The 112,278-nt window shown below is 71.1% G+C and carries 98 protein-coding genes and 2 pseudogenes (1 of these 100 running past the window's edge); 36 read left to right on the forward strand and 64 right to left on the reverse strand.

What is annotated here, in order from left to right:
* The 7 genes from ACF1FZ_RS00275 to ACF1FZ_RS00305 all read right to left on the reverse strand — a co-directional run.
* Positions 1-517: the 5' portion of an ABC transporter permease gene (locus tag ACF1FZ_RS00275; protein WP_391771130.1), read on the reverse strand. It extends 431 nt beyond the left edge of the window; only the first 517 of its 948 coding nucleotides appear in the window; its start codon is at positions 515-517; the stop codon falls past the left edge of the window.
* Positions 510-1,439: an ABC transporter permease gene (locus ACF1FZ_RS00280; protein ID WP_391771131.1), complete on the reverse strand. Its 930-nt coding sequence runs from the start codon at positions 1,437-1,439 to the stop codon at positions 510-512. Before ACF1FZ_RS00280 ends, ACF1FZ_RS00275 begins: the two co-directional genes overlap by 8 nt.
* Positions 1,440-1,559: 120 nt before the next feature.
* Positions 1,560-3,179, reverse strand: a complete 1,620-nt coding sequence (locus ACF1FZ_RS00285) for an ABC transporter substrate-binding protein (RefSeq protein WP_391771132.1) — start codon at positions 3,177-3,179, stop codon at positions 1,560-1,562.
* Between the two features lie 453 nt (positions 3,180-3,632).
* Positions 3,633-5,507 carry a translational GTPase TypA gene (gene typA / locus ACF1FZ_RS00290; protein ID WP_391771133.1) on the reverse strand — a complete coding sequence of 625 codons (1,875 nt, stop codon included), beginning with the start codon at positions 5,505-5,507 and terminating at the stop codon, positions 3,633-3,635.
* A gap of 335 nt (positions 5,508-5,842) precedes the next feature.
* On the reverse strand, positions 5,843-8,068 hold the full coding sequence (locus ACF1FZ_RS00295) for an ABC transporter family substrate-binding protein (RefSeq protein ID WP_391771134.1): 2,226 nt from the start codon (positions 8,066-8,068) through the stop codon (positions 5,843-5,845).
* Positions 8,069-8,385: 317 nt separating this feature from the next.
* Positions 8,386-9,915: a DUF6056 family protein gene (locus ACF1FZ_RS00300; protein WP_391771135.1), complete on the reverse strand. Its 1,530-nt coding sequence runs from the start codon at positions 9,913-9,915 to the stop codon at positions 8,386-8,388.
* A 6-nt stretch (positions 9,916-9,921) separates the two neighbouring features.
* Positions 9,922-11,400: a glycosyltransferase gene (locus ACF1FZ_RS00305; protein ID WP_391771136.1), complete on the reverse strand. Its 1,479-nt coding sequence runs from the start codon at positions 11,398-11,400 to the stop codon at positions 9,922-9,924.
* Positions 11,401-11,640: 240 nt separating this feature from the next.
* On the opposite strand from ACF1FZ_RS00305, the gene ACF1FZ_RS00310 reads away from it, so the two are divergent.
* On the forward strand, positions 11,641-13,761 hold the full coding sequence (locus ACF1FZ_RS00310; protein WP_391771137.1) for a TPM domain-containing protein: 2,121 nt from the start codon (positions 11,641-11,643) through the stop codon (positions 13,759-13,761).
* 83 nt (positions 13,762-13,844) lie between these two features.
* Entirely contained in the window at positions 13,845-14,558 is a 714-nt protein-coding gene (locus tag ACF1FZ_RS00315) for a PspA/IM30 family protein (protein WP_391771138.1), read from the forward strand.
* Positions 14,559-14,587: 29 nt separating this feature from the next.
* Here the strand turns inward: ACF1FZ_RS00315 and ACF1FZ_RS00320 are convergent, their stop codons facing one another.
* The 5 genes from ACF1FZ_RS00320 to ACF1FZ_RS00340 form a co-directional block, all read right to left on the reverse strand.
* Positions 14,588-17,170, reverse strand: a complete 2,583-nt coding sequence (locus ACF1FZ_RS00320; protein WP_391771780.1) for a SpoIIE family protein phosphatase — start codon at positions 17,168-17,170, stop codon at positions 14,588-14,590.
* A 193-nt stretch (positions 17,171-17,363) separates the two neighbouring features.
* Positions 17,364-17,801, reverse strand: coding sequence for an ATP-binding protein (locus ACF1FZ_RS00325; protein ID WP_391771139.1), 438 nt, complete (start codon positions 17,799-17,801; stop codon positions 17,364-17,366).
* 179 nt (positions 17,802-17,980) lie between these two features.
* Positions 17,981-18,385: a (deoxy)nucleoside triphosphate pyrophosphohydrolase gene (locus ACF1FZ_RS00330; protein WP_391771140.1), complete on the reverse strand. Its 405-nt coding sequence runs from the start codon at positions 18,383-18,385 to the stop codon at positions 17,981-17,983.
* 56 nt (positions 18,386-18,441) lie between these two features.
* Positions 18,442-18,624, reverse strand: coding sequence for a hypothetical protein (locus ACF1FZ_RS00335; protein WP_033298025.1), 183 nt, complete (start codon positions 18,622-18,624; stop codon positions 18,442-18,444).
* Between the two features lie 516 nt (positions 18,625-19,140).
* Entirely contained in the window at positions 19,141-19,893 is a 753-nt protein-coding gene (locus ACF1FZ_RS00340; RefSeq protein ID WP_391771141.1) for a GntR family transcriptional regulator, read from the reverse strand.
* Between the two features lie 283 nt (positions 19,894-20,176).
* Between ACF1FZ_RS00340 and ACF1FZ_RS00345 the strand changes: the two genes are divergently transcribed.
* Positions 20,177-21,532: a glycoside hydrolase family 18 protein gene (locus tag ACF1FZ_RS00345; protein ID WP_391771142.1), complete on the forward strand. Its 1,356-nt coding sequence runs from the start codon at positions 20,177-20,179 to the stop codon at positions 21,530-21,532.
* A gap of 88 nt (positions 21,533-21,620) precedes the next feature.
* Positions 21,621-22,736 (forward strand): threonine synthase, encoded by a 1,116-nt coding sequence (locus ACF1FZ_RS00350; protein WP_391771143.1) that lies wholly within the window; start codon positions 21,621-21,623, stop codon positions 22,734-22,736.
* A 42-nt stretch (positions 22,737-22,778) separates the two neighbouring features.
* On the opposite strand, the gene ACF1FZ_RS00355 is transcribed toward ACF1FZ_RS00350, so the two are convergent.
* Positions 22,779-23,261, reverse strand: a complete 483-nt coding sequence (locus ACF1FZ_RS00355; protein ID WP_391771144.1) for a cupin domain-containing protein — start codon at positions 23,259-23,261, stop codon at positions 22,779-22,781.
* A 91-nt stretch (positions 23,262-23,352) separates the two neighbouring features.
* On the opposite strand from ACF1FZ_RS00355, the gene ACF1FZ_RS00360 reads away from it, so the two are divergent.
* From ACF1FZ_RS00360 to ACF1FZ_RS00370, 3 genes are all read left to right on the forward strand, one after another.
* Positions 23,353-25,941: a glycosyl hydrolase family 65 protein gene (locus ACF1FZ_RS00360; protein ID WP_391771145.1), complete on the forward strand. Its 2,589-nt coding sequence runs from the start codon at positions 23,353-23,355 to the stop codon at positions 25,939-25,941.
* 463 nt (positions 25,942-26,404) lie between these two features.
* Entirely contained in the window at positions 26,405-26,608 is a 204-nt protein-coding gene (locus ACF1FZ_RS00365) for a hypothetical protein (protein WP_391771146.1), read from the forward strand.
* Positions 26,609-26,723: 115 nt separating this feature from the next.
* Complete coding sequence (locus ACF1FZ_RS00370; RefSeq protein WP_391771147.1) at positions 26,724-27,830, forward strand: RNA polymerase sigma factor; 1,107 nt, start codon at positions 26,724-26,726, stop codon at positions 27,828-27,830.
* Here ACF1FZ_RS00370 and ACF1FZ_RS00375 read toward each other — a convergent pair.
* The 3 genes from ACF1FZ_RS00375 to ACF1FZ_RS00385 form a co-directional block, all read right to left on the reverse strand.
* Positions 27,805-29,994 (reverse strand): DEAD/DEAH box helicase, encoded by a 2,190-nt coding sequence (locus tag ACF1FZ_RS00375; protein ID WP_391771148.1) that lies wholly within the window; start codon positions 29,992-29,994, stop codon positions 27,805-27,807. The genes ACF1FZ_RS00370 and ACF1FZ_RS00375 overlap by 26 nt on opposite strands.
* A gap of 515 nt (positions 29,995-30,509) precedes the next feature.
* The gene (locus tag ACF1FZ_RS00380; protein WP_391771149.1) at positions 30,510-31,316 is read right to left on the reverse strand and encodes a GTP pyrophosphokinase family protein; all 807 of its coding nucleotides are present in this window, start codon (positions 31,314-31,316) and stop codon (positions 30,510-30,512) included.
* A gap of 563 nt (positions 31,317-31,879) precedes the next feature.
* The gene (locus ACF1FZ_RS00385) at positions 31,880-32,608 is read right to left on the reverse strand and encodes a GntR family transcriptional regulator (RefSeq protein WP_391771150.1); all 729 of its coding nucleotides are present in this window, start codon (positions 32,606-32,608) and stop codon (positions 31,880-31,882) included.
* Between the two features lie 142 nt (positions 32,609-32,750).
* On the opposite strand from ACF1FZ_RS00385, the gene ACF1FZ_RS00390 reads away from it, so the two are divergent.
* Together ACF1FZ_RS00390 and ACF1FZ_RS00395 are read left to right on the forward strand one after the other, a co-directional pair.
* On the forward strand, positions 32,751-33,173 hold the full coding sequence (locus ACF1FZ_RS00390) for a VOC family protein (RefSeq protein ID WP_391771151.1): 423 nt from the start codon (positions 32,751-32,753) through the stop codon (positions 33,171-33,173).
* Positions 33,170-33,931 carry an SDR family NAD(P)-dependent oxidoreductase gene (locus ACF1FZ_RS00395; protein ID WP_391771152.1) on the forward strand — a complete coding sequence of 254 codons (762 nt, stop codon included), beginning with the start codon at positions 33,170-33,172 and terminating at the stop codon, positions 33,929-33,931. Before ACF1FZ_RS00390 ends, ACF1FZ_RS00395 begins: the two co-directional genes overlap by 4 nt.
* Positions 33,932-34,201: 270 nt before the next feature.
* Here the strand turns inward: ACF1FZ_RS00395 and ychF are convergent, their stop codons facing one another.
* Positions 34,202-35,290, reverse strand: a complete 1,089-nt coding sequence (gene ychF / locus ACF1FZ_RS00400) for a redox-regulated ATPase YchF (protein ID WP_391771153.1) — start codon at positions 35,288-35,290, stop codon at positions 34,202-34,204.
* A gap of 229 nt (positions 35,291-35,519) precedes the next feature.
* Here ychF and ACF1FZ_RS00405 point away from each other — a divergent pair, with 229 nt between their 5' ends.
* Positions 35,520-36,116, forward strand: a complete 597-nt coding sequence (locus ACF1FZ_RS00405; protein ID WP_391771154.1) for a DUF6542 domain-containing protein — start codon at positions 35,520-35,522, stop codon at positions 36,114-36,116.
* A gap of 3 nt (positions 36,117-36,119) precedes the next feature.
* Here the strand turns inward: ACF1FZ_RS00405 and ppgK are convergent, their stop codons facing one another.
* Together ppgK and ACF1FZ_RS00415 are read right to left on the reverse strand one after the other, a co-directional pair.
* Complete coding sequence (gene ppgK, locus ACF1FZ_RS00410; RefSeq protein WP_391771155.1) at positions 36,120-36,857, reverse strand: polyphosphate--glucose phosphotransferase; 738 nt, start codon at positions 36,855-36,857, stop codon at positions 36,120-36,122.
* A 100-nt stretch (positions 36,858-36,957) separates the two neighbouring features.
* On the reverse strand, positions 36,958-37,947 hold the full coding sequence (locus ACF1FZ_RS00415; RefSeq protein ID WP_391771156.1) for a 4-hydroxy-3-methylbut-2-enyl diphosphate reductase: 990 nt from the start codon (positions 37,945-37,947) through the stop codon (positions 36,958-36,960).
* 78 nt (positions 37,948-38,025) lie between these two features.
* Here ACF1FZ_RS00415 and ACF1FZ_RS00420 point away from each other — a divergent pair, with 78 nt between their 5' ends.
* From ACF1FZ_RS00420 to ACF1FZ_RS00435, 4 genes are all read left to right on the forward strand, one after another.
* On the forward strand, positions 38,026-39,375 hold the full coding sequence (locus tag ACF1FZ_RS00420; RefSeq protein ID WP_391771781.1) for an APC family permease: 1,350 nt from the start codon (positions 38,026-38,028) through the stop codon (positions 39,373-39,375).
* Between the two features lie 74 nt (positions 39,376-39,449).
* Positions 39,450-40,661 (forward strand): exodeoxyribonuclease VII large subunit, encoded by a 1,212-nt coding sequence (xseA, locus tag ACF1FZ_RS00425; protein ID WP_391771157.1) that lies wholly within the window; start codon positions 39,450-39,452, stop codon positions 40,659-40,661.
* Positions 40,662-40,701: 40 nt separating this feature from the next.
* The gene (locus tag ACF1FZ_RS00430; protein ID WP_391771158.1) at positions 40,702-40,956 is read left to right on the forward strand and encodes an exodeoxyribonuclease VII small subunit; all 255 of its coding nucleotides are present in this window, start codon (positions 40,702-40,704) and stop codon (positions 40,954-40,956) included.
* A gap of 193 nt (positions 40,957-41,149) precedes the next feature.
* Entirely contained in the window at positions 41,150-41,740 is a 591-nt protein-coding gene (locus ACF1FZ_RS00435) for a malonic semialdehyde reductase (protein ID WP_391771159.1), read from the forward strand.
* A 113-nt stretch (positions 41,741-41,853) separates the two neighbouring features.
* Here ACF1FZ_RS00435 and ACF1FZ_RS00440 read toward each other — a convergent pair whose 3' ends face one another.
* Entirely contained in the window at positions 41,854-42,417 is a 564-nt protein-coding gene (locus ACF1FZ_RS00440) for a DUF4245 domain-containing protein (protein WP_391771160.1), read from the reverse strand.
* 135 nt (positions 42,418-42,552) lie between these two features.
* On the opposite strand from ACF1FZ_RS00440, the gene glpX reads away from it, so the two are divergent.
* Positions 42,553-43,584: a class II fructose-bisphosphatase gene (glpX, locus tag ACF1FZ_RS00445; protein ID WP_391771161.1), complete on the forward strand. Its 1,032-nt coding sequence runs from the start codon at positions 42,553-42,555 to the stop codon at positions 43,582-43,584.
* A gap of 65 nt (positions 43,585-43,649) precedes the next feature.
* On the opposite strand, the gene ACF1FZ_RS00450 is transcribed toward glpX, so the two are convergent.
* Both ACF1FZ_RS00450 and ACF1FZ_RS00455 read right to left on the reverse strand, forming a co-directional pair.
* Positions 43,650-44,021, reverse strand: coding sequence for a WhiB family transcriptional regulator (locus tag ACF1FZ_RS00450; RefSeq protein WP_391771162.1), 372 nt, complete (start codon positions 44,019-44,021; stop codon positions 43,650-43,652).
* A 164-nt stretch (positions 44,022-44,185) separates the two neighbouring features.
* A complete protein-coding gene (locus ACF1FZ_RS00455; protein ID WP_391771163.1) occupies positions 44,186-44,857 on the reverse strand; it encodes a DUF1707 domain-containing protein in 672 nt (223 codons plus the stop codon).
* A gap of 224 nt (positions 44,858-45,081) precedes the next feature.
* On the opposite strand from ACF1FZ_RS00455, the gene ACF1FZ_RS00460 reads away from it, so the two are divergent.
* From ACF1FZ_RS00460 to ACF1FZ_RS00475, 4 genes are all read left to right on the forward strand, one after another.
* Entirely contained in the window at positions 45,082-46,749 is a 1,668-nt protein-coding gene (locus tag ACF1FZ_RS00460) for a fumarate hydratase (protein WP_391771164.1), read from the forward strand.
* A 228-nt stretch (positions 46,750-46,977) separates the two neighbouring features.
* Positions 46,978-48,381, forward strand: coding sequence for a class II fumarate hydratase (locus tag ACF1FZ_RS00465; RefSeq protein ID WP_391771165.1), 1,404 nt, complete (start codon positions 46,978-46,980; stop codon positions 48,379-48,381).
* A gap of 44 nt (positions 48,382-48,425) precedes the next feature.
* Positions 48,426-49,145 carry a DUF402 domain-containing protein gene (locus ACF1FZ_RS00470; protein WP_391771166.1) on the forward strand — a complete coding sequence of 240 codons (720 nt, stop codon included), beginning with the start codon at positions 48,426-48,428 and terminating at the stop codon, positions 49,143-49,145.
* A gap of 389 nt (positions 49,146-49,534) precedes the next feature.
* Positions 49,535-51,472, forward strand: a complete 1,938-nt coding sequence (locus tag ACF1FZ_RS00475) for a SpoIIE family protein phosphatase (protein WP_391771167.1) — start codon at positions 49,535-49,537, stop codon at positions 51,470-51,472.
* Positions 51,473-51,884: 412 nt separating this feature from the next.
* Here the strand turns inward: ACF1FZ_RS00475 and ACF1FZ_RS00480 are convergent, their stop codons facing one another.
* On the reverse strand, positions 51,885-54,089 hold the full coding sequence (locus ACF1FZ_RS00480) for a transglycosylase domain-containing protein (protein WP_391771168.1): 2,205 nt from the start codon (positions 54,087-54,089) through the stop codon (positions 51,885-51,887).
* Between the two features lie 221 nt (positions 54,090-54,310).
* Here ACF1FZ_RS00480 and ACF1FZ_RS00485 point away from each other — a divergent pair, with 221 nt between their 5' ends.
* Positions 54,311-55,282: an SPFH domain-containing protein gene (locus ACF1FZ_RS00485; protein WP_391771169.1), complete on the forward strand. Its 972-nt coding sequence runs from the start codon at positions 54,311-54,313 to the stop codon at positions 55,280-55,282.
* The gene (locus ACF1FZ_RS00490; protein WP_391771170.1) at positions 55,279-55,551 is read left to right on the forward strand and encodes a hypothetical protein; all 273 of its coding nucleotides are present in this window, start codon (positions 55,279-55,281) and stop codon (positions 55,549-55,551) included. Before ACF1FZ_RS00485 ends, ACF1FZ_RS00490 begins: the two co-directional genes overlap by 4 nt.
* A gap of 66 nt (positions 55,552-55,617) precedes the next feature.
* Here the strand turns inward: ACF1FZ_RS00490 and ACF1FZ_RS00495 are convergent, their stop codons facing one another.
* A complete protein-coding gene (locus tag ACF1FZ_RS00495; RefSeq protein WP_391771171.1) occupies positions 55,618-56,577 on the reverse strand; it encodes a LysR substrate-binding domain-containing protein in 960 nt (319 codons plus the stop codon).
* Between the two features lie 133 nt (positions 56,578-56,710).
* Here ACF1FZ_RS00495 and ACF1FZ_RS00500 point away from each other — a divergent pair, with 133 nt between their 5' ends.
* Both ACF1FZ_RS00500 and ACF1FZ_RS00505 read left to right on the forward strand, forming a co-directional pair.
* Positions 56,711-57,265 carry a peroxiredoxin gene (locus ACF1FZ_RS00500; RefSeq protein ID WP_325745922.1) on the forward strand — a complete coding sequence of 185 codons (555 nt, stop codon included), beginning with the start codon at positions 56,711-56,713 and terminating at the stop codon, positions 57,263-57,265.
* An 11-nt stretch (positions 57,266-57,276) separates the two neighbouring features.
* The gene (locus tag ACF1FZ_RS00505; protein ID WP_391771172.1) at positions 57,277-57,813 is read left to right on the forward strand and encodes an alkyl hydroperoxide reductase; all 537 of its coding nucleotides are present in this window, start codon (positions 57,277-57,279) and stop codon (positions 57,811-57,813) included.
* Between the two features lie 135 nt (positions 57,814-57,948).
* On the opposite strand, the gene ACF1FZ_RS00510 is transcribed toward ACF1FZ_RS00505, so the two are convergent.
* The 5 genes from ACF1FZ_RS00510 to ACF1FZ_RS00530 form a co-directional block, all read right to left on the reverse strand.
* Positions 57,949-58,077 (reverse strand): hypothetical protein, encoded by a 129-nt coding sequence (locus ACF1FZ_RS00510; protein WP_391771173.1) that lies wholly within the window; start codon positions 58,075-58,077, stop codon positions 57,949-57,951.
* 67 nt (positions 58,078-58,144) lie between these two features.
* The gene (locus ACF1FZ_RS00515) at positions 58,145-59,578 is read right to left on the reverse strand and encodes an AI-2E family transporter (protein ID WP_391771174.1); all 1,434 of its coding nucleotides are present in this window, start codon (positions 59,576-59,578) and stop codon (positions 58,145-58,147) included.
* 130 nt (positions 59,579-59,708) lie between these two features.
* On the reverse strand, positions 59,709-60,413 hold the full coding sequence (locus tag ACF1FZ_RS00520; protein WP_391771175.1) for a transglycosylase SLT domain-containing protein: 705 nt from the start codon (positions 60,411-60,413) through the stop codon (positions 59,709-59,711).
* Between the two features lie 389 nt (positions 60,414-60,802).
* The gene (locus tag ACF1FZ_RS00525; protein WP_391771176.1) at positions 60,803-62,125 is read right to left on the reverse strand and encodes a PhoH family protein; all 1,323 of its coding nucleotides are present in this window, start codon (positions 62,123-62,125) and stop codon (positions 60,803-60,805) included.
* A 344-nt stretch (positions 62,126-62,469) separates the two neighbouring features.
* Positions 62,470-63,231, reverse strand: a complete 762-nt coding sequence (locus ACF1FZ_RS00530; RefSeq protein WP_391771782.1) for an isoprenyl transferase — start codon at positions 63,229-63,231, stop codon at positions 62,470-62,472.
* Between the two features lie 207 nt (positions 63,232-63,438).
* On the opposite strand from ACF1FZ_RS00530, the gene mgrA reads away from it, so the two are divergent.
* Positions 63,439-64,476: an L-glyceraldehyde 3-phosphate reductase gene (mgrA, locus tag ACF1FZ_RS00535; protein ID WP_391771177.1), complete on the forward strand. Its 1,038-nt coding sequence runs from the start codon at positions 63,439-63,441 to the stop codon at positions 64,474-64,476.
* Between the two features lie 320 nt (positions 64,477-64,796).
* On the opposite strand, the gene ACF1FZ_RS00540 is transcribed toward mgrA, so the two are convergent.
* The 3 genes from ACF1FZ_RS00540 to ACF1FZ_RS00550 form a co-directional block, all read right to left on the reverse strand.
* Entirely contained in the window at positions 64,797-65,252 is a 456-nt protein-coding gene (locus ACF1FZ_RS00540; RefSeq protein ID WP_391771178.1) for a hypothetical protein, read from the reverse strand.
* A gap of 102 nt (positions 65,253-65,354) precedes the next feature.
* Complete coding sequence (locus ACF1FZ_RS00545; RefSeq protein ID WP_391771179.1) at positions 65,355-66,182, reverse strand: class I SAM-dependent methyltransferase; 828 nt, start codon at positions 66,180-66,182, stop codon at positions 65,355-65,357.
* Positions 66,183-66,253: 71 nt separating this feature from the next.
* Positions 66,254-67,045, reverse strand: a complete 792-nt coding sequence (locus tag ACF1FZ_RS00550) for a prepilin peptidase (RefSeq protein ID WP_391771180.1) — start codon at positions 67,043-67,045, stop codon at positions 66,254-66,256.
* A 103-nt stretch (positions 67,046-67,148) separates the two neighbouring features.
* On the opposite strand from ACF1FZ_RS00550, the gene ACF1FZ_RS00555 reads away from it, so the two are divergent.
* Positions 67,149-67,538 (forward strand): DUF192 domain-containing protein, encoded by a 390-nt coding sequence (locus ACF1FZ_RS00555; RefSeq protein ID WP_391771181.1) that lies wholly within the window; start codon positions 67,149-67,151, stop codon positions 67,536-67,538.
* Here the strand turns inward: ACF1FZ_RS00555 and ACF1FZ_RS00560 are convergent.
* From ACF1FZ_RS00560 to ACF1FZ_RS00580, 5 genes are all read right to left on the reverse strand, one after another.
* Positions 67,510-68,292 carry a hypothetical protein gene (locus ACF1FZ_RS00560; protein ID WP_391771182.1) on the reverse strand — a complete coding sequence of 261 codons (783 nt, stop codon included), beginning with the start codon at positions 68,290-68,292 and terminating at the stop codon, positions 67,510-67,512. The two genes, ACF1FZ_RS00555 and ACF1FZ_RS00560, sit on opposite strands and share 29 nt — an antisense overlap.
* Positions 68,293-68,376: 84 nt before the next feature.
* Positions 68,377-69,564, reverse strand: coding sequence for a hypothetical protein (locus ACF1FZ_RS00565; RefSeq protein ID WP_391771183.1), 1,188 nt, complete (start codon positions 69,562-69,564; stop codon positions 68,377-68,379).
* A gap of 634 nt (positions 69,565-70,198) precedes the next feature.
* On the reverse strand, positions 70,199-70,456 hold the full coding sequence (locus ACF1FZ_RS00570; protein ID WP_391771184.1) for a hypothetical protein: 258 nt from the start codon (positions 70,454-70,456) through the stop codon (positions 70,199-70,201).
* A 27-nt stretch (positions 70,457-70,483) separates the two neighbouring features.
* Positions 70,484-71,359: a hypothetical protein gene (locus tag ACF1FZ_RS00575; RefSeq protein WP_391771185.1), complete on the reverse strand. Its 876-nt coding sequence runs from the start codon at positions 71,357-71,359 to the stop codon at positions 70,484-70,486.
* Positions 71,356-73,014, reverse strand: a complete 1,659-nt coding sequence (locus ACF1FZ_RS00580; protein WP_391771186.1) for a polymorphic toxin-type HINT domain-containing protein — start codon at positions 73,012-73,014, stop codon at positions 71,356-71,358. The genes ACF1FZ_RS00575 and ACF1FZ_RS00580 overlap by 4 nt, the downstream gene beginning before the upstream one ends.
* Positions 73,015-73,206: 192 nt before the next feature.
* Here ACF1FZ_RS00580 and ACF1FZ_RS00585 point away from each other — a divergent pair, with 192 nt between their 5' ends.
* Positions 73,207-74,496: a benzoate/H(+) symporter BenE family transporter gene (locus ACF1FZ_RS00585; protein WP_391771187.1), complete on the forward strand. Its 1,290-nt coding sequence runs from the start codon at positions 73,207-73,209 to the stop codon at positions 74,494-74,496.
* Positions 74,497-74,735: 239 nt separating this feature from the next.
* Here ACF1FZ_RS00585 and ACF1FZ_RS00590 read toward each other — a convergent pair whose 3' ends face one another.
* Together ACF1FZ_RS00590 and ACF1FZ_RS00595 are read right to left on the reverse strand one after the other, a co-directional pair.
* Positions 74,736-75,170 (reverse strand): VOC family protein, encoded by a 435-nt coding sequence (locus ACF1FZ_RS00590; RefSeq protein ID WP_391771188.1) that lies wholly within the window; start codon positions 75,168-75,170, stop codon positions 74,736-74,738.
* Between the two features lie 84 nt (positions 75,171-75,254).
* A complete protein-coding gene (locus tag ACF1FZ_RS00595; RefSeq protein WP_391771189.1) occupies positions 75,255-75,956 on the reverse strand; it encodes a 2-phosphosulfolactate phosphatase in 702 nt (233 codons plus the stop codon).
* Positions 75,957-76,194: 238 nt separating this feature from the next.
* On the opposite strand from ACF1FZ_RS00595, the gene ACF1FZ_RS00600 reads away from it, so the two are divergent.
* Positions 76,195-76,488, forward strand: coding sequence for a DUF3592 domain-containing protein (locus ACF1FZ_RS00600; protein WP_391771190.1), 294 nt, complete (start codon positions 76,195-76,197; stop codon positions 76,486-76,488).
* A 78-nt stretch (positions 76,489-76,566) separates the two neighbouring features.
* On the opposite strand, the gene ACF1FZ_RS00605 is transcribed toward ACF1FZ_RS00600, so the two are convergent.
* From ACF1FZ_RS00605 to ACF1FZ_RS00615, 3 genes are all read right to left on the reverse strand, one after another.
* On the reverse strand, positions 76,567-76,749 hold the full coding sequence (locus tag ACF1FZ_RS00605; RefSeq protein ID WP_391771191.1) for a hypothetical protein: 183 nt from the start codon (positions 76,747-76,749) through the stop codon (positions 76,567-76,569).
* 96 nt (positions 76,750-76,845) lie between these two features.
* The gene (locus ACF1FZ_RS00610) at positions 76,846-77,508 is read right to left on the reverse strand and encodes a hypothetical protein (protein WP_391771192.1); all 663 of its coding nucleotides are present in this window, start codon (positions 77,506-77,508) and stop codon (positions 76,846-76,848) included.
* The gene (locus ACF1FZ_RS00615) at positions 77,505-78,107 is read right to left on the reverse strand and encodes a sigma-70 family RNA polymerase sigma factor (RefSeq protein ID WP_391771193.1); all 603 of its coding nucleotides are present in this window, start codon (positions 78,105-78,107) and stop codon (positions 77,505-77,507) included. Before ACF1FZ_RS00615 ends, ACF1FZ_RS00610 begins: the two co-directional genes overlap by 4 nt.
* Positions 78,108-78,957: 850 nt before the next feature.
* Between ACF1FZ_RS00615 and ACF1FZ_RS00620 the strand changes: the two are divergent.
* Positions 78,958-79,145 (forward strand): annotated as a pseudogene (locus tag ACF1FZ_RS00620) (hypothetical protein).
* Between the two features lie 53 nt (positions 79,146-79,198).
* Here ACF1FZ_RS00620 and ACF1FZ_RS00625 read toward each other — a convergent pair.
* From ACF1FZ_RS00625 to ACF1FZ_RS00690, 14 genes are all read right to left on the reverse strand, one after another.
* Entirely contained in the window at positions 79,199-79,795 is a 597-nt protein-coding gene (locus tag ACF1FZ_RS00625; RefSeq protein WP_391771783.1) for an OmpA family protein, read from the reverse strand.
* A gap of 62 nt (positions 79,796-79,857) precedes the next feature.
* Positions 79,858-80,460: a hypothetical protein gene (locus ACF1FZ_RS00630; RefSeq protein ID WP_391771194.1), complete on the reverse strand. Its 603-nt coding sequence runs from the start codon at positions 80,458-80,460 to the stop codon at positions 79,858-79,860.
* Positions 80,461-80,490: 30 nt separating this feature from the next.
* Positions 80,491-81,150, reverse strand: coding sequence for a pilus assembly protein TadG-related protein (locus ACF1FZ_RS00635; protein ID WP_391771195.1), 660 nt, complete (start codon positions 81,148-81,150; stop codon positions 80,491-80,493).
* On the reverse strand, positions 81,150-81,380 hold the full coding sequence (locus tag ACF1FZ_RS00640; protein ID WP_391771196.1) for a hypothetical protein: 231 nt from the start codon (positions 81,378-81,380) through the stop codon (positions 81,150-81,152). The genes ACF1FZ_RS00635 and ACF1FZ_RS00640 overlap by 1 nt, the downstream gene beginning before the upstream one ends.
* A 255-nt stretch (positions 81,381-81,635) precedes the next feature.
* Positions 81,636-82,652 carry a response regulator gene (locus tag ACF1FZ_RS00645; RefSeq protein WP_391771197.1) on the reverse strand — a complete coding sequence of 339 codons (1,017 nt, stop codon included), beginning with the start codon at positions 82,650-82,652 and terminating at the stop codon, positions 81,636-81,638.
* A gap of 100 nt (positions 82,653-82,752) precedes the next feature.
* Positions 82,753-84,102: a sensor histidine kinase gene (locus tag ACF1FZ_RS00650; RefSeq protein WP_391771198.1), complete on the reverse strand. Its 1,350-nt coding sequence runs from the start codon at positions 84,100-84,102 to the stop codon at positions 82,753-82,755.
* Between the two features lie 66 nt (positions 84,103-84,168).
* On the reverse strand, positions 84,169-85,053 hold the full coding sequence (locus ACF1FZ_RS00655; protein ID WP_391771199.1) for a DUF5936 domain-containing protein: 885 nt from the start codon (positions 85,051-85,053) through the stop codon (positions 84,169-84,171).
* 12 nt (positions 85,054-85,065) lie between these two features.
* A complete protein-coding gene (locus ACF1FZ_RS00660; RefSeq protein WP_391771200.1) occupies positions 85,066-86,004 on the reverse strand; it encodes a type II secretion system F family protein in 939 nt (312 codons plus the stop codon).
* 10 nt (positions 86,005-86,014) lie between these two features.
* A complete protein-coding gene (locus ACF1FZ_RS00665) occupies positions 86,015-87,352 on the reverse strand; it encodes a CpaF family protein (RefSeq protein WP_391771201.1) in 1,338 nt (445 codons plus the stop codon).
* Positions 87,353-87,448: 96 nt separating this feature from the next.
* On the reverse strand, positions 87,449-87,823 hold the full coding sequence (locus tag ACF1FZ_RS00670; protein ID WP_391771202.1) for a TadE/TadG family type IV pilus assembly protein: 375 nt from the start codon (positions 87,821-87,823) through the stop codon (positions 87,449-87,451).
* A 3-nt stretch (positions 87,824-87,826) separates the two neighbouring features.
* On the reverse strand, positions 87,827-88,249 hold the full coding sequence (locus ACF1FZ_RS00675; protein WP_391771203.1) for a TadE family protein: 423 nt from the start codon (positions 88,247-88,249) through the stop codon (positions 87,827-87,829).
* Positions 88,246-89,538 (reverse strand): CpaE family protein, encoded by a 1,293-nt coding sequence (locus ACF1FZ_RS00680; RefSeq protein WP_391771204.1) that lies wholly within the window; start codon positions 89,536-89,538, stop codon positions 88,246-88,248. The genes ACF1FZ_RS00675 and ACF1FZ_RS00680 overlap by 4 nt, the downstream gene beginning before the upstream one ends.
* 7 nt (positions 89,539-89,545) lie before the next feature.
* Complete coding sequence (cpaB, locus tag ACF1FZ_RS00685; RefSeq protein ID WP_391771205.1) at positions 89,546-90,253, reverse strand: Flp pilus assembly protein CpaB; 708 nt, start codon at positions 90,251-90,253, stop codon at positions 89,546-89,548.
* Positions 90,254-90,336: 83 nt separating this feature from the next.
* Positions 90,337-91,203, reverse strand: coding sequence for a hypothetical protein (locus tag ACF1FZ_RS00690; protein ID WP_391771206.1), 867 nt, complete (start codon positions 91,201-91,203; stop codon positions 90,337-90,339).
* A 571-nt stretch (positions 91,204-91,774) separates the two neighbouring features.
* Here ACF1FZ_RS00690 and ACF1FZ_RS00695 point away from each other — a divergent pair.
* On the forward strand, positions 91,775-93,505 hold the full coding sequence (locus ACF1FZ_RS00695; RefSeq protein WP_391771207.1) for a chitinase: 1,731 nt from the start codon (positions 91,775-91,777) through the stop codon (positions 93,503-93,505).
* Positions 93,506-93,594: 89 nt separating this feature from the next.
* Here the strand turns inward: ACF1FZ_RS00695 and ACF1FZ_RS00700 are convergent, their stop codons facing one another.
* From ACF1FZ_RS00700 to ACF1FZ_RS00720, 5 genes are all read right to left on the reverse strand, one after another.
* Positions 93,595-94,899 carry an Nramp family divalent metal transporter gene (locus tag ACF1FZ_RS00700; RefSeq protein WP_391771208.1) on the reverse strand — a complete coding sequence of 435 codons (1,305 nt, stop codon included), beginning with the start codon at positions 94,897-94,899 and terminating at the stop codon, positions 93,595-93,597.
* A 207-nt stretch (positions 94,900-95,106) separates the two neighbouring features.
* A complete protein-coding gene (locus tag ACF1FZ_RS00705; protein WP_391771209.1) occupies positions 95,107-96,579 on the reverse strand; it encodes a GntP family permease in 1,473 nt (490 codons plus the stop codon).
* Between the two features lie 146 nt (positions 96,580-96,725).
* Positions 96,726-97,136: a RidA family protein gene (locus tag ACF1FZ_RS00710; protein WP_391771210.1), complete on the reverse strand. Its 411-nt coding sequence runs from the start codon at positions 97,134-97,136 to the stop codon at positions 96,726-96,728.
* A gap of 6 nt (positions 97,137-97,142) precedes the next feature.
* Positions 97,143-97,901: an IclR family transcriptional regulator gene (locus tag ACF1FZ_RS00715; RefSeq protein ID WP_391771211.1), complete on the reverse strand. Its 759-nt coding sequence runs from the start codon at positions 97,899-97,901 to the stop codon at positions 97,143-97,145.
* Positions 97,898-98,965 carry a sugar kinase gene (locus ACF1FZ_RS00720; RefSeq protein WP_391771212.1) on the reverse strand — a complete coding sequence of 356 codons (1,068 nt, stop codon included), beginning with the start codon at positions 98,963-98,965 and terminating at the stop codon, positions 97,898-97,900. The genes ACF1FZ_RS00715 and ACF1FZ_RS00720 overlap by 4 nt, the downstream gene beginning before the upstream one ends.
* A gap of 138 nt (positions 98,966-99,103) precedes the next feature.
* Here ACF1FZ_RS00720 and ACF1FZ_RS00725 point away from each other — a divergent pair, with 138 nt between their 5' ends.
* The 5 genes from ACF1FZ_RS00725 to ACF1FZ_RS00745 all read left to right on the forward strand — a co-directional run bounded on the left by ACF1FZ_RS00725 (position 99,104) and on the right by ACF1FZ_RS00745 (position 105,019).
* Positions 99,104-100,405, forward strand: a complete 1,302-nt coding sequence (locus ACF1FZ_RS00725; protein WP_391771213.1) for an alanine racemase — start codon at positions 99,104-99,106, stop codon at positions 100,403-100,405.
* 41 nt (positions 100,406-100,446) lie between these two features.
* A complete protein-coding gene (locus ACF1FZ_RS00730) occupies positions 100,447-102,069 on the forward strand; it encodes an amidohydrolase family protein (RefSeq protein WP_391771214.1) in 1,623 nt (540 codons plus the stop codon).
* 148 nt (positions 102,070-102,217) lie between these two features.
* The gene (locus ACF1FZ_RS00735) at positions 102,218-103,042 is read left to right on the forward strand and encodes an arylamine N-acetyltransferase (RefSeq protein WP_391771215.1); all 825 of its coding nucleotides are present in this window, start codon (positions 102,218-102,220) and stop codon (positions 103,040-103,042) included.
* Positions 103,043-103,325: 283 nt separating this feature from the next.
* The gene (locus tag ACF1FZ_RS00740) at positions 103,326-104,537 is read left to right on the forward strand and encodes a pyridoxal phosphate-dependent aminotransferase (RefSeq protein WP_391771216.1); all 1,212 of its coding nucleotides are present in this window, start codon (positions 103,326-103,328) and stop codon (positions 104,535-104,537) included.
* An 83-nt stretch (positions 104,538-104,620) separates the two neighbouring features.
* Complete coding sequence (locus tag ACF1FZ_RS00745) at positions 104,621-105,019, forward strand: hypothetical protein (protein WP_391771217.1); 399 nt, start codon at positions 104,621-104,623, stop codon at positions 105,017-105,019.
* A gap of 90 nt (positions 105,020-105,109) precedes the next feature.
* Here the strand turns inward: ACF1FZ_RS00745 and ACF1FZ_RS00750 are convergent, their stop codons facing one another.
* Both ACF1FZ_RS00750 and ACF1FZ_RS00755 read right to left on the reverse strand, forming a co-directional pair.
* Complete coding sequence (locus ACF1FZ_RS00750) at positions 105,110-106,846, reverse strand: Ig-like domain repeat protein (RefSeq protein WP_391771218.1); 1,737 nt, start codon at positions 106,844-106,846, stop codon at positions 105,110-105,112.
* A 267-nt stretch (positions 106,847-107,113) separates the two neighbouring features.
* Entirely contained in the window at positions 107,114-108,949 is a 1,836-nt protein-coding gene (locus tag ACF1FZ_RS00755; RefSeq protein WP_391771219.1) for a phosphoenolpyruvate carboxykinase (GTP), read from the reverse strand.
* A 207-nt stretch (positions 108,950-109,156) separates the two neighbouring features.
* Between ACF1FZ_RS00755 and ACF1FZ_RS00760 the strand changes: the two genes are divergently transcribed.
* Positions 109,157-109,834, forward strand: coding sequence for a hemolysin III family protein (locus tag ACF1FZ_RS00760; RefSeq protein ID WP_391771220.1), 678 nt, complete (start codon positions 109,157-109,159; stop codon positions 109,832-109,834).
* A 52-nt stretch (positions 109,835-109,886) separates the two neighbouring features.
* Here the strand turns inward: ACF1FZ_RS00760 and ACF1FZ_RS00765 are convergent, their stop codons facing one another.
* A complete protein-coding gene (locus ACF1FZ_RS00765; protein WP_391771221.1) occupies positions 109,887-111,911 on the reverse strand; it encodes a thioredoxin domain-containing protein in 2,025 nt (674 codons plus the stop codon).
* A gap of 141 nt (positions 111,912-112,052) precedes the next feature.
* Between ACF1FZ_RS00765 and ACF1FZ_RS00770 the strand changes: the two are divergent.
* Positions 112,053-112,278 (forward strand): annotated as a pseudogene (locus ACF1FZ_RS00770) (hypothetical protein); the annotation flags it as partial.

A 112,278-nucleotide genomic window follows, 5' to 3' on the forward strand; every position in this document is an offset into this window, starting at 1 on the left:
CGAACGAGGTCAGGACGACCATCGCACCGAGGATGAAGGGCACGCCGAAGAAGATGTCGGTGACCCGGGACAGGACCGTGTCGATCCAGCCGCCGAAGTAGCCGGCGAGCATGCCGACCACGGTGCCCAGGATCGTGACCAGGGCGGTGACGACGAGGGCGACGGTGATCGAGGCACGGGCGCCGTAGACGACACGCGCGTAGATCGAGCGCCCCTGGATGTCGTAGCCGAACCAGTCCTCCTGGAAGAAGTTCCCCCACTTGGGCTTCTGCAGGTAGTGGTTGGCCAGGTCCGCGTAACGCGGGTTGGCGCCGGTGAACAGGCCCGGTGCTATTGCCATCACCAGCAGGAAGAAGATCAGGACGGCCGAGACGACGAACAGCGGACTGCGCCGCAGGTCGTGCCATGCGTCCGACCACAGGCTGCGGGGCTTGCCCACCTTGGCGGCGGGGGCGGCCTGTACGGCGGTCCCCTCGACGGTCGGGTCCGGAGTGGTTTCCTTGAGCGTCTCAGGCATAACGGATCCTCGGGTCCAGGACCGCGTAGAGCAGGTCGACGAGCAGGCTGGTGACGAGATAGACGATGACGATCAGCGTCACGATGCCGACGACCGTGGCGCCCTCGCGGTGCTGCAGCGCGCCGAACACGGCCCGGCCGACACCCTGGACGTTGAAGATGCCCTCCGTCACGACCGCGCCGCCGAGCAGCGCGCCCAGGTCGGTGCCGAGGAAGGTCACCACGGGGATCATCGAGTTGCGCATGAGGTGGACACCGACGATGCGGCGTCGCGGCAGCCCCTTGGCCACAGCGGTACGCATGTAGTCGGAGCGCAGGTTCTCCGCCACCGAGGTGCGGGTCAGCCGCGCGACGTAGGCCAGGGACAACGACCCGAGGACGACAGCGGGCAGGAACAGCTCGCCCCAGTTCGCTTCCGCGCTCACGTTGGGGTCGACCCAGCCGAGCTGGAAGGCGAAGAAGTACTGGCCGAGGAAGCCGAGCACGAACGACGGGACCGAGATGAGCAGCAGCGTCAGGACGAGCAGACCGCGGTCGCGAAGCGTGTCGGCCTTGAGACCGGCGAAGACACCCATGGAGATGCCGACGATGACCGTGAAGAGGAAGGCAAACAGAGCCAGCCGGATCGTGATCGGGAACGCGTCCGCGATGGTGTCGGCCACCGGTCGTCCGCTGGCGATCTCCGTACCGAAGTCACCCTGGAACAGGCCCGCGAGGTAGTTCCAGTACTGGTGCCAGAGCGGCAGGTCGAGACCGAGTTCCTTCTTCATGGCCGCGATCTGTGCCGGGTCGACGGTCTGTTCGCCTGCGAGTGCGCGCACGGGGTCGCCGGGCAGCGCGTACATCATGGCGAAGACCAGCAAGGTTGACCCGAGGAAGACCGGGATCATCTGGAGCAGTCGCCGCGCGACATAACGCCCCATGTTTGCCTCCGATAGGGATAATGCAGCCCAGGGACCGCTCTCCTGGTAGGGAGAGCGGTCCCCGGGGCCTACTGCCTGGTGTGGGCGGCTGATGGCCGAGTGGGGGCCCTCAGGCGTGTGTTACTTGACGGTGACGTCGGTCATGACGTAGTCGCCGCGGAAGTCGATGGCGACGTTGTCGACGGACTTCGAGTAGCCACCGTTGATCTTGTAGTTCCAGAGCGGGATCGCCGGCATCTTCTGCAGGACGAGCTTCTCCGCCTCCTGGTACGCCTTGGTCGCCTCGTCCAGGCTCGCCGCGTTGTCACCCTTCTTGAAGGCCGCGTCGACCTCCTTGTCGGAGAACCGGCCGTTGTTGGCCTCGGCGGTCGTGCCGTAGAGCTCCCGCATGAAGTTGACGTTCAGCGGGTAGTCGGCCACCCAGCCACCGCGGTACATCGACTTGACCTGGTCGTTGTCACGCGCCTCCAGGTCCGTCTGGAAGTCCGGCTTGGCGTCCGGGACGCAGTCGACCCCGGTCGAGTTGCGGATGGACTCGCAGACAGCGGTCACCCACTCCTTGTGGCCGCCGTCGGCGTTGTACTGGATCCAGAGCTTGTTCTCCGGAACGCCGCCGCCTTCCTTGATGAGCTGCTTGGCCTTGGCCGGGTCGAACTTGAACACGTCGGTGTCCAGGTGCTGGTTGCCCGCGACGCCCGGAGGCGTGAAGCTGGTGGCGGGCTCACGGGTGCCGTTGAGCACGGTCTTGGTGATCGTGGCGCGGTCGATGCCCATCGACAGGCCCTGGAGGACCTTCGGGTCGATGCCCTTGAAGGTCTTCGAGTAGAACGCCGGGACGATCGACTGCACGGCCGCGTACGGCTGGTCGACCGCACGGTCACCGAGGTCCGTCTTGTACTTCGGCAGGTCCTTCGGGCCGACCTGGCGGATCATGTCCAGGTTGCCGGACAGGAGGTCCTGGTACGCGGCCTCGACGGTCGCGTAGTTCTTGAAGAGGATGCCCTTGTTCTTGGCCTTGTTCGGGCCCTGGTAGTCAGGGTTGGCCTTGACCTGGATCAGCTTCTTGTGGTCCCACTTCTCGAAGATGTAGGGACCGTTGCCGACCGGCGCCTGGCCGAACGCCTTGGTGTCCTTGTAGAACACCTCGGGCAGCGGGGCGAAGGTGTAGTAGCCGAGCTTGTACTCGAAGTACGGAACCGGCTTGTCGAGCTCGATCGTGAAGGTGGTGTCGTCGACCGCCTTCAGACCGGACATCTCCGTGGCCTTGGGGTCACCCTTCTCCGGGTGGACGTCCGCGTAGCCCTTGATGTCCTCGAACCAGAAGGAGTTCTGCTGGGCGTTCTTGACGTTGGCGTACCAGTTCCACGCCTTGACGTAGGACTCGGCGGTGACCGGGGTGCCGTCGTGGAACTTCCAGCCGGGCTTGAGCTTGACCGTCCACGTCTTGTTGTCCGTCGACTTCACGGACTCGGCGTTCGTGTAGACGATCTCGCCCTTGCCGTCGAACTCCAGGAGCTGGGTGAACAGCGACTGGATGACGTAGCTGCCGAGCGACTCGTTGGTGTCGGCCGGGATCAGGGGCTTCTGCGGCTCGCCGACGTCGACGGAGACGTAACCCGCCGGCTTGCCCTTCTCCTTCGAAGCCGAGTCGCTGTCGTCGCTGCCGCCACCACAGGCAGTCGCGGCCAGGGCGATGATGGCCGCTCCCGCGACCCACTTGGCGCTCTTGGCACCGCGCATGGGTTTCCTCCTCATGAGTCCACTTTTGACTACAAGAGGGGCACTGAAGAGATCCGCCGACACCCCTGACGGCGATCGTTCGCAGTGCCCCGAGTGTGCTCGTGAGTCCGCACTCCCCACAGTGCGCCGACCCATTGACCCGAGCTCAATGGAGCCAACTATTAAGTAACACCGGGCTGTAAACCACACTTAAAGGGTCTCGGTTTGACAACATCCAGAAGCCATGGTTGCCCGAAATCCGGACAAAGCGATCTGAGACAGACACCCCCGAAACGGACCGTTAACACATGTTCCGGAGAGCTACGCACGATATGCGGACACGTCGGTCAGGAAAACCGGTTGACGAAAGGCCCGGGCCCCCACAGTGTCTGCGGGGGCCCGGGCCTCACATCAACGGCTCGCGCTGACGGTTTTCGCCGGCCGCGCGGCCGGCTGTCCCCGTCAGGCCGGCCGTCAGCCGTTCTTCGCGCGCGAGGCCGTGCGGCCACGCTGCTTCGCGTCCAGGACGACCTTGCGGATACGGACCGTCTCCGGGGTCACCTCGATGCACTCGTCCTCGCGGCAGAACTCCAGCGACTGCTCCAGGGAGAGCTTGCGGGCGGGCACCACGTTCTCGGTGGTGTCCGCGGAAGCCGCACGCATGTTGGTGAGCTTCTTCTCCTTGGTGATGTTCACGTCCATGTCGTCGGCGCGCGAGTTCTCGCCGATGATCATGCCCTCGTAGACCTCGGTGCCGGCCTCGGTGAAGATGACACCGCGCTCCTGGAGGTTGACCATCGCGAACGGCGTCACCGTGCCCGCGCGGTCGGCGACCAGCGAGCCGTTGTGACGGGTGCGCAGCTCGCCGAACCAGGGCTCGTGGCCCTCGAAGATGGAGTGCGCGATACCCGTGCCACGGGTCTGCGTCAGGAACTCCGTGCGGAAGCCGATGAGGCCGCGGGAGGGCACGATCCACTCCATGCGGACCCAGCCCGAGCCGTGGTTCGTCATCGTCTCCATGCGGCCCTTGCGGGTCGCCATCAGCTGTGTGATGGCGCCGAGGTGCTCCTCGGGGGAGTCGATCGTCATGCGCTCGATCGGCTCGTGCGTCTTGCCGTCGATCTGCTTGGTGACGACCTCCGGCTTTCCGACCGTCAGCTCGAAGCCCTCGCGGCGCATCTGCTCGACCAGGATGGCGAGCGCGAGCTCACCACGGCCCTGGACCTCCCAGGCGTCGGGGCGCTCGGTGTCCAGGACGCGGAGCGAGACGTTGCCGATGAGCTCGCGGTCCAGGCGGTCCTTCACCTGCCGGGCGGTGACCTTGTGGCCCTTGCCGCCCTTGCCGACGAGCGGCGAGGTGTTCGTGCCGATGGTCATGGAGATGGCCGGCTCGTCGACCGTGATCAGCGGGAGCGCGATCGGGTTCTCGGGGTCGGCGAGGGTCTCGCCGATCATGATGTCCGGGAAACCGGCCACGGCACAGATGTCACCCGGACCCGCCTTCTCGGCCGGCTTGCGGGTGAGCGCCTCGGTCATCAGGAGCTCGGTGATGCGCACGTTGGAGATCGTGCCGTCGCGCTTGATCCAGGCGACCGTCTGCCCCTTGCGGAGCTCACCCTGCTCGACGCGGCACAGCGCGATACGGCCGAGGAAGTTGTCGGCGTCCAGGTTGGTGACGTGGGCCTGCAGCGGGGCGTCCTCGTCGTACTCCGGCGCGGGGACGGTGGAGAGGATGGTCGTGAAGAAGGGCTCCAGGCTGTCGCTGTCCGCGGGGACGGTGCCGTCCTCCGGCTTGGTCAGCGAGGCGACGCCGTCACGGGCACAGGCGTAGACGATCGGGAACTCGATCTGGTCCTCGTCGGCGTCCAGGTCCAGGAAGAGGTCGTAGGTCTCGTCGATGACCTCGGAGATCCGGGAGTCCGGCCGGTCCGTCTTGTTGATGCAGAGGATGACCGGCAGCTTGGCGGTCAGCGCCTTGCGCAGGACGAAGCGGGTCTGGGGCAGCGGCCCCTCGGAGGCGTCGACCAGCAGGACGACCGCGTCCACCATCGACAGGCCACGCTCGACCTCGCCGCCGAAGTCGGCGTGGCCGGGGGTGTCGATGATGTTGATCGTGATCGGGTCCCCGCCGTCCTTGGGGTGATACCTCACCGCCGTGTTCTTGGCGAGGATCGTGATGCCCTTCTCACGCTCCAGGTCGTTCGAGTCCATCATGCGTTCGTCGAGGTTCTCGGCGGCGTGCGCGGCGAACGCGCCCGCCTGCTTGAGCATGGCGTCGACCAGCGTGGTCTTGCCGTGGTCGACGTGGGCGACGATGGCTACGTTACGGATGTCGTGGCGCGTGGGCATGGGTGGCTTGCGCTTCTCTCGGATCGTGGGATCAGGCGTCTCAGTCGGTCTTCGAGTCCTCGTACGCCCGCCGGGCGGCACGCCACGGCTAGTCCAATGGTACGGGCCCGAGGAGTCCGGGGCTTCCCGGCCCGATGCACAGGGCAGGACCGCAGCCACAATTCAGCCGGTATTCAGCCGGTATTACGTCATCGTCCAACCGGTGGGAGGCCGGACCACAAGGGGTGTGAGAAGACGAGCAGCCCGGGTCCGGACGGAGACCGCCTTGCCCGCCGGGGGCCCCGGCGGGCAAGGGAACCGAGTTGTATCCGAGCTATGAATGCTCCCCTGACCTGCTACTTCTTCCGATCCGCAGGGGCGCCCGCCGCTTCTCGCCCGATGAACCCGATGTCCTCGTAGCGAGGTGCGGCGAAGCCGAAGGCACCGATGTTCGCCAGTTTCTTGTCGACGGCGACCAGCTGCGGCCTCTGATACAGCGGAATCGATCCTGCAGCAGCCCAGATCCGTGCGTCGGCCTGCTTCAGCAGGTCCCTCGACGCGTCGGCGTCGAGCTCGGCGACCGCACGGTCGAAGAGCTGGTCGATGTGGTCCGAACCGACCCGGGTGTAGTTCTGCTCGACGAGCAGCGAGCCGTCGGTGGCGGGCTCCGGCTTGGCGAAGATGGGGCGCCCGTCGGTCGCCGGATAGGCGGTGGCGGGCCAGGAGTACAACGCCAGGTCGTAGTCGCCGGAGGCGATGTGGTCCTTGAAGTAGCTCTCGTCGTCGACCTTGGTGATCCGCGTGCTGATACCGACCGCGTCCAGCATCTCGACGATCTTCTTCCCGACGGTGCGCAGCACCTGCGATCCGGGGCCCGAGGGGAGCACGAAGTGGAGGGCCAGCGGCTTGCCGTCCTTGCCGAGGCGGCCCTTGGCCGCGGCGGGAGCCGGTGCCGCGGTCCCCGCGGGGGCGTAGGCGCCCGCGGCACCGCCGGGCTGCTTGTCCTGGGCGGCGACCTCGCCGTCACCGGCGGGGCCGTCCCCGGGCTTCTCGTCGCCGACGACGTACATCCCCTCGTCGCGCGAGACCTTGCCGTCCTTGTCCGTCCCGGCCTTGCCTTCAGCCGGGGACGCGGCCGGGGAGGCCTTTCCGCCCGGCTTCCCGGCCTCCTTCTCGGCCTCGCTGCCCGCCTCGGTGCCCTCGGTCCTGCGCACCGCCCCGCCCGGGGTCCACCCCGCATCCGCCAGCAGCGCCTGCGCCTCCTTGGTGTCCTGCTCGCCGAGCGCGCCGCTGCCGTCCTTGTACCCGGGCTGCCCGGCCAGGGCGAGGTGGCTGCCGGGCGGCTTCGCGGGCAGCCCGAGCGGCTTCAGCACGGTGTCGGCGAGCTCCTGCCGGTCCAGGGCGCGGGCGACCGCCCGCCGCACCCGGTCGTCGGAGAGCGGCCCGGACTCGCCGTTCAGCGCGAGCTGCGTATAGGCGGGCTCCAGGGACTTGCGCACGGTGAAACCACGCAGCGCCTTCTGCTCGGCGGCGTACGCGGCGACGGCCCGCCGGTTCTTCTCGCGGGCGGCCCGCGCCGTCTCGGCGGCCTCCTCGTCGGAACCGTGGGCCAGTGCCCAGGACCGCAGAGCGGCGGCCGGGGTGACGCCGGCTCCCGGGCCGTGGGCGGGCGGCGCCCCGTCACCGCCGCGGTAACGGGCCGCGAGGGCGATGCTTTCCGCCGTCGCCGGGGCGATGTCGGCGACGTCCACCGTCCCCTCGGCCAGCGCGTCGGTGCGGTCCCCGGGTTCGACGGCACGGAAGACCAGGGATTCGAGCTTCGCCTCGTTGCCCCACCAGCGCGGGTTGCGGTCCAGGACGACCGTTCCCTTGCTCCTGTTCACGGCACGCAGCCGGAACGGGCCGGCGGTGTTCTTGAGGGTGGTCCTGGCGCCGTCGTTGAAGGTGCCGGGTGAACCGGTCACCTCCTTCGGGTACAGCGGCGAGAAGAGCGAGCGCCAGTCGGCGTACGGCTTGGCGAACGTGACCCGGACCTGCAGATCGTCCTTGCCGCGTTCGATCTTCTCGATGCGCTCGTATCCCGCGTTGCGCGCGGTCCAGAAGGCCGAGTCCTTGCCGCTCAGCGCGCGCCACTGCGCGACGAAGTCGGGGGCGCCGATCTCCCGGCCGTCGCTCCACACGGCCTGCTGGTCGAGTTTGTAGAGGACGACCTGTCTGGGTTCCCGCTCGATGACCTTCGCCGACTCCAGGTAGTCGGGGTTCATTCTGGGCTCCCCCCGCTCGTCCATGGGGAAGAGGGTGGGCAGCAGGGCACCGGTGATCCGTGTGGTCGCGTTGTCGGCGTCGGCCTGGAAGGCGTTGAGGGTGGCGGGGACCGCGTCGATCGCCCAGGTGAGGGTGGAGCCTTCGGCCACCCGGTCCCGGGAGGCCGGGGCGATGTCCTGCGGGACGGCCACCGAGGTGGGGCCCTCGCCGTCCGAGGTGCAGCCCGCCAGTACCGGGATGGTGAGCACGCCTGTCGCCAGGAGCGCGACCGAACGGCGCTTCCGGGCCGTCCCGCGCGGGACGCCGACATGGGCCATGGCTGATACCTCCGGGGCCGGCCCGGCCCACCCCGTACCGGAATGGACCGGATGATGCTTTCTGGTGGCATTTGCAGTTGATCAGACTGATTCGCTGATCCACTGAACGCACCTGCACGCGCGGGAGGGGGCAGACGCGGCCGGTGGGGCTGCGGAAGTCACCCGTGCGGCCCCCCGGTACCGTCCCGGCGGCGATCAGCCCGGGAGGCGGACGAGCGCGGCGGTGGTGCCGGTCTCACCGGGGCTCGGGAAGATCCTGCGGACAGGGCGCCTCGCACGGACGCCTGTCCGTTGTCCGGCAAGGAGCCACGTCCGGCTCAGGGGCTCCGGGTGCCGTCGCTGACGCGGTCGATCCGGTAGTAGTCGGCGACGCATCCCCCGGGCCAGTAGGAGCGTCCGTGCCGGCTGAACGGCTCCAGCATCCGGCTGATCACGAGGCGCTCGTACGGAAGAACCCTGGACCCGGCCGCCGCGCCCTCGCGCAGTCGCCGGTCCTGGGCGTCCCACTTCTCCGCCCGCGCGCGCATGTCCGCGTCCAGGCCCGTCAGCGCGACGGCCGGGCCGAAGCAGACCAGGACGCACAGCACCGCGCAGGCGGCTTCGAGAAGGCCTGTCCGGCGCACGCGCCGCCGGGCCGCCTCGCCCAGCAGCGCACCGGCACCGACGAGCAGCGCGACGTACACCAGGAGGTAGTCGTTCCAGAGCCGGTTGGCGCTGGGTGCGCTGACCCGGTCCTGGAACACCGGGTAGGTGACGACGGTGCAGAGGTAGCCGGACACGAGGAGCGCGCCCGCCCAGGCGCAGGCCGGCAGCGCCCGACGGGCCGGCGGCCCGGGCGGGCTCCCGTCCGGGCGCCGGCACAGCAGGCCCACGAGCGCCCCGGCCGCGACGGCACCGATGTACTGCCAGGTGGTGGCCACGGTGGCGGCGATCTCCGCGAACCCCCGCAGCGAGGCGACGAGCGACTCCGGCGCGAGCACGGACGTCGTGTCCGCTCCGAACCGTTCCCGCCGGTGCCGCGATCCGGGCGAGGTGATCAGGACGAGCGCTCCGGCCGCGAGGCCTGCGAGGCCCGCCGCGCACCAGAGGCGCGGGAAGGACCGGCCGGCACCCGCGGCGCCGCGGGTGCCGAGGAGGAGAGCGGTGACCAGCAGCACCCCCACGACGATCGCGGACTCCTCCGACAGCGTGCCGATGGCCGCCCCCGCGAGCAGGGCGGCCGCGAGGGCCGCCCCTCTCCCGCGGCGCGAGCGGGCCGCGAGGAAAGGGAGCAGCGCCGCACAGGCCAGCACCGGCGGCATGGTGTGCGAGACCGATGCGGCGGGCCAGTAGAACGTCTTGTACGTGTTGGGCGTGACGAGGAGGAAGAGGGCGGTCGCCATGGCGGCGACCAGGAGCGGCAGCCCGCGCGGCACGGCGAGCCGGGCGCGGCGCAGCGCGAGGACCGTCGCGGCCCGGAGCACCACGAGCGTCAGCACGCCGGTGACCAGGCCGAACCACTGGTGTCCCGGCACCTGGAACGTCGCGTAGGCGCCGACCAGCAGCGCGTTGGTGATGCGCCCGTTGTCGTCGAGGTAGAACGTCCCGACGAGGCCGGCGATGCCCTCGTCCCGCACCAGGGGCAGGAAGCACCAGTCGTCCGCACCGGGCCGGACCGACCGGCCGTACCACGCGGCGGCGGCGAGCAGGGCGAGGGGCGGGAGGGAGAGCGCGGTCACCCACAGAGAGGTGCGCGGGCGCGGCCGGGGGCCGTTCCTCCGCCCTGCCGTCCGCTCGTCGTGCGCGGTCCGCCCCCGCCCGTCGCCCGGCCGGTCCGGAACCGCTGTCCCGGGGGTGCTGTCGGACATCCGCGGTCACCGGTCCTCGGAGGAGTGGACGGGCCGGTCGGGGAGCGGCCGGCCCGCCGGCCGGCCCTGCGGCGACGCCGCCCCGCCCGGTTCCGTCCCGCCCCGCGCCCGGGCGGCGGAGCGGCCCGACAGGATCGCCCACCGGGCCAGCAGGAAGGAGAGTGGCGTGACGAGGACGCCGGCGGCCAGGGCTGCCAGGTTCTTGTCCATGCCGAGCACGCCGACCGCCCCGTGAAGCAGGATGCCCGAGGCCACGAGGTTGACCGCGCTCGACAGGGGATAACGCAGGAACGCGTGCCACGTCGGCTTCGTCCGGCAGGTGACGCAGGAGTTGAGCAGGAACGAGCACACGATGCTGACGGCGTACCCGATGACATGCGCGGTCAGGTAGGGGATCCAGGGGTTGAGGGACGCGTAGACGCCGAGGTAGACCGCTGTGTTCACGCATCCGACCAGGAGGAAGCTGCCGAACTGGCGTGTGGTAGGGGTCCGGGCGGAGCCGGGGGCGTCCAGCCCGGCGACGAGCGGGGGCGGCGGCCGGTCCGCCGGTACCGGACCGTTCTCGTCGGTCTCCCGTACGACGTAGGGCGGACGGTGTTTGGCCTCGTGGTAGATGCGGCCCACGTATTCGCCGATGACCCCGAGTGTCACCAGCTGGATTCCGCTGAGCGCCACCACGGCGGTGAGCAGGGTGGCGTAGCCAGGTGTGTCCGCGCCGTGCAGCACGACGGTCACGACGGTCCACACCGCGTAGGCCAGCGCCGACAGGAAGATCCAGAAGCCGGTGTAGATGGCCAGGCGGAGCGGACGGTCGTTGAAGGACAGCAGTCCGTCGATGCCGTAGTTGAGCAGCCGCCTGCTCCCCCACTTCGAGCGGCCGGCCGCACGCTCGCTGTTGCGGTAGCGGAAGCTGACCGTGTCGAAGCCGACCCAGGAGAAGATCCCCTTGGAGAACCGGTTGCTCTCCGGCAGGGACAGGACGCTCTCCACCGCCCGTCTGGACAGCAGGCGGAAGTCGCCGGAGCCGTCGATGAGTTCCACGTCCATGCACCGGCGCACGACCGCGTAGTAGGTGCGGCTCAGCGCGCTGCGGATCACGCCCTCGCCGGAGCGGTCGCGTCGCGGGATGACCTGGTCGTAGCCGTGCCGGTGCAGCTCGAGCATGCGGGGGATCAGCTCGGGCGGGTGCTGGAGGTCGGCGTCCATGATCACCACGGTGGCCCCCCTGGACATGCGGAGACCGGCGAGCATGGCGGCCTCCTTGCCGAAGTTCCGGCTGAACGCCGTGTAGCGGGTCCGCCCGTCCTGCGTGGCGAAGGTGCTGAGCAGCAGCCGTGTACCGTCGCTGCTGCCGTCGTCCACGTAACAGATCTCGAAGGTCTCCCCCAGCCGCTCCAGGACGGCGAGCAGGGCCGCGTGGAAGGACCTGACGACCTCGGCCTCGTTGTAACAGGGCACGACGACCGACAGCTGGAGGTCGGTCACGCGGCACCTCCCGACGTCGTCCCCGGGCCCGCGCCCGCGCTGCCGGGCCCGCAGCGTTCCACCACAGTGGTCCGTCCACGGGCGAAGTCCCCCTTCATCCGGTGGCGGAGGCGCGAGCCGCCGTGCTCTTTCGCGCGAACGGCGCAGGGGCGGGGCGCGCGGACGGGCCCACGGGTGGTCTCACAGCACCGGCGGAGCACCGAGTCGCTGGACACGGACGGCGTACATATCATCGCAAAAGTGACATTCCCCGTATCCCTCGGCCGTGCCTCCTCACCCGTCAGGGCCCTGCTCACCTGCCTGCTCGCCGCCTTGTCCGCCGCGTGCTGGCTCCTCCTGCCCGCCTCGGTGAACGCCCGCGCCGACGACCCCGGGGAGCTGTCCCGGGAGGGGCAGGTCACCGACCGCGTCGGCGCTCTGGGCGGCCGGACCGGCCAGGTGGAGGCCGCTCTCGACCGGCTCTACGACGAGCACCGCGTCCAGCTGTTCGTGGTGTACGTCCGGGATTTCTCCGGTCGCGACGCCCGGACCTGGGCCGACGAGACCGCGAACCGCAACGGCCTCGGCAGGGAGGACGCGCTGCTGGCCGTGGCCACGCACGACCGGCAGTACGCCTCCTCCGTGGACCAGGAGTCGCGCCTGACCGATGCCCGGCTCGCGGACGTGGCGAGCACCGCCGTCGAGCCGGCTCTGAGGCAGAACGACTGGGCGGGAGCCGCGATCGGCGCCGCAGACGGCTACGCCGCGGTGCTCGCCGGTGACCCCGTCCCGGTCCCCGCCCTCACCCCGGGCGCTGCGGATCCCGGCAGCACCTCCGGCGACGGGACCTCGGCCGACCTGATCGTGCCCGTCGCCCTGGTCGTCGTCGCAGGGGTGGTCGCCGTGTTCGCCTTCACCCGCCGCAGACGGCGCACGAGGAGCCGGACGACTCCGCGGGCGGGCGGCGGCTGGGGCAGCGAGGCAGGACCGGCGGCCGCGCTGCCGGACCTGGACGCGCGGGCGAAGGAGGATCTGGTCGACACGGACGACGCCGTGCGCACCAGCGAGGAGGAGCTCGGCTTCGCCACGGCCCAGTTCGGCGAGGAGGCGGCGGCTCCGTTCGCCGAGGCCGTCCGGCACGCCAGGACCGGGCTGACCGCCGCCTTCCGGCTGCGGCAGCAGCTGGACGACGCCTTTCCCGAGGACGACGCGACACGCCGCCGCATGCTCGGCGAGATCATCAGCCGCTGCACGGAGGCCAACGAACGCCTGGACGCCGTGTCCGAGGACTTCGACCGGCTGCGCGCCCTCGAACGGACCGCCCCGCAGGCCGTCACCACCGCCGAGACCACGTACCGCGGCCTGATCGCACGCGTCTCCGCCTCGCGGACGGACCTGGACGCGATGCGGGGCCGGTACGCCGAGTCGGCGGCCGCGCCCGCCGCCGGGGACGTCGAACAGGCCGAGGACCGGCTGGTCTTCACCACCTCGGCCCTGAACCAGGCGCGCCAGGCTGTGGACAGCGGCGACAACGCGCGGGCCGCGGTGTACGTCCGTGCTGCCGAAGGGGCGATCGAACAGGTCTCCCTCCTCATGGACGCGGTCGAACGGCGGGCCGGGGAGCTGGCCGAGGCCGCGGAGAGGCTGCCGGGCGCGCTCACCGGGACGGAGACGGACCTGGCCGACGCCAGGGGACTGCTCGACGGCACTCCGGCGGGTGTGCCGACCGCGGATCTGCGGGGCAGGGTGGCCCGTGCCGAGGCGGTGGTCGCCGATGTGAGGGAAGAGCTCGGCTCCGGCCCCTACGACCCCGTCGACGCGTTGCGCAGGGTGGAGGAGGCCGACACGGCGCTGGACGAGGCGCTGGCCGGGGCCCGGGAGCAGGAGCACGGCAGCCGGCGGGCGCGTTCACTCCTCGATCAGGCGATGCTCACCGCACGGGCGGCGATCGGTGCCGCCGCGGATTACGTCACCACCCACCGGGGTGCGGTCGGCAGCCAGGCACGCACCCGGCTGGCGGAGGCGCAGCGCCGGTGGGAGAGGGCGGAGGAACTGGCCTCGGCCGACGACCCGCAGGGCGCCCTCGCCGAGGTACGGCGGGCGGACGCCCTGGCCACCGAGGCGCGGAGTCTGGCCGAGCAGGACGTGCGCGCCTACAGCGACCGGAGCGGCTTCGGCGGTCCGCGCGCCGGCGGCGGGGCGGGTGGCGCCGTGCTGGGCGGCATCCTCCTCGGCGGGCTGTTCGGCGGCGGACGGGGCGGAGGGCTCGGCGGCGGGTTCGGGGGCGGGTTCGGCGGGGCCGGGGGCGGGTTCGGCGGTGGGCCGGGCAGTTTCGGCGGCGGGGGCACCCGTGGCCGGCGGGGCGGCGGTGGCCGCTTCTGACGCAGGCCCGGACACGCGGCGCCGGACACCGGTTTCCGTACGACGGGATCACGTACGGGGGATTTCGCACAAGGAGAGGTGCCATGACCAAGCAGACCGTCCTCGGCCGCGTCACCCAGCTGGCACGGGCCGACATCAACGCCCTGATCGACCGGGCGGAGGATCCGCAGAAGATGCTGGACCAGTTGATCCGCGACTACACCGCCAACATCGCGGAGGCCGAGCAGGCGGTGGCCACCACCATCGGCAACCTCAGGCTGATGGAGGAGGACCACCGGGAGGACGTCGACGCGGCCCGGGAGTGGGGGCGGAAGGCACTCGCCGCCAGCAGGAAGGCCGACGAGCTGCGGGCCGCGGGGGCGGGGGTGGACGCCGACAGGTTCGACGACCTCGCCAAGGTGGCACTGGGCAGGCAGCTCCGGTCGGAGCAGGAGGCGGAGGCGGCCGAGCCGACGATCGCCTCGCAGACGGTGGTGGTGGACAAGCTGAAGTCGGGTCTCGTTCAGATGAAGGACAAGCTGACCCGGCTGAAGTCCGAGCGCGACGAGCTGGTCGCACGCGCCGCGTCCGCGCGGGCACAGAACCGGATGACGGACGCCGTCAAGAGCATCGACGTCCTGGACCCGGCCAGTGAGCTCGGCCGCTTCGAGGACAAGGTGCGGCGCGAGGAGGCGCGGGCGGTGGGCGAGCGGGAACTCGCCGCGTCGTCCCTGGACGCCCAGTTCGAAGAGCTGGACGGCCTCGGGGACAGCGCGGAGATCGAGGCCCGGCTCGCCGCCCTGAAGTCCACCGCGTGACCGTACGCCGCCTCGGGGCGCACACCCCGTCAGTACATGCTCATCAGCTGCTCCACGGAGAGTCCGGCGGCCGGCTCGCCGTCCGGCAGCGCCAGCTCGAACCACACGGTCTTGCCGCGCGGAGTGCGCCGTGAACCCCAGGCCGCGCTGAGCAACCCGACCAGTTGCAGCCCGCGGCCGCCCTCGTCGGTGTCGCGTGCGCGCCGGCGGCGCGGCTGGACGAGGCCGGAGTCCCACACCTCGCAGACGAGCGTGCGGTCGCGCAGGAGCCTGAGCCGTATCTCGCCCTCGCCGTAGCGCAGGGCGTTGGTGACGAGCTCGCTGACGAGCAGTTCGGTGGTGTCCACCAGGTCGTCCAGGTCCCACGCGGTGAGCTGTGCGCGCGCCAGCTCCCGGGCGCGGCCGACCGAGCGGAGTTCACGCGGAAGCCGCCAGTCACCCACCGCGTCCGGTGCGAGACCCTGGATACGGGCCATCAGCAGGGCGATGTCGTCCTCGCCGTGCCGGGTGTCGAGGGTTCTCAGGACGTGGTCGCAGACGTCTTCGAGCGGCTGCGACGGCTCGGTGAGGGCCTGCCGGAAGGTGTCGAGGCCCTCGTCGAGCGGATGGTCGCGGGACTCGACGAGCCCGTCGGTGTAGAGGGCCAGGAGGGCACCCTCCTTGAGCTCCACCTCGACCTCCTCGAAGGGTTCGCCGCCGACGCCGAGCGGCATGCCCGGCGGCACGTCGAGCAGCCGGGCGGCCTCGCCCGGCTCGGCGACCACCGGGGGGAGATGGCCGGCGTTGGCGAAGGTGCACCGCCGGGTGACCGGGTCGTACACCGCGTACACGCAGGTCGCCAGGTAGACCTCGGAGAGGTCGGCCTCACGTGACTTGTGGGCGGCACGCGAGGGCCACTGGGCGCCGCCGCCCGCGCCGAAGCCCTCGCTCCGCTCGCCGCCTCCCGGGGTGCCGAGCCCCCGGGCGACCTCGTCCAGGGCGGACAGGACCTCGGCGGGTTCCAGGTCCAGGAGCGCCAGCGTGCGTACGGCGGTGCGCAGTTCGCCCATGGCGACGGCGGCCCGCAGCCCACGGCCCATCACGTCGCCGACGACCAGCGCCGTGCGGTGGCCGGGCAGTTCGATCACGTCGAACCAGTCACCGCCGACCTCGGTGGCCGTGTTGCCCGGAAGGTACCGGCAGGCGATGTCCAGGCCCGCCGCCTCGGGGTCGCCCGGCGGGAGCAGGCTGCGCTGGAGGATGAGCGCCCGCTCGTGCTCCCGGCGGTAGAGACGGGCGTTGTCGATACAGACGGCGGCGCGGGCCGCGAGTTCGGTGGCCAGGGCCCGGTCCCGTTCGCCGAACGGCTCGCTGCCCTTGGCACGGGAGAACTGGACGAGACCGACGACGATGTCGTGCGCGACCATCGGCACGGCGAGGGTGGAGTGGACGAAGCCGCGTTCGTCGCCGGGCACGTCCTCGGCACGGCCGGTACGCAGGGCGACGGCACAGGGCGAGTGGAACGGGTAGCGGTGGACCGAGCCGAGGGCGGGCGGGCCCGTGCCCCCGTGAGCCTGTGCGCCGTCTCCCCCGCCGGAGCCGGTGAGGGCCCCCGGGAGCCCGTCGGACACGGCGCTGGCGTGGGCCACCCGGCGCATCTCCGCCGAGCCGGTGCCGGATTCCTGGTGGTGCCTGCCCCAGCTGGCGGGCGAGGCCTCCTCGCCGGTGAGCAGTCCCTGGAACAGGTCGACGGAGGCGAGGTCGCAGAAGCCGGGCACGGCGACGTCGAGCAGTTCCCGGGCGGTGGTCTCCAGGTCGAGGGAGTTGCCGATGCGTGCGCTGGCCTCGTTGAGCAGGGCGAGATTACGGCGGGCGCTGGCCGCCTCACGGGCGGCGATGTGCCGTTGTGTGACGTCGGTGGCCACCCCGGCGATGCCCACGGGACGCCCGGAGCCGCTGTGCACCCGGTAGAGGTTCATGGACCAGTGCCGGCGGCCTGTCGTCCCGGGCGGAGTGCCGACGAGCTGCAGGTCGGTGACGGCTTCACCGGTCTCCAGGACGCGCTCGAGCGTCATGGAGAGGCGTTCGGCCTCCGGGCGGGCCAGGTAGTCGTCCACCGTGCGGCCGCGGTGGTCGTCGGCCTCGCCGCCGAAGACGGTGGCGAACCGCTTGTTGGCCCGCACGACGGTGAAATCGGTACCGAACAGGACGAAACCGAAGGGAGATTGGCCGAAAATAGCCTGTGAGGCGGCGAGGTCCGTCTCCATGCGCCGCAGTGCCCGGACGTCCACGACGATACAGAGCGCGGCGCGCTCGCCGGTCTCCGTCTCGCTCGGCATGACGTAGATCTCGGCGAGCCCGCGCACCGCGTTCTCACCAGGGATCCGGAACGGGACGAGACCGGTCCACTCCTTGCCGTCCAGGATCTCGCCGACCCGCCCGTGGGCATCCGGGCGCAGCTCGGCGGGCATGAACGCCTCGACCGGGTCCTTGCCCACCACCTCGTCGGAGGTCATGCCGAAAAGACCGGCGGCCCGCCGGCTCCACTGCTCGATCAGCCCGTCGGGCCCGATCGAGAACGAGGCGACCCGGATGTGGTCATAGATCGAGCCGGGCGGACTGCTCTGCCACATGACGTCGCCCGCCGTCCCAGGTATATCGCTCACGCGACCGTCCCCTCCAGCTCACACACCGGACCGGTCCTGCCCGCAGTATTCAGCACTACGGGCCACACCGGCACGGCGTTCACGATCACAGCACGGTCTCAGTACCTTTCAGCCAGATCCTGCCCGACCTCCGGTGATCGCTGTGCGTCCCCTCCCACTCCTAACCGGGCAGAGCGAGCTCGAACCACACGGTCTTGCCGTTCCTGCCGCGCCGGGTCCCCCAGCTACGCGCGGAACAAGCCAGGAGCTGCAGTCCGCGACCGCTCTCGTCCTCGGGTCCGGCCGTGCGCTCGGTGGGCGGATCCGGAACCGGATCGGAGACTTCCACGAGCAGCCCCTGGCCGTCGGCGTGCATCCCGGGCGCGTCACCGTCGGAGTGCGGCCGCACGAGCCGGACACCGATGGGGCCGGAGGCGTAGCGCAGGGAATTCGTGACCAGTTCACTGACGAGCAGCACCGCGACGTCGCCCACCGCGGCGTCGAACCCCCAGTGGTGCAACGCGTCGCGGACCGCGTGCCTGGCGCTGCGCACGGAGCCCGGCTCCGCCGGAAAGCTCCACTCGGCACGATCACCTTCGGTATCGGTCACGCCGATCACTTCCCGGGGCCGGCAGCGGGGACGCACCCTGTTCGGAGGGCCTGATCGGCACATACCCGGTATTCAGCGCACCTTATCGCAGAGGGGAACCAATGGGGCGTACGGGTGCAAACCCCACACCGGTCCGGTAGGCGAGGACCGGCGCGTCACCCGCAGCAAGCGCTCGCGGCCCGTACGCCTCAGGCCCGGGAGGCTTCCCGCAGGCGGCGTACGGCTTCGGTCACGGCGGGCCGGTCCTGGTCCAGCCAGTCGACGGTGTCCGCGTCCTCCGGGGCGAGCCAGCGCAGCTCGTCGTGGTCCTGCAGCGGTCCGGGCTCACCCGAGAGCAGCCGGACCGTCCACACCCGGAGCACGAAGCCGGGCTTCAGCGGCCATTCCCCCGGGATGCGCTCCACGGGCTCGGCCTCCACGCCGAGCTCCTCCCTGAGCTCCCGCACGAGCGCCTGTTCGCCGCTCTCCCCCGGCTCCAGCTTGCCGCCCGGCAGCTCCCAGCGCCCGGCCAGCTCCGGCGGAGCGCTGCGGCGGGCAGCCAGCAACCGCCCGCCGCCGAAGACGGCCCCGGCCACCACGACGGAATCAGTCATGCGCCGGAGCCTAGCCGGTGACTCCCCGGCCGGGGCTCCCGCCCGGGTGAGAGCTCCTACGGGCGTGCGCTCCGGCTCGTCCGCTCCACCCAGTAGAGCTGCTTGTGCCCGTGACGGTCGAGGCCGTCCGCGATCTTCTGCGCCTCGTCCTGCGTCGCATAGCGGCCGACGCGGTACCTGTTGCCGTTGTCGTCCTGCCTGATCACCAGCCACGGGAGCACGGCACCACTGTCCGTCATACCGCTCCTCCCCAACATCCCGCCCCTCTCCCCGTCGGCGTGCACGTCCTTAAGAATCCCCAGGAAACCGCAGTACGCATATGCCCGAGCGTACGCCTGACCTTCACTCAGCGGATGCGTGTTTACACAAAGAGACACGCATCCGGCCATACCAAAGGGGGCGCACTCCCACGAATACGCCCCTTCGTACCCGGTCGGCCGACGCGCTGCCCCGCCCTCCGGTGAGCGGACACCTCACCCTGGCGAGCCTCGCCCGCCGAGCAGCACGAGGAGCGGGCCGGGCCCGGCCGGGCCGGACAGCCCGCGACGGCCGGCGCGGCCCGTCGGCCGAGGTGCGACGAAAAAGGGATGCGGGCCGAGACACGACAAACGACGGGCGGCGCCGATGATCCGGCCCGCCGGTCAGGTGCCGCGCGGGATCACCGCACCGCACCGCAGGAGGAGGACAAGCCCTCACTTCCACCGGTCACCGCGGCCGCCCCTCCTGCCGCCCTCGCTCCCCTCACCGCCCCGCGGTCACCTGACCGGAAGGTGGTAGGCAATGCGGTACCGGTCGGCGGGGACGACCACATCGGCCGTCTCCACCGCCCGCCCCGAGGCGTAGTACGTCCGCCCGATCACCATCACCACGTGGCCCGGCACCCCGCCGAGCGCCAGCAGTTCCTCCGCCAGCCCCGGGCGCGCGCCGACCTCCTCCACCACGTTGTCCACGACGACGTCGATCGCCGCCATGCGGTCGACCACGCCGCAGCCCCCCAGCGGCCCCTCCTCCGGAAGCATCACCGGCGTGCGCCCCGTGACGGCCAGGGGCTCCCAGGAGGTGGACAGCATCATGGGCTCACCCGCCTCGCGGAGGACGTACCTCGTACACATCACCCGGTCGCCGGGCTCGATCCCCAGCCGCCCGGCGATCTCGGCACTCGCCCCCTCCTGCTGACTGCGGGACTCCCAGGTCCCCCGTGCGCCTTCCGCCGTCTGCTCCTGGCGGAAGGGGTCGGTCCCCGCCCCGGGCCGGTAACCGGAACGGGCGATCCGGCGCGGGACCGGACGCGCTCGCACATACGTCCCGGAGCCCGACCGCCCCTCGACGAGTCCTTCGGCCATCAGGACCTTGCGCGCCTCCAGCGCCACGGTGTCCGAGACCCCGTACTCCTCGCGGATCCGGGCCTGGGAAGGCAGCCGGGCATGGGGTGGCAGCGCACCGTTGACGATCTTCTCCCTGAGATCGCTCGCCACGCGCAGATAGGCGGGCTGCTCACCGAAAGCCACAGGCCACTCCCAACGGGTTGACAGACAGCAACAGCGTGACAACCGTGGGTTGAATACCGCAAGCACGGGCCAGAGTTTCACCCGAAGTGATGATTCCCCGCCCACCAGCGCATACCCGACCCAGGTCCGCACCGAACACGCCCGGACCCTTGACCCCTTTTGGTCCAGACCAATACCTTCCTGTGCACAGCACAGCACGGCTCCCGCTGCCCCGCCGGCACCCGGAACACCCCCCTGGAACCCGCACCGGACCGACCCCGGACCACGCACAGGAACGAGCCCCATGCGCCGAAGAACCCTGACCGGACTGACCACAGCCGCCTGCGCCCTCACCCTGCTGGCGGGCCTCGCCCCCGCCGCCACGGCCGGCGGGACCGGCCACGACCGCGGTGCGGACCACCGCGACCGTGCGTACCGGACCGTCGGCTACTTCACCCAATGGGGTGTCTACGGACGCGACTTCCAGGTCAAGGACCTGGAGACCAGCGGTACCGCGGCCAAGCTCAGCCACATCAACTACGCCTTCGGCAACGTCAACGCCGAAGGCCGCTGCTTCACGGGCAATGTGCCCGGCGAGGCCGACGCCTGGGCCGACTACGCCCGTCCGCTGGATGCCGCCGGATCGGTCGACGGCGTCGCCGACACCGATACGCAGCCCCTGGCGGGCAATTTCAACCAGCTGCGCGAGCTCAAGGCCGCGCACCCCGGCCTCAAGGTGATGATCTCCCTGGGCGGCTGGAGCTGGTCCACCCACTTCTCGGACGCGGCCCGCACCGCCGCCTCCCGCAAGGCGCTCGTCTCGTCCTGCATCGACCTGTACATCAAGGGCGACCTGCCCGTGGACGGCGCCCGCGGAGGCGAGGGGGCCGCGGCCGGCCTCTTCGACGGCATCGACCTCGACTGGGAGTGGCCCGGTTCCGCCGGTGACGCGGACACGGTCTTCCGCCCGGAGGACAAGCGGAACTTCACGGCTCTGGTGCACGAGTTCCGCACCCAGCTCGACGCCTACGCGAAGAGCAGCCGGAAGGGCGGGGCCGGGCCGAAGCGCTACGAGCTGTCCGCCTTCGTACCCACGGCGCCCGCCAAGATCGACGCCGGGTTCGACGTGCCCCGCATCATGCGGGACTTCGACTTCGTCAACATCCAGGGCTACGACTTCCACGTCTCCGGCGAGACGACGACCGCCCAGCAGTCCGCGCTGTACGCCAAGGGCGACTTCAGCGTCGACCGGACGGTCCGTGACTGGATCAGACGCGGGGCCCCCGCCCGCAAGCTGGTGATGGGCCTGCCGTTCTACGGCCAGGGCTGGACGGGTGTCACCGGTGGGGGCGACGGGCTCGGTCAGCCGGCGGCGGCTCCCGCCCCGGCCACCTACGCCTCCGGCTACGAGGACTACAAGGCACTCAGGAAACTGGCCGGATCCGGGCAGTACACGGTGCACCGGGACACCCGCAACGGTCACGCCTGGCTGTTCGACGGCACGACCCTGTGGACGTACGACGATCCGCAGGTGCTGCGCGCCAAGACCTCGTACATCCGCGACCGCGGTCTCGGCGGGGCGATGTTCTGGTCGCTGGACGGCGACACGGACGACGGCGAGCTGATGACGGCGGTCGACCGAGGGCTGCGGCGGCGCTGAGCGGCGGTGAGGACCGCGCGGGACAAAGGCCCCGCGCGGTCCTCACCGGAACTGGATCGCGGGCGTGCCGGGGAAATAGATTCGGCGCATGACCGACATCCGCGTACCCCCAGCGGCGTACTTCTGCCCCCTGGACGGGTCCCGGGCCGGCTCGTCCGCCCTGACCTGGTGCTGCCCGGTCTGTGGAGGTCCCTGGGACCTCGACACCGGCGCACGCGCACCGGTCCGCCTCGACTCGCTGAGCGGTCGTGTCAATTCGCTGTGGCGGTACGAGGAGGCCCTCCCCCTCGCCGCCCCGGCCGTCTCCCTCGGTGAGGGGCGGACCCCCCTCGTCCGGCTCACGGACCAGGTCTCGGCCAAGCTCGACTTCCTGATGCCCACGCTCTCCTTCAAGGACCGCGGCGCGGTGATGCTGGCCGAGGTGGCCCGCAGGCTCTCCCCGGAACGGGTCGTCGTGGACAGCAGCGGCAACGCGGGGACGGCCGTCGCCGCGTACTGCGCCCGGGCCGGACTCCCGTGCACGGTCTACGTCCCCGAGGGGACGTCGCCCGAGAAGACCGGGCAGATCCGCGCCCACGGCGCCCGGCTGGAGACCGTGCCCGGCGGCCGTGAAGCCGCAGCGGCCGCAGCCAGGGCCGCCGCCGGTACACCCGGCACCTTCTACGCCTCCCACGTCTTCAACCCGTATTTCCTGCACGGCACGAAGACCTACGTCTACGAGATCTGGGAGGACCTCGGCGGTACCCTGCCGGACGCCATCGCCGTACCGGTCGGCAACGGCACCCTGCTCCTGGGCGCGGCCCTCGCCACCGCGGAACTCCTCGCCCACGGCCTGATCGACCGCCGCCCCGCCCTGATCGCCGTACAGGCCGAGGCCGTGTCCCCGCTGGCGGCGGCGTTCCGGGCGGGAGCCGACGGGCTGTCCGGCGCCCCGGACCGGGGGCGCCCCACCCTGGCCGAGGGGATCGCCGTCCCCCGGCCGCCGCGCGCCCGGCAGGTCCTCGCCGCCGTCCGGGAATCGGACGGCACCTTCCTGACCGTGACGGAGGAGCAGATCCGTGCGGCGCAGAAGGACCTGGCCGCCCGCGGCTTCTTCGTCGAGACGACCGGGGTCGCCTGCTGGGCGGCCGTGGGCGGCGTGACGGACCGGAGCGTGGTCGTCCCGCTCTGCGGGGCCGGCCTCAAGACGGGCCTCGCGCCTTGAGGCCGTTCCACGCCCCGGGCACCCGTGGCCTCCCGGCGTCCCTCAGCCCGTCCAGTACGTGTCGTGCTTGATGAAGAACTCCGCCCGCTCCTTCTCCGGCCAGTCGGCAACCTGCCCCACCGTCTCGAAGTACTCCTCCCTCGGCGCCCCCGGCGTGAAGAGCAGCAGCATCGACGCGGGCTCGTCGGAGTCGTTCCGGAACGCGTGCAGACCGCCCTGGGGCACGTACAGGAAGTCACCCGCCGTGGCATCGGTCCATCGCTCGCCGTCGTAGATCCGCACCGTCCCGTCGAGGATGAAGAACGACTCCGAGATCGTCCGGTGGAAGTGTTCGGCCGGGCCGCCCGCCCGGGGCCCCATGTTGACGCGGTACAGACCGAACTCGCCGTGCGTCGACTCCGTCGTCGCCAGGTAGTGGGTGCTGCCACCGCTGCGTGGCAGGAAGTCCGGGGCGGTGCCGGCCGGCCGGTACCGTGCACTGATCTCGCCCGCGCCGTCCGTGTACACGGGGTCCGGGTACGACATGCCGCTCTTCCTGCCTCCGGTCCCGGGACCGGTCCGCTCGTCCCGCGCGCCGGTACCGCACCGGCGGCGTCTTCTTCCCTACCTTCGTACGGTGAGCCTCAAGCGCATCCCTCTTCTCGCGTCCCTGATCGCGGGCGCGCTGGCCGTCCCCGTGCCGCCGCCCTCCCACGCCGCCGGGCCGCCCGCCCCGGCCTCCGTGTGCGGCAGGGCGGAGCGTCCCTCCGACGCGTCGTGGACACCGACGTCCACCGCCTTCGGCGAGGCCCAGGGATACGACCCCTACGTCGGCAACGGCTACCTGGGCCACCGCGTGCCCGCCACGGGTGCCGGATACGCCGCCACGGGCGGCAGGACGGGCTGGCCCCTCTACACCCCACGGTACGACGGTGCCTTCGTCTCCGGGCTCTACGCCCGCGACCGGAGCCTCGCCGAGGGCCGTGAGGTGGTCGCCGCGCTCCCGTCCTGGACCACGCTCGACGTACGGGTCGGCTCCGAGACGTACGGCTCCGCCACCCCCGCCGGCCGCGTCTCGCACTACCGCCAGACCCTCCACCTGCGCTGCGGTGTCGTGGTCACCTCCCTGCGGTGGACCACGGCCGACGGCCGCGCCACCGACCTGGCCTACGAGGTCCTGGCCGACCGCTCCGACGTCCACACCGGCGCCGTGCGCCTGCGGATGACCCCGCACTGGAGCGGCACCGCGACGGTGACCGGACGGCTGGACGAGCGCGGGGCGCGCCGGGTCACGGCCGCCGGCGACGGTACGTTCCGCACGCTCGGCACGGGCACGGGGGGGGCGGTCGTCCAGCTGGGTACGGCCGGCACCCGGGCGGTCACGGTCAGGGCCGGCCGCTCGTACACCTTCGAGAAGTACGTCGGTGTCGACACCTCGCTCACCTCCCGCGCGCCACGTGCCTCGGCCCGGGCGGCGGCCGGGCGGGCCGCCCGGCGCGGCTGGTCCGGGGTCCTCGCCGGCAACGCGGCGGCCTGGCGCCGGGCCTGGGCGTCCGACATCAGGACGCCGCACAGTCCGGACCTGCAGGCCTGGCTGCGGGCGGCGCAGTACGGACTGCTCGCCAGCACCCGTCCCGGCTCCTCGGACAGCATCGCCCCGGCGGGTCTGACCAGCGACAACTACGCGGGCATGGTGTTCTGGGACGCCGAGACGTGGATGTACCCGGCGCTGCTCGCCACCCGTCCCGAACTGGCCCGTTCCGTCGTCGAATACCGCTACCGCACCCGGGACGCCGCCCGTGCGAACGCCGAGGCACTGGGCCACGAGGGGCTGTTCTACCCCTGGACGAGCGCGAGCAGGGGCCGCCTGGACTCCGAGTGCCAGAGCTGGGACCCGCCGCACTGCCTCACCCAGAACCACCTCCAGGGCGACATCTCGCTCGCCGTCCAGCAGTACTACCTGGCCACCGGTGACCGCGGCTGGCTGGCCGCCCGGGGGTGGCCCCTGCTGAAGGGCATCGCCGACTTCTGGGAGTCGCGGGCCACGGCCAACGCCGACGGCAGCTACTCGGTGAAGAACGTCGCGGGCCCCGACGAATACAGCAACGGAGTCACGGACGGCGTCTTCACCAACGCGGTCGCCGCCACCGCCCTGCGCAACGCCACCCGGGCCGCCGGGCTCCTCGGCCACCGGGCACCGGCCGGCTGGACCCGGGTCGCCGACGGGCTGCGCATCCCGTACGACGCCGAGCGGAAGCTGTTCCTCCAGTACGCCGGCTACAACGGCTCGACCATCAAGCAGGCCGACACGGTGCTGCTCGTCTACCCGCTGGAGTGGCCGATGGAGGAGGGAGCCGCCGCCGCGACGCTCGACCACTACGCCGCCCGCACCGATCCGGACGGCCCCGCGATGACCGATTCGGTGCACGCGATCGACGCCGCCGCGATCGGGGCGCCGGGCTGTGCCACGTACACGTACCTCCAGCGCGCCGTGCGCCCGTTCGTCCGCGGTCCCTACAGCCTCTTCTCCGAGGCGCGGGGCGAGAAGTCCGGCGCCCAGGACCCGCTCTCCGGCTTTCCCGCCGAGGACTTCCTCACCGGGAAGGGCGGCTTCCTCCAGGTCTTCACGCACGGCCTGACCGGCCTCAGGCTGCGCGAGGACGGCGTACGCCTCGACCCGCTCCTGCCTCCGCAGCTCCGCGAGGGTGTGGAGCTGACGGGGCTGCGTTACCGGGGCCGGACGTACGACGTCGCCGTCGGCCCCCGGACGACCACGGTCCGGCTGACGGACGGCACGCCGTTCACCGTCCACACCCCGGCGGGCCCGCGCCGGCTCTCCGGCACCCTCACGCTTCCCACGCGCCGCCCCGACCTCACCCCGACGCCGGACGCCGCCCGCTGCCGCCCCGTGACGGCCACCTCCGAGTCCCCCGGTCTGTACGCCGAGGCGGCGGTGGACGGCAGCCCGTCGACATCCTGGTCACCGGACGGCGCGACGGGCACGCTGACGGTGCCTCTGCGCCACGTGACCCGGATCGCCTCGATCACGCCCCGCTGGACGGACACCGAGCCGGCCTCCCACAGCCTGGAGACCTCCCTGGACGGCCGCGCCTGGCGTCCGTACGAGCCGGGTGCGGCGGCCCGTCAGGTCCGGCTGACGGTCCGCTCGGCCGACGCGGAGAAACCGACGGGAGTGACCGGACTGACCGTCACCGGCCGCGACTGAACGGCGGCGTCCCCGTCAGCGGGCCGGCGTCTGCTCCCCACCGGGACGGAGCCGGCCCCGGCATCCCTGGAGCACGCCACGCCCGGGCCGTCCGCGACGGATCTTCACACGGCGCACGCGGGTGGTCCGTGGCCGAGGACGACTCCTCACGCGCGCCCCGGGCGCCTCCCGCCCCTCGCGAGGATTGTCCCGTTCGGGCGTATCAAGAATTGGGCTGCCGCGAAATCCGTCGCCCGACCCCGTGAAGAAACCGTACCGGCCCATGAATTGATGTGACCGCGGCGTACTTTCGAGGAGGGAAAAGCAGCGCGAGCGGCTGCTTGATGGGTGGCCTCGTAACGCGCTCACGTGCTTTGATCCTTCACATCGCGGAAGCCGCCACGACCGCGAAAACGACAAGGGTCTTCTTTCCTGACGGGGTTGGCCCTTGCCCTAGGCAATTAACGTGAAAGGAATTCACCTCATGAGCTCCGCCCCCCAGATGCAGACCCAGGAAATCTCCGACGCGGACCTGGACAACGTGTCCGGCGGCGTCTTCGCCGGCCTGGCCGGCCAGGTCTCCCTCGAGACGCCCCTCTCCTCGCTCTCCGCGGGAATCTCGGGGGCCGCCGGTGCCGACGTGCTGGGCGCCGCCGGGCTCGGAGCCGCCTCCACGCTCTCGGCCTGATCCGACGCCGTGCCCGTATGCCCCGATGCCGTCCGGGCCGCGGGGCATAGGGGCCGTGGAGCACCATGACCGACGCACCTCGGACCCCGGACCCACGGACCAGAAGGCTTCGACCGTGAAGGACCGCCCGCCCCCGGCCCGTCGTCCGCCCGGCCCGGGCAACCGGTGGGAGCTCGTCTGGAGCCACCGGGACGAACTGCTGGAGATCGCGCGCCGCCTGTCCTCGAACACCGAGGAGGCCGAGGACGCCGTCCAGGAAGCGATGCTCCGCGCGGTGGAGGACCCCGGCGTCCAGTACGGCCGGGTGCGCTCATGGCTCAGGCTCGCGACCGAACGCGTATGCGCCGAACGCCGCCGCCAGATCGCCCGCGACTCGGAGGCGAGCACGAGCCCCTACGCCGCTCCCGCGGAGCCCTCCCCCGTCGAGGAGGCGGCGTGCGACCGGGCGGAGGCCCGGTGGCTGGCGGACCGCAGCGCCGAACTGCTGCCCGCCCGCCAGGCCGAGGCGCTGCGGCTCCACTCCCAGGACCTCGACGTCGGGCAGGTCGCCCGGGCCATGGGGCTGAGCTACCGGGCGGCCGAGTCGCTGCTCGCCAGAGCCAGACGCTCGCTGCGTGACGTCCTGGCCGGGATCCTCGCTCCGACCGCGGCCGCCTGGATGTTCGTACGCAGGTTCCCGTTCCCGCCCGCGGGCGTCGCCCCGTCGGCGGTGGCGGCCTCGGCTGCGGTGACGGTCGCCGTGGCGGGGCTGTCCCTGCCCGCCGCTGCCCCCGGCCGGCCGGACGACCGCCCCCCGGGGGCCGGCGCCGGTGCCCTGCGGCCCGCCCCGGCCGCGGAGCCCCCCGCGATCCGCGCGGTTCCCGGTCACGCGCCCACGCCGCCCCCTCCCCCGGACCCGCAGCGCGCCAGCGGGCCGGGCCAGGGCACCCGGCGATCCGGTCCGGGCGGTTCACCGGCGACGCACGAGCCGCGGGTCGCGGCAGCGCTGAGGATACGGATCGGTCCTCTCGTCCCGGCACCGGAACTGCCGTCGGCGGTCACGCCCACGGCAGTACCGTCCCTCCCCGTGAACACGTCCGGCGTCTCTGCCGTGAAGCGGCCTCCGGTGCCGTCCGGCACCGTCACCGGCACGGCGACCGCGTTTCTGCCGCGGCCGGAACACACTGCCGCTCGCTCCCGCCTCCCCGTAGAACGCCTCAGACAGAGGTACGGCGGGCCGTGAGCCCTTCGCCCGTCACTCCCAGGCGCGCCTGTTCCTCCTCGACGATCCGGCGTGCCAGCTCGGTGTCCGAGACGTCGACCGCGTCCGGGGTGGCTTCGGCCACGGCGCTGCGGCGGGCGTAGGCGTCGAACAGCCGGGTCTTGGCCTCCAGCATCTTCACCATGCGTTCGTCCACTCCCCCGGTGGCGAGGAGGCGGTGCACGCGGACCGGCCTGACCTGGCCCATGCGGTGGGCCCGGGCCACCGCCTGGTGTTCGAGGGTCGGTTTGATCTGGGGTTCGCAGATGACCACGACGGAGGCGGCCTGCATGTTGAGGCCGGCCCCCGCTGCCTGGATCTGCGCCAGGAGCACCGCGGGGCCCTGGACCCCGGTGAAGTCGTCGACGACCTGCTGGCGCCGGCCTGCCGGGACGCTTCCGGTGAGCGGGCCGAAGACCGGGGCGCAGCCGGCGGTTCCGGTGGTGACGGCTTCCCCCACCACCCTCAGTACGTCCTTGAAGTAGGAGAAGACCACCGTCTTCTGTCCGTTCTCGCCGGCCTCCTGAACGATCTCCCGGAGCCGGCCCAGCTTGGCCGACTTCTCCGGTTCCGTGTACGCGGCCCTGCGCATCGCCATGAAGTTTCCCGTGCGGACGGCCTCGCGGTACGCCTCCTCGTCCGATGCGCTCAGCTCCTCCCATTCGTCGGTCTGCTGGAGACTCGGGAGTTCCGTCAGCACGTCTTCCTGGTTGCGCCGCAGATAGACCGGGGCCACGGCCTTGCGGAAGGCGGCCGATCCGGCCGGCGCGTCCCGTTCGCCGAGGAGATCAGCGACGTCGCCGTCGAGCATCCGGACCAGGTTGCGGAACTCCGCGACCCTGTTCTCCATCGGGGTCCCGGTCATGAAGAGGGCGCGCGCGCTGCGTTCCGTCCACAGGGCGACCGCCTGGGAGCGCTTGGCCTTCGGGTTCTTCACCGAATGCGCTTCGTCGACCACGAGCAGCCCGACCCGCCCGGCGCCCGGGGCGGGGAAACCGCGCAGCCCGTCGAACGTGGTCACCGCGACCCCGCCCCGCTCCTCCCAGTCGGCGTACGCGTCGTGCCGGCCGGGGCCGTGGAGCACCACGACGCGCAGGGCGCTCCGGGTCCCGACCTCCCGTGTCCAGTTCACGAGGACGCTCGCCGGACAGACGACCATGAAGTGGTTCTCCCCTTCAGCGGCCAGGTGTGCCAGCACGGCGATGGCCTGGATGGTCTTCCCCAGGCCCATCTCGTCGCCGAGTACCACCTTGCGCTGCGCGAGTGCGAACCTCGCGCCGAAGGCCTGGTAACCGCGCAAGGAGACCCGGCGGTGCGCGTCGTCGAGGTGCTGGGTCCGCACCCGCTCGGCGACCTCGTCCGGGAGGAAGCCCTCGACGGCGGCCGCGTCCGGCGACCGCCCCGAGATCTCGGCGAGCACGCTGTAGTACTCGGCGGAACCGAGCTCGAAACCGACCCAGGCCGCGATGTCGGACGACGCCCCCCGGAGCAGGTCCACCGACGCCTGGGCGAACAGCCCGGACAGGCCGGACCGCTCCCCCTCGTCCACCACCGACCGGATCCCGGTGAGCGCCGCCGACACGCGTGTCTTCTTCTCCCGGCCCGCCAGCAGCATCCCGAACCGTCCGGCGGCGGGCCCGGCGTCGGTGAGCAGCGGGCCGAGCCGTTCGGACAGGACCGCGGCCCTGTCGACCGCGCGGCGGGCGCCCGGGCCCGCCTCCACCAGTACGTGCAAGGCCGTGACGAGCGCGGTGGTGTCCGGTTCCGGCCGGTCCACGTCGATGTGGACGGCCACGGTCTCCTGCACCGCCTCGGAGAGCCGGCGGGCGGCGGCGAGCATCTGGTCGACCGTGCGCTGCCCGACGCCGGGGATCTGCCGCAGCCGGTAGGGACCCGCGTCGAGAACACTGCCCAGGGTGCGCAGTCCGCTCTTCTCGACGCTCCCCAGGCGCAGTCGCCCTTCGGTGACGTCCTGCAGCCGGGCGACGGGGATGGCGTCGAGTTCCCGCTTCACCGCTGCGTCGTGGATCGGCTTCAAGGCCGCCCGTACCGCCTCGACCGCCCTGCCGTGGTCGCCCACCACCGCCTGCGCCGCTTCGTACAGGCGCGCTCCCCGCGCGACCGTGTCCCGCTCCCCACGCCCCACGCTGTCCCCGCCCCTCTTCCCGCCCTCCCGCACATCCTGCCACCGCCGTCACCGGGCCGCGGCGGCCGTCAGGCGGCCGGAGCGGGACGGCCCCGGCGGCACCGCCGTCGACGAGCAGGCCGCTCCCGGTGACGGAGCCCGCTCCGGGCCGGGCGGGAGAGCCGCGGCTTCGGCGGCGGCGTCGGGAGTACCCGCACGGCCGGTTCCCGGCGCGGGGACCACGGCCCGCACGGCCTGGCCGCTTACGAGGACGGGCTCGACGCGGACACCCCTCAGGGCCTCCTCCCACCGCCTTCCGACGGCGCGCTGACCAGGGGGAGTTCACGGGCGCGGCCCCCTTCGGCAGGGTCAGAACCATGAGCGGCAGCCGGAAGCACTCGACCGGTCCGCCCGAGGACCTCGCCGAGGCCGTACGCGCCCACGCCGGACCCGTCGGTTTCCCCGCCGCCGGAGCTTCCACCCGTCCTCGCTGACCGAGGGCGCGGCCCAGGGTGGTCGCCTCGTTGGCGAGGCGGTCAGTCCGCCGGTCCCCCCGCGTTGCCGCCGCCGCCCTCGGCCCCGGTGCCTGTGCGCACGCTCTCCCACACCCGCATCAGCATCTGCTCGTCCAGGTCCGGCGTGGTGTTCTCGGCGCGCTCCCACTCGGCACCGCGCACCTCGGTGTGCAACTCCTCCATCTGCTGATCGAGCTGGTCGGCGAGCTGTGCCGCCTCGGTCAGACTGGTGACGATGTCGGCGGGCACGGAACCGTCGTACTTGTAGTAGATCTTGTGCTCCAAGGTGGCCCAGAAATCCATGGCGATCGTCCGGACCTGTATCTCGACGGTCACGGGAACCGGGCCGGTACTGAGGAACACCGGGATCTCGACCAGCGCGTGCAGGCTCTTGTAGCCGTTGGGCTTGGGGTGCGCGATGTAGTCCTTGATCTGGAGCACCCCTACGTCGGTCTGGGAGGTGAGTGCCTCGAGGACCCGGTAGGTGTCGGCGATGAAGCTGCACGTGATACGCACGCCGGCGATGTCATGGAGGCCCGCCCGGATCGCCTCCGGCGTCGGGTCGATGCCGAGGCGCGCGACCTTGCGCAGGATGCTCGCGGTGGACTTGACCCGGGAACCGACGTGCTCGATCGGGTTGTACCGGTGGAGGTGCAGGAACTCCTTGCGCAGGATCGACACCTTGGTCAGCATCTCGTCGACGGCGAACTCGTGCTCCATCCGGATGCGCTGGAAGTCCTTGCGCATCCGGCGCATGAACACCACGTCCGCCGGCTCGGGCGGCTCCCCACCGGCACTGTGTGCGGAAGTCTGCGTGGGGTCGGCCACGGTGGTGCTCCTCTCCCGGGTCGGGAGGCATGGTCCGGAGTAGCGGGTGCGCTACATGATCGCAGAGGCAGCCCCGTGCTCGCAGCGGCGGAAGGGTGGTCAGGGACCGGACTGAGACCGGCAGGGAGGACGCAGCTTCGTCGTCCAGTTGCAGGGCCCGCGCGACGGCCTCCAGCAGTTGCTGCGACGGGTGCTGCTCGCGACCCTTCTCCGGGCGCGTGCAGGAGGCGGAACTCACCCCCCGCGAGCGCGGCTGCCTCTTCCCGCCGCAGACCGGGCACCCTCCGACGGCCGGAAGTGGATAGTCCGGCATCGCCAGGGCGTAGGCGGGCACGCCGTGCACGGAGAAGACCTCCCAGCGCGTTCTCGACGGCGGCGTCCTTGTCCGTATCCGCCGGCCAGGGCCAAAACCGCGCAACGCCCTGTCTCAGGGGCTACGGGGGTGCGCTGCACCGGGGTTCAGCACACCCTGTCGGCGCGGACGTGAACGCGTGCGGACCTGACACCGAGGCACGAGTGCCAGGACTGTCGCCGGACAGGAAGAGCGAGCGTCGCTCCGCCCCTCACGGGGTGTCGCGGCCGGGCGGGGAACCGGGTGTCCCGGCGCCTGCCGTCACGGTACGGGTCGGCAAGCTGGTCAGCAGGCTGCGTCGGGCGGAGTCCACATGCTCTTCGGCCCGGCGTGCGAGTGTCCGGCTGTCGCCCGAACGCAGGAGAGCGGCAAGTTCGCGGTGCTCGTCGACCACGCGCGCACGATAGTGGTCGTAGGCTGCGTCGACGCGGCGCAGCTGGAACAGGTGCAGCTGAGAGCGAATGGCCTGCCATGCGGTGGTGAGCCTGCCGTTTCCGGCGGCGGCGTAGACCTGGTCGTGGAAGGCGATGTCCAGCGCCACCAGCCGGTGGGCGTCACTGCCGCCGGCGATCTCGGTCGTCATCTCGTCCACCAGCCGGTCCAGCCGGGACAGGTGCTCCGCGGTCGCGGCTCGCCGCGCGGTGGTCGCGGCCAGGCGGTCCAGCGCGGCCCGGAGTGCGTAGACCTCCTGGACGTCCTCGGCCGCCACCTCGATGACGGTGGTACCCCGGTGCCAGCCGCCGCGCACCAGCCCTTCCCGGTCCAGCCGGGCCAGCCCTTCCCGGACCGAGCCGCGGCTGACTCCGAGCCGCTCGGCCAGCTCCACTTCGCGCAGTGCGGCTCCGGGTGGGAAGTGGCCGGAGAAGATGGCCGCGCGCACCAGGTCGGCAGCCTCGTCGGCCAGCCCGCGCCGGGCCGCCCTCGGCAGTGCAGATGACATGTGTCCCATGTTGACATCCGGACAAGCCTTGAGACCGGCCCGGGTCATGGGTCCGAGGACCGGACCACATTGTCCTAATGTTGACATTAGGACAATGGGTCGGTCACGCTGCTCGGACGCCGAGCCCACGGAAGGGGACCCGATGTCTCACCGGCCCGCTGTTCACCTGGCCATCCCGGTCGACGACCTGGTAGCCGCCCGCAGCTTCTACGGGAAGGTGCTGGGCTTGCCCGAGGGGCGTAGCACCGACCACTGGGTGGACTGGGATCTCGAAGGCCACCAGTTGGTGACCCACCTGGTGGCGGTCGCGCCGCAGCCGGCCGGTACCAGCCTGGTGGGGCAGCACCGGGTGCCGATCCCGCACTTCGGCCTGCTGCTGGACGAACAGCACTTCCACCGGTTCGCCGAACGGCTGCGAGCCGCCGGGGTGAGCTTCGGCATCGAACCGCACCTGCGCTTCCCCGGCGAGCCCGGTGAACAGTGGACCATGTTCTTCCGTGATCCCGCGGGCAACGCCCTGGAGTTCAAGTCCTTCCGGGACGAGTCGATGGTGTTCGCCCGATGAGGGGTGTGCTGGTCACCGGCGGATCCCGGGGTATCGGCCGCGCCGTCGCGACGGCCTTCGCCGCCGGCGGTGACCGCGTCGCGGTGCAGTACGCGGGACGCCGTGCGGACGCCGAACAGACGCTGCGGGCACTGCCCGGCACCGGGCACACGCTGGTCCAGGCCGACCTGGGCGAGCCCGGCGCGGCCGGGCGAGTCGTGACCGAGGCGGTGGCCGCGCTCGGCACGGTGGACGTGCTGGTGAACAACGCGGCCGTGGCACCTGCGGCGGACACCCGGCATCCGATCACCGAGACCCCGCTGGCGCACTGGCAGCAGGTCTGGCGGCGGATGGTGGACGTCAACCTCCTGGGCGCGGCCGACTTGTGCTGGGCCATGGCTCAGCACCTGGTCGACCGGGGCGCCACCGGTGCGATCGTGAACGTCGGTTCGCGCGGCGCGTTCCGGGGCGAACCGGACTTCCCCGCCTACGGGGCGACCAAGGCGGCGCTGCACGCCCTCGGCCAGTCGCTGGCCGTGGCACTGGCCCCGCACGGCATCGCGGTCACCTCCGTCGCACCCGGATTCGTGGCCACCGAACGGCAGGCGGCGAAGCTGGCCGGGCCCGGAGGTGAGCACCTTCGCGCCGAAAGCCCGTTCGGACGGGTCGGCACCCCGGAAGAGATCGCCGCCACCGTGCATTTCCTCGCCTCCCCGGCCGCGGCATGGGCCTCCGGCACCATCGTCGACCTCAACGGCGCATCCCACCTGCGCACCTGACCCGCCAGTCCGTGGAGATCGGGCGGGCGGCGTTCTGTTTCGGCGACGGCCGTCGAGCTCGTGAGCAACGTCCGCCGGGGACCGGTCGACCGGGACGGCGCCCGCGCGTCGCGCCGGCATCCAGCACGGTACGAACATGAGAGGTGACGGCAGGTCAGAACATCCGGTGCCTGTCCAGCGCGACGAAGATCAAGGGGCCTGACTCCGAAGGGTCAGGCCCCGTCCGATCCGCACATGTGCCGGATCGGTGAAGTGGCGCCAGGTCACCGGCTAGACGTTGAAGCGGAACTCCACCACGTCGCCGTCCTGCATCACGTAGTCCTTGCCCTCCATGCGGGCCTTGCCCTTGGCGCGGGCCTCCGCCACCGAGCCCGTCTCGACGAGGTCCTCGAAGGAGACGATCTCCGCCTTGATGAACCCCTTCTCGAAGTCGGTGTGGATCACACCGGCCGCCTCCGGGGCCGTGGCGCCCTTCTTGATCGTCCAGGCGCGGGCCTCCTTCGGGCCTGCCGTGAGGTAGGTCTGGAGGCCCAGGGTGTCGAAGCCGACGCGGCCGAGGGTGGCGAGGCCGGGCTCCTCCTGGCCCATGGACTGGAGGAGTTCGAGGGCCTCTTCGTCGTCGAGTTCGATCAGCTCGGACTCGATCTTGGCGTTGAGGAAGATGGCCTCCGCCGGAGCGACCAGGGCGCGCTGTTCGGCCTTGAAGTCCTCGTCGACCAGCTCGTCCTCATCGACGTTGAACACGTACAGGAAGGGCTTCGTCGTGAGCAGGTGCAGCTCGTGCAGGAGCCGCCCCTTCTCGGTGCCGGCCGTGATGCCCCGGGAGAAGAGCGTGTCGCCCGCCTCGAGGATCTTCTGGGCCTCCTCGACGGCGGCGAGGACCGCGGCCTTGTCCTTCTGGAGGCGGGCCTCCTTCGTCAGACGCGGGACGGCCTTCTCGACGGACTGGAGGTCGGCCAGGATCAGCTCGGTGTTGATCGTCTCGATGTCGTCCTTGGGCGAGACCTTGCCGTCCACGTGGACGACGTTCTCGTCCTTGAAGGCACGGATGACCTGGCAGATCGCGTCGGACTCACGGATGTTCGCGAGGAACTTGTTGCCCAGGCCCTCGCCCTCGCTCGCGCCCCGCACGATGCCCGCGATGTCGACGAAGTCGACGGTGGCGGGGAGCAGCTTCTGCGAGTGGAAGATCTCGGCGAGCTTGTCCAGCCGGGGGTCGGGGACACCCACCACGCCGACGTTCGGCTCGATGGTGGCGAACGGGTAGTTGGCCGCCAGCACGTCGTTCTTGGTCAGGGCGTTGAACAGGGTCGACTTGCCGACATTCGGCAGGCCGACGATTCCGATCGTGAGCGACACTTTGGCGACTTCCTGGAGTGAGGAGAGGGGCTGTCCGGGCGGGCCGGGAGTGGACCGGTTCTCCAGTTTACGGGCGGGGCCGGGCGGCCCGTCACGGGTGCGGAGGCTCAGGCCCGTCCGGGACCGTACGGTCGCGTTTCGGCCGTGTGGGATCGAACGCAACGCCAAGGTCGGCCAAAGCGCGTGTCCAACGCCCGAAAGAGTGCACCCGGCGCCCTAGGTTGTCGGGGTGGAGCAGCACAGGACACGTACCCCGCAGCGCAGGCAGCCCCCGCAGGCCCGGCCCGCCCCGCCCGGCGGCCTCGGCGAGGTCACGGCCGCCTGTCCCGTGACGGTCACGCCGACGGCGGGCCCGGCGCCGAAGTCCCGGCCCGGCGGCGCCCCACCCGTGGTCCTGGCGCTGCGCCGGTTCCCCGACCCCCGGCTGACCGGCATCGGCGCCGGGCTCTTCGCGACCCTGGCCATGTTCCTGCTGGCCTGTGCGGACCGGTTGCTCCTCGGCGGTTCGGAACTCGTGTACGGGCTGCTGTTCCTGCCCGTCAGCGCCCTGACCGCCCTCTGGGTGCGGCCCGCCGACCTGGTGACCGCCCCGATCATCGTGCCCATCGCCTTCGCGGTCGGTGTGATCCCCGTCGCCGGGGGCACAGGCGGCTTCGGCGGACAGGCGATGGCCGTCGTGACCGCGCTCGCCGTCCAGGCCGGCTGGCTGTACGGGGGCACGCTCGTCGCCGGTCTCATCGCCACCGTACGAAAGGTCCGGCAGATGCGGGAGCGGCGGCGGCACCTGCTCAGCGCCGGCCGGGCCGCACGCCGCCCCCGCGCGTAGGGCCTACTTGCCGGCGGCCGCCATGGCCGCGCCGACGATGCCGGCGTTGTTCTGCAGTTCGGCCGGGAGCATCTCGGCCCGTACGTTTTCGATGAGCGGCAGGAACTTCTCCGCCTTGCGGCTGACGCCCCCGCCGATGATGAAGAGGTCGGGCGAGAACAGCATCTCCACGTGGGCCAGGTACTTCTGCACCCGGTGGGCCCAGTGCGTCCAGCTCAGGTCCTCGTCCTCCTTGGCCTTCGTGGAGGCACGCTTCTCCGCGTCGTGGCCGTGCAGCTCCAGGTGGCCGAGCTCGGTGTTGGGGACCAGTTGCCCGCCGGTGAAGACCGCGCTCCCGATGCCCGTACCGAACGTGAGCATGATCACCGTGCCCTTGCGGCCGCGGCCCGCCCCGAAGGTCATCTCGGCGACACCGGCCGCGTCTGCGTCGTTGAGGATCGTGACGGGCTGCCCGATGCGGTCGCTGAGCAGCGTCCGGGCGTCCGTGTCGATCCATTTCTTGTCCACGTTGGCCGCGGTCCTGGTGACACCGCCCGTGACGACTCCGGGAAACGTGATGCCCACCGGCCCCTGCCAGTCGAAATGGCCGACGACCTCTGCCACACCGTCGGCCACGCTCCGGGGCGTGGCCGGGTGAGGGGTCAGTACCTTGTGGCGCTCCTGCGCCAGCTCTCCGCGGTCCAGGTCCACGGGCGCACCCTTGATCCCTGAACCGCCGATGTCCACACCGAAGATCTCCATGCGATCCACGGTACGGGCAGGTGGCCCGCATCACTCCCCGGAGGTGCGATCCGGTGGGCGCACCAGGGGCGCACCCGGTGGAGAGGCGGGCGCGCCAGGACTATCGGGCGGAGAGTTCCGCGGCCTCGGCGCGCAGGTCGCGCCGGAGTTCCTTGGGCAGCGAGAAGGTGATCGACTCTTCCGCGGTCTTCACCGTCTCCACGTCCGCGTAACCCCGCTCGCCCAGCCACTCCAGCACGCCGTCGACCAGGACGTCGGGCACCGAGGCGCCCGAGGTGAGGCCGACCGTGGTGACGCCTTCCAGCCACGCCTCGTCGATCTCGTCGGCGGAGTCCACCAGATGGGCGGCGGGCGCGCCGGCGTCCAGGGCGACCTCGACCATGCGGATCGAGTTGGAGGAGTTCTTGGAGCCGACGACGACGACCAGCTCGGCGTCCTCGGCCAGCTTCTTCACCGCGACCTGGCGGTTCTGCGTGGCATAGCAGATGTCGTCGCTCGGCGGGGAGAGGAGGTTCGGGAACTTCTGCTTGAGCGCGCCGACGGTCTCCATCGTCTCGTCGACGGACAGCGTGGTCTGGGAGAGCCAGACGACCTTGGACTCGTCACGGACCTCGACGTTCTTCACGTCTTCGGGGCCGTCGACGAGCGTGATGTGGTCGGGTGCCTCGCCGCTCGTGCCGATGACCTCCTCGTGGCCCTCGTGGCCGATCAGGAGGATGTCGTAGTCCTCCTTGGCGTAGCGGACGGCCTCCTTGTGGACCTTGGTGACCAGCGGGCAGGTCGCGTCGATGGTGGCGAGCTTGCGCTCGGCGGCCTCGGCGTGGACGGCCGGTGCGACGCCGTGCGCGGAGAACATCACGATGGAGCCCTCGGGCACCTCCGCGGTCACGTCGACGAAGATCGCGCCCTTCTTCTCGAGCGTCTGCACGACGTACTTGTTGTGCACGATCTCGTGACGGACGTAGATCGGGGCGCCGTACTGTTCCAGGGCCTTCTCGACGGCGATCACGGCGCGGTCCACGCCCGCGCAGTAGCCACGGGGCGCGGCGAGCAGGACACGGCGGGCAGGAGTTGCAGTCATGCGTCCCATCGTAAGGCCGTACCGAACAGGCGCCGGGTCGGCGGGGTCGCGAGACTGATGCGTACGCAACCGAGCGACGGAGGCTTCATGGCGGGCAGCGGCAGCAGCGCGGAGGAGGGGAAGCTGCGGCGCACACTCGGGTTCCGGGACCTGGTGGTCTACGGGCTGCTGTTCATCGCGCCCATGGCGCCGGTCGGTGTGTTCGGGACGCTGGACGCCAAGTCCGGCGGGGCTGTGGCGCTGGTGTATCTCGTGGCGACCGTGGTGATGGCCTTCACCGCGTTCAGCTACGCCCAGATGGTCCATGTGGCCCCCCTCGCCGGGTCGGTCTTCGCGTACGCCCGCAAGGGACTCGGGGAAGGGCCCGGGTTCATCGCCGGCTGGATGGCGATGCTCGACTACCTGCTCATCCCGGCGGTCGCCTATCTCTTCTCCGGCATCGCGATGAACGCGCTGGTCCCCGGGGTGTCGCGGTGGGTGTGGACGGCGATCGCGGTGGTCGTGACGACCGCGCTCAACCTCTGGGGGGTACGGGCCGCGGCGCGGGTGGGTTTCGCTGTGCTCGCCATGGAGATCGTGGTGCTGCTGGTGTTCGTGGTGTCGGCGGTGGTGGTGCTGGTCCGGGGCGGGGCGCAGCGCGGCTGGCTGACGCCGCTCACCGGGGACTCCGGGTTCTCCATGACCGCGGTGATGGGGGCGGTGTCCGTCGCCGTGCTGTCCTATCTGGGCTTCGACGCGATCGCCTCGTTCGCGGAGGAGGTGACGGGGGGTTCGGCGAAGGTGGCGCGGGCCGTGCTGTTCTGTCTGGTGCTCGCGGGGGCGCTGTTCGTGGCCCAGTCGTATCTGGCGGCTCTGCTGGAACCGGTGAGCTCGGCGGAGCTGGCGGCGGATCCGGTGAAGCAGGGGTCCGCCTTCTACGACGCGGTGGACGCCTCGGTGGGGACCTGGCTGCACGACCTGGTGGCTGTCAGCAAGGCGATCGGCGCGGCCTTCGCGGCCCTGGCCGGACAGGCGGCGGCCGGCCGGCTGGTGTTCGCGATGGCCCGGGAGCGGCGGCTCCCTTCGTTCCTGTCGCGGGTCGACGCCGGGTCCGGCGTGCCGCGCGTGGCGGTCACGGGCGCCGCGGTGGTGACCCTGGTGGCGGCGGTGTGGGCGGCCCGGCGCGACGACGGGCTCGACCACCTGGTGTCGGTGGTGGACGTCGGCGCGCTCACGGCGTTCGTGCTGCTGCACGCGTCGGTGGTGGGCTGGTTCGCCGTGCGCCGGATGGAGGGACCGCCGAGCTGGTGGCGCCATGTGCTGATGCCGGTGGTGGGCGCGGCCGTCCTGGTCGCGGTGATCCTGGAGGCGACGACGAGCGCCCAGCTGGTGGGGCTGTGCTGGCTGGGGATCGGACTGGTGGTGCTCGCGGTGCAGTGGGGGCGGCGGGCCGCCTGACCCGGTCTTCGGTCTGTGCGGCGGGGCCGTCCGGAAGGCCCCGGTTGTCGGCACCGGCCGATACGCTCGCCCGTATGGCTCTCACTACGTCCCCGGAAGCCCCGCTGCCCGTCGGCGACGTGTCGCGGTTGATCGGCGGATGGATCGACCGGCTCGGCGCGGTCTGGGTGGAGGGGCAGATCACCCAGCTGTCACGCCGGCCGGGTGCCGGAGTGGTGTTCCTGACGCTGCGTGACCCGTCCCACGACATCTCGGTGAGCGTGACCTGCTTCCGGCAGGTCTTCGACCGGGTCGCCGACGTGGTGTCGGAGGGCGCGCGGGTCGTCGTCCTCGCCAAACCGGAGTGGTACGCCCCGCGGGGGCAGCTGTCCCTGCGGGCCACGGAGGTACGGCCGGTGGGCATCGGGGAACTGCTGGTGCGGCTGGAGCAGCTGAAGAAGTCGCTGGCGGCCGAAGGGCTCTTCGCGCTGGACCGCAAGAAGCCGCTGCCGTTCCTGCCGCAGCTGATCGGCCTGGTCTCCGGGCGGGCGTCGGCGGCGGAGCGCGATGTGCTGGAGAACGCCAGGCAGCGCTGGCCCGCGGTGCGCTTCGAGGTGCGCAGCACCGCGGTGCAGGGCGTGCACGCGGTGAACCAGGTGGTCCAGGCGGTCCAGGAGCTGGACGGGCTGCCGGAGGTCGATGTGATCGTCGTCGCCCGCGGCGGCGGCAGCGTCGAGGACCTGCTGCCGTTCTCCGACGAGGCGCTGATCCGGGCGGTCGCCGCGTGCCGCACGCCGGTGGTCTCCGCCATCGGGCACGAGCCTGATTCCCCGCTGCTCGACCTGGTGGCCGATCTGCGGGCGTCGACCCCGACGGACGCGGCGAAGAAGGTCGTGCCGGACGTGGGCGAGGAGCTCGACCGCGTCCAGCAGCTCCGGGACCGTGCGTTGCGGACCGTGCGCGGGCTGATCGACCGGGAGGAGCGGGGGCTGGCGCACGCGCTGGGCAGGTCCTCCATGGAGCGGCCCCGGCGGATGGTGGACGAGCGGGAGGCGGAGATCGACGCGCTGACCGGGCGGAGCCGCCGGGTGTTCGGGCACCTGCTGGACCGCGCCGACTCGGAGCTCGCGCACACCCGTGCCCGGGTCGTGGCGCTGTCGCCCGCGGCGACGCTCGAGCGGGGATACGCGGTACTGCAGCGGCCGGACGGCCACGTGGTGCGCTCCCCCGCCGACGCCGGGCCGCCCGGCGAGGAGCTCCGGGCGCGGGTCTCCGAGGGCGAGTTCACCGTACGGGTCGCGGAGTGAGGGCGCCGGATTGTCGGAGCCCGCGCATAGGGTGGTCGGCATGACGGACGACGGGACGACGACGGCTGCCGCGACGGGCACGCTCGGGTACGAGCAGGCGCGGGACGAGCTGATCGAGGTCGTACGCCGCCTGGAGGCGGGCGGCACGACGCTGGAGGAGTCGCTGGCCCTGTGGGAGCGCGGTGAGGAGCTGGCGAAGGTGTGCCGGCGCTGGCTGGAGGGCGCGCGGGCCCGGCTGGACGCGGCGCTGGCACGCCCCGAGGAGCCCTCGGAGACGGACGGCGCTCCGGACTGAGGGCGTACGGAGGCGCTGCGGGCGGGCGCATGGCTTGAATCATGCGCAGGTGTCTGGCCCACGCGTTCGCGCCGGGATCAGATGTCTGTGCGGTGGGTCACCGCGAGATCCATTTAGTTGAACTTTAATCTATTTTTCGGCTACGGTGCTTCCACCGCTCGACCCCGCATCCGTCCGGAAGGTAATGCCCCAGATGTCTCTCGTTCTTGACCCCGCCGCCCAGGACCTCCTCTTCCGCGAGGCCCGCACTGCCAACACGTTCACCGACGAGCCGGTGACCGACGAGCAGGTCCAGGCGATCTACGACCTGGTCAAGTACGGCCCCACCGCCTTCAACCAGTCGCCGCTGCGCATCGTCCTGGTCCGCACGCCGGAGGGCCGCGAGCGTCTCGTGAAGCACATGGCCGAGGGAAACCGGCCGAAGACCTCCGCCGCACCGCTGGTCGCGCTCCTCGTCGCGGACCACGAGTTCCACGAGGAACTCCCGGCGCTCCTGCCGCACTTCCCGCAGGCCAAGGACGCGTTCTTCTCCGAGCGCCCGGTCCGCGAGCAGTCCGCCGCGCTGAACGCCGCACTGCAGGCGGCCTACTTCATCATCGGCGTCCGCGCCGCCGGCCTGGCCGCCGGCCCGATGACCGGCTTCGACGCCGCGGGCATCGAGAAGGAGTTCCTGGACGACGACCACAGGCTGCTCATGGCCGTCAACATCGGCAAGCCCGGCGAGGACGCCTGGTTCCCGCGCCTGCCGCGCCTGTCCTACGACGAGGTCGTCACGACCGTCTGACCCCCTCCGGGGCCTGGTCCCCGGCCGGGACCCGGCCCGGCAGAAGAGCCCCGCAACGCCGAGCGTCGCGGGGCTCTCGCGGTTCCCGTGCCCCGGCGGGCGGCCGGTGGCCGTCAGGAGGCGGCGGGAGCGCCGGACGCGGTGGGCGCTGGGGCCGTCTTCAGCGCGGCAGCCATCTCCGCCAGGCGGTCCGCCGGGGCCGAGCCGGTGACCACGGTCGTCACTCCCTCGGCCTGCAGCACCAGCGCGTCGTACTTCGGGCCCTTCCAGACCTGCCAGGCCCGGCCCGACACCTCGCGCGTGCGCCCGGTGTCCTCGGCGTTCTGGCTGACCTGGGGCACGTACTTCTTCGCCGGGGTCGTCGACTGCTCGACGGCCACGTACCTGTCGTCCGGGTCGAGGAAACCGAGGTGCCAGCCCGCGCCCTTGTGGCCCTCGTACGAGACGGAGGTCGGCTTCCAGCCTTCCGCCAGCCCCGCCGGGGCCGCCACCGGGTACGGAGCGGCGCGACGGGCCGTCGCCAGCTCGACCCGGTAGTCGACCGCCTTGATCGGGTCGGCCTCGTCGTCGTGCGGGATGAAGATGTAGACGACGCCCGCCACCGCGGTGATCACGAGCATCGACAGGATCATGTCCCGGACGGTCTGCTTGCCTCGCTTGCTTGCCACGGTCTCCATGGTGGCACGGGCCGCCGGGCACGCCGTCGGCGGGCACCCGCTCATAAGTGACCCGATCTGCTCATTTTATCGACCTACCGATAGAGTCACAGCACCCTCTTTTCCGGTCGTCGTCGTACAGAAAGGTGCGCTCCGATGTCCGAGCATCATCTGCCGTCCCCGCTCGAGGTCTCCCCGGAGGCCCCCGACCGCAACCTGGCCCTGGAGCTGGTGCGGGTCACCGAGGCCGCCGCCATGGCCGCCGGGCGCTGGGTCGGCCGCGGCGACAAGATCGGCGCCGACGGCGCCGCGGTGAAAGCCATGCGCACACTCGTCTCCACCGTGTCGATGAACGGCATCGTCGTCATCGGTGAGGGCGAGAAGGACGAAGCCCCCATGCTGTTCAACGGCGAACGCGTCGGCGACGGCACCGGGGCCGAGGTCGACATCGCCGTCGACCCGATCGACGGCACCACGCTCAACGCGAAGGGCATGCCGAACGCCATCGCCGTACTGGCTGCCGCGGACCGGGGCGCCATGTTCGACCCGTCCGCCGTCTTCTACATGGACAAGCTGGTCACCGGCCCGGAAGCCGCCGACTTCGTCGACATCGACGCACCCGTTTCCGTGAACATCCGGCGTGTCGCGAAGGCCAAGAGCTCGGCGCCCGAGGACGTCACGGTCGTCATCCTGGACCGGCCCCGGCACGAGAACATCGTCAGGGAGATCCGGGAGACCGGCGCCCGGATCAAGTTCATCTCCGACGGCGACGTCGCCGGGTCGATCATGGCGGCCCGCGAAGGAACCGGCGTCGACCTGCTCATGGGCATCGGCGGCACACCCGAGGGCATCATCTCGGCCTGCGCCATAAAGTGCCTCGGCGGTGTCATCCAGGGCAAGCTCTGGCCCAAGGACGAGGCCGAGCGGCAGCGTGCCCTGGACGCCGGTCACGACCTGGACCGGGTCCTGTCGACGGATGACCTGGTCAGTGGGGACAACGTCTTCTTCGTCGCCACCGGGATCACCGACGGCGAACTGCTGCGCGGTGTGCGGTACCGCGCGGAGACCGCGACCACGGAGTCCCTGGTGATGCGGTCCAAGTCGGGCACGATCCGCAGGATCGACTCGACGCACCGGCTCTCGAAGCTGCGCGCCTACAGCGCGATCGACTTCGACCGCGCCAGGTAGCCCTGGTCACGCGGAGGCGGGCGCCGCCCGGGCAGAGCGGCGCCCGCCTCCGCGTGCGCGGGGTTTCAGCCCGCTGCGGCTATGCGCCCTGTCGGGGCCGCCGCCTTGAGTTCCATGTCGCGCCTCCGGCGCCGGGTGAGCACCACGCGGCGTTCGGCGGCGGTGAGGCCGCCCCACACCCCGTAGGGCTCGGGCTGGATGAGGGCGTGCTCCCGGCAGTCCACCATCACCGGGCACCTCGCACAGACCTGTTTCGCGGCTTCTTCGCGGGCCAGCCGGGCAGCAGTCGGCTCCTTCGACGGGGCGAAGAACAACCCGGCCTCGTCCCGGCGGCACACCGCCTCCGAATGCCAGGGCCCCGCCTGATCCTCCCGCACGGGTGCGCGCTGGGAGGGTACGGCGGCGACCTGCAGGGGCTGATGCGGCATGTGCAGCACGGTCCACTCCTGACGACGGCTTGGGCTTCGTGAGCGAGAGGCGATGCAGCACTCCCTACCCGCTGTGCGCGCGCCTATGCACTGAGTGGCGTCGCCTTCCGTCCCGCGTGGTGCCACCGCGTCGCCGGACGGCCTGAAATGTGCGGTGGTCCGGCCGTCCGGCCTCAGTGGCCGAGGTGTTTGCGCACATGCTTGTGGAGGTTGGCGATGAGCTTGCCCCGCTTGGGCTTCGCCTCGATGTTCCCCAGCACGGCATAGCCGTTCACGACGACCACCGGCGCTTCCGGGTCGGGGGACTCCAGCGTGTCGACTTCGAAATTGCCGAGAACGCCTGTTCCACTGCCGCGCAGCGAGATGTTCTCGGGAACCCTGACCTCGACGTTGCCGAAGACGGACGTCGCGTTGATGACCGTGAGCCGCTGCCCGAACAGTGCCTCGGTCAGGTCGATCTCGATGCTGCCGAAGAGCGCGAAGGCGTTCGTGCGGCCGCCGACGCGCCAACGGCCCTTGCGGGTGGAGCTGCTGAAGACCGCCACCAGGTTCTCGGCGGGCCCGGCCGTCCCCTCGGGGCCGTATCCGTAGGGCGAGGCGGGCTGCCGGGCGGTGCCGCCCGGTACCGGCAGGTCCTGGACCAGGGGCTCGAGTTCGCCGACGGTCTTGGCCCGGTAGACCAGGTCGACCCGCTCGGCGTGCTCGTCGGCGGTCAGCCGGCCCTCGGCCATGGCCTCCCGCAGGATGTCCGCGATCCGGTCGCGGTCCGCGTCGGAGGCGCGGATTCCGGCGGGCGCGGGAGCGGCCGGAGCGGCGGGCTGCTGGGGCTGCTTTTCGAGGTCCACCGGACCAGCCTACCCAGACGCGATAGATCGCGACCAGTGCCTCACCGGCCTTGCCCGAAATCCGCCCGCACTCCGGCCGCGGCCCCGTGCGGAGCCGGGCCGCCGGAGCGAGCGGTCCGGGTGAGCCTTACCTCACAGGTCCGGCGCACCCCCGGGGGTCCTACCCTGGTGGATGCGCTGCCCAAGGGTGGTCAGCCGCTGTCGCCGAGTGAGGAATGGCCGTAATGCCAGAGTTTGCGTACTCCGATCTGCTCCCTCTGGGAGAGGACACCACGCCGTACCGGCTGGTGACCGCCGAGGGCGTCTCGACCTTCGAGGCCGACGGCCGTACGTTCCTCAAGGTGGCGCCGGAGGCTCTGCGCACCCTCGCCGCCGAGGCCATGCACGACATCTCGCACTACCTGCGCCCGGCCCACCTGGCGCAGCTGCGCCGCATCGTGGACGACCCGGAGGCCTCGTCCAACGACAAGTTCGTCGCGCTGGACCTCCTGAAGAACGCGAACATCGCCGCCGCCGGTGTCCTGCCCATGTGCCAGGACACCGGTACGGCCATCGTGATGGGCAAGCGCGGCCAGAACGTGCTCACCGAGGGCGGTGACGAGGAGGCCCTGTCGCACGGCATCTTCGACGCGTACACGAAGCTCAACCTGCGTTACTCGCAGATGGCCCCGCTGACCATGTGGGACGAGAAGAACACCGGTTCGAACCTCCCGGCCCAGATCGAGCTGTACGCGACGGACGGCGGCGCCTACAAGTTCCTCTTCATGGCGAAGGGCGGCGGTTCGGCCAACAAGTCCTTCCTCTACCAGGAGACCAAGGCGGTCCTCAACGAGGCCTCCATGATGAAGTTCCTGGAGGAGAAGATCCGTTCGCTGGGCACGGCGGCCTGCCCTCCCTACCACCTGGCGATCGTCGTCGGCGGTACGTCGGCCGAGTTCGCGCTGAAGACCGCGAAGTACGCCTCCGCCCACTACCTGGACGAGCTGCCCGCCGAGGGTTCCCCGACCGGTCACGGCTTCCGGGACAAGGACCTGGAGGAGAAGGTCTTCGAGCTGACGCAGAAGATCGGCATCGGTGCCCAGTTCGGCGGCAAGTACTTCTGCCACGACGTCCGGGTCGTCCGCCTCCCCCGGCACGGTGCCTCGCTGCCCGTGGCGATCGCCGTGTCCTGCTCGGCCGACCGCCAGGCGACCGCGAAGATCACCGCCGAGGGCGTGTTCCTGGAGCAGCTGGAGAAGGACCCGGCGCGCTTCCTCCCGGACACCACCGACGAGCACCTGGACGAGTCCGGTGACGTGGTGCGGATCGACCTCAGCCGGCCGATGGACGAGATCCTCGCCGAGCTGACCAAGTACCCGGTCAAGACCAGGCTCTCGCTGACCGGCCCGCTGGTCGTGGCGCGTGACATCGCGCACGCCAAGATCAAGGAGCGGCTCGACGCGGGCGAGGAGATGCCGCAGTACCTCAAGGACCACCCGGTGTACTACGCGGGCCCGGCGAAGACACCCGAGGGATACGCGTCCGGCTCCTTCGGCCCGACGACGGCCGGCCGCATGGACAGCTACGTCGCGCAGTTCCAGGCGGCGGGCGGCTCCAAGGTGATGCTCGCCAAGGGCAACCGGTCCAGGCAGGTCACGGACGCGTGCGACGCGCACGGCGGCTTCTACCTCGGCTCGATCGGCGGCCCCGCCGCACGTCTCGCGCAGGACTGCATCAAGAAGGTCGAGGTGGTCGAGTACGAGGAGCTCGGCATGGAGGCGGTCTGGCGGATCGAGGTCGAGGACTTCCCCGCGTTCATCGTGGTCGACGACAAGGGAAACGACTTCTTCACCGAGCCCGCCCCGGCGCCGACGTTCACGAACATCCCGGTCCGCGGCCCCGGCCTCGGCTGACCGTCCGCCGCACCGAGGGGCGCACCGGCCACCGGTGCGCCCCTCCCGCGTGCGCGGGGCCGCCGGAGGGGTTCCGGCGTACACCGCGCGCCTGCGGTCCGGTGGCAGGGGCCGGGAGAAAGCGCGAACGTCGTCATGACGCGTGATCCGTCCCGGGGCCCGGGGCAGGAGGAGCGGGGGAATACGGCGGGCGCGGACCGTGCTCGCTCCAGCAGGAGGTAGGACACCATGGGCGAACCGGCCGAGGACACGCAGTACCGCGTCGAGCACGACTCGATGGGGGAGGTGAAGGTGCCCGCGCACGCCAAGTGGCGTGCCCAGACACAGCGCGCGGTGGAGAACTTCCCCGTCTCGGGGCAACGGCTGGAACGGGCCCACATCGAGGCCCTGGCCCGGATCAAGGCGGCGGCGGCCAAGGTCAACGCCGAGCTGGAGGTGCTGGATCCGGAGATCGCGGACGCGATCCAGGAGGCCGCCGCCGAGGTGGTGGCGGGACACTGGGACGAGCACTTCCCCGTCGACGTGTTCCAGACGGGTTCCGGCACCTCGTCCAACATGAACACCAACGAGGTCGTGGCCACGCTCGCCACCGAGCGCCTCGGACGCGAGGTGCACCCCAACGACCACGTCAACGCCTCCCAGTCGTCGAACGACGTGTTCCCCTCGTCCATCCACATCGCGGCGACCGCAGCCGTCACCGCCGACCTGATCCCGGCACTCGAACACCTGGCCGTGGCCCTGGAGCGGAAATCGGCCGAATTCGCGGAGGTCGTGAAGTCGGGCCGTACGCATCTGATGGACGCCACCCCTGTGACCCTGGGCCAGGAGTTCGGCGGTTACGCGGCGCAGATCCGCCACGGCGTCGAGCGGTTGCACGCCTCGCTCCCCCGCCTCGCCGAACTCCCCCTGGGCGGTACGGCGGTGGGCACCGGGATCAACACCCCTCCCGGTTTCTCCGCCGCCGTGATCGCGGAGGTCGCCCGCACGACCGGCCTGCCGCTCACGGAGGCCCGGAACCACTTCGAGGCGCAGGGTGCCCGGGACGGGCTCGTCGAGACGTCGGGCCAGCTCCGTACCGTCGCCGTGTCGCTCACCAAGATCTCGAACGACCTGCGCTGGATGGCCTCCGGCCCCCGCACCGGACTCGCCGAGATCAGCCTTCCCGACCTGCAGCCCGGGTCGTCGATCATGCCGGGCAAGGTCAATCCGGTCATCCCGGAGGCCGTGCTGATGGTCGCGGCCCAGGTGACGGGCAACGACGCCACGGTCGCCGCCGCCGGGGCCGCCGGCAACTTCGAGCTCAACGTCATGCTCCCGGTGATCGCGAAGAACCTGCTGGAGTCGGTGCGGCTGCTCACCAACGCCTCGCGGCTGCTCGCCGACCGCACCGTCGACGGCATCACCGCCGATGCGGAGCGGGCGCGGCGGTACGCGGAGTCCTCGCCGTCGGTCGTGACCCCGCTGAACAAGTACATCGGTTACGAGGAGGCGGCGAAGGTCGCCAAGAAGTCCCTGGCCGACGGCACGACGATCCGGGAGACGGTGCTGGCCGGCGGATACGTCGAGCGCGGAGACCTGACGCCGGAACAGCTCGACGAGGCCCTGGACGTGTTGCGTATGACCCGGCCCTGACACGGAACGCGCCGGGAGGACGGGTGCGTCCCTAAGATCTCTCCATGACAGCGACGGAAGCGGGTACGGGAGCAGGCGCCGGGGTGGGTGCGGGTGACGGCGTGCGCTGGTCTCCGGGGGACCGGATCCTCTGGCGTTACCGGGCCAACGCAAGACCGGGGGACGGCGGCGGTCACGCGGTTCACATCTGCCGGCCGGTCACCGTGGTGCAGGACACCGAGGAGCTGCTGGCGGTGTGGATGGCCTCCGGCACCGAATGTGTGCGGCCGGTGATCGCCGACGGCACCCAGGTGCACGCCGAGCCGCTCGCCACCCGCTACACGCGCCCGCGCACGACCGCGCGCTCCCACTGGTTCGGCTCGGGCGTGCTGAAGCTCGCCCGCCCCGGCGACCCCTGGTCGGTCTGGCTGTTCTGGGACCGTGGCTGGCTCTTCCGCAACTGGTACGTCAACCTCGAGGAACCTCGCTCGCGCTGGGCCGGCGGGGTCGATTCGCAGGACCACTTCCTCGACATCTCGGTGCGCCCCGACCACAGCTGGGAATGGCTCGACGAGGACGAGTTCGCACAGGCGCAGCAGGTCGGGCTGATGGACGGGGCCACGGCGCGGCGGGTGCGCGAGGCGGGCCTGGCGGCCGTCGAGGTGATCGAGCGCTGGGGCGCCCCGTTCAGCGACGGCTGGGAGCACTGGAGGCCCGACCCGCAGTGGCCGGTCCCCCCGCTGCCGGATGACTGGGACCGCCCCCCTGCTCCCGCACCGTCGTGAGACCCTTGATGCACCCCTGGGGGGCGAACGTAGGATCGCCCCGCATGAACCGCTCCGCCGGACCGATGGGCCACAACCGGCGCGACCGGCCAGGGGGCTGACCACCAGTCACCGCACGCACCGCATAGGTCACACGGTTCACGGAGCCGGGTGGACCGTGCGGACGCAGAGCCACTACGAGGGGGTGGAGACGTGCTCGCTGTCCGCTGCCCGCTCACCGGAAGGCTCCGTACCGGTCCCTCCGACGGACGTACGGTTTCGGCCCTCTTTCCCAGGGCGACCGGTGACAGTCGTTGTTCTCACCGCTCTCACCGGGGCAGAGTGGCGCGACCCCCCGAGGTGACGGTGTTCGCCTCATACAACCGGCCCGGACGGACGGAATCCCACGCGTGACGGAGCACTCCACCTCACACGAAGGCCGGCAGCCGCTCGCCGCCCGGCCGCAGGAACGCGCCCGGCCCCGGCAGCAGGAGGCCCCGCCGGGCGCCGCTGCCACCGCCGTCCCCGGCCCCTCTCCGGTGCCGGCCACGGTGACGGGCCCGGTGCCGAATCCGATGCCCGGCGCGGATGCCGCCGCGTCCGCCGCCGACACCCAGACGGTCACCCGCCGCGAAGGGGACCGGCTGCGCTTCGTCGGCGCGGCGACCCGCCGGATCGCGCGGGGCATGGACCTGGACGAGATCGTGCTGGGCCTGTGCCGGGCGAGCGTGCCCACGTTCTCCGACGCCATACTCGTCTACCTCCGCGACCCGCTCCCCGTGGGTGACGAACGGCCCGTCAACCCCTTCTTGCTGCGGCTGCGGCGTAGCGACAGGCTGCGGCCGGCCGACGAGGAGGGCGAGAGCGGGCCGGAGGGCGAACGGCTGCGGCTGCCCGTCACCGACGCGCAGGCCGGGCTGCTGCCTGCCGCCGAGCTGTGCGAGATCCGGGCGGGCGGTGCGCTCGACGAGGTGCTGCGCGGGGTGCGGCCCGTCTTCGGGGACTCCGCGGCGGCCCGTGCCGCCCTGCCCGAGCTGCTGGGCCCCGGCCGGGCCGTGCCGACCGGGCACCGGGCGATCCTCGCTCCGCTGCGCGGCCGTCGCCGGGTGATCGGTGCCGCCGTCTTCCTGCGCGGTACGGAACGTCCGCCGTTCGAGGCGAACGACCTCCTGGTCGCGGCCCAGCTGGCCACGCACACCGCGCTCGGCATCGACAAGGCCATGCTGTACGGCCGCGAGGCGTACATCGCCGATGAGCTCCAGCGCACGATGCTGCCCGACTCGCTGCCCCAGCCCACGGGCGTGCGGCTGGCCTCGCGCTATCTCCCGGCCGCCGAGACCGCGCGGGTCGGCGGGGACTGGTACGACGCGATCCCCCTTCCCGGCAGCAGGGTCGCCCTGGTCGTCGGTGACGTGATGGGACACTCCATGACGTCCGCGGCGATCATGGGCCAGCTGCGCACCACCGCGCAGACCCTGGCCGGGCTCGACCTGCCTCCGCAGGAGGTCCTGCACCATCTGGACGAGCAGGCGCAGCGGCTCGGCAGCGACCGCATGGCGACCTGCCTGTACGCGGTGTACGACCCCGTCGCCCACCGCATCACCATCGCCAACGCCGGACACCCGCCGCCCGTGCTGCTCCACCTGGGCGGCCGGGCCGAGGTGCTGCGGGTGCCGCCGGGTGCGCCGATCGGTGTCGGCGGGGTCGACTTCGAGGCCGTGGAGCTGGACGCGCCGGCCGGGGCGACGCTGCTGCTGTACACGGACGGCCTGGTGGAGTCCCGGATACGGGACGTCTGGACGGGCATCGAGATCCTGCGGGAGCGGCTCGCCGCCACGGCCCAGTTGACCGGGCCGGACCACTCACCGCCGCTGGAAGCGCTCTGCGACGACGTACTGGACATGCTCGGTCCGGGCGACCGGGACGACGACATCGCCCTGCTGGCCGCCCGGTTCGACGGGATCGCGCCGAGCGACGTCGCGTACTGGTTCCTGGAACCGGAGGACGCCGCGCCCGGCCGGGCGCGCAGGCTGGCCCGCAGGGCCCTGAGCCGGTGGGGTCTGGACGACCTCTCGGACGAGGTGGAGCTGCTGGTCAGCGAGGTGGTGACCAACGCCGTGCGCTACGCGGAGCGGCCCGTGACGCTGCGGCTGCTGCGTACGGACATCCTGCGCTGCGAGGTCGGCGACGACTCCCCGCAGCTGCCCCGGCAGCGGCGTGCCCGGGAGACGGACGAGGGCGGGCGCGGGCTCTTCCTGGTCAACCGGCTGGCCAAGCGGTGGGGCGCGACCCGGTTGTCGACGGGCAAGGTGGTCTGGTTCGAGATGACGGTGCCCGGTTCCGGCTGAGGAACGCCGGACGCCTGTTCCTCCGGGGCGCCGAGGAGCGGGTGTGCGTACTCCGGTGGGCGACGCGGGACCTCTGCCGTCGGCGGCACAGGAGGCTCTGCGCGTGCGGGCGGCAGGCGGTGCCGTGACGGTGTCATGCCGGTTTCCGGGTGGGGGAGGCCGGGCGAACCGCGCGGCACGGTGCCCGGCCACCAGCCCGTGCGTCGCGGCCCTCACGGCCGGCTCCCAGGCGGTCTTCGGAGCGGATGACCCACCTCGCCGTGTGCTCCCGGCTGCGCCTGGAGCGAGGTCCCGGGCGCCGGCGCCGTGCCCGACGTGACGGAGCCGTCCCGTCGCCGGCGGGCCGCCCGCTGCGCCTGGGGCCGGGCACACGTGAGGGGCGGTGCCGGCCGACACCGCCCCTCACGTGTCGCTACTGCTCCGGCAGGACTTCACTGCCCGGGCGTTCGCCCGGTGGTTCGTCCTCGTCCTCGGGGTCCTTCGTGGCGCTGGGCGTCCTGCTCGGTGTCGAGGACGGGCTCTCGCTCGGCGGCTCCGCGGACGGTGACTCCTCGCCCGGTGTCGCGCTCGGCGACCCGGAGGGCGTCTCCGGCTCCTCGGACGGGGTCTCCGGCGGTTCCTGGGTCTCGGGCGGGAGGGCCGAGGGGGTCTGGGTCACCGCCGTCTCGCCGCGCTCCACGCCCTCCAGGTCGAAGGTGGCGTCCGAGCCGCCGTTCAGCGCGCCGAGGGTGTAGTCCGCCCAGATCCTGGCGGGGAACCCGCCGCCACTGGCCCGGCCGGAGTTGGCCGTGCCGGTGAGACTGACCTGGCCGCCGCCCTCCCGGGGGGACTCTCCGAAGAGGGCCACGGCGGTGCTGAGCTCAGGGGTGTAGGCCGTGAACCAGGCCGCCTTGTTGTTCTCCGACGTACCCGTCTTGCCCGCGGCGTCGTAGGCGGGGGTGTCGGCCTCGCGCCCGGAGCCGACGTCGACGACCTCGGTCAGCGCGTCCGTCACGGTGTCGGCGGACGCCCGGCTGATCACCTGGCCGCCCACGCCGTCGACGGGTTCCATGGTGCGGCCGCGGTGCACGGCGGACTTGACGATGGTCGGGGTGACCTTCTTGCCGTGGTTGGCGAGGGTCGCGTAGACCCCGGCCATGTCCCACGTCGAGGCGTTCATGGTGCCCAGGGTCATCGCGGGCGTCTCGGGGAAGTTCTTGTCCGGTACGCCCACGGCCAGCGCGGTCTTCTTCACGGCGGCGGGGGAGACGTCCACGACCATCTGGGCGAAGACGGCGTTGATGGACTTGTCCATCGCCCTCCTCACGGTCGGGCTGTCGTAGCTGATGTCGTCCTCGTTCTGCGGGGCGAACGGGATGTCGCTGCCGACCACGGGGCGCCTGCTGGTGCCGTCGTAGACCGTGTTCAGGCCGATGAGGCTGCCGTCCTGGGTGGTCGATCCGTTCTCCAGCGCGGAGGCGAGCACCAGCGGCTTGAAGGTGGAGGCCGGCTGGTAGTCCTGGCGGGTGGCGTTGGATATGTAGTGCTCGGTCGCACCGACACCGCCGTACAGCGCGACGACCTTGCCGGTCTTCGGGTCCACCGAGGCGGCGCCGGCCTGGACGGTCGCGTCGATCTCGTTGTTCTTGCGGTCGAGCTGGTTCTCCAGCTCACGGTCGACCGACTTCTCCAGCTGCTTCTGCCGCTTCTTGTCGATGTTGAGCGTGATCGTCCAGCCGCCGTTCTGCCGCATCTCCTCGGTGATGCCCTGTCGCTCCATCTCGTCGTTCGCGGCTTCGACGAGGTAGCCGGTCTGGCCCTCCATCCCGCCGGCGGCCTTGGGCCGGTCCGGGACGGGGAACGTCATCGTGTCCCGCTCGGCCTGGTCGAGCCATCCCTCGTCGACCATGTTGTCCAGCGTGTAGCCCCAGCGCTCCTTGACCAGCTTCTTGCCGGACGGTGTGGCGTTCGCCCAGTCGTACTGGCTGGGGGCCTGGAGCAGGGCCGCGAGGTAGGCGCCCTGGGAGGTGTCGAGGTCCTTGGCGTCGACGCCGTAGTAGGCCTGTGCCGCCGCCTGGATGCCGTTCGCGCCGCGGCCGTAGTAGACCGTGTTGAGGTATCCGGCGAGGATGTCGTCCTTCTCCATGCGCTGGTCGACCTTGAGCGAGATCACCAGCTCCTTGAGCTTGCGGGTGACCGTCTGTTCCTGCGTGAGGTAGTAGTTCTTGACGTACTGCTGGGTGATCGTGGAGCCGCCCTGCTTGCCCTTGCCGGTCAGCGTGCTGAGCAGGCCGCGCGTGGTGCCCTTGAGGTCGACGCCCTGGTCACGGTAGAAGGACTTGTTCTCGGCGGCGACGAAGGCGTGCTGGACGCTCTTGGGCACGACGCCGAGGTCGACTATCTCCCGGTTGACCTCGGAGCTGCTGCGGACCAGGAGCGTGCCGTCGCTGTACTTGTAGACGTTGCTCTGCTTCTCGGCCTGGGCGTTGGCCTCGGGCACGTCGACGAACACGTAGAGCGCCGCGAAGGCGCCCATGCCGAGCAGGCAGAGTCCGAAGAACGTGCCCAGGATCTTCCGCCAGGTGAAGAGCCGGCGTTTGCCGTCGCCCCCGGCCCGCCGCGCATCCGCTCGACCCATCGCTGTCGTGCTCCTGTTCTTCTGCTCGTACCACTCCGGTCAGACCTGCCAGCTAACACCGAGAGCCCGGACAAAAGGCAGACGATCCGGTCTTTTCCGGACGTGAGAATCAGCACCCGGCCCTCATGGAACCGACTCACGGAGGATGCGCAGGGTTGTGAACCGCGCTAATGTGTAATCACATTGCTAGCGCGGCGTAAGCCGTAGGAAACGGGGGACCCATGTCCGCACCGCACGATCTTCCCGGCCCCACCGGCCCCGGCACCGACCTGACCCCGGACGCCCCCGAGATGCCCGCGCCTCAGGTCAGGGAGACGACCGCCCACTCCATCCCCGGGGGTCTCGGCCTCCTGCTGACCGTCCTCGGAGTCCTCCTCGGCGTGGCCCTGGCCATCGTCGGTGGCGTCCTCGGCTCCGACGGGCACAACGGCGTCGGCATCCCGCTCCTCGTCCTCGGGCTGCTCCTGACCGTCGCCTCGTTCTTCTGCATGAGCGGTGTGAAGATGGTCGCCCCGGGCGAGGCCCGGGTCATCCAGCTCTTCGGCCGCTACGTCGGCACGATCCGCGCGGACGGCCTGCGCTGGATCAACCCGCTGACCTCCAGCCGCAAGATCTCCACCAGGGTCCGTAACCACGAGACGGCCGTCCTGAAGGTCAACGACGCCTACGGCAACCCGATCGAGCTCGCGGCGATCGTCGTCTGGAAGGTGGAGGACACCGCCCAGGCCCTCTTCGAGGTCGACGACTTCCTGGAGTTCGTGGCCACCCAGACCGAGTCGGCCGTCCGGCACATCGCGATCGAGTACCCGTACGACGCACACGATGAGGGCGGCCTCTCCCTGCGGGGCAACGCCGAGGAGATCACCGAGAAGCTCGCGGCCGAGCTCACCGCCCGGGTGCAGGCAGCCGGCGTACGCATCATCGAGTCCCGCTTCAGCCACCTCGCGTACGCCCCCGAGATCGCCTCGGCGATGCTCCAGCGGCAGCAGGCGGGGGCGGTCGTCGCGGCCCGCCAGCAGATCGTCGAGGGCGCGGTGGGCATGGTCGAGATGGCGCTGACCCGGATCGCGGAGCAGGACATCGTCGAGCTCGACTCCGAGCGCAAGGCGGCGATGGTCAGCAACCTGATGGTGGTGCTCTGCGGCGACCGCGCGGCGCAGCCGGTCCTGAACACGGGCACGCTCTACCAGTGACCGACGACGCGGCCCCTCCTCCCGGCCGGGCACCCCGGCGCGGGTCCGCCCGCAAGCAGATGCTGCTGCGGCTGGATCCCGCGGTGCATGACGCGCTGGCCCGGTGGGCCTCGGACGAGCTGCGCAGCGCCAACGCACAGATCGAGTTCCTGCTGCGGCGCGCACTGGCGGAGGCGGGCCGGCTCCCGGGTGGCGCGGCCCCGATCCCCCGCCGCGGCCGGCCCCCGAAGACCGGGGCTCCGGATCCGCCGCCCGAAGCGGAGGGGTGAGGCGCGTCCGGGCCCGGCAGGGGGCTGACGGGGCCCCTGCGGCCCTGCCGGCCCCCTGCCCACGGCTCACTCCCCTTCGGACACCCGGACCGGCAGCGTCGCCATCGCATCGCGCAGGGCGGCCGCCAGCTCCTCGAACTCCCCGTGCCGCGCCGAGCCCGTCCGCACGGCCAGCGCCACTCGCCGGGAGGGCGCCGGATCCATGAAGCAGCCGGTGGACAGCGCGTCGTTCCGCCCGGTCTCCACCGTCACCGCCGTACGCGGCAGCAGCGTCACCCCGAGCCCGCCCGCGACGAGCTGTACGAGCGTGGAGAGCCCGGCCGCGGTCGTCGTCACCGGCGCCCCCCGGGTGCGTCCCGCCTCCCGGCAGATGTCCAGCGCCTGGTCGCGCAGGCAGTGCCCTTCGTCGAGCAGCAGCAACGGCAGATCGCTGAGCGTCTCGCGCGACAGGCCGGTGCGCCCGGCGAGCTGGTGCCCCTTCTCCATCACGAGCACGAAGTCCTCGTCGAACAGGGGTAGTTCCGTGACGCCCGGCACGCCGAGCGGCACGGCGAGCAGCAGCAGGTCCAGCCGCCCGGCCGCCAGCCCGTCCAGCAGGGAGGAGGTCTGCTCCTCGTGCACCTGGAGATCCAGGTCGGGATAGCGCTCATGGACCAGCTTGAGCACGGTCGGCAGCAGGTAGGGCGCGACCGTGGGGATCACACCGAGCCTGAGTGTCCCGGTGAACGGCGCGCGCACCGCCTCGGCCTCCTCCATCAGCTCACCGAGCGCCTCCAGCACCGCCCGGCTCCGCACCGCGAGGCGCTCACCCGCGGGCGTGAGCAGCACCTTGCGCGTCGTACGCTCGATGAGCTGGGCACCCAGTGCCACCTCCAGCGCGGACACCGCCCCGGAGAGCGCCGGCTGACTCATCCCGATTGCGGCGGCGGCGTCCCGGAAGTGCAGATGCTCCGCCACGGCCACGAAGGCGCGCAGCTGCGAGAGACTGGGCTGTTTGACCCTGATGGCCTGATTTACATACGCCACTGATAGGCACCTCCGATCACCCCGGCCGAGTGTAGCTATTTCCGTGATCAATGCACCGTGTGCCAGGGTAAGGACTGTCCAGCCCCCCGGGAACGCCCTCAAAAGGGGATTTCCTACGCAGCAAGGAGTGCGCGTGCTCACTGTCGGTGACAAGTTCCCCGAGTTCGACCTGACCGCTTGTGTGTCGCTGGAGAGCGGCAAGGAGTTCGAGCAGATCAACCACAAGACCTACGAGGGTCAGTGGAAGGTCATCTTCGCGTGGCCGAAGGACTTCACCTTCGTGTGCCCCACCGAGATCGCCGCCTTCGGCAAGCTGAACGACGAGTTCGCCGACCGTGACGCGCAGATCCTCGGCTTCTCCGGCGACTCCGAGTTCGTGCACCACGCCTGGCGCAAGGACCACCCGGACCTGACCGACCTGCCCTTCCCGATGCTGGCCGACTCGAAGCACGAGCTCATGCGTGACCTCGGCATCGAGGGCGAGGACGGCTTCGCCCAGCGCGCCGTGTTCATCGTCGACCAGAACAACGAGATCCAGTTCACGATGGTCACCGCCGGTTCCGTGGGCCGTAACCCCAAGGAGGTCCTGCGGGTCCTCGACGCCCTGCAGACCGACGAGCTCTGCCCCTGCAACTGGACCAAGGGCGAGAACACCCTCGACCCGGTCGCCCTCCTCTCGGGCGAGTGAGCTGATACGACATGGCACTCGACGAACTGAAGTCCGCCCTGCCGGACTTCGCCAAGGACCTGAAGCTGAACCTCGGTTCGGTCATCGGTAACAGCGAGCTCCCCCAGCAGCAGCTGTGGGGCACGGTCCTGGCCTGCGCGATCGCCTCACGCTCACCGAAGGTGCTCCGCGAGCTGGAGCCGGAGGCCAAGGCCAACCTCTCCGCCGAGGCGTACGGCGCGGCGAAGTCCGCCGCCGCCATCATGGCGATGAACAACGTCTTCTACCGCACCCGGCACCTGCTGTCGGACCCCGAGTACGGGAACCTCCGTGCGGGTCTGCGGATGAACGTCATCGGCAAGCCGGGCGTGGAGAAGGTCGACTTCGAGCTGTGGTCGCTCGCCGTCTCCGCGATCAACGGCTGTGGCCAGTGCCTGGACTCCCACGAGCAGGTGCTGCGCAAGGCCGGCGTGGACCGTGAGACCATCCAGGAAGCCGTCAAGATCGCTTCGGTGATCCAGGCGGTCGGCGTGACCCTCGAGTCCGAGGCCGTACTCGCCGAGCAGTAACCCGCAGTACCTTTGTACGAGAAGGGCCCCCTGGACGACCGACCGTCCAGGGGGTCCTTCTTTCGTGAGCGCCCGGCGCCAGGGAGCGGAACGCACCCGTACGCGGAAGGACAGTCCTTCCGGACTGCTCAGCCGTCAGCCGCAGAGACCGCCGGCCGTCGTGATCACGCTCCCGCGCGCCTCCTGGCCGTGGGCGGGGGCCAGGCCCGCGACGGCGTCCACGTCGTCGGCGACGAGGGCGAGCTCCCACCGGGGAGCCGGCACGCCCGGCCGTGCGCGGGTACGCAGTGGGCGCGCGCCGGGGCCCTGCCGGGCTGACGGCTGTTCTGCCCTACCGCTTCTGATCGTCCGGTGAGCCCGATCCGGTCCCGACGTCGTGGTGGTCCTCGTCCTCGGTCCCGGGATCACGCCCCTGGCCGGGAGGATCCGCGGGGAGGGGCCGGGCGGCGGGCGGTTCCGCCGGAGCGGCCGAGACCGCCGTGGCCCCGTGGGGCCCGGAGCCGTGCGGCGTGGCCGCGTCCGATCCGAACGAGCGCAGGTAGCCGACCACCGTGTTGGTCACCGCGACCAGGGGCACGGCGACGACCGCACCGCCGATGCCGGCGATCATCCCGCCCGCCGCGACCGAGAGCACCACGGCCAGCGGATGGACGCGTACGGCGCGGCCGAGGATGAAGGGCTGCAGGATGTGGCCCTCGATCTGCTGCACGGCGAGCACCACGATCAGCACCATCAGGGCGGTGAACACGCCGTGGGTGACGAGCGCGACGACCACGGCCAGAGCGCCGGAGATCACGGCGCCGACCAGGGGGATGAAGGCGAAGAGGAAGATGAAGACGGCCAGCGGGACCGCCATCGGCACGTCCAGGAAGTAGATCCCGAGCCCGATGAAGATCGCGTCGATCAGGGCCACGATCACCGTGCCCCGGACATAGGCGGTCAGCGTCCGCCAGGCACGCGGTCCGGCGCCCGCGACGCCCGGCCGGGCCTGGGAGGGCACCAGCTTGAGCACCCACTGCCAGATGCGCTTCCCGTCGTAGAGCAGGAAGAGCGTCGAGAACATCGCCAGCAGCAGCCCGGTGAGGACCTCCACCATCACCGTGACGCCCTGCAGCCCGGCGGAGGTGATCTCCTCGGTGTTGGTGCCGATGGTGTCGCTGAGGTTCTTCGCGATGTCGTTGATCTGCGACTCGGTGACGTGGAAGGGGCTGTCCAGGAGCCAGCGCTTCAGTTCGTCGATGCCGTCACGGACCCGGTCCGAGAGGGTGTCCAGATTGTCCATCACCTGCCAGACGACGAACCAGCCGACGAGCCCCATGACGACGAAGCCGAGCACCGCCGTGACCGCGGTGGCCAGCCCTCGCGGCAGTCCGAGCCGCCTGAGCCGTACGACGGTCGGCTGGAGCATCGCGGTCACCAGCAGGGCGCCCACGAAGGCGAGGACGACCAGCTGCACGGCGCTGATGACCCGCATGAGCACCCAGAGCGTGCCGGCCAGGACCAGCAGCCGCCAGCCCGCCTCGGCTGCGACGCGCACCCCCCAGGGGACCGCGGCCACCGGGTCGGGCTTGGCCGCCACGGAAGGGGCGTAGGAGGGCGGGCGCGGCACCTGTTCGGCGGCGGCCGTGGAGAGCGTCGACGAGGAGACGCTCACGGCATCCGCGTCGGCACGGCGCTCGTCCTCGGCGCGCCGCTCTTCCAGGCGCGCCCCGATCTCGGTCAGTTCGGCTCCCAGCCGACCGAGCCACCCCGGAAGTTTCGACATGGATTTTTCCCTTCCCCCGAACGTCCCGCTCACGCCCCCGGAGCTGTCCGGGAGACCGTACACGCGAGAAGCTCCGCACCGTAGGACGGTGCGGAGCTTCCCGGAGTTGCGAGCGGAACCTCGCGAGGTTCTAGTACCAGTGGTTGGCCTGCCAGAACGACCAGGCCTTGCAGGGACTGCCGTAGCGGTCGCTGTTCATGTAGCTGAGGCCCCACTTGATCTGGGTGGCCGGGTTCGTCTGCCAGTCCGCACCCGCCGACGCCATCTTGGACCCCGGCAGCGCCTGCATGATGCCGTAGGCACCGGAGGACGGGTTGGTCGCCTTGTAGTTCCAGCCCGACTCGCGCTCCACGATGTTGCTGAAGCACTGGAACTGGTCGGCCGGCATCATCGCGCGGGCCATCGCCTGGACGTCGGCCACGCTGTAGGAGCCCTGCGCCGAGAAGGAGGAGGCGTCGCGGACGGAGGACCGGCTCGCACGCTCGGCCTCCTTCTCCTTGGCCTCGCGCTCCGCCTCCAGCTTTTCCTCGGCCGCCCGCTTCTTCGTCTTGGCGTCCTTGGCGGCCTGGATGCGGGCCGTCTCCTCGGCCGACTTCTTGGCCGCCGCGTCGGCCGCGGAGGCCTGGGCGTCGGCCTGCTGCGTCAGCGAAGCAGTCTGAACCTGGGCCTGCTGGCCCGCGGGGATGTCTGCGAGCAGCGTGGTGTCGGCTGCGGCCGCCTCGAAGTTGTCGTCGGCAGCGGGAGTGCCGCCCGACGCAACGCCTACGACGGCGCCTACGGTGGTGACCGCGGTGGCTGATGCCACGGCGAACCCCCGGACCGAGATCCGGCTCACACGGTGTCCTTCCAGCATCGCCCGCTTAGGTGACCTCGCGGGCGCAATCGTGCCCCTGACACTGGCCTCCCTACTGCTTGGGTCACGGGAGGCACGGGCCCGGTGGGCGACTTCCCTGCGGAAGTGCCACGTGGTGCTCGCGGGCGGCATACGGACGGCGATTGTTGAGTTGTGTGGTGCGTGGCGCCTCTGGAGGTGCCCAAGTGCCGTATGCGGGGCCTGACGGAAGCAAGACTCTGCCGGAAGGACACGGTGCGTTGCAATTCTGTGTTGCGTGGGAAAGCTCACATCCCGTTTGACGCACAACTTTTTCGGAAATGACAGCGCAGCACAATGCCGCCCGGCTAAGCTCCTTGGCTCGCCGGGCGGCACTTATGGGGTGCAGCGGGTCAGATGTGCCCGTCCTCCAGCATTTCGGTCACCAGCGCGGCGATGGGTGAGCGCTCGGAACGGGTGAGCGTCACGTGCGCGAAGAGCGGATGCCCCTTCAGTTTCTCGACCACGGCGACGACTCCGTCGTACCGGCCGACCCTGAGGTTGTCCCGCTGTGCCACGTCGTGGGTGAGCACCACCCGCGAATTCGTGCCGATACGGGACAGCACGGTCAGCAGGACGTTCCGCTCGAGGGACTGCGCCTCGTCCACGATCACGAAAGCGTCATGGAGCGAGCGGCCCCGGATGTGGGTGAGCGGCAGGATCTCCAGCATTCCGCGCCCCAGCACCTCTTCGATGACCTCACGCCCGGCGACGGCGGACAGCGTGTCGAAGACGGCCTGCGCCCAGGGGCTCATCTTCTCGGCCTCGCTGCCGGGGAGATAGCCGAGCTCCTGACCGCCGACCGCGTACAACGGCCGGAAGACCATCACCTTCTGGTGCTGCCGGCGCTCCAGGACGGCTTCCAGGCCCGCGCACAGCGCCAGTGCCGACTTGCCCGTGCCCGCCCGGCCGCCCATCGACACGATGCCGACGTCCGGGTCGAGGAGCAGTTCGAGCGCGATGCGCTGCTCGGCGCTGCGGCCGTGGATGCCGAAGGCCTCCCGGTCGCCGCGCACGAGACGGACGTTGCCCTCGGCGGTGACCCTGCCCAGCGCCTTGCCCCGCTCGGACTGGAGCACCAGCCCCGTGTGCACGGGGTACTCGGCGGCTTCGGGGATGTACAGGCTCTCCTCGCCGAACAGCAGATCGACCTGTTCCGCGGCGACGGCGAGTTCCGCCATGCCGGTCCAGCCGGAGTCGGTGACGGCGAGTTCGGCGCGGTACTCCTCGGCGAGGAGACCGACCGACGAAGCCTTGATCCGGAGCGGCAGGTCCTTGGAGACGACGGTGACGTCGTACCCCTCGGCCTGCAGGTTGCGTGCGACCGCGAGGATCCGTGAGTCGTTGTCCCCCAACCGGTAGCCGGCGGGCAGGACGCCGGGGTCGGAATGGTTGAGTTCGACACGGAGCGACCCGCCCAGGTCCCCGAGCGGGATCGGGGCGTCCAGCCGGCCGTACCGGACCCGGAAGTCGTCCAGCAGGCGCAGGGCCTGCCGGGCGAAGTAACCGAGCTCGGGGTGGTGCCTCTTGGCCTCCAGCTCCGTGACGACGACGATCGGCAGCACGACTTCGTGCTCGTCGAACCGGGTCATGGCTTTGGGGTCGGCCAGCAGGACGCTGGTGTCGAGAACGTAGGTGCGCCTGTCGGGCAGGCGGCGCTTGGTGCTGGTCACCACGGAAGGACGTACCCCCTCGGACGAGGTCGGGGAGTGCGACGGACGTCGCGGAACTTCCCGAAGGGAGAGGACGGACCGGGTTCGGGCCCCGTGCGCGGGCCGAACACCGGCCCTCCGCATCGGCCGCACGGTATGCGGTCCTTCGTGTGCAAAGGGCCTCCCGGGCGAGCGGGCTGGGTGCCGCTCACTTGGCTGCGACGTCCGCCTGGTTACTGACCGGACATCGACCTGAGAGCTGTATTCCCTCGAACACGCGAAGCCATGCCGCCGCCTGCGACACGGTACGTCCGGCCGGGCCCCCGCCCCGCCCCGCCCGTCGGCCGTCCGCCGGGGCGCTGTGTCCCTCAGGCCCCGTAACGCCGGTGGCGCGCCGCGTAGTCGCGCAGGGCGCGCAGGAAGTCGACCTTACGGAAGGCCGGCCAGAAGACCTCGCAGAAGTAGTACTCCGAATGGGCGCTCTGCCAGAGCATGAAGCCGGACAGCCGCTGCTCCCCGCTGGTGCGGATCACGAGGTCCGGGTCGGGCTGCCCACGGGTGTAGAGGTGCTCGGAGATCAGGTCCGTGGAGACGATCTCGGCGAGCTCCTCGAAGGTCGTGCCCCGGGAGGAGTGCTCCAGGAGGAGGGAGCGGACCGCGTCCGCGATCTCCTGACGGCCGCCGTAGCCGACGGCGACATTGACGATTATCCCGTCGACCCCCGCCGTGGCCTCCTCCGCCTCCTTGAGGACGGTCTGGGTCCGCGACGGCAGCAGGTCGAGGGTGCCGACGTGGTGGACGCGCCACCGCCCGTCGGAGGCCAGCTGGCGCACGGTGTTCTCGATGATGCCGAGCAGCGGGATGAGCTCCCCCTCCGGCCGGTCGAAATTGTCCGTGGACAGCAGCCAGAGGGTGACGACCTCGACATCGGTCTCACTGCACCAGCCGAGCAGCTCCGAGATCTTGTCCGCCCCGGCCTGGTGTCCCTGCACGGCCGAGCCGCCGGATGCCTTCGCCCACCGCCGGTTGCCGTCGAGGATGACTCCGATGTGCTTGGGCACCTGATCGTGGTCCAGGCGGCCTTCCACCCGGCGTGCGTAGAGCCCGTACACCAGGTCGCGCAAGTTCACTGAGTTCACCCTCTCGGTTCCGTACGGGCCCCTGGCCCGCCCCTCCCCCACGCGGGGGTCCGGGGCCGCCCCCCGGGGGGATCGCGCGCGGTCCGCCCGCCGCGCTCCCGCGCCGCGGACCGGCATGTCCCGAAGCGGCCACATTACTGCGGCCGGGTCACAGGGGCCCAACCCGGTCTGTCACAAGTCCGTGATAAGGAGTGAAACGTGACTGATTCCCTCTCCTACCTCGCCGGCGAGTCGCGCTACGACTCCATGGAGTACCGCCGCACCGGCCGCAGCGGGCTCAGGCTGCCCGCCGTCTCGCTCGGCCTCTGGCACAACTTCGGCGACGACCGCGCCCTGGCGTCCCAGCGGGCGATCCTGCGCCGCGCCTTCGACCTCGGAGTGACCCACTTCGACCTGGCCAACAACTACGGCCCGCCGCCGGGCTCCGCCGAACTGAACTTCGGCAAGCTCTTCCGCCAGGACTTCGCTCCGTACAGGGACGAGCTCGTCATCTCCACCAAGGCCGGCTACCGGATGCACCCCGGCCCGTACGGCGAGTGGGGTTCCCGCAAGTACCTGCTGTCCTCGCTCGACGCCTCCCTGAAGCGGATGGGCCTCGACCACGTCGACATCTTCTACTCCCACCGTTTCGACCCCGCCACTCCCCTCGAGGAGACGATGGGTGCGCTCGCCTCCGCCGTGAGCCGGGGCAAGGCCCTCTATGCGGGCGTGTCCTCCTACAGCGCCGCGCAGACCGCCGAGGCGGCGCGGATCCTCGCGGAGATGGGCGTGCCCGCCCTGATCCACCAGCCGTCCTACTCGATGGTCAACCGCTGGGTGGAGGCCGACGGGCTGCTCGACACGCTGGAGACGGCCGGTATGGGCTGCATCTCCTTCGCGCCTCTCGCCCAGGGACTGCTCACCGACAAGTACCTGACGGGCATCCCCGAGGGTTCACGGGCCAGCCAGGGCAAGTCCCTGGACCCGGGCCTGCTCTCCGACGAGATGGTGCGGCGCCTGCGCGGGCTGAACGACATCGCACGGGGCCGTGGGCAGTCCCTCGCACAGCTGGCGCTCAACTGGGTCCTGCGTGACAGCCGTATGACCTCGGCCCTGATCGGCGCGTCGAACGTGCGGCAGCTGGAGGAGAACGTGGCCGCGCTCGCCGCTCCCGCGCTGACGGCCGCCGAGCTCGAGGAGATCGACACCTTCGCCGTGGACACCGCGAGCACCAACATCTGGGCCGGCCGGAGCTGACTCGCGGCGGACGCCCGCCCTGCCTGAAGGGCGCGCGTCCGGGGCACGCTCCGGGCACAAAAAACGGGCCGGTCCGTGGGGGGGGGTTACGGACCGGCCCGAGGGGGGGGTTTCCACCATAACCCTTCGTAAGTGGTGATGGTGCCACGCCACGAAATAATCACTCTCCGAATTCGCCGGACTGCGCTTCGGGCACATCTCCGGCGCTCGGGCGCGGGGGCCCCGGCAGGACAGGGACCGTCCCGCCGGGGCCAGGACGACACGGCGCGCAGCCCGCGGCCGTGGCCCCGGGCGGTCACACGGCAGGCGGGCCGGAGGCGTCAGCAGGGCACGAAGCGGATCGCCACCGTGTCACCTCCGGCGACCACGAAGTCGCCGTTCTCGCACCGGAGCACCGCCTCGCGCACCTCGCCGTGCTCGTCACGCCGTTCCTGCGTGCCGGTGACCGTCCATGCCCCGCCGTACGGAGGGGGCGGCAGCCGGCTCAGCTGCTCGAACCGCCACTGGCCCGCGGGCACGCACCAGTCGGGGAGGCCGGGCCAGGCGCCGGAGGTGATGCTCAGCGTGTGGTCGGACGCGCAGGTCAGCAGGACCGACTGCCCGCCCTCCAGCACGAATTCGACGGCTTCCGGCTCTCCCGCGCGGCCCTCGGGCCGGTAGAACAGGCCGTGGACGGCCGTCACCCGCGCACCCGTGAGCCAGTCGGCCTTCCCGTGCCGCGGCCGACGGACCGGTGGACCGGTCTCCCCGTCCGGCATTTCCCTTCCCACCGACATGACCCGCTCCTTCGTTGTGCGCTCAACTACCAGGGTCGCACTACTCATGGGTAGGACGGGAGGACGGGTGATGCCGTTGCACCTGCGGCCCGTGAGGCGCGCTCAGCGGAGGACCGCCGGTGACCGTTCCGGCTTGCGCGCCTCGATCAGGAAGCGGGAACTGTGCGCGACGAACGCCCCTCGCTCCTCGATCTGCCGGTGGAGGGAACGCAGCCGGGGCAGGTAGGCGTCGACGGTGAATCCCGGCACCGTCCAGACGACCTTGCGCAGGAAGTGGACGACGGCCCCGATGTCGAGGAACTCCATGCGCAGCCGCTCGGCGCGCAGGTCCGTCACCTCCAGCCCGGCGGCCTCCGCGTCCTCCCTCGCCCGCAGAGGATCCCTGGCTGCGCGCTGCCCGGGGGACAGCGGCCCCAGGAAGTACTCGACGAGCTCGAACACGTTTTCCCGGCCGACCTGCTGGGAGAAGTACGTGCCTCCGGGGGCCAGCACCCGGGCGATCTCCTCCCACCAGGTCGTCACCGGATGCCGGCTGACGACCAGGTCGAAGGCGCCGTCGGCGAAGGGCAGCGGCGGCTCGCCGGAGGTCGCGACGACGACTGCGCCGCGCGGGTGGAGCAGGGCAGCGGCACGGGCGACGTTCGGCGGCCAGGACTCGGTGGCCACGGTGAGAGGCGCCGTCACCGGCGCGGAGGCGAGCACCTCCCCTCCCCCGGTCTCGATGTCGAGCGCGGCCCCGGCCCGTGCCAGCCGGTCCGCCATGGCGCGTGCGTACCCCCAGGAGGGCCGCTGCTCGGTCGCCCGCCCGTCGAACCACGAGAAGTCCCAGCCGTCGACGGGGATGGCGCCGGCCTCCGCGACGAGGGCCTCGAAGCGCGCGTCGGAGGCGCCGGGGGCGGGAGGGACGAAGGGCGCGGACGATCCGGTCATACGGCAAGGGTGTCAGCCCGCCACGGCCCGGCGCGACCCTGTATTCCGTATGTCCGTGTGCCGGGTGGGCCTCAGGCGGCGAGGCCACCGGACACCAGACCGAGCAACGCCCCCGCGATCATGAACGGGCCGAACGGGATGCCCGTCTTGCGTCCGGCGCGCCGCGCCAGCATCAGCCCGGCCCCGTACAGCGCGCCGAACAGGAACCCGGCGAAGCCGCCCGCGAAGAGGACCGCCCAGCCGTACCAGCCGAGCGCCACGCCCAGCGCGAGGGCGAGCTTCACGTCGCCGAAGCCCATGCCGTTCGGGTTGATCAGGAAGAGCAGGAGGTAGAAACCGCCCAGCGCCACTCCTCCCAGCAGTGCGGAGACCCAGGACCCGCCGTGCCCGGGCAGCAGGGCAGCACCTCCCAGGAGCACGGCGGTGGCGCAGGCGAGGGGCAGCGTCAGCGTGTCGGGGAGCCGGTGGACGCGGCGGTCGACGACGGCGAGGAGCACCGCGACGGGCGCCAGCAGCAGCCAGACGGCGGCCTCGGGCCGGGCCCCGGTGGCGGCGGCGAGGGCCGCACAGGAGAGCACCGTGACCACCGGGACGGCGACGGCGGGGGCGTAGCGGCCCCGCCCGGCCGGCGCGGGGGCCCCGGGGGCCGCGCCTCCCGGGAGCGAGGGGACGGCCACGGCGCACACCGCGCACCTGGTGGAGCCGAGCCAGCCCCGGGCCGGGCCGGTGAGCACGTGCCCGGCCGGGCAGGCGTCCCTCCAGGGCTCCTCGGGCTCGACGGAGAAGCGGTAGGCGGCGCGCGGGAGCAGCAGTCCGGCGACGGCGCCCCAGAGCGCGGCGACCGCAATCAGTGTGGCGTCCACGGCATCGACCCTAATCCGGCCCGTACGGCGGGGTCTTGGGCCCTGGGGCCCATCACGCCGTTCGGGACCCACCCGGCGGCCGGGGGGTCTACGGTCGGTTCCCATGGGGAAATGGCGTGACGGCAGCGGAACACTGACGGTCGGGACGGACTCCGGGGCGCGGGAGGTACCGCTGCGTATCGCCGCCTCGTACCGGGCACGGGCGCGTGGGCTGCTCGGCGTGGACGGCGTCGACGGTGCGCTGCTGATCACGCCGTGCGGGAGTGTGCACACCTTCCGGATGCGGTTCGCCATCGATGTGGCGTACCTGGACCGCGCGTTCAACGTCCTGGCGGTCCGCACGATGAAGCCCGGCCGGCTCGGCCTGCCCAGGCTCCGTGCCCGTCATGTGGTGGAGTCGGAGGCCGGGGCCATGGAGCGGTGGGGCCTGCGGCCCGGGACACGGGTGCGGGTCTCCGTACCCGTCACGGAAGTTTCGCCGCCTGTGCGGTGAGGAGTGCGGCCGGGACCTCCGGTGTCCTCGCCGTCAGGAAGTCGGCGGCGTAGAAGGTGACGACCGTCGAGCCGGTCCGTACGAGGTGGAAGACGAGCGGGACCTCGGCTCCCGCCAGGCTGCCCGTCACCTGGTAGGCGAACGACTCCTGGCCGGCCCCGGCTGTGGGCAGCGCCCTGACCCCGGTGTAGGTGGTCGGCCCGTCCTCGCTCGTCGTGCGGAACCCGCCGGCGCAGTCCCGCACCGCGTCACGGACCGCGCGCAGCAGTTCCCCGGCCCCGCCCCCGGGGTGCGAGGTGAGGATCTCGGTGACCACGGTCCGGTCGTCCTCGCCCTCCTCCGCCGTGTCCGTCGCCGTACGGAAGACGATGGCCGCCGGGGCCGGCTCGGGCGAGCCGTTGATGATCGCGGTGATCGGCCGGCACGCCTCGTCCTCGGGCTCCTCGGTGCCGCGTTCGCCGGTGCCCTCCAGGGGGGCGATCGCGTAGCCCGGCACCTCGTCCGTGGCGAGGGCCACCTTCTCGAGCTCGGCCTCGGTGAGGGTCCTGCCGTGGCTGGTGGGCGTGGGGACGGGAGGGGAACCGGCTCCGGGCGTGGCGGTGGCGCCGGATCCCGTGCCGGACCCGGAGGCGGGGGCCCGGGAGGCGGTGGCCTTCTCACCGGCCCCCTCGCCCCCGCCGTCCGGTCCGCAGCCGGCGGCCGCCAGACAGAGGACGAGCGTGCCCGCCGCCACGACAGTGGTCCGTACCTTCATCGCTCACCGCTCCCGCCCCGCTGTGCACCGGGTCAGCACGCTAACAACCGGGGTGCGCCCGGCGCGTGGGCCCGTGGGCCCAACTCACGGCGGCCCCGGCCCCAGCAGCGTCCACGCCCCGTACGCCGCTGAGCCGAGGGCCGACGCGGCGACGACCACGCCCGTGCGCAGCGTCGTACGCAGCCCCGCCAGCGCGACGGCCGGGGGCAGGAGCAGGGGGAACGCGGGCATCATCAGGCGCGGCCTGGAGCCGAAGTACCCGGAGCCGATGAGCGAGACGACGACGACGCCGATGCCGTACACCAGCACGGGGAGCGGTTGCCGCTGCCGCACGCACAGGAACACCAGCCACCCCAGCAGTCCCAGCGCGGCACAGAGCCCGAGCGCGGCGGGAAACGGCAGTCCCAGGATGAACGCGGCCAGCGCCCTGCCCCCGTCGATGCTGTTGCCCCACTGCACCTGGACGTCGAAGTACGCGAACGGGCTGCCTTCCCGCACGGCGACGAACACCACGTAGGCCAGCCATCCCAACGGTGCCAGGCAGACCCCCAGCAGCATGCGCGCGTTGCGGCGCACCAGGCCCCGCCGCTCCCCGGCCCGCCACTCCCGTACGAGGACGGCCACGGCGCTGACCGCCAGCGCCGCGATGAGCGCGGCGGCCGAGGGCCTGGTCAGCCCGGCGAGCACGCACAGCGTGCCCGCCACGATCCAGCGGCCTCTGAGCGCGGCGTACAGGGACCAGGCGGCGAGCGCGGTGAACAGGGTCTCGGTGTACGCCATCGACTGGACGAACGCCGTCGGGTACGCGCCCCAGAGCGCGGCCAGCACCACGCCGGCCCGGCACCCGTACAGCCGTGCTCCGACGGCGTGGATCCCCCAGGCAGCGAGGAGTCCCGCCAGCCAGGCGACGGCGATCCCGGCGCCCTGCACGGTGAGCGGGGTGGCCGCGGCGAGACCGCGTTCCAGGGCCGGCAGGAGGGGGAAGAACGCCAGGTCGGGGTGGACGGTGCCGTCGGGGAGGGTGACGGTGCGGCCGTAGCCGTCCTCGGCGATCCGCTGGTACCAGACGGAGTCCCAGCGCCCGCCCAGCAGGTGCAGGGCGTCCTTCCCGGCGGCCGACGCCGACGCCCAGAGGACGAGGAGCCCGACGGCCCTGACCGCCGCGTAGGCGCCCAGCGCGGGGGCGGCGGCGGTGAGCAGGGACCTGGCGCGGTGCCGGGTGCTGCGGGGTCCGGGCGCCGTCGGGCGGAGGCACGTCTGCTGATCGGGCATGCGGCCGATTATGAGCCCGCCGCCCCGGAGGTCACCGGGCCGGGCCCGGCAGCGGCCCTCCGCCCGCCCGCAGGACCTCCGCGTGCGGGGCCCCGGCCCGGCCGGCGGGGCGACCGTGCGGATCAGCTCCAGCCGCGCCGAGCGCGGGACGCACCACGTGCTGTCGTCGGGCCGGCCGGGGCCGGCCACTCGTGCCCCGAGCCGGCCACGTCACCGGCGGACGCCGGCTCGGCCGCCGTCAGGGCGCGCCCGGCCCCTCGGGTCCAGCACCTCCTTCGCCGCGAGGGCACCGCGGACCGGCACGCCGCGGCGGCTCAGGTCCTGGGCTCTGTCGAAGCCCGTGGCAACGGCGAACTCCTCCGTGCGGCGGGCAGGACCGCACCATTCCGTCAGCCCTCACCGGAGGGGGCGTGACTCCTCGTCGGCCAGGGCGGGGTGCTCAGCCGCGGGCACGCGCCGCCGCCTTCCGTTTGCGGCCCGGCCCGGCGCCGTGGGGGCGCGCCGGGACGGGCGTCGATCACCTGCAGCTCAGACGCTATGGGTACGACGGGCCGCCGTCTTGGGCCCAGGGGCCCAACTCGGGTCCTTCGTCCGGCCCGGGCCGGCGCGATCCGGGCATGAGGCCCTCTGGTCCTCAGCCGTTCCGGCCGGCTGCGAGGTCGCGCTCCACGCGGGCACGGGACAGCCGGACGGCCGGCTTCCCGACGGCGTCCGCGGTGAGGGAAGGCGGGCCGTCACCGCTCATGCCGTCCCCGTCCCGGGCCCGGGCTCGTGTCCTGGTGCCGTCCGGGGGAGCGCCCGCCCCGCAACGCGCGGCGGGGGCATGCCCGTAGCGGGCCCGGCCACGGCTCACGGGGCCGTTTCGCCCCGGCCGGCGGCGCGGGTCGGCCACGACGCGCCTCCTCCGGGGAGGCGCCGTTCATCTGTCCCAGGGCAGTTCCACCGGGCGCCGGTGCCACCACCAGCCACGGTGGGCGACCTCCGCACCCGACCTGGTGAGGCGCCCGAGCAAGGCCCCGGCGTCGTCCTCGGTACCGCGCCGGAACACCTCGTCGAGCTCCGCCACGGCCCGGGCCAGCAGCTCGCTCCCCGGGCCGGCGGACTCGGTCAGCTCACCCAGGCGGTCACGGGTACGCAGGTCCTCGGCGTACAGCTCGAAGGGATAGCGACCGCCCGGCAGCCACCCGGCATCGATCCGGCGCACCAGCCGCTCCCAGAGCAACAACGCCTCGCGGGCACGGTTCACCGCACCGGTGGCCGACGCGTCACCGTGCGGGACGGCCTCCGCCGCGAAGGCATCGGTGACCGGGGTCTCCACGTGCTGCTCGCGCAGGATCTCGGCGAACACCTCGACCCGCGCGGCCGGGAGTTGCTCCATCGGGGTTTCGACCGCGTCCACCGTGTGGACCGGGAGGTCTCCCTCCCCCTCGTACAGACGCGCCCGGGTGACCGTCCCGTCCGGGCCCGCCGCCCAGTACGCCGACGGGGGCGTCTCCCCGGCCGGATACAGGACCGTCGTACCGAGGCTGGCCGCGAGCCGCAGAGCCGCCTCCGCCTCGGCCGGCGGCGCCACCGCGTCCGACACGGAGACGTCCCAGGCGAGCGCCAGGTCACCCGCCACGGAGCGGTACGTACAGAGCACCGGGGCGTCCCAGTTCCTGTCGTCCGTCCGCCCCCCGTCCTCGTCGGCGGCATCCACGTCCTCGGCCCTTGTGCCGAGGGCTCCGGCGAGTGCCGGCGCCATGGCGTGCGGGGCGGGTCGGTGCACGGTCAGAAAGCTGTAGGTCGCCGTCACGCATAGGTCCCGTCGTAAACCTTCTTGGCCTTCTCCACCACCTCAGGATGGTCGGCAAAGCGGGGGTCCCTTGTCAAAGCGGGTGAATCGGTCCTGCCGCCCGCCTTGGCGATCTCCTTGAGCGCCGCGTACTCGTTCCTGTCGAGCTCCACGAGTCCCTTCCCGGAGATCGGGAAGGTCCGCCCGTTCCCTTCCACGCCGTACTTGCGCCCGTTGATCTCGTAGGCGTTGCCGTTGTCGACCAGCTCGGCCCTGCCTTCCGCGATGCCCTTGATGTCGTTCTGGACGTCCGCCTCGTTGCCCTTGAGGATGACGGTGTTCTTCTCCTTCACCATGCCGTTCCTCGCACCGGCCACGGTGTGCCGTGGATGCGGGGATTTAAGCGTCTTCCCTGCCGCGGGACCCCTGACGTCCGGATCGGTCTCGAACTCGCAGTCGTTGTTGTGTACCAGCGCGCTCGTTGCGCCGACACCGACGTAGTACGTGTGGATGCCGTCGACCGTCAGGTCGTGCGTCGTCTGCCGTTCCGTGTAGCGGGACACCCCTGTCACCAGGAGCGACGTACCACCGGGCACGCGCAGACGCTCCCCGGTCACGATGTCGCCCGCGTCCGCCCAGCCCTGCCGGCCCGTCACCCAGAAGGGGTGCGTGTCGGTGGCGGTGACCCGGCCGGCCGGGGTGGACAGCTGGGTGAAGTGCTTGTCGTCGTACGTCGTGAACGTCTCCGTCACGCGGCGCGCTCCGGTCACCCCGCGCACCGGATCGGTGGCGAGCACCCTGTCACCGGCCTGCAGGGACTCGATGGGGAGCCGCCTGCCCCCGGCGACCAGCACCGGGGTACCGGGCGGGAAGCTGTGGCTGACAGCGCACGTCGTGGGCTTGTCGTTCCCGGGCGGGTCCTTCTTCTCGGCGTCGAGCTTCTTCTGCGCGTCGGCGAGCTTCTTCTCCGCGTCCGTGACCTTCTTGCGGTTCTTGACCATGCCCTTCAGCCCGTCGTACAGATCCCCGCCGTGCTTCTTGAGCTTCTTGACCAGCTCTGCGGCCTTCTTCCACTTCCACGGCGCCCCGTACTTCGCCGCGAGCTTCCCGACCGCACCACCGACCAGGCTCGACAGCACGTTGACCAACGTCTCCGTACAGGCGCCCATGTCGCCCTCGGTGATGCAGTCCAGGGCGTCGGTGATCCCCAGCTCCTCGGCGAGGATCCTCGCCAGCTCCTTCGCCGCCTCCACGGCCTTGTCGGAACTGGTCCTCTCCGCCTTCTGCGCGTCCTGGAGCTCCTTCAGCGCGGCGTCGTAGTCGATCTGCGCCTGCGACCCGGGCGTGCCGTCGTCCGACGCCCGGTCACCGTCACCGGGCTGATCACCCGCCTGCGCACCCGGCTCGCCACCGCCACCGTCACCGCAGTCGCCCCCACCGCCGATCCGGCACACCTGCGCGCTGATCTTCTCCGTCAGTTCCGCGCCGATCCCCGTCGCCACCAGCGCACCGATGACCGCCGCGACGACCATGACCAGGCCGACGTACTCGATCGCACCCTGACCGCGCTGGCCCCGGCGCGAACGCCGCAGTCCCAGCAGACGCACCCCGGTGCGCGGGGTCTTCCCCCGCGCCCAGCGGCGCAACCGACGACGCACTTCCCCCGGACCCGTCATACCCGCGACGCTAACTACCCGACAGCCCTGCGGTCTTGGGCCCGCAGGCCCAACCCGGCGCCGTCCGCGCCCAAAAGCACCGTCTCGCGTGCCGGACCCGGCGGAGCGGACTCGGCACACCGTGCGAGGGTTTCGAGCGTCCGTACGACGCGCACGACGGACGGGGACGACGCGCACGAAGGGCGGCAGCGGATGACGGCCGGTTCATCGGTACCGACGGCGGAGGAACGCGCGGAGCAGTCTCCGTCCGGCACCTCCTCCCCCCGGCCGCGGCTGGTCCGCGACCTCTCGCTGTCCGCCGTGCTCGCCGGGGTCGTCGCGGTCGTCGTCTCCTACTCCGGCCCGCTGGTCATCGTGCTCTCCGCCGCCCGCGCCGGGCACCTGGACGCCGGGCGGACCGGCTCCTGGATCTGGGCGATCTCGATCGGCAGCGGGCTGACCTGTATCGCCCTCAGCCTGCGCACCCGTATGCCGGTGATCACGGCCTGGTCCACCCCGGGCGCCGCGCTCCTGGTCACCAGCATCGGCTCGTACGCGTACGACGAGGTGATAGGCGCCTTCGTGGTGTCCGGTGTCGTGATCGCGCTGATCGGGGTGACCGGCGTCTTCGGGCGGCTGATGCGGCTCGTGCCGGGCGCGGTCGTGTCCGCCATGCTCGCGGGCATCCTCTTCTCGTTCGGCGCGGACGTGTTCACGTCGCTGGAGCACACCCCGGTCATCGCCGGATCCGTCCTCCTGGCCTACCTGCTGGGCAAGCGGTGGCTCCCCCGGTACGCCGTCCTCCTGGCGCTGGCCGCCGGTGTGGCGTGCAGCGCCGCGAGCGCGGAACTGCACGTCCGGCTGGACCATGTCGGGCTGGTGCAGCCGGTGTTCACCTCCCCCGCGTTCTCCGTGGCCTCACTGGTCGGCATCGCGGTCCCGCTGGCCCTGGCGACGCTGGCTTCCCAGAACGCGCCGGGGGTCGGCGTGCTCTCGGCGTCCGGGTACCGTCCCGACGACCGCCTCCTGGTCGGTTCCACCGGCCTGGTCTCGGCCGTGCTCGCCCCCTTCGGCTCCCACGCGGTGAACCTCGCGGCCATCACCGCCGCGATCTGCACGGGGCCCGAGGCCCACCGCGACCCCCGGCGCCGTTACGTCGCCGGAGTCGCCTGCGGCGTGGTGTACCTGGTGGTCGGCTCGTTCGGCTCGACCCTCGTGGCGTTCTTCGCGGGTCTGCCGAAGGAACTGGTCGCCGCCCTCGCCGGTGTCGCGCTCCTCGGCGCACTGTCCGGTGGGCTGACGGGCGCGGTGCGGGAGGAGAGGGACCGGGAGGCCGCACTGATCACCTTCCTGGCCACGGCCTCCGGGGTCACCCTGTTCGGCATCGGCTCGGCCTTCTGGGGCCTGGTGTTCGGCGTCGCCGCGCATCTCGCGCTCAACGGCCGCCTCCGCCGCGCCGGCCCCCCTCCCGCCGATCCCGCGGAACCCGCACGCCGGCGGTGATGCCGGTGCCCCGCTCCTGCCCCGCCGCCCTGACCGGGAGCGGGCCCGTCCTGGGGCCGGGGCCCAGGCCAGGCGCGGTGCCCCGCCGTACGTCCGCCCCGGGGACAACAGGGCGGGGGCCGGCGAGAGGGCGGACCGCGAGCGGCTGGGGAGACATGACGGGAGGTTACGGTCACCCGTATCGGACGAGGGCGGCCCCCATCCGTCCGCAGCTTCCCACCGCCCCCGCCGCCCCTCACTCAGTCGAGGCAGAACTCGTTGCCCTCGATGTCCTCCATCCAGAGGCACGACTCGTTGAACTCATCGGCGACCAGCAGCCGCACGCGCGTCGCGCCGAGCGGGACCAGCCGCGCGCATTCGGCTTCGAGTGCGGCCACGCGCTCTTCACCCACGAGCCCGGTGCCGGCCCGGACGTCAAGGTGCACCCGGTTCTTGACGACCTTGCCTTCGGGAACGCGCTGGAAGTACATGCGCGGGCCCACACCCGTGGGATCCATGCAGACGAACCCCGCACCCCGGCGCTCAGGCGGCAGCGTGCGGTCGTACGCGTCCCACGTCGCGAACCCCTCCGGGGGCGGCGGTACGACGTACCCCAGCACCTCGCACCAGAAGCGGGCGACGCGCTCGGGTTCCGCGCAGTCGAAGGTGATCTGGACCTGCTTGATCGACGGCATCGAACCAACATAGGGGTGAGGCTTCGCACGGTCCACGGCTTTCTTGGTCCACGGCCACACCCGTCCGGGGTCCCGGTGCCGCGGTCAGGCGGGGTCCTTGCCGGTCGGCGAAGGCACCGGGTGCGGACGCAGGACCATGAGTGAGCCTTCCGTGGCCGCCACCATGGCGAAGGGGAACCGGTCGACCTCGAGGCAGAGCGCCACGTCGTCGGGATGGGCTCCTCGGCGCACCCCGTCGGCCAGTTCGGAGGCGGCGCGCGACCCGGCGGCGCGGTGGACGTACTCGGCAGCGTCCGTCCCGGCTCCGGTGGTCCTCCGGGCGATGTACTGGGCACAGGCCAGGTCTTCCTCGGCCTGCCCGTCCTCGCCGGTGACCACGAACGTGACGCTGTCGCTCTCCCGTGTCCGCAGGAACTGAGCCGTCGCCTCCGCCACCACGAAGCCGGCGCACAGCACCAGTGGCGCCTCCTGGACGGCGAGGGCGCCGACCGTTCCTGCCGTGGTCTTCTGCACGACGGTCCGTCCGCCGAGGTCGACGGACCGCAGCAGGCCGGGCGAGTTGACGGCGTCGAAACCGGGCGCGGGCGGACCGTCCTTGAGCGCCACCCAATCCGGGTGACGGGCCTTGAGCGCCAGGGCCTCGTCCAGCGACCCGGCGAGAACGATCTTTTCCGCCCCCTGGCCGAAGGCCCAGGCAGCCACCGTGCAAGCGCGCATGACGTCGACCACGACCGCCACGGGCGGGACGTCGACGAGATCAGCGATACCGAGGAAGCGAGCGTCCATACCGGTCATGATCGCGCAGGCCCGTGCCGTAGCGCCCGGGGAGCGAGGCACATCACATCGGCCGTTTCGGTGCGCAACACCTCCGGCTGTCCGCGTCGCGGACGCGGTCCGCCGTCACCGGCCTGCTGACCACCGCCTGCGCGCCTCCACAGCGGCCCTCGGCGTCACGCCACCGCCTCGCGCCGAAGGGACGGCGTCATCACCGCGGAGCGCCGGGGGCCGGTGCACGGAACGGCGCGTGGTGGACCGTGGGTCCGGGGCGGAGAACCGTTACCGCACCGCATACGTCTTCGCCTTCCGCACCCCGGACGGCCGCGAGGTGGAGTTCACGGACCACGCCCCCGGCCCCTTCGGTTTCGAGGTCGGGGCACCGGTGCGGGTCTCCTTCGACCCGTCGGCCCCGGACAGGCGGGTCACGGTGGCGGGGCCGGGGGCGTGGGGCCCGGTACTGATGCCGGCGGTCTTCGCCGGGGTGCTCGGGCTGTTCTCGCTGGGGCTGCTGATCGCGTGCGCGGCGACGGCGGGGGGCTGAGTGCCCCGGTCGTGACGGCGGCCTGTCGCGGCGGCGGCCTGTCGTGGCGGTGTCCTGTCGCGGCGCTGGAGGCCTGTGTCAGAGGTACTGCTGGAACCAGAGCCCGGCGAGGCTCGCAGTGAGGAGCCCCGTTCCGTAGCACAGGCCACGTACGAAGTGGCCCGCTGCCGCCCGGCGCTGGGAGTGGGCCCATCGCCGTATGCGGCCGGTCCGGGGGCGGGCCGTCCGGTGCGCGGGCGGGGTGGTGGTCACACGATGCATGGCGGTCCTCCGGGCATGGGGAAGGGAGCCCTCCGGGGGCGAACCGGCGCCCGGGGGCACCCTCCGGTCTGGTGTGGCAGGAGTGCGGGCGGGGTGTCAGCGGCTCGTGAAATCGCGCAGGTGGTCGGCCAGCCGGCGGTCCGGGCGGCTCAGTATGGGGTTGCTGCCGTCTCCCGCGAGCCGGTCCACCTCCATCTCCAGCAGCCCGGTGGGGGGCGTGCTGGCGTCCGACCCGTTCTTCCGTACGTAGGTGGCGACCGTCTCCAGGCACCCCAGCAGGACGTCGTCGATGCTTTCGGCATCGGAGCGTGAGTCGGTGACCTCATGCCTCCAGTGCGCGGCTTCGCGGTTCTCTCCGAGGGAGAGGTGATGCAGATGCAGGCAGTACGCGGAGACCCGGTGCCCCGCTCCGGCCGAGAGCTGCCACCAGAACTGGGCACTCTGCGGGTGCCCCGTCAGGTGCAGGAGGCAGGCGAAGACGGCGGCGCCTTCGACGTCGAACGTGGTCTCCGGCAGTGGAACGGCGAGTTTGTCGATGTGCCCCGCCGCGCCGGGCGCGTTGATCATCCACCGGCAGACCGTCGTCAGCCGGTGGCCGGCCTGTGCGGCCCTGGCGGTGTCGGTCGCCGGCGCGGACCGTCCCACGTCGGCGGCCAGCCGGCGCAGTGCGGCACCTACGTCGAAGCCTGTGGGGTCCGTGACGGTGACGCGTGCCCGTTCCAGGGCACCGTCAATCGTGGCGCTGGTCGCTGCTGTCACTGTCCTCCCTCATCTCCCTGCTTGGTCCGGGTGCGTACGGGCAGTCCCAGTTTTCTTCCCAGGCGCTCCTTCGCCCTGCGGCAGTGGTAGTTCACAGTGCGGTCGTCCAGGCTCATGAAACGTGCGATCCGGTTGGTCGGGTAGCCGAGGAGGTAGCGCAGAACGATCACCGTGTACTGCCGGACCGGCAGTTCCGAGATCGCTTCGTAGAGGCCGATCCGGCTCTCGGCCAGCTCGAGTTCTCCTCGCAGCACCCGCAGGTCCCGTTCGATCTGCCCGTTGATGATGTAGGCCGGATCCCGGCCCTCCCGGGCAAGACGCCGGGTGACGTGGCGGTGCAGCACCGCGAGCGTGCGCCGCTCCAGTTCGTCCTCCTGGAGCAGCCCGTCCCAGACGGCGTGGATCTCCAGGAAGACCTCGTGGACGATGCTCTCGGCGGCCGGCCTCGTACCGCAGTGGATCTCCGCGTACGCGTGGAAGAACTGCTGGTGGCTGAGGACGAACGCCTCGAAGTCCAGCGGCAGCGCGAGGGGTTCGTCCACGTCGCGGCTCCTGCTGTCCGCGGGCCTCCCGCTCTCGCGGACGTCGTCATCGCGCATGGGGACCTCCGGCACGCGGCGCTCTGGTGGGCACAGCACTCTTCACGGGATTCCTCTTCGTTGAGGGGCACCGACCACCGGTGCCTGCGGCCCCGGTCGGCTTCTGGTCCCACTCAAGCGAAAACAGACCCACAGGACTCATTCGCAGTCAGAAAAAATTACCGGACGTACGCATTCAGCCACCCCGCGCAAGATCCAGAATCGGCACACGTCGCTTCGCGGCATCCGTGATCAGGCGTAATCCCTTCGCCGGACGACCCGGCCCCGCTCGCTCGCTCGCCGACATGGGCTGTGGTGCAGGACACACCGGCGATCCCTGGTCCACGGGGACCCACAGAAGTCCCCAGGGAACCCCAGGGGTCCACAGACACAGGCGGTAGCCCGAACCACCCGGCACCCGCTGCCCGTGGCGAGAAATCTTCCGCACTCCGCCCGGAGGGGTATGCCGCCCACCGGCGAAGTCGTCGAGCCCGGCGCGGAGTCACGGCGGTTGCGTCGGCCGCCGGCCGCAGAAACTGACAGCGTGTCGCGCCCGGGGCCTGCGCGGGTGCCGGACACCGAACCGGCACCACGGGCGAAGGCCCGTCAGCCGGCGCCACGGCTTCACGGTGCACCGCACGCCCCTCACCGGCCCCACCGCCCGCCTCGGACGGCAGGCCGACCCGCTCCGGCCGGTCCGTAGAGCGGCTCACCCGCCGGGACGGCGGCCCGGCCGCGGATACGCGATGCCGGCCTGCACTCACTCAGCAAGGCGGGACTGGTGGCCTCAGACGGAGAGGAACGCTCCGCCGCCGCGCGACTCGCGAGACTTCGTCCACGCCGTCGCACGCCAACGGTGAGGAGAAGAAGGATGCCAGACGTCCAGTGGGAAGAACCGTCCTGCGGCGAAGGAAACTCCTGCTTCCGGATGGGGACACACACGGGAACGGTTACGCCGCCCTCGTGGAGGCGGAGGATCGTCACCTCACCGACAGCCGCGGGGCCCTCCAGCAGATGATCCGGAACATCAAGGCCGGCAAGGCGGATCACCTGCTCTGACATGTGTGAGGGCCCGCCACCACCGGTACCGGGCCCTCGTACAACGGAGTGGATCAGGAACCCTCACCGCGCGGGAAGGAGATCTCCACGCGCCGGTTCTTCTTCCGGCCCTCTTCCGTGCTGTTGTCGGCGATGGGGTACTGCTCGCCGTAACCACGGATCTCGAAGGTGATCGTCGGACCGAGTTCCTTGGACAGCACACCGTTCACCGCTTCGGCCCGCTGCCTCGACAGCACGTCGCCGTGCGCCGACGAACCGAGGTTGTCGGTGAAGCCGAAGACTCGGACCTTCGTCGCGTTCTGCTTCTCGATCTCGTCCGCGATGGCGATGATGCGGGAGTTGGCCTCAGAACTCAGCTTGGCGCTGTCCTTGCCGAACAGCACCTCGGCCTGGAGCGCGAGCTTGATGTCCGCGTTGGTGTCCTCACGACGCTCCTCGCCGCCCCCATCCTCGATAACCTGAATGATGTCGAGGACCTTGCCCGGCGCAAGTGTGCCGCCCTCGGGCATCTTCAGGTCAGGGTCTTTGGTATCGATTTCAACCGGTGGCTCTGACGTAGCCTCAGTTCCGGGTGGCACGCTGGGGCCGTCGTCAGCAAGGGCAGCCGTCGCCCCCATAGCCGTAACGCCAGCCATGAACATCGTGACCATGAAAGCATGTCCCGTGGAACGGGCCGCCCGACGGCGGGTACCTGCGTTGTTCATGTCTGCCATCACCCAGAGATCTTCAGCGATGTAGTACCGAACGTAGGCAGCATGAAGTCCACTTCCGCCGTGCCCTCAGGCGGAGCAGGGAACTGCATGAAAACCGGGGTCGACTTACCCGGCTGGAGCGGCAGGATGCCAGTGGTGCACAGGCAGCGTCCCTCCGTGTCCCGGAGAATGTAGTAGCGCTTCTTGCCGACCTTGTCCACGAGCGCCGCCCCCGCAACCGAGTTTGGGTTTTTCGAGACCAGAGCGATCTCTGATCCTGCCCACCCAGCGGTGTTGCGGGACTGGTCGCTGCCGTTCTTGATCTCCCCTTGAACGGTGAGGAAACCACCGGAGTCGCGCTTCACCTGCTTGACCACCAGCGTGAGCCCGCCCTGCCCTTGCACCTCGGCAAGCTTTGCATTCGGGTCCACCTCATCTCCAGCGCTGGTGTCTTCCCCCACCCCCTTGTCTTCCTTGGCGGGCTCGGAGGATGACTTCGATGCGGAATCACTCGTTTCCGTCCCGCTGTCACCACCACAAGCGGTGACAGCAAGGGCCATTGCCGCCGTCATAGAAACAGCCGCCACCACCCGTCGGGGCTTCGTGATGCGCCGAATACTCATGGATCAGATTCCTTTACTCATCGTTCGCTGTCAGTCGTCGGTCAGATGCACGGCGAAGAGCATCTTGCCCAACTCTGCCCAAGGATCAGGGTGTAGAGGATCGATCTCGAAGTGATTGCGATCGTCACAGTCGAAACTGATCGGGCCCGGGGTCTCTTCCTTGTCGTCCTCGGTCTCGTCCGGCTGCGGACTCGTGTCCGCATCCGGCTTCTCTGCAGGATTCCAGTTGCACCGGAACTCGATCACGGCGGTCGCCTCAGCTGTGGCGTGCGTCGTCTCGGTGCCAGGAATCACCGTGTCGCCCACCGTATTGCGGGACTTGACCCTGACGGTCACCTCGTCTCGCTGAAATCCGGAGTTCCACATACACCCGCCGACCACGTCCGCGCGGTTTTCTGCCGCGAATCGCTGAGCCTGGTTGCACGGCTCACCGCTGATGTAGTGGTTGCCGAAGAAGTCGTTCAGGCCACCGGGCAGCAGAAGCGCCCCGAGGAAGAGCGGCCCCATCTCGTCCCGGGCCTGCTGCGCCGCGGCGAGAGCCGCTGCGTCAGCAGCTCCCTGGGCACCGTTACGCGTGGCCGAAGCCTTGCCGACCGCAAAGAACGCGAACGCGAGAAAGAGCAGGCCCGCCACCATCACGATGTAGATGGGGAAGGCCTGCCCTGCTTCGCTGCGTTGACGCCGCCGCATCAGCCAGCAGTAATGGAACTCACCAGACCCGTGATGCGGGTCGTGATCGCCGAGCCGATGCCCGAGGCCACCATGCCGCCGATGATCGCCACGACCACCAGGATGATGCCCAGGTACTCGAACGCCGTCTGGCCCCGGTCCTTGGCCTCGTAACGCTTCTGGATCGCGCTGATCGCGGTGTTCGTCCAGCCGTTGACGCGGACGGCGGTCTTCAGGGTGATGTTCGACATGGTTGTCCCCTCCAGGTCCGGCCGACCGACTGCCGGCCGACTCACACGTTCCTCGGTCGCCGCTCCCGTTACCGGCTTCCTCCTGGCCGGTGCCGTTGGCGACATGAGAAAGGTACGTCGGAACGCCCGTCCCCGGTGAGGGCCCCAGGGCCCAAATCCGGGCCCAACAGGCCAGTTGGGTCCGTCGACCCGGCGCATGGGCCTCGGACACGCAGGATCCGGCCGCCACACGGTGTTTCCCCCACCCCGTCATGGCTACCTGCCCCCCAGACCAGGCCGGCCGTCCGGCGCCGTGCCCAGCCACCTGGCGATGGCCTCGCTGCGACTCCCGCTCTGGAGCTTGGTGAAGATGCGGTTGATGTGGTTCTTGACCGTCTTCTCACTGATGAAGCAGGTGGCGGCGATCTGCTGATTGCTCATGCCGGACGCGATCAGCTCCATGACTTCCGCCTCCCTGGAACTCAGGCCGTGCTGCGTCGAGTTGGGCGCAGCTACCGGATCGGCTACCTGTGCTGACTGTGCCACAATTGGTTGCACTTGCGAAAGACCCGGCGCCTCAGGGCCTGGTCGCGTCGCAGGTGGAGGGGGTTGCGGAACGGGCGCGTGTGCAGGCGCACCGTGCTGGGGAGCGGGTGTCAGCGCTGCCCCCAGACCGTCCGGGAGGGGCCCGCCCTGCGGGGTGGGGCCCTGGCGCATATGGGCCAGCAGCGCGTTCGCGGCGGTGGCCGTGAAGTGGGCCCGGCCGCTCTTCGTGTCCCGTACCGCCTGCACCAGCTGGTCCGCCGTGAACTCACCGTGCACCAGGTAGCCGCCGGCACCCAGTCGCAGCGCTTCATGGACGATCTCGCTCTCGCGGCTGTACGTCAGCATCATCACCGGCGCCACCCTGACGAGGTGCGGCAGCGCGGAGATGCCGTCGACGCCCGGCATGCGGACGTCGAGGAGGAGGACGTCCGGACGGTGTTGCACGGCCATCTCGTACGCCTGGCGGCCGTCCGCCGCTTCAGCGACGACTTCGATGTCCTCGCGACCGGACAGCAGGACACCCAGGCCCGCACGCACCACCGGATTGTCGTCGGCCACGACGACCCGGAGCGGGCCCGGCACGGGGAAGGAAGGCATCGGCTCGGATGCCGCGTGACTCCGGGGCGCCGGGAACCTGGGGGAGCTGAGCTCGGAGGGAAGCGGGTCCGCGTGTACGGACGTGTGCTGGGAGGCATGGTCCTGCGCCGCCCGGTTCTGGCCCGACGTGCGGGAGATGTCGTCCGGCATTCTGCGACCTCCTCTCAAGATCTCTGTATCTGGAGCTGTCTGGTGTTGTCTGGACCTGTCCGGAGTTACGGTGCGTGACGTCGGTGCTGCGGGTGACGGTTCAGTGCGGGGCCGCCGTGGGGAGACCGTACGAGTCGGGCAGAGCGGGTGACTGCGCTGCGGTGACGAATGCCGCCAGCGGGAGTTCCATGCGCACCTCGGTGCCTTTCGCTGCCTTTCCTCTGCCGATGCGGATGCGGGCACCGATCGTCGCCGCCCTCTCGACCATCCCGACAAGGCCGAAGTGGCCGGCTCGCTTGAGGTCGTCGAGCGTCGTACCCGCGGGCAGGCCCTTCCCGTCGTCGTACACCGTGACGCGCAGGACATCACCCTTCACGCCCGCGAGGACGACGAGGTAACTGGGGTCGGCATGACGGCTGGCGTTCTCCATCGCCTCGGACGCGACGGTGAGGAGCTGTCGGGCGACAGGGGCCGGTACCGGTGGGACCGGGGCGTCGCCGAGTCGGCGGAATGTGGCGGTCAGTGCGTGGCTTCGGGAGAAGTCGTCGGCTCGCGCCCTGAGTTCGGAGATCACGTCGATGCCTGCGTCGAGCCCTGACTCCCGCCGCAGGTCGGAGAGCAGTTCACGCGATTCCGCGGCGGCGCGGCGTGCGGACCGTGCGACGAGTTCCGCCTGGTGCCTGACGGTGAGCGGATCCATCCGGCCCGAGGACGCGGCCAGGCCGTCGGCCGCCAACGCCAGTCCGTGCAGGGTCTTCGCGACCGAGTCGTGCATCTCCCGGGCGAGCCGGGTTCGCTCGCTCTCGACCGCTTCGTTCACTGCGAGACGTGCCCGCGTCTCGGTGAGGGCCTGGCTGGCCGTCCCGAAGCGTAGGAGCAGGTTCCGCAGTGTGACACCCACTGCCCCGGCGATCACGCAGAAACCGGGCAGGAGGAGCGCAGTGCCGTCGCTCGCCTCCAGCCTGACATCGGTGGCGTACACACCGGAGACGATCAGGGCCTGGAGGACGGCGAAGGCCGCCGCTCCGCGCCAGCCGTACACGAGTCCCGCCAGCAGTGGAGTACAGACCGTGACGTAGGCGAGAGTGGATTCGGGGGTGGCCGTGACCAGGAGCAGCGCACCGAAAAGCGCGTCGATCCCCAGGAGCCAGGGATGGCGCAGGAAGAGCGGGCCGAAGCGTTCCCAGTCCCGGAACAGGACGTAGGAGCCCATGAAGGTGACGAGGACGGCCGAGCCGATGAGCCAGGTGGCGAGTCCGGGTGCCGTGCGTTCGACGGCGAACGGCGTGGCGATGGCGATCATGGCGAGGCGAAAGCCGAAGACCTGTCGGCACATCGCCTGCAGGGCGTTCACCTGGAGGGCGAACGCCGGGCGTGCACCGGGGTCCGCCATCGCCTGGCGTACCTCACCGTTCAGTCCTGTGTGCGCACTGCCGAGCTGGAAAGACATCTGCCCCGTCACCTCCTCCCGCTTGCCATGCCCATCATCCTCATCTCCCGTCCGTCACGCAGGACATCAGCCCGAGATGAAGCCGAAGTCGACATCGGCCCCGTAGACGAACCCGACCGTCAGGAGGACGAGGGTTCCGGGCAACAGGAACGACGTGACCGCGAAGGTGGCTTTCGGCACCGCTTTGGCGGCCTTGCGCCGGGCGTTCTGGGCATCGGTGCGCCGCATGTCGTTGGCGATCTGGATCAGGGTGTCGACGATGGGTGCGCCCAGTTCCTCGCCCTGCTGGAGCGTCGTCACGAACATGGCCACCTGTTCGGAGTCGTTGCGCCTGCGGAGTTCCTCGAAGGCCTGGCGCCGGCTGACCCCCATGTCCATCTGGCGCAAGGTGATGCGCAGTTCGTCGGCCCAGGGTCCTTCGTACTTCTCGGCGACGCGCTCCAGCGCCTGGCGGAAGCCGAGGCCCGCCGAGACGACGACAGCGAGCACGTCGAGGAAGTCGGGGAGCGTCCGTTCGATGTGGTCCTTGCGGACCCGGATCGCGGACCAGATGCCGACCTCCACCCAGAAGAGGCCGAAGGCGATCAGCAGCAGGGAGAGAAAGAGCTGTCCTCTGACGATGGTGGTGAAGGCTCCGAAGAACCCGAGGGCGCCGTAGACGGCGCGGCGTGCGGCGTAGCGGTCGATGGTGAGGCCGCCGGGGTTGCCCGCCATGTCGATCTGGCGGCGCTTCCTGTTGACGGCCTTCGGCCCCATGAGCCGGAGCACCGCAGGTGCCCAGCGCATGCCCAGCCGGTCGATCCCGGAGCCTACGGCACCGGTCCGGCTGGAGCCGATCTCCAGCGCGATGGCGAGGTCACCGGGGAGTTCGGCATCGGCCCGGTACATCCGGATGCCGGCGATGGCTCCGTACACCGCGAGGCCCACGACGAGTGCGAGCAGCAGATCCATGGCGGCCCTCTCTCAGACGTCGATGCGGGACAGGCGACGGATCACGATGAACCCGATCGCGTACAGGACGAGGGCCACGATCACCGCGGCCTGGCCGATGAAGGCTCCGGTCATACGGTCGAGCGCGCCCGGCATGACCGCGTTCATGAGGAGCATCGCGCCGATGCCGAAACCCGGTACCGCGTAAGCGGTGACCGTCACCTGTGACAGCTGGGTCTTGACCTCGCGCCGGGTCTCCTTGCGCTCCTCCAGGGTCTCGGTGAGGTTGCGCAGGGAGCTGACGACCGTACCGCCGGCACGGTTGGACAGGACGAGGGTCGTCACGAGGACGACGAGTTCCCGGGACGGCAGGCGTTCGGTGAGCTCGCTCAGCGCGTCGTCGAGGGACTCTCCCACGGAGAGGCGACGGGCGACCCGGGCGAGTTCCTCGCCCGCCGGGTTCTCCAGTTCCTCCGCCGCCATACCGATCGCCGTACGCAGGGCGAGACCCGCCTGGGTGGCGTTGGCGAGGATGCGGGAGAGTTCGGGGAGCTGGTTGATGAACCGGTCGGTGCGCTTGGTGCGCTGCCATTCGAGGAAGGCGTTCGTGCCCCAGAGGCCGATGAGCGCGGCGACCGGGCCGAAGAAGCTCGCCAGCAGCGACGAGGCGACGATCCACAACCCGGCCATGGCGACGACGGCGTAGACGAAGAACTCGCCCGGGGTGATCTCCAGTCCGGTGGCCGCGAGCTTCAGCTCGATCTTCCGGCCCAGGCCCGTCGAGCGCAGTCGGCGGTCGATCCCCCGGAACCGGCGGTGCCGCCCCTCCTGGGGGATCTGCCCGGTGTGCGAGAGCCTCTCGACGAGGGCTTCGCGGTCGGCCTTCCCGCCGGAGTACGCGTGCAGGCCGACGATGCCCAGGACGCAGCACAGCATCGTCGCGCCGACGGTGAGCAGGGGGAGATTGGTCATGGGGCGGTACCTACTTGGCCTCTCGGGTGGCGAGCTGTTCGTCGGACGAGGCGACTCCGAAGGCCTGCGGGACGGGCTGGCTGGCCATGTAGAGGCGCTCGGCGACCTTCCGCGGGAGCGGGAGGTACTGGAACTGTCCGTGGATCCTCCCGTCGGCGGCCATCGGCCGGGCGTTGAAGCGGGCGACGGAGACGATGCGGTAGTTCTCCCGGCCATGGGAGTCGAGCACCGCGATCTCGGTCACCTTGCGGCCGCCGTCGGCGAACCGGGTGAGCTGGACGATGACGTCCACGGCGCTGTTGATCTGGTCGTGCAGCGCCTCGAACGGGATCTTGATCTCGGACATCGAGGCCAGGGTCTGCAGACGCATCAGCGCGTCCTCGGCACTGTTGGCGTGCACCGTGGCCAGCGATCCGTCGTGACCGGTGGACATCGCCTGGAGCATGTCGAGGGACTCGCCGCCCCGGACCTCACCCACGACGATCCGGTCGGGGCGCATACGCAGGGAGTTGCGGACCAGGTCGCGGATGGTGATCCGGCCCTTGCCCTCCACGTTCGCCGGGCGCGACTCCAGCCGGATCACATGGTTCTGCTGGAGCTGGAGTTCGGCGGAGTCCTCGATGGTGACGATGCGTTCGTTGCCCGGGATGAGGCCCGACAGCGCGTTCAGCAAGGTGGTCTTGCCCGTGCCGGTGGCCCCGGAGACGATCACGTTGAACTTCGCCTGGATCAGGCCGGAGAGCAGGATCAGCATCTGTTCGTCCAGGGAGCCGAAGCCGATCATCTCCTGGAGGGTGAAGGCACGCGGGAACCGCCGGATGGTGAGCGTGGCACCGGTGAGTGAGAGCGGCGGGATGATCACGTTGACGCGCTCGCCGCTGGGGAGGCGGGCGTCGACCATCGGGTTGGCCTCGTCGACCCGGCGGTTGACGGTCGAGACGATCCGCTCGATCGTCTGCATGAGCTGCTCGTGCGAACCGAACCGCATAGGGAGCTGTTCGACCTTGCCACCGCGTTCGACGAAGATCTGGTCGGGACCGTTGACCATGATCTCGGTGATGGAGGCGTCTTCCAGGAGCGGTTCGAGAATGCCGAGTCCCAGGGCCTCGTCGACGACCCGGCGGATGAGCTGCGAGCGTTCGACCGTCGAGAGGACCGGTCCTTCGCGGCTGATGATGTGGCCGAGTACACGCTCCAGCCGGGCCCGCCGGTCCGCGGCCGCGAGCGAGGACATCTCCGCGAGGTCGATCTCCTCGAGCAGCTTGGCCCGGTAGGTGGCGACCAGGTAGCCGTCCTCCCGCCCTCCGGGATGCTCCTCGGGGGCGGTGATGCGTGCCCGCAGGCTCATTTCCGTAACTCCTCGGTCTGTCGTCCGGTCGGTGCCGAAACCGTTTCCGGGCGCCCTGTGCGGTTCGCTCGGGAGTGCCGTCACCGGCGATTCTGTTCAGTCGCGGGGCATCGTGGAGCTTCGCTCCGCCCAGCCGAAGGCGTCCTCCAGGCCCGGAATGACCGAGGGGACCTTGACCCTGGCCGTGTACGTGACCTCGTCGGCGCCCCAGCTCGGGGTGAAAGTGGACTCGTCGGCGAGCCAGCCGCTGATGGCCCGGCGTCCCGCGTCCTCCGGGGTGCTCTCGGGCCGGTCGTGACCGGCCGTACGGGCTGCGGCCCTGGCGGCGGTGCCCGCCTGGTTGGCCGCGTACGCAGCCACGCCGAGCTGGATCGCGCAGAGGCCGACGATGAGCAGGAGGGGGATGAAACCCATGTACTCGATGGCCACCTGTCCGCGTTCGCGGCGTGCTGCCTGCGGGTTCGGCTTCATCGCTCATCCCTCCTTCACCGAGGCGGCGTCGCCGGTGACCGTCATCGGGAAGTCGAGTACTCCGGGTACGAGGACGGGTACTTCGAGAGCGACCTCGGCCCTGTAAAGACCCCGGTCCGTGGAGCAGCGCACCGCTGCCGCCGAGGCCCAGGCTGCGGGCAGGTCCTCCTTCGCGGCCCGGTCGCAGGCCGCTTCCTGGTTCCCCCGCGCCCCGGTGCCCGCCCGTGCGGCCACGTCCGCGGCGTTGCCCGCCAGGCTGAAGGTGTAGCCGATCAGCGCGCACTGCCACAGAGCGACGAGCAGCAGGATGATGAGCGGGGTGACGCCCACGAATTCGACCGCGGTCTGTCCGCGGTCGCGCTCACAGGGGCCGAGGCGCCCGCGCCTCGCCCGTATGCCCGGGCGTTCTCCGTCGTCGGGTTTCATCGGTCAGCCTGCCCCCTCGGTCGTCCTGCGGCCCGGGCAGCGCCGTCGTGCCACCGGCGTGAACGCCCGATCGAACCCCGGTCGTTTCGGAACCTGCCACTGCCTTCGGCGCCCGCGGGGGCCTTCACCAGGCCCAGTTCACCGGCCAGTGCCCACAGTGCCTGCTTGACGGCACTCTTTGCGTCGAGTTCGTGCATCCGTCCCGCGTCGACGACACCCTGCAGTTCCTTGAAGTTCGCGGGGACGGCCGTGCCCGCCATCCGGGTCCCGGTGATCTTCTGGATGAGGGGCGGCTGGATCTCGGTGTTGCGGGTGAAGCGGTTGACCACCGTGACCGTCTCCTCGGCCTTGCGGATCTGGAGCCGGTCCCACATCCGTACGATGCGCTTGGCGCCGCGCACCGCCACCACGTCCGGTGTCGTGACCAGCAGGGCGATGTCCGCCATCTCGATCGCCGCGGCATTGGCGCCGTGCATCTGGCTTCCGCAGTCGATGACCACCACCTCGTAGCGCGAACGCAGCGCGCTCACGATCTGACGGGCCGAGCGGTCGCTGACCTCCTCACCGCGTTCGCCTTCGCCGGGTGCCAGCAGGAGGGCCATTCCGGTGGAATGGGAGAAGACGGCGTCGGACAGGACACGAGGCGATATGTCGGAGATCGCGGCGAGGTCGACGATGGAGCGCCGGAACTGGACATCGAGGTACGAGGCGATGTCACCGGCCTGCAGGTCGAGGTCGACCAGCGCGACGGTGTTGCCCGAGGTCTGGGCGGCCAGAGCGATCTGCACCGCGGCCACGGTGGCACCGACGCCGCCCTTGGCCCCGGTGACGGTCACGACCGTGCCGCCCGGGCCGGTGAAGACATCGCCGCCCGCACCGAGGTGGCGCCTCACGCCGACGGACCACTGGGCGGCCGCCTGGACCCGGTTCGCCAGTTCCTCGTAACTCAGTGGGAGCGTGATCAGCCCCCGCGCACCGGAGTCCATGGCGGCGGAGAAGAGTCCGGCGCTCGCGTCCGTGGTGATCAGCACGACACCCACGGCGGGAAAGCGCAACGAGACCTCCCGGATCAGCTCCAGAGCCGGAACCGGGCCGATCCGCTCATGGACCAGTACGACCTCGGGCAGCTCGTCGAGGGACTCGCCCGCGAGGCGGGCGAGCATGTCGATGAGCTGCGTGGAGTCACCGACGGGGGCCGCGGGCTCCGCGTCGGGGAGCTGACTGAGCAGCGTGGTGACGGACCTGGCTGCGTCCCCGTCACCTACCGCCGGGAGGATCCTGGTGGTCATCCCATCCTCACTTGTCCTTGTCGAGCGTGTAGGTCCGGTCTCCCGGACGGATCGTGCCGTCGCTGCCGGACGCGATGAGCGCCAGCCGCACGTGCTCCGCGAACGACTCGGCGTAGGCGATGCGCTGGGTGTCGAGTGTGTTGAGCGCGAAGGTGATCGGTACGGCCTCGGTCGCCTGGTTCGCCCTGTTGTCGTTGTCCGGCTCCAGCGCCGTGAGTTTGCCTACCTCCAGTACCCGGGCGTTGGAGACGATGACCTTGGACTGCGGTGGCTCACCGTCGTTCTCGCCGGCGAACGTGGCGTAGACGTTGACCGTCGCACCGGGAGTGATCTTGCCCGCGACGCCCGTCGCGGCGTCGATGAGAATGGCGATCTCCTGTTCACCGGGCCGTAGGGCCGGGCGCTTCTCCATCATGTCGGACTGGAGCAGCGAGCCCTTGCGCAGCTGGGTGACCGCGATTTTCCCGTCGACCTCGGAGAGGTCGGTGACCGCGTTGGCGGAGAGCCACCGCTTGGGCATCGAGATCTTCTCGAAGTGCTTGCCGGCGAGCGGGGTGTAGGGCGCCACGTCGCTCTTCACCTGATACGCCGTGACCTCGGGCCCGACCTTCGAGTTGACGTCGCCGATCACCGAGAGCACCCCGGCGAACGCGCCGAAGGCGCACAGGACCGACAGGATCAGGAGTATCACGCCGCGGCGCTGGCGGGAGTTCATGGGCCGGACAACCTCGTTCGAATCGGATGCGTGGGGCAGCGGACAAGAGGGGTGCGTGGTGTCCGAGGACGGGCACGGAGACGTCAGGAGCTCGGTGGCGCGGGCGCTCCATGGCTCAGGACACCGGCGGAGTGCATTCGGTTCTCGGAGAGGGCCAGCGGGGAGGAGCAGAAGCCGCAGCGGTCACCGATGAGCTCCATCCCGCACCAGTGGCAGTTCTCCCGCCGTACGGAGGAGACAAGCTGGTAGACCACCGAGATGTCCGGAAGGAAGGAGGCGAATTCCACCAGCTTCCCGGTCCCCCACCACCGTGCCGAACCCGAAGGCAGTGCACACTCCTCAACGGCCTGCACCTTCCAGGCGGGGGCGAGGGTCTGCTGGACCCATTCAGAGGTCATCTGCCCCCTGGCGTACAGCAGATGCGTCGGGAAGTCGGGTCCGCCCGGAGGTTCCACGGCCGGTCCGATCCTGGTCAGTTGCGGGTCGGGCCCGGCGAGTACCGCGAACTGCGATCCGGGCAGCCAGGACTTGGCGTGCGTCTTGAGGCTGACCGGCACCCGGTCGAACCTGGTCACCGAGTTCAGCAGCGCTCCGGCATGGATGTAGTGGGCGAGCAACCGCACCGCCGACGCGACCACACCCGGACTGAAGTCACAGATCGACAGCTGACGCATCTGGCGCACCAGCACGGCCACGCCCAGCGGCGGCAGGTCCACCTTGAGCAGAGCGATGCGATCGCTCTCCAGAACGGAACGGATGGAGTGCAGCCTGCGCTCGTGGGCGAGGCTGATGCCCGTCGGGTAGACCGCCACCACATGCCCGTGCTGCTCGAGGAGCAGGTGCATGTCACCGATCGCGAGGTCGAGGGTCTGAGCCTCGGGCGCCTGCAACAGCGCCGCCGTGGGCGTCTGCTGATCGGTCGGCGGTAGCACCAGATCAGCACTGGTCACTGCTATTGCGGTCGGCACGCTCTTCCCCGTTCGGCTCCGGCCGTCGTCAGGGGATGACTCCGGCCGCAATCGCTCCTGCTCCGTGCTTCTTCCCCTGCACTTTAGCCACGTCATACCAGGCAGAGAACAGATATTGGAAGCCAGGACGAAGACGTGCGGCACAGATGTCCGCAACACCTCCGTGCGAAATCGGACGAAGGACTGAGAGGTTAACTCCTGTACCACTGCACACAGTTACCCCGCCTCCCAGGTTTCGAATCCGCGGTAATTCATCCTCCCACGTCAGAACGGCCGTCGGCCGTTTCTGCCGGGCCCCCCGGAATTCACTCCGTCACCGTCCGAGGGGCGGACCCCGACCCCGGCCCGGGTCACCCGTGTGAGTGCACCTTTGACCACTCGGAAACGGTCACCCGTAGGTGAACCCAGCCCTGCCCGCCCACCGCGACCGCTCCGCCGCACACATCCGGACCACCAGAGGTCTTGACAACTCGATTGGTCTGGACCAGTTTTGTCGGCCAACGGTGGCCACCGTTCCCGCCAGCACCCCCAACTCCCCCACCGGAGGCAGCAAGTGGAACGCTCCCCAGGCAGCACCAGGCACAGAAGACGCCGGGTCCGGCCGCTCCTCGGCGGGGCCGTCGCCGGCGTCGCGGCCGGGGCGCTGGCCGTCACCGGGCTCGTGGGTACCGCGCAGGCGGCTGACGTCAACGTGGCCAGGAACGCCGGGTTCGAGTCCGGGCTCGCCAACTGGACCTGTTCCGGCGGCAGCGGCGTGACGGTCTCCTCCCCCGTGCACGGCGGCACCTCCGCGCTCAAGGCCACCCCGGCCGGGCAGGACAACGCCAGGTGCACGCAGACCGTGGCCGTGAAGCCCGGCTCCACCTACACGCTGAGCTCCTGGGTGCAGGGCGGCTACGCCTACCTCGGGGCGAGCGGCACCGGTACGACCGACGTCTCCACCTGGTCGCCCGGCTCCAGCGGCTGGACCCAGCTGCGGACCAGCTTCACCACCGGCCCCTCCACCACCTCGGTGACCGTCTACACCCACGGCTGGTACGGACAGGCCGCTTACGTCGCGGACGACATCCAGGTGACCGGGCCGGACGGCGGTGGCGGCACCGATCCGGAGCCCGGCGTCCCCGGGGCCCCCGCCGGACTGACCGTCGGTACGGTCACCACTTCCTCCGTCGCCCTCACCTGGAACACGGTCTCCGGTGCCACCGGTTACACCGTCTACCGGAACGGCGCCAGGGCGGCCACCTCCACCGGCACGTCCGCGACGGTGACCGGCCTGGCCGCCGACACCGCGTACCAGTTCTCCGTCAGCGCCACCAACAGTGCCGGCGAGTCCGTGAAGTCGGCGACCGTGAGCGCCCGCACGGCGAAGACCACCGGTCCGGGCGGCCCGACGACGCCGGTACCCAAGCACGCGGTGACCGGTTACTGGCAGAACTTCAACAACGGCGCCGCCGTCCAGAAGCTCAGCGACGTCCCCGCGCACTACGACATCATCGCCGTCTCCTTCGCGGACGCCACGGCCACGCCCGGTGCCGTCACCTTCAACCTGGACTCCGCGGGGCTGAACGGCTACACCGTCGACCGGTTCAAGGCCGACATCAAGGCCAAGCAGGCCGCCGGCAAGAGCGTCATCATCTCCGTGGGCGGCGAGAAGGGGACCGTCGCCGTCAACAGCGACGCCTCCGCGACCGCGTTCGCCGACTCGGTGTACGCGCTCATCCAGGAGTACGGCTTCAACGGTGTCGACATCGACCTCGAGAACGGCCTCAACTCCACCTACATGACGAAGGCGCTGCGCTCCCTGTCGTCGAAGGCGGGCTCCGGCCTCGTCATCACGATGGCGCCGCAGACGATCGACATGCAGTCGACCTCCGGGGAGTACTTCAGGACGGCGCTCAACATCAAGGACATCCTGACCGTCGTCAACATGCAGTACTACAACAGCGGCTCGATGCTGGGCTGCGACGGCAAGGTCTACTCGCAGGGCTCGGTGGACTTCCTCACGGCGCTCGCCTGCATCCAGCTGGAGGGCGGTCTCGCCCCCTCCCAGGTGGGCCTCGGCGTCCCCGCCTCCACCCGTGGCGCCGGCAGCGGTTACGTCGCCCCGTCCGTCGTGAACGCGGCCCTGGACTGCCTGACCAGGGGCACGAACTGCGGAACCTTCAAGCCCTCCAGGACCTATCCGGACCTGCGCGGCGCGATGACCTGGTCCACGAACTGGGACGCCACCGCGGGCAACACCTGGTCCGCAGCGGTCGGCCCGCACGTCCACGGGCTGCCGTAACACGCGGTCCCGTCGGGGACAACGGTCCAGCAGCGCCGCCGCTCCCCCGGCGGCGCTGCTGCGCCCTCCCCCGGCTCCGTACGCCGTCGTCACCAGGGCAGGTCGACCACCTGCTTGACGCACAGGACGACGAAGAGCAGGCCCGCCGCGCCCAGCATCCCGTTGCTCAGCCAGCCGTTGCGCCATTCCCTCGGCGTGCGGGAGGAGTTGAGCAGCCACAGCAGGGTCAGGGCCAGGAACGGCATGAAGAAGGCGCCCAGGACCCCGTAGCCGATGACGAGCCCGAAGGGCTCGTCCAGCCACAGCAGCGTCATCGGCGGGAAGGTCAGCCAGAGCAGGTACGCGCGGAACGGAACGGACCGCTCCTGCCGGCGGACCGTCTCGCTGTCCGCCTTCTCGGCGCCCGCGCCGCCCCGGGCGGCCCGGATCCGCTCCACGAAGTCGGCGAACATCAGGCTCACGCCGTGCCACACACCGATGAGCGACGAGAACGAAGCCGCGAAGAAGCCGACCAGGAACAGCTTCGCGGTGCCTGCCCCGAAGCGGTCCTCCAGGATCCCGCCGAGGTCGATCAGCCCCTGGTCCCCCTTCGTCAGGGCGATCTGCGAGGAGTGCAGCAGCTCCGCTCCGACGATGAGCATCGCCACGACGAAGATGCCGGTCGTGATGTAGGCGACCCGGTTGTCGATCCGCATCACCTTCATCCAGGAGGCGCCGGACCATCCCTTGGCGTTCACCCAGTACCCGTACGCCGCCATGGTGATCGTGCCGCCGACGCCGCCGATCAGCCCGAGCGTGTAGACCAGCGAGCCGTCCGGGAGCACCGGGAGCAGCCCCGCGAAGGAGGCTCCGACGTCCGGCGACACCCGGATCGCGACGTAGACCACCACGATGAACATCACGCCGATCAGGACCGTCATGGCCTTCTCGAACACGGCGTACTGGTTGAACCAGACGAAGACCAGGCCGACCAGCCCGGTGATGACCGCCCAGGTCTTCAGCCCCGGCCCGTCGGGGAACAGCGCCACGATGGGCAGGGCGCTGGAGGACATCGCCGTGGCGCCGTACACGAAGCCCCAGATGACCACGTACACCGCGAAGTAGACCGTGGTCCAGCTGCCGAGGGTGCGCCAGCCCTCGAAGAGGGTGCGGCCCGTCGCGAGGTGCCAGCGGCCCACGGCTTCCGCGAGGGAGATCTTGACGAGGCAGCCGATCACGGCCGCCCACATGAGGGTGTAGCCGAATTTGCTGCCCGCGATGAGTGTGGCGACCAGGTCGCCGGCTCCGACGCCGGTGGCCGCGACGACGATGCCGGGCCCGATGTAACGCCAGCTGGATTTGCGCGGCCGGGAGCCCCGCTCCCCCGCCTCTGTGATCTCGCTTGTCTCCGCCATGTCGATCAACGAAGCGCATGGCGCCGTTTCGCACAAGGGGGCGCGGCACACCGTCTCCCGGCAAACAGGACGCCGGGCACCGGACGGGGGCCCGGCACGCGCGTGAGAGCAGATCCGGCACCGTCCGGACCGGGCCGGAACAGGCTGGAGCGTGCCTGGTCCGGTCCGGTCCGGTCCGGTCAGCCGGCCTGTTCCGGGCGAAAGGTGCTAGATCACCAGGCTCAGCGCCGCCGCGACCACGAAGCCGGCGACCGAGAGGACCGTTTCCAGGACGGTCCAGGTCTTCAGGGTGTCGCGCTCGGAGATGCCGAAGTACTTCGAGACCATCCAGAATCCGCCGTCGTTGACGTGCGAGGCGAAGATGGAGCCCGCCGAGATCGCCATGATGATCAGCGCGAGGTGGGCCTGTGACATGTCCTGGCCCTCGACGAGCGGGACGACGATGCCGGCGGTGGTGACGATCGCGACCGTCGCCGAGCCCTGCGCGACCCGCAGGACGACGGAGATCAGCCAGGCGAGCAGGATGACCGGCAGGCCCACGTCGTTGAAGGTGTCGGCCAGCGCGTCCGCGATTCCGCTTCCCTTCAGCACGGCTCCGAAGATCCCGCCCGCACCGACGACCAGCAGGATGTTGCCGACGGGCTTCAGCGAGGCCGTGGAGACCGACTCGAGGGACTTGCGGGACCAGCCGCGCCGGATGCCCAGCAGGTAGTAGGCGAGGAACAGGGCGATCGTCAGCGCGACGAAGGGGTTGCCGAAGAACTCGATGACGGAGCGCAGGGTGGACGGGTCCAGCGCGATGGAGGAGAACGTCGCGGCCAGGATGAGGATCAGCGGGGTGCCGATGATCGCGAGGACGGTACCGAGCGCGACGGGCTGCTCGTGCGGGGTGACACCGGCGGCGCGCTGTTCGGCGACGACCGCCGCCTTGGACTCCTCGGCCGCCTCGACCATGTCCTGCGGTACGTCGACGAAGACGCGCTTGCCGATCCAGGCGGCGTAGCCCCAGGCGGCGAGGACGGACGGGATTCCGACGACGACACCCATCAGGATGACCCAGCCGAGGGAGACGTTGAAGAGGCCCGCGGCGGCGACCGGTCCGGGGTGCGGCGGCAGGAACGCGTGGGTCATCGAGAGGCCCGCCAGCAGCGGCATCGCGTACAGGACCACCGACTTGCCGGAGCGCTTGGCGGCGGCGTACACGATCGGCGCGAGGACGAAGATGCCGACGTCGAAGAAGACCGGGATGCCGAAGATGAGGCCGGTGAGGCCCATGGCGAGCGGGGCGCGCTTCTCGCCGAAGAGGTTCAGCAGGCGGGCGCTCAGCACCTCCGCCCCGCCGGACACCTCCAGGATCGCGCCCAGCATCGTGCCGAGGCCGATGATGATCGCGACGTGCCCGAGGATGCCGCCCATGCCGGACTCGATGACGGAGACGGCGGCCGACTTCTGGACGGTTCCGAAGAGTTCGGTGACGGAGAGACCGGCACCCAGGCCGACGGCTATGGACACGGCGAGCAGCGCGACGAACGGCTGCAGCCTGACCTTGATGATCAGGAAGAGCAGGAGGGCGATCCCGAGGGCGGCGATGGTCAGCAGACCGGGCGTTCCGCCGATCAGGAGGAGCAGTCCACCGGTGTGGGGTGGCGCCTCGGGGGCGGGGGCGGCGGCGAGCAGCATGAGCGGTCAACTCCGTTGGTGACGGGGCCCTTCGGGCAGAGGGGGGTGGCACGGCGCCCAGGGGGAGGGGCGGGCGCCGTGCCGTGCTGCGGGGGTGCGACGGGGCCGGGCGGTTCAGCCGGCCGGTGGTGCGGAGGGGCCGGGGATCAGCCGAGGACCGCGAGGGCGTCGATCTCGATGAGGAGCCCCTTGGGCAGGCCGACGTACACCGTCGTACGTGCGGAGGCGGGGGCCTCGAGTCCCTGCTCCTCGAAGTACTCGTTGTAGATGGCGTTCATCTCGGCGAAGTGGTCGACGTCCGTGAGGTAGACGCGCATCATCATCACGTCGTCCCAGCTCGCGCCGCCCTCCTCCAGGATCGCCTTGACGTTGGCGAAGGTCTGCAGGGTCTGCTCGCGCAGCGTCGGGCCGGCCGGGGTGGGGGCCTGGCCCTCGACGGCGGGCAGGAAGCCGACCTGACCGGCGACCTGGAGGATGTTCCCCTTCTTCACGCCGTGCGAGAACTTGGCGGGCGGAGCGGTGTGGGTGCCGGGGGTGAGGGCGGTCTTCTCGGTCATGGCGGTTCAGGCTTTCTTGGTGGGGGTGGTGCCGGAGTACTCCCGGCTGATGGTGTCCGCGGTGCGGCGCACCAGCGGGAGCAGGGTGAGGAGTTCCTCGGCCGTGACGACCACGTTCGGTGCGGACACCGACATGGCGGCGACGACCCGCCCGTCCGCGCCCCGGATGGGGGCGCCGACGCAGTTGATGGACTCCTCGTGGCCGCCGAGGTCGGTGGCCCAGCCCTGTTCGCGCACGACGGCGAGTTCCTTGAGGAAGGCACCGGCGTTCGGGAGCGAACGGGACGTGTACATGGGGTAGTCGAGCCGTTCGGCGATCGCGCGCCGTTCGGGCTCGGCGAGGTCGGCGAGGAGCAGCTTGGCGACCGCGGCGACGGTGATCGCGACGGGCTTGCCGATCCGTGAGTACATCCGCACGGGGTAGCGGCTCTCGACCTTGTCGATGTAGAGGACCTCGTTCTCCTCGTACACCGCGAGATGGACGGTGTGCCCGCACTGCTCGTTGAGCGCGACCAGGTGGCTGTGGGCGATCTCGCGTACGTCCAGGTTCTCGACGGCTTCCTGCGCGAGCGCGAAGAGCCGTGCGCCGAGGCGGTAGCGCTGGTCCTCCTGGCGGTAGACGAGTCCGTGCTCGTGGAGGGTACGGAGCAGGCGCAGCGCCGTGGACTTGTGGACGCCGAGCCGTGTCGCGACCTGGCCGAGGTCGGCGGGGCCCTGGGCGAGCAGCGGCAGGATGCTCAGCGCGCGGTCGACGGTCTGGCTCATGTGACTCTTACCTCCTCGTTCGCCCCGGCGGCGGCTGTCCAGCCGGGGCCGAGACGAAGTGTGCCCCAGGCCTCGTCGTCGAGGGCGGCGAGCCGGTCGGCGTACGCCCGGGGCGGGGGCCCGGTGAGGTCGCCGGGGACGGTGAGGACGGCGGCGGCCATGAGGTGGCCGTGCCGGGCGCGGTCGCGTACGGGCAGGCCGCGCAGGGTGGCGGAGAGGAATCCGGCGGCGAAGGCGTCACCCGCGCCGACGGCGGCGACGACGTCGACGTGGAGGGAGGGGACGGTGGTGACGGTGTCCTCCGCCCCAGGGCCGCTCCCCGTCCTCGAGAAGACCGTGGCACCGTCCGCGCCCCGCTTGACGACCAGGACGTCCGGCTCCGGAAGAACCGCACGGATCGCTTCGGTGCCGCGCACGCCCCATGCCTCTTCCGCCTCGTCCTCCCCGACGAAGACGAGGTCGCAGCGGCGGGCGAGGGCGAGCAGGACCTCCGGTCCGGGGCCGGCCTCGCCGTCGCGCCACAGCCCGGGGCGGTGGTTGACGTCGAAGGAGACCAGCGGGCGGCCGTCGCGGGGGGCGGTGAGGTCGTGCAGGAGCGCCAGGCAGTCGGCGGAGAGCGCGGCGGTGATGCCGGACAGGTGGAGGACGCGCGTGGAGAGGAGGTCCTCGTACGGGACGTTGTCCGGGGACATCGCGGAGGCCGCGGAACCGGCCCGGTAGTACGCCACCTCGTGGGTGCCGGTGGCCCGGTCCGCGGCCGTGCGGAAGTAGATGCCGGTGGGGCGGGCCGGGTCGCGGCGCACGGCGGAGGTGTCGACGCCGTAGCCGGCGATGGTGTCCACGAGGTGGTCGCCGAAGCCGTCGGCTCCGACACGGCCGACCCATTTCGCCCGGTGTCCCGCGGCGGCGAGCGCGCAGGCGACGTTGGACTCGGCGCCGCCGATGCCGCGGCCGAAGGAGGGTACGTCGGCGAGGCGGCCCGGCTGCGAGGGCAGGAACGTCACCATGGACTCACCGAGGCAGACGGCGTCTGCGGTGGCTGTCCTGGCTGCGGATCCGGGCACTCTGGGCTCCTCGTGGTCGGCCGTGGGCGCCGGTGTCCACCATTGACCCGGCATTGGCTCGGATGTTAGACAGCGTTAAGCGATATGCGCAACGACCGTTGCATAGAGTGCAACGGCCGAGTTCCCGAGGAGGATCCCTTGGCCGCCCAGCAGTCCGCCGGACAGTCCCTGGCAGCACTCGCCGGTGAAGTGGTGGACCACCGCTTCAAGGCACTCCCGCCCGACGCGGAGGGGCTGACCGTCGGCGCCCTGGCGGCCGAGCGCCGCAACCTCTTCACCGGCGGCTTCACCACTCCCGTGCTGGCCCTGTCCGCCGAGTCGCTCGAGGCCAACCTCGCCCTGCTCAGGACGTACGCGGAACGGCACGGCCTGGCCTTCGCGCCGCACGGCAAGACGTCGATGTCCCCGCAGCTCTTCGCCCGCCAGCTGGAGTACGGCGCCTGGGGCATCACCGCCGCGGTCCCGCACCAGGCCCGGGTGTACCGCGCCCACGGTATCCGGCGGATCTTCCTGGCCAACGAACTCGTCGACGCGGTGGCGCTGCGCTGGCTGGCCGGCGAGCTGGACGCCGACCCGGACTTCACGTTCGCCTGCTACGTGGACTCCGTGCGTGGTGTCGAGCTGATGGACGGGGCCCTGCGCGCCGCGGGTGCCGTGCGCCCCGTCGACGTCGTGGTCGAGCTGGGAGCCGGCCGGGGCGCCCGCACCGGTGTGCGCACGGAGGCCGGCTGCGCGGCGGTCGCCGACGCGGTGGCCGCCGCGTCCACCCTGCGCCTGGTGGGCGTCGCCGGATACGAGGGCGAGGTGCCGGACGCCACCCCCGAGCGGGTGCGGGAGTGGCTGCGCCGGCTCGTCGCGCTGGCCGCGGACTTCGACGCCGCCGGCCGTTTCACCGCGCTGGCGGACGGCGAGGAGATCCTCGTCAGCGCGGGAGGCAGCGCGTGGTTCGACGCCGTCGCCGATGTCTTCGCCGAGATCCCCGCACTGAGCCGGCCCGTCCTCAAGCTGCTGCGCTCCGGTGCGTACGTCAGCCATGACGACGGCCACTACCGCCATCTCACCCCCTTCAACCGCATCCCCGAGGAGGGCGCGCTGCAGCCCGCCTTCCGCCTCTGGGCCCAGGTCGTCTCCCGCCCCACCCCCGAGCAGGCGTTCGTCAACGCCGGCAAGCGCGACGCGGCCTACGACCTGGACCTCCCGGAGGCACAGGTCGTCCGCTCCGCACGCGACGGATCCGTGCGGCCGGCCACCGGCGTCACCGTCAGCGGACTGTCCGACCAGCACGGCTGGGTGCGCACCGAGGCGGGCGCCGAGCTGGAGGTCGGCGACTGGATCGGGATGGGCCTCTCGCACCCCTGCACCTCCTTCGACAAGTGGCAGCTGATCCCGCTGGTGGAGGCGGACGGCACCGTCACCGACTACATCCGCACCTTCTTCTGATCCCGGCGGAACCACTCCCCCACCCCGAAAGGCGACATCCCATGGACCTGGTCATCCGCGACGCCCGCGTCGTCGACGGCACCGGCGCCCCCTCCTACCGCGCCGACGTAGGCATCACGGACGGCCGGATCACCGAGATCCGCAGCGAGGGCGACGGTCCCCGCCCCACCGCCGCCCGCACCCTGGACGCGGACGGCCTCGCGCTCTCGCCGGGCTTCATCGACATGCACGCGCACAGCGACCTCGCCCTGCTGCGCGACCCCGACCACAGTGCGAAGGCCGCCCAGGGCGTCACCCTGGAGGTCCTCGGCCAGGACGGCCTGTCGTACGCCCCCGCCGACGACCGCACCCTCGCGGAGGTCCGCCGCTCCATCGCCGGCTGGAACGGCGACGGCAGCGACATCGACTTCGACTGGCGCACCGTCGGCGGCTACCTGGACCGTCTCGACCGCAACTTCGGCGGCCAGGGCATCGCCGTCAACGCCGCCTACCTCGTCCCGCAGGGCACCGTCCGGATGCTCGCGGTCGGCTGGGACGACCGCCCCGCCACCGACGCGGAGCTGGACCGCATGAAGGAGCTCGTCGCGCAGGGCATGACGGAGGGCGCGGTCGGCATGTCCTCGGGCCTGACGTACACCCCCGGGATGTACGCGAAGGACGCCGAACTCACCGAGCTGTGCCGGGTGGTGGCGGCGCACGACGGCTACTACTGCCCGCACCACCGCTCCTACGGCGCGGGGGCGCTCGCCGCGTACGAGGAGATGGTGCAGCTCACCCGCGCTGCCGGCTGCGCCCTCCACCTCGCCCACGCCACCATGAACTTCGGCGTGAACAAGGGGAAGGCCCCCGAGCTCCTGACCCTCCTGGACGACGCACTCGCGACCGGAGCGGACATCTCGCTCGACACCTATCCGTACACCCCCGGGTGCACGACCCTCGTGGCGATGCTGCCCAGCTGGGCGAGCGAGGGCGGACCCGAGTCGATCCTGACCCGGCTCGCGGACGGGGCGACGGCGGAACGCATCCGCCACCACATGGAGGTCCTGGGCTCCGACGGCTGCCACGGCGTCCCGATCGAGTGGGACACGATCGAGATCTCCGGCGTCGGCTCACCCGGACTGTCCGGCCACGTCGGCCGTACGGTGGCCGAGTCCGCCCTGCTGCGCGGTGAGGAGCCCTGGGTGACGGCCCGTCGGCTGCTCCTCGAGGACCGGCTGGGCACGACGATCCTCCAGCACGTCGGCCACGAGGAGAACGTCCAGCAGATCATGCGCCACCGGGTGCACACCGGCGGCAGCGACGGCATCCTCCAGGGCGACAAGCCCCACCCCCGCGCGTACGGCACGTTCCCGCAGTACCTCGGCCGGTACGTGCGGGAGCTGGGCATCCTCTCGCTGGAGGAGTGCGTCGCCCACCTCACGTCCCGTCCCGCCGCCCGCCTGCGCCTGCCGGACCGCGGGTACGTCCGCGAGGGCTACCGCGCCGACCTGGTCCTCTTCGATCCGGCCACCGTGGCGGCCGGATCGACCTTCGGCGAACCGCGCACCCTCCCGGTGGGCATCCCGCACGTCCTGATCGACGGCCGCTTCGTGATCGAGGACGGCAGGCGGACCTCCGCCCTGGCCGGCCGGGCGGTGCGGGGCAGCGGCCGGCGCACGGCCTGACCGGCCGCCCGGCGGACCCGCGGCGCCGTGCCGCGGGTCCGGCCGGACGGGCGGGCCGTCGCACGGCACGGGTGGGCCGCGGCCCTCGAACCCCCTGTGTGGTCAGGGGATTCGAGAAACCCCTGAGGTCTCTGCGTAGTGTCGGGGTATGACACTCGACCTCGACGCCTACTTCGCCCGCATCGGCTGGTCCGGGGAGCGCCGTCCCACCGTGGAGGTGCTGCGGTCCGTGCACCGCGCCCACATGCTGGGCATCCCGTTCGAGAATCTGGATCCCGTCCTCGGCAGCGTCCCTTCCCTCGCGCTCCCGGACCTGGAGAAGAAGCTCGTCCGCAGTGAGCGCGGCGGGTACTGCTACGAGCACAACACCCTCCTCGCCGCCGCTCTGAGCCGGCTCGGGTTCCGGGTGACGCTGCTGACGGCGCGGGTGGTGCTGGGCGCGGCGCCCGGTGACGTCCGGCCACGCGTGCACATGGTGATGCAGGTGGACGTCGAGGGCGAGGACGGGGGCGGCCCGACCCGCTGGCTGGCGGACGTCGGCTTCGGCTCGCACGGCGCACTGCTGGAGCCGATCCCCCTGGTGGTGGACGCCGAACTGCTCGACACCCCGCGCCGCCACCGGCTCGTGCACGCCCCGCACGACGGACCGCTGGAGATGTGGGAACTGCAGACGGACAAGGGCGGCTACTGGGAGCCGCAGTACGAATTCACCCTGGAGCCGTTCGAGGCCCCGGACTACGAGGTCATCAACTGGCACAGCGCGACGAATCCGCGCTCGCCGTTCCAGCAGGCGGTGTACGCCCAGCGCACCCTGCCGGGCCTGCACCGGGCCCTGTCCGGACGGACGCTGGTGGAGACCGCCGACGACGGCACGGTCGAGGAGCGGGAGCTGAGCGACTCCGCCGAGGTGCTGCGCGTGCTGGCCGAGGACTTCGGCGTACGCCTCCCCGAGGGGACCGTTCTGCCCGGTTGACCAGGGCGCACCCCCGCCGTCGCCCCGGCGCGGGCGGGGGCGGGGCCGGTTTCCTCCGGGCGCACGCGCTCGGCCGTGCGCCCCCGCGTGGCGCATCTCACCCGGTTCCGCGCCTCACGCCCGCATTCCAAGCCGCGGCGCCGCCCCGACCGGCCGTTCCCACGGTGCGCGGCCGGGGCGGCATGGCGATGGAAGACCCGGCGCGGTGTCGCCCGCCCCCGGAGGGAGCAGCCGGCACGCGACCTGGGCGCGGCGCGCGGAACACGGTCGTAAGCTCGCAGACATGCAGGTCATCCAGTCCACGAAGCTCTCCGGCATCTGTTACGAAATCCGCGGCCCCGTGCTCGAGGAAGCGATGCGGCTCGAAGCCGCAGGTCATCGCATCCTCAAGCTCAACACGGGCAACCCTGCGGCGTTCGGGTTCGAATGCCCGCCGGAGATCCTCGAGGACATCCTGCGCAACCTCTCGGGTGCGCACGGCTACGGCGACGCGAAGGGTCTGCTGTCGGCGCGCCGTGCGGTGATGCAGCACTACCAGACCAAGGGGATCGACCTCGACGTGGAGGACGTCTACCTGGGCAACGGCGTGTCCGAGCTGATCCAGATGTCGATGCAGGCGCTGCTCGACGACGGCGACGAGGTGCTCGTCCCCGCTCCCGACTACCCGCTGTGGACGGCCTCGGTCTCGCTGGCGGGCGGTACGGCCGTCCACTACCGGTGCGACGAGCAGGCCGACTGGATGCCCGACCTCGCCGACATCGAGCGGAAGATCACCGACCGCACCAAGGCGCTCGTGATCATCAACCCGAACAATCCGACCGGCGCGGTCTACGACGACGAGATGCTGCGCGGACTGACGGAGATCGCCCGGCGCCACAACCTGGTCGTCTGCTCCGACGAGATCTACGACCGGATCCTCTACGACGGCGCGACGCACACCCCGACCGCCGCCATCGCCCAGGATCTGATGGTGCTCACCTTCAACGGGCTCTCCAAGAACTACCGGATCGCGGGGTACCGCTCCGGCTGGATGGCGGTCTGCGGACCGAAGGCGCACGCCTCCTCGTACATCGAGGGCCTCACGGTCCTGGCCAACATGCGGCTGTGCGCCAACATGCCGGCGCAGCACGCGGTGGCCACCGCACTCGGCGGACGGCAGTCGATCAACGAGCTGGTGCTGCCGGGCGGACGGATCCTGGAGCAGCGGGACGTGGCGTACGACCTGCTGACACAGATCCCCGGGGTGACCTGTGTGAAGCCGAAGGGCGCGCTGTATCTCTTCCCACGGCTCGACCCCAAGGTCTTCAAGATCAAGGACGACCGGCAGATGGTCCTCGACCTGTTGCGCGCCGAGAAGATCATGGTGGTGCAGGGCACGGGCTTCAACTGGCCGGAACCCGATCACTTCCGGGTGGTCACGCTGCCGCCCGCCAAGGACCTCACCGACGCGGTGACACGCATCGGGAACTTCCTGGACGGTTACAGCCAGCCCTGAGCGGCCAAACCTTCCCGGACTCCACACAACTTTAGAATCAATCCAAGGTAGGATGGCCTTACTGCATCATCAGGAGGCCCTCCATGTACGAGCCGATCCGCACCAAGTCGGTCCACACATCGGCCGACGACGCCGATTTCCCGCACCGCAGCCGCGAGGAGGAGCTGGACATCCAGCTCGCCGGGCATCTCGCGGCCCTGCTCGCCGTCACCGACGAGCTGGGGCTCACCGCGGCGGGTGACCGCATCGCCGAGCAGGTGGGCCGGCTCCGCGCCGCGCCGCCCGCCCGGCACGCGGCCCGCAGCGAGGCGTCCCCGGCCGCTCTGCACCGCCGCGCCCACGCCCTCGCAGGCCGGGCCCTCGTGGTCGCCGCGTCCCGGGCCGACACGGCCGTGGCGATCCTCGCGGCCGAGGCCATGGACGCGCATGCCGCGGCCCTGGCCGCTCCCCCCGCGCCGACCGCCCTGGTCGGCGCCCCCTGACGGCCCCGGTCCACGGGTCGCGAAGACGCGTGGACCGGGTGCCACACACGAGCCGGGTGCGGACCGCACCCGGCTCGGGCGCGTGGACGGCTACGCGGCGGGGCGGACGCGCACCGCGGCCGACGCGGCCGACGCGCTGTGCAGGTCGTCCCCCGCGTACGCGACCGTGTAGACGACCTCGCCCCGGACGGACGCCAGATCGTTGATCCTGAACGTGCCGTCGGCCGCGACCGCCGCCGACGTGAGTGCGTAGGTGCCCTTCCTGTCCGCCCGCTGCACGGAGAGGGTGATGCCCGGGGGCAGCGCCCGGCCCTGGCCGGTCAGGGTTCCGGTGATCTCCAGGCTCCGGTTCTTCGTCGCCTCCGCCGGAGCCGTGAGCGCGATGGCCGTCGGCGCCTTGGCGACCGCGACCCGGAGGGTGACGTCCTCGGCCGGGCGGTGGGTCACGTCCCCCAGGAAGGACAGGGTGTACGTGGCCCCACCGACCAGCGAGGGCACGTCGAGGACCGTGAACGTGCCGTCCGGCTCCACCTCGGCCGCCGCCAGCTTGCGGCCGCCGTTCGCGTCATGGCGTGTCGCGGACACCTTGACCGGCTCCGCCGGAGCCGGGCCGTCGAGCTCGAGCCGGCCCCGGATGCCGAGCGGTTCGCCGACGACCGGGGTGCCCGGGGTGGTGGACGGGGTGCCCGTGAAGCGGGAGTCGTACTGGGCGGCGGGCGGCTGGATCACATGAAGCCAGTAGGCGGAGCCCGAGGCGTTGGTGGTCACCGCGAAGAGGCGGGAGCCGTCCTCGGACCACCCGAGACCGCGCGGGGTGACGCGGGAGCCGTCCAGTTCGCCCTCGAAGGCGAACTCCAGTGCCGTGGTGCCCTCCGCCGGATCCGCCCTCTGGATCAGGAGGTCGGCCGTGGACCCGGTGGCGGTGGCGCCCCGGGCGACGTACTTCCCGTCCCCGCTGAACGCGACGGCCGACGCCCTGGCGCCCTCCGGCAGCGGCTGGTACTGCGCCGGGGCGTCGGACAGGCCGGCGGTGTCCAGCAGCCGGGTGCCGTACGCGGCGTCGGCGACGCCGAGCCTGCTGCCGTCGGCGGACAGCGCCAGGTCCTTGAGGTCGAGCGCGCCCGCGCCCGTGCTGTCGGCGAAGCGGCGCTGGGGCCCCCGTACGAGCGTGTCACCGCTGCTGTCGAAGACGGTCAGATAGGGGTCGGTGCCGCCCGGGCTCAGCGTCTGCCCCAGGGCGAGCACGTCCGGTGCCTTGGGTGAGGTCGCGAAGCCGAGCCGGCCCGCACCCTCCCAGCCGGTGTAGGAGTAGAGGCCGTTCACACTCCTGTACAGGTAGCTCTGACGCTCGTCGCACAGGGTGCTGTGACCGGTCTCGGTGTACCACACCTTGCCGCCCGCGTAGGCGACCTGCCGCCCGCACTGCCCGGATGAGCTGTTCCCGTTGTACGTGGTCTTCGCGTACGTCGCGGTGTCGTACGCGGAGATCCGGTACATCTCGGAGACGTACAGTTTCGAACCGTCGTGCGCGAGCGCCATACCGCCGACGGAGCCGGACGTGCTGGCCAGCTCGGTGACCTTCTGGCCCTGGAAGTTGTAGACGTGCACCGCCGACTTCGTCGACGTGGCCCGGGTGTCGTCACTGATGTAGACCCGTTCGTGCGCGGAGTCCACGACCATGGACGAGAACGACGAGATGGGCAGCTTCGCCACGTCGTCGTCCGCCGCGTGTGCCGCCGGTGCGGCGAGCGCGGTGAGACCCGCGCCGCCGAGCGTGAGCGCGAGGAGTGTCGCGAGACCGCGCTTCCTCTGCCCTGACCTGTTCAACTGATGCCCCCCACGGGATCGCCGGCGCGCCGGTCTCCCCGGGCACCATGGGGACTCATGCAACAGATGTGAAGGCTGCGTGCGCAAAACGTTGGCGATCCATGGACGTTCCCTCCGAAAGCGGAGCGCCGTCCGGCCGGAGGCGGTCTCCTGGGAGGAAGCGGCACCCGGAACCATGAGGGGGCTCCGGGTGCCGTGCCGCGGCGGGCCTCCGGCCCCACGGGTCAGGGCGGATGCCGAAGGGGCCCGGCCGCGGGGACCGGGGGATCAGCCCAGGCGCCGGACCAGCGCGTGGTATTCGTCCCACAGCTCCTTCGGCGTGTGGTCGCCGAAGGTGTCGAGGTGCTCGGGGATCAGCGCGGCCTCCTCTCGCCAGACCTCCTTGTCCACGGTGAGCAGGAAGTCGATTTCGGACTCGGAGAGCTCCAGGCCGTCGGTGTCCAGGGAGCCCTTGGCCGGCAGGATTCCGATCGGGGTCTCGACGCCCTCGGCCCTGCCCTCCAGCCGCTCGACGATCCACTTGAGGACACGGCTGTTCTCGCCGAAGCCGGGCCAGACGAACTTGCCCGCCTCGTCCTTGCGGAACCAGTTCACGTAGTAGATCTTCGGGAGCTTCGACTGGTCCGCCTTGCCGGCGCCGACCTCGACCCAGTGCTTCATGTAGTCGCCCATGTTGTAGCCGCAGAACGGCAGCATGGCGAACGGGTCGCGGCGCAGCTCGCCGACCTTGCCCTCGGCGGCGGCGGTCTTCTCGGAGGCGACGTTGGCCCCGAGGAAGACACCGTGCTGCCAGGTGAAGGACTCGGTGACCAGCGGTACCGCGGAGGCGCGGCGGCCGCCGAAGAGGATCGCCGAGATCGGCACGCCCTTCGGGTCCTCCCACTCCGGCGCGATGGTCGGGCACTGCCCGGCCGGGACGGTGAAGCGGGCGTTGGGGTGGGCGGCGGGTGTGCCGGACCCGGGGGTCCAGTCGTTGCCCTTCCAGTCCGTGAGGTGGGCCGGGAGCTCTTCGGTCATGCCCTCCCACCACACGTCGCCGTCGTCGGTGAGCGCGACGTTGGTGAAGACGGAGTTGCCCCACATGGTCTTCATGGCGTTGGCGTTGGTGTGCTCGCCGGTGCCGGGCGCGACGCCGAAGAAGCCGGCCTCCGGGTTGATCGCGTACAGCTGGCCGTCCTCGCCGAACCGCATCCAGGCGATGTCGTCGCCGATGGTCTCGACGGTCCAGCCGGGGATCGTGGGCTCCAGCATGGCGAGGTTGGTCTTGCCGCAAGCGCTGGGGAAGGCGGCCGCGATGTACCTGGGGGCCTCCGCCTCACCGCTCGGCGGGGTGAGCTTGAGGATCAGCATGTGCTCGGCGAGCCAGCCCTCGTCCCGGGCCATGACGGAGGCGATGCGCAGCGCGTAGCACTTCTTGCCGAGCAGGGCGTTGCCGCCGTAGCCGGAGCCGTAGGACCAGATCTCGCGGTCCTCGGGGAAGTGCGAGATGTACTTGGTGGAGTTGCAGGGCCACGGGACGTCCTGCTCGCCCTCGGCCAGGGGCGCGCCCAGGGTGTGGACGGCCTTGACGAAGAAACCGTCGGTGCCGAGCTCGTCCAGGACCGCCTGGCCCATGCGCGTCATCGTGCGCATCGAAACGGCGACGTACGCGGAGTCGGTGATCTCGACACCGATCGCGGAGAGCGGCGAGCCGAGGGGGCCCATGCAGAACGGGACGACGTACATCGTGCGACCGCGCATGGAGCCGCGGAAGACGCCCTTCTCCCCCGTGAAGATCTCCCGCATCTCGGCGGGGGCCTTCCAGTGGTTGGTCGGGCCCGCGTCCTCCTCCTTCTCGGAGCAGATGAAGGTGCGGTCCTCGACGCGGGCGACATCGCTCGGGTCGGAGGCGGCGTAGTACGAGTTGGGGCGCTTGACCGGGTCGAGCGCGGTGAAGGTGCCCTTGGCGACGAGCTCCCCGCACAGGCGCTCGTACTCGGCCTCGGAGCCGTCGCACCAGACCACGCGGTCCGGCTGGGTGAGGGCGGCGATCTCGTCCACCCAGGAGACGAGCTCCTGGTGACGAGTGGGAACAGTGAGGGGAGCCGCGATGTCTCGCGCCACGATCGCTCCTAGTCGAGAGGGTGTGTTGTCAGGCCCCGTGGGGGCTGCGACCCGGATGCTGACCCCTTCGAATTCCCCTGGCGCTCATCCGGTGCCGACCGCACTCATTTGATCATCCGGCCAACCCGCCCATATGTCCAGAGGACCTCACACGTGAGCATCACCACTCGGGTCGGTTACCTACGGAAGCGTAGGTAACATGCCGATATGACTTCTGCCGCCTCCGGACCCGTCGAACTCACGGACCCCGTTCCGGTCAAACCGCGGATGCGCGGCTGGCTGCACGCCGGGATGTTCCCCGCGGTGGTCATCGCCGGAATCGTCCTGATCGCCACGGCGGACACCACGCGTGCGCGGGTCGCCTGTGCCGTCTACGTCCTCAGCGCCTGTCTGCTGTTCGGGGTGAGCGGTGTCTACCACCGGGGCACCTGGGGCCCGCGCGGCGAGGCGGTGCTGCGCAGGCTCGACCACGCCAACATCTTCCTGATCATCGCGGGCACCTACACGCCGCTGACCCTCCTGCTGCTGCCCGAGTCCACCAGCCGGCCACTGCTGTGGGCCATCTGGGGGGCGGCCGCGGCCGGTATCGCCTTCCGCGTGTTCTGGGTCGGTGCCCCGCGCTGGCTCTACACCCCGTGCTACATCGCCATGGGCTGGGCCGCGGTGTTCTTCCTGCCGGACTTCATGCGCGCCGGCGGCGTCGCGGTGCTGGTCCTGGTCGTCGTCGGCGGGCTGCTCTACAGCGCGGGAGGCATCATCTACGGGCTCAAGCGCCCGAACCCGTCACCGCGCTGGTTCGGCTTCCACGAGGTCTTCCACTCACTGACGCTGGCGGCGTTCATCGCGCACTACGTCGGCATCTCCCTGGTCGCCTCCCGGCACTGACCCTCCCCTACGGCGACGGGCCCGGCGGCGGCCGGGCCCGTCGCCGTCCCCGTCAGCCGCCCAGCTTCCCGGCCAGCTCCTCCGCGTCCGTGGTCGGCGCGTCGCACACGAAGTGCCGGCAGACGTACGCGGTCGGCTCGCCGCCCAGCGCCGGCCGGTCCACCAGGAGCGGGAACTCGGTACCCGCGTCCGGCCCCTCGCCCGCCGCGACGACCGCGCCGGGCGCCCGCCCCAGCAGTGCCGTCCGGTGCAGCTCCCCGGCGACCGGCCCGGCCACCGCGACCTCGCGCGGACCGTCGAGCAGCGCCTCGGCGACCGCCAGGCCCCAGCCGATGAACCGGGGCGCCTTCGGGCCCAGCGCCCCGACGATCCCGAGGGCGCCCTCGGCCGCCGTGCGGTGCGCCTCGGATCCGGTGTGCGCGGCGTACGAGAGCAGTGCGCCCGCGGCGGCGGTCCAGCCTGCCGGGGTGGCGCTGTCGGTGGGGTCCTGGGGGCGCCTGATCAGCTGCTCCGCGTCGTCGGCGGTGTCGAACAGCTGGCCGTGCCCATCGGTGAAGCGCTCCAGCACGATGTCCAGCAGGAAGCCCGCGAACTCCAGCCAGGCACCCTCGCCGGTGACCGAGGCGAGCGCCAGGAAGCCCTCGGCGACATCGCCGTAGTCCTCCAGGACGCCGGAGTTGTCCCCGGCACGGCCGTCCTTCGACGTGCGGCAGAGCCGGGCGACGTCACCCATGTGGACCCGCACCAGCAGGTCGGCGGCCTCGGTCGCCCGCTCGATCAGGTCCGGGCGGCCGAAGTACGCGCCGGTCTCGGCGAGGGCGGCGATCGCCAGGCCGTTCCAGGCTGCGACGATCTTGTCGTCGCGCTCGGGGCGTGCCCGCAGCTCACGGGCCGCGAGCAGCCGGGCGCGTACGTCCGCGACCCGTGCGGTGTCAGCGGCCTCCGCCTCTCCGGGCCGCACGAGCCGCAGCACGGAGGCGCCCTCCTCGAAGGTGCCCTCCTCGGTCACCCCGAAGTACCCGGCCGCGAAGGCGGCGTCCTCCTCACCCAGCACCTCGCGCAGCTGCGCGGGCGTCCACACGTAGAACGCGCCCTCGACGTGGCGCCCCTGCGCGTCCTCGCTGTCGGCGTCCAGGGCGGAGGCGAAGCCTCCCTCGGCGGTCCGCAGCTCGCGCACCATGAAGTCGGCCGTCTCCAGGGCCACCCGGCGGGCCAGGTCCGAGCCCGTGGCGCGCCACAGATGGGCGTACACACGGCACAGCAGGGCGTTGTCGTAGAGCATCTTCTCGAAGTGCGGGACGATCCACTCCCGGTCCACCGAATAGCGGGCGAAGCCGCCGCCGAGCTGGTCGTAGATCCCGCCGCGCGCCATCGCCGCACAGCTGTCGGCGGCCATCTGCAGGGCGCCCTCGGCGCCCGTGCGGGCGTGGTGGCGCAGCAGGAACTCGATGACCATGGACGGCGGGAACTTGGGCGCGCCGCCGAAGCCGCCGTGCTTCTCGTCGTAGTCGCGGGTCAGCCGCAGCAGGGCCTGCGCCAGCTCCGCCTCGCCCGGCAGGCGCCCCTCCCCGGCGGTCAGGGAGCGGCCCGCCAGGTCACGGACGATGCGCCCGGCCACCTCGGTGACCTCCCCGCGCCGGTCGGACCAGGCGGCCACGACCCCTTCGAGTACCTGCTGGAAGGAGGGCATGCCGTGGCGCGGCTCGGGCGGGAAGTACGTGCCGAAGTAGAAGGGCTCGGCCTCGGCGGTCAGGAAGACGGTCATCGGCCAGCCGCCCTGGCCGGTCGCGGCCTGCACGGCCTCCATGTACACGGCGTCGACGTCGGGCCGCTCCTCGCGGTCGACCTTCACCGGAACGAAGTGGGCGTTGAGGTAGTCGGCGGTGGCCGGGTCCTCGAACGACTCGTGGGCCATCACGTGGCACCAGTGGCACGCGGAGTAACCGACCGAGAGCAGCACGGGTACATCACGCCGTTCCGCTTCCTCGAACGCCTCCGGTCCCCACGGCCACCAGTCGACCGGGTTGTCGGCATGCTGAAGCAGATAAGGCGAGGTCACACCAGCCAACCGGTTCATACGCCCCAGCCTCTCACAGCGCCCGCCGCGACCGGTGAAACACCGACGAGCCCGCCTCACTCGGCCGAACTGCACTTGTGCGCCATCACGTGGCGGGCGGCTCCGTCCCCTTCCGGCTGGGCGCACCTTGAACAGCTGGCCGTGTACGGAAACTTCGGACCGCGTCCCGCGGGGACGGATGCCGCCGGTGCCGCGTGGATTCCCGCAGAAGCCGTCCTGTCCGGCCAGGCTGCCCTCGCCTTCGACCCCCGTCGAATCTCCGCGGACGGGATCGGCTTCGGCTTCGGCTTCGGCTTCGGCTTCGGCTTCGGCTTCGGCTTCGGCTTCGGCTTCGGCTTCGGCTTCGGCTTCGGCTTCGGCTTCGGCT

Source organism: Streptomyces sp. NPDC014623, from assembly GCF_043088245.1.
GTDB lineage: Bacteria > Actinomycetota > Actinomycetes > Streptomycetales > Streptomycetaceae > Streptomyces.

Bases quoted from the DNA above. Each gene is read 5' to 3' on its own strand.
- ACF1FZ_RS00735 (WP_391771215.1), top strand. From the start codon at position 102,218: ATGACACTCGACCTCGACGCCTACTTCGCCCGCATCGGCTGGTCCGGG.
- ACF1FZ_RS00710 (WP_391771210.1), bottom strand. From the start codon at position 97,136: ATGACCGAGAAGACCGCCCTCACCCCCGGCACCCACACCGCTCCGCCC.
- ACF1FZ_RS00470 (WP_391771166.1), top strand. From the start codon at position 48,426: ATGACAGCGACGGAAGCGGGTACGGGAGCAGGCGCCGGGGTGGGTGCG.
- ACF1FZ_RS00635 (WP_391771195.1), bottom strand. From the start codon at position 81,150: ATGCGGCGGCGTCAACGCAGCGAAGCAGGGCAGGCCTTCCCCATCTAC.
- ACF1FZ_RS00540 (WP_391771178.1), bottom strand. From the start codon at position 65,252: ATGTCGGTGGGAAGGGAAATGCCGGACGGGGAGACCGGTCCACCGGTC.
- ACF1FZ_RS00335 (WP_033298025.1), bottom strand. From the start codon at position 18,624: ATGACGGACAGTGGTGCCGTGCTCCCGTGGCTGGTGATCAGGCAGGAC.
- ACF1FZ_RS00420 (WP_391771781.1), top strand. From the start codon at position 38,026: ATGGCGGGCAGCGGCAGCAGCGCGGAGGAGGGGAAGCTGCGGCGCACA.
- ACF1FZ_RS00605 (WP_391771191.1), bottom strand. From the start codon at position 76,749: ATGCATCGTGTGACCACCACCCCGCCCGCGCACCGGACGGCCCGCCCC.
- ACF1FZ_RS00745 (WP_391771217.1), top strand. From the start codon at position 104,621: ATGTACGAGCCGATCCGCACCAAGTCGGTCCACACATCGGCCGACGAC.
- ACF1FZ_RS00645 (WP_391771197.1), bottom strand. From the start codon at position 82,652: ATGCCGGACGACATCTCCCGCACGTCGGGCCAGAACCGGGCGGCGCAG.
- ACF1FZ_RS00765 (WP_391771221.1), bottom strand. From the start codon at position 111,911: ATGAACCGGTTGGCTGGTGTGACCTCGCCTTATCTGCTTCAGCATGCC.
- ACF1FZ_RS00655 (WP_391771199.1), bottom strand. From the start codon at position 85,053: ATGGATCTGCTGCTCGCACTCGTCGTGGGCCTCGCGGTGTACGGAGCC.
- ACF1FZ_RS00560 (WP_391771182.1), bottom strand. From the start codon at position 68,292: ATGAAGGTACGGACCACTGTCGTGGCGGCGGGCACGCTCGTCCTCTGT.
- ACF1FZ_RS00590 (WP_391771188.1), bottom strand. From the start codon at position 75,170: ATGCCGTCGATCAAGCAGGTCCAGATCACCTTCGACTGCGCGGAACCC.
- ACF1FZ_RS00440 (WP_391771160.1), bottom strand. From the start codon at position 42,417: ATGGAGACCGTGGCAAGCAAGCGAGGCAAGCAGACCGTCCGGGACATG.
- ACF1FZ_RS00515 (WP_391771174.1), bottom strand. From the start codon at position 59,578: ATGTCGAAACTTCCGGGGTGGCTCGGTCGGCTGGGAGCCGAACTGACC.
- ACF1FZ_RS00650 (WP_391771198.1), bottom strand. From the start codon at position 84,102: ATGTCTTTCCAGCTCGGCAGTGCGCACACAGGACTGAACGGTGAGGTA.
- ACF1FZ_RS00585 (WP_391771187.1), top strand. From the start codon at position 73,207: ATGACGGCCGGTTCATCGGTACCGACGGCGGAGGAACGCGCGGAGCAG.
- ACF1FZ_RS00395 (WP_391771152.1), top strand. From the start codon at position 33,170: ATGAGGGGTGTGCTGGTCACCGGCGGATCCCGGGGTATCGGCCGCGCC.
- ACF1FZ_RS00465 (WP_391771165.1), top strand. From the start codon at position 46,978: ATGGGCGAACCGGCCGAGGACACGCAGTACCGCGTCGAGCACGACTCG.
- ACF1FZ_RS00545 (WP_391771179.1), bottom strand. From the start codon at position 66,182: ATGACCGGATCGTCCGCGCCCTTCGTCCCTCCCGCCCCCGGCGCCTCC.
- ACF1FZ_RS00480 (WP_391771168.1), bottom strand. From the start codon at position 54,089: ATGGGTCGAGCGGATGCGCGGCGGGCCGGGGGCGACGGCAAACGCCGG.
- ACF1FZ_RS00615 (WP_391771193.1), bottom strand. From the start codon at position 78,107: ATGCGCGATGACGACGTCCGCGAGAGCGGGAGGCCCGCGGACAGCAGG.
- ACF1FZ_RS00665 (WP_391771201.1), bottom strand. From the start codon at position 87,352: ATGAGCCTGCGGGCACGCATCACCGCCCCCGAGGAGCATCCCGGAGGG.
- ACF1FZ_RS00660 (WP_391771200.1), bottom strand. From the start codon at position 86,004: ATGACCAATCTCCCCCTGCTCACCGTCGGCGCGACGATGCTGTGCTGC.
- ACF1FZ_RS00640 (WP_391771196.1), bottom strand. From the start codon at position 81,380: ATGTCGAACATCACCCTGAAGACCGCCGTCCGCGTCAACGGCTGGACG.
- ACF1FZ_RS00460 (WP_391771164.1), top strand. From the start codon at position 45,082: ATGCCAGAGTTTGCGTACTCCGATCTGCTCCCTCTGGGAGAGGACACC.
- ACF1FZ_RS00320 (WP_391771780.1), bottom strand. From the start codon at position 17,170: ATGTGGCAGAGCAGTCCGCCCGGCTCGATCTATGACCACATCCGGGTC.
- ACF1FZ_RS00630 (WP_391771194.1), bottom strand. From the start codon at position 80,460: ATGAGTATTCGGCGCATCACGAAGCCCCGACGGGTGGTGGCGGCTGTT.
- ACF1FZ_RS00345 (WP_391771142.1), top strand. From the start codon at position 20,177: ATGCGCCGAAGAACCCTGACCGGACTGACCACAGCCGCCTGCGCCCTC.
- ACF1FZ_RS00730 (WP_391771214.1), top strand. From the start codon at position 100,447: ATGGACCTGGTCATCCGCGACGCCCGCGTCGTCGACGGCACCGGCGCC.
- ACF1FZ_RS00555 (WP_391771181.1), top strand. From the start codon at position 67,149: ATGGGGAAATGGCGTGACGGCAGCGGAACACTGACGGTCGGGACGGAC.
- xseA (WP_391771157.1), top strand. From the start codon at position 39,450: ATGGCTCTCACTACGTCCCCGGAAGCCCCGCTGCCCGTCGGCGACGTG.
- ACF1FZ_RS00295 (WP_391771134.1), bottom strand. From the start codon at position 8,068: ATGGCCCATGTCGGCGTCCCGCGCGGGACGGCCCGGAAGCGCCGTTCG.
- ACF1FZ_RS00580 (WP_391771186.1), bottom strand. From the start codon at position 73,014: ATGACGGGTCCGGGGGAAGTGCGTCGTCGGTTGCGCCGCTGGGCGCGG.
- ACF1FZ_RS00365 (WP_391771146.1), top strand. From the start codon at position 26,405: ATGAGCTCCGCCCCCCAGATGCAGACCCAGGAAATCTCCGACGCGGAC.
- ACF1FZ_RS00760 (WP_391771220.1), top strand. From the start codon at position 109,157: ATGACTTCTGCCGCCTCCGGACCCGTCGAACTCACGGACCCCGTTCCG.
- ACF1FZ_RS00385 (WP_391771150.1), bottom strand. From the start codon at position 32,608: ATGTCATCTGCACTGCCGAGGGCGGCCCGGCGCGGGCTGGCCGACGAG.
- ACF1FZ_RS00670 (WP_391771202.1), bottom strand. From the start codon at position 87,823: ATGAAGCCGAACCCGCAGGCAGCACGCCGCGAACGCGGACAGGTGGCC.
- ACF1FZ_RS00390 (WP_391771151.1), top strand. From the start codon at position 32,751: ATGTCTCACCGGCCCGCTGTTCACCTGGCCATCCCGGTCGACGACCTG.
- ACF1FZ_RS00565 (WP_391771183.1), bottom strand. From the start codon at position 69,564: ATGCCCGATCAGCAGACGTGCCTCCGCCCGACGGCGCCCGGACCCCGC.
- ACF1FZ_RS00715 (WP_391771211.1), bottom strand. From the start codon at position 97,901: ATGAGCCAGACCGTCGACCGCGCGCTGAGCATCCTGCCGCTGCTCGCC.
- ACF1FZ_RS00625 (WP_391771783.1), bottom strand. From the start codon at position 79,795: ATGGTCACGATGTTCATGGCTGGCGTTACGGCTATGGGGGCGACGGCT.
- typA (WP_391771133.1), bottom strand. From the start codon at position 5,507: ATGCCCACGCGCCACGACATCCGTAACGTAGCCATCGTCGCCCACGTC.
- ACF1FZ_RS00700 (WP_391771208.1), bottom strand. From the start codon at position 94,899: ATGGCGGAGACAAGCGAGATCACAGAGGCGGGGGAGCGGGGCTCCCGG.
- ACF1FZ_RS00485 (WP_391771169.1), top strand. From the start codon at position 54,311: ATGTCCGCACCGCACGATCTTCCCGGCCCCACCGGCCCCGGCACCGAC.
- ACF1FZ_RS00505 (WP_391771172.1), top strand. From the start codon at position 57,277: ATGGCACTCGACGAACTGAAGTCCGCCCTGCCGGACTTCGCCAAGGAC.
- ppgK (WP_391771155.1), bottom strand. From the start codon at position 36,857: ATGGAGATCTTCGGTGTGGACATCGGCGGTTCAGGGATCAAGGGTGCG.
- ACF1FZ_RS00300 (WP_391771135.1), bottom strand. From the start codon at position 9,915: ATGTCCGACAGCACCCCCGGGACAGCGGTTCCGGACCGGCCGGGCGAC.
- ACF1FZ_RS00330 (WP_391771140.1), bottom strand. From the start codon at position 18,385: ATGACTGATTCCGTCGTGGTGGCCGGGGCCGTCTTCGGCGGCGGGCGG.
- ACF1FZ_RS00740 (WP_391771216.1), top strand. From the start codon at position 103,326: ATGCAGGTCATCCAGTCCACGAAGCTCTCCGGCATCTGTTACGAAATC.
- ACF1FZ_RS00315 (WP_391771138.1), top strand. From the start codon at position 13,845: ATGACCAAGCAGACCGTCCTCGGCCGCGTCACCCAGCTGGCACGGGCC.
- ACF1FZ_RS00415 (WP_391771156.1), bottom strand. From the start codon at position 37,947: ATGGGACGCATGACTGCAACTCCTGCCCGCCGTGTCCTGCTCGCCGCG.
- cpaB (WP_391771205.1), bottom strand. From the start codon at position 90,253: ATGAACTCCCGCCAGCGCCGCGGCGTGATACTCCTGATCCTGTCGGTC.
- ACF1FZ_RS00355 (WP_391771144.1), bottom strand. From the start codon at position 23,261: ATGTCGTACCCGGACCCCGTGTACACGGACGGCGCGGGCGAGATCAGT.
- ACF1FZ_RS00595 (WP_391771189.1), bottom strand. From the start codon at position 75,956: ATGGACGCTCGCTTCCTCGGTATCGCTGATCTCGTCGACGTCCCGCCC.
- ACF1FZ_RS00705 (WP_391771209.1), bottom strand. From the start codon at position 96,579: ATGCTGCTCGCCGCCGCCCCCGCCCCCGAGGCGCCACCCCACACCGGT.
- ACF1FZ_RS00280 (WP_391771131.1), bottom strand. From the start codon at position 1,439: ATGGGGCGTTATGTCGCGCGGCGACTGCTCCAGATGATCCCGGTCTTC.
- ACF1FZ_RS00435 (WP_391771159.1), top strand. From the start codon at position 41,150: ATGTCTCTCGTTCTTGACCCCGCCGCCCAGGACCTCCTCTTCCGCGAG.
- ACF1FZ_RS00430 (WP_391771158.1), top strand. From the start codon at position 40,702: ATGACGGACGACGGGACGACGACGGCTGCCGCGACGGGCACGCTCGGG.
- glpX (WP_391771161.1), top strand. From the start codon at position 42,553: ATGTCCGAGCATCATCTGCCGTCCCCGCTCGAGGTCTCCCCGGAGGCC.
- ACF1FZ_RS00680 (WP_391771204.1), bottom strand. From the start codon at position 89,538: ATGACCACCAGGATCCTCCCGGCGGTAGGTGACGGGGACGCAGCCAGG.
- ACF1FZ_RS00285 (WP_391771132.1), bottom strand. From the start codon at position 3,179: ATGCGCGGTGCCAAGAGCGCCAAGTGGGTCGCGGGAGCGGCCATCATC.
- ACF1FZ_RS00675 (WP_391771203.1), bottom strand. From the start codon at position 88,249: ATGAAACCCGACGACGGAGAACGCCCGGGCATACGGGCGAGGCGCGGG.
- ACF1FZ_RS00350 (WP_391771143.1), top strand. From the start codon at position 21,621: ATGACCGACATCCGCGTACCCCCAGCGGCGTACTTCTGCCCCCTGGAC.